Source organism: Rheinheimera sp. EpRS3, assembly GCF_001513785.1.
Classification (GTDB): domain Bacteria; phylum Pseudomonadota; class Gammaproteobacteria; order Enterobacterales; family Alteromonadaceae; genus Alishewanella.
Map to the genome: position 1 here is coordinate 115,343 of NZ_LNQS01000010.1, position 115,343 is coordinate 230,685.

Below are 115,343 nucleotides of genomic sequence, written 5' to 3' on the forward strand. Positions count from 1 at the left end.
CGGGCTGTTTCAGCGGCCAAAGTAACAGGCTTTGGCAACAGCGTAAATAGCTGGCATAACGATAAAAAAGCCGCCAGCTTTACTGTTCGGCCAATGCTATTTGTGTTAACATTTTACCGTTTTTTTAACACACTTTTTAAAGGATTAGTATGAACAAGTCAGTGATAGCGTTGGTTGTGGTAGCTGTAGCCGCAGGTGGCGGGTTGTATTATGCCAATACGCTGGCGGAAGACGCCATTAAACAGCAGGTTGAACAGGCAAACCAAAGCTACCGCGACCTTGCCGACAACGGTGAAATGCCGCAATTCTCATTGGCGTATAAAGATGTGTCGGCCAACGTACTTACCTCAAGTTATAGCATCAGTGGCCTGGATGTCACCATGGCTGAACTGGGCCAGGTTGCCACTATCGAGCTTATTACTGCCAAAGGTGTTAAACCGCAAAGCCTGGCCGACAAAGCCAGTATGCAAATAACCGGTATTAAAGCCGCCCCTGCCGCACTGCAATTGCTGCCGCCGCAAATCAGCGCCTTTGTGCAAAGCCTGGCGCTGCACGGTGATTACAGCTACGAATATCAAACCGACGGCCAGCTGTTATTCAGCCAGCAAACCCGCATTAACGACGAGTTTAGCCTGAGCTATGACTTTACTCTGGCGCAAATGCAGCAATTCTGGCAATACGCTAAAGAGTTCAGCGCCATGTCACCAGAGCAACAACAAGCGCTTACCGTCAGCGAAGACTATGTACAGCAGGTAATGGGCAAACTGGCTACCGGCGCCTTAAGCAGTGGCAATATTACTATTGAAAACAAAGGTTTTATTGAACGCGCTGTCGCCATGGCGGCCGAACAAGGCCAGGCACCGGATCTGAAAACCATACAGGGCATGGCGCTGCTGAATATTTCGATGCTGGAACCACTGCCACAGCCAATGAAAGACAGCCTGACAACCTTTGTTAATAACCCGGAAAAGCTGAAGCTTACGTTTAACTTTGCCGAGCCACTGCAATTTGAAAAACTGGCGACCGGTGAACCCATGCCAGGCCTGGAAACACCAGAAGCCATTATTGAACACGCTAATCTGCAGCTGATTGCCAATTAATTTCGCACATTTGCACGAAGGCGCAAACACAACCCGGGCTTGAAAAAGTAATATTGATCGAGCCCGGTTATTTATTCTGCTTAGGGCAAAACTAATCTAGCCGTGAAAAACCAAACAACGGTGCCAATGGATGGCTGCGGCCTTCAATAGTGGCACGCAGTAAACCAGCCCCTACCATGCTGTAACTAATACCATTGCCACCATAAGCCATAGCAAACAATACCCTTGGGCCCCATTGTGGGTGTTCACCAAAAAATGGCAGGCCATCTTCGGTTTCGGCAAAGGTGCCGCCCCAGGAAAACGCCGGTCGTAATGTCAGTTCTGGCAGCAGCTTTTCTACTTTTTTAACCAGCCCTTTGGCTTTGCTTTCAACCCTTTTATCACGGCGCGCCGGTATGTCGGTATCGTCGTCATCGCCGCCCACCAGCAAGCGGTTATCACCAGTGGTACGCATATACAGATACGGTCGGGCCGATTCCCATGCCATGGTTGAGGCTAACCAACCCAGCTCTTCTGCCACCATAGGATCGGTTATAAATGCATAGCTGCTGCGATTTTTTGCCACCGACTGCTTCAGCCATTTTTGCGAAGCGTAACCTGCCGCCATTACCAGGTGTTTAGTGTGGATCTGATGCCCTTCAGCAGTGCGCAAAGTAACCTTGTTCGCAGTGGGTTTAATGCTGGCTATAACCGTACGGTCAAACACCCTGCCACCACGTTCTGCCAGGCGCAGCAATAACCGGGACGCCATCCGGTACGGATCAATACAACCGGCCAGCTTACTGAGAATAGCGCACGGCGCTTTAATACCAAATTGCTCTTTTACACCCGCTGCATCCAGCCACTGCATAGCAAACTGATGCTTTTTACGCAGCAGATATTCCTCACGTAATGCTGCTTTATCACTGCGTTTACTGGCGTAGTAAAGGCTGTGCTGCATGCTAAAGTCGACATCGCCCAGCTCATTCGCCAGCTTACCAATATCTGTAATTGCCGCCGCGCACGCCTTATAAGCCAGCACGGCCTGGGTTTCGCCGTACATTGTGGCTAAATCGACCATATGGGTATCAATTTCATACTGCAACAGCGCCGTACTTGCTGCTGAGCTGCCCCAGCCAATATCGCGCTGCTCTACCACTACGACTTCAAAACCATGCGTTGCCAGCTCGTCAGCGATCAGTGAGCCGGTGATACCACCGCCTACCACAACCACGTCGCAACTAATATCCGCCTGTAGTTGCGGAAAAGCACACATCAGGCCATTTTTGATGGCCCAGAAAGGGTAACCGCTTTTCAGATCCATCCGTCAGTCCTCGGGTAACTCTGCTGACTAAGCACAGTACGCCGATTAGCCTGGCAAGGCTATTGCAGTTTCAGTAACAACACCTGTTTCACCCGGGCTTGCAGCTTTGGCAGCAGCTGCTCGGCAAACCAGGGGTTGCGTTTCAACCAGATGTTATTGCGTGGGCTGGGGTGTGGCAGCGGTATGATGTCTGGCCAGTAATCCTGCCAGGACGCCACGGTGTCGGTTACCGAGGATTTGGCTGTCGGTAAGTGATAAGCCTGCGCATACTGGCCTATCACTACAGTCAGCTGCAACTGTTTTAGCGGCTTTAACAATGTCTGACGCCAGGCGGGAGCGCATTCTGGCCGCGGCGGTAAGTCGCCACTTTTGCCGGTACCGGGGAAACAAAAACCCATCGGCAAAATTGCCACCAGTTGCGGGTTATAAAATTGCTCAGCCGTTAAACCAAGCCACTGCCGCAAACGCTCGCCACTGGCATCAGCAAATGGCACGCCAGCATCATGCGCCTTTCGCCCCGGCGCCTGGCCGGCAATTAAAATCCGTGCCGCCGGGTGCCACTGCAAAATGGGCTTCGGCCCCAGCGGTAAATGCGCTGCGCACAAAGTGCAACCGCGCACATCATTCAGTAACGTTGCGGCTGGCTGTTTAGCTGTCATCCGGTTGCATCCCGTCAGAGCTCCGTCAGTTTAAGTGCTGGCATTTGCGGGGCTGCGGCGGCAGCAAAAACCAGCTGACCAGTACCAGACAGGCAAAAACGCTGTACAGCAGCATAAATAGCCAATCCGGCGCGGTGTAATACAACAGTTGGTGCAACCAGTGCTGAATAAAAGAGCCGCTATAGGTTGCCGCACCGGCCTGATCGCGCAGTGCCATTTCCCAAATGGTTAACGGGCAAATTAATCCAAGCCATGACTGCAGCGCGACTATGCCAATAGCGATTAAATGCAAAATACGAAAAGTACGGTTTTTAACCCAACGCCAATGCAGACCATAGCCACAATAAATAGCCACCAGGCCAAATACCACGAATAACACAAATAAGAAATGCACAACTAAAAGTGTGTCAGCCAGCAAAATGTACCATGATGCCTGCGACATGCCGGGCATTAACTGATCTGCTCAGCCGCCGCATAAATCCAGCACTCGGTGCCGGACTTTAGCACCGCTTTTACCCGCACATAAGCATCGACTTCGTAGTCGTCTGCTTGCGCCAGTTCAGCATCGGTCAGCTCAAATACGGTGCCAGGTACCTCATCGGCATTATTACCGCTAAGGCGCAAAATCGGGTGCAATGCCTTGCCGCTTTCGCGCAGTACCCGCTCGTCGGTTATTTCCACCTCGCCGATAATATAAGCCTGCAGAATATCTTTACTGCCGGTCAGCTCGCGGCCAAAGTTGGCCAGCTGGACGTTTTTTTGCTGCAGGGTGCCGTAAGAGAATAGTTTGGCCATAGTTAACCTTGCTCAGTGTTGAGTGTTGAGTGCGATAAGTTTACTGCCGCAGTAGGCTAAGGTACAGCGTCTTTCAGGCTGCAAATCGGCGTCTAGCGCCCACGCTAAACAAAGGCGATCCAGCGGCCAGCAGTGACAATGGCAAGCCATAAAGTAAGGGAGATTAAGGCGGTGAGTTTCAGCAGTAACGTGGCTGGCTGCCCTGCCAGAATGGCGCGCCAGCACGGCAGGCAATGCACCACCGTTACATTGATTAACGCCAGACTAATCAGTGACAATTTCAGCAGAAAGGCGCTGTTACCCAGATAGTGCGCAGACTGCACGCTAAATAACAGCACACCGGTTAGTATTGCCAGCATAAAGCCACCTGCAGCAACCCGGCTTAATAACGGTGCCAGTTCGCTAAGGGTGCCCCGCTTAATGATGTTTAAAATGCGTAAGTCGAGCGTGACGATACTGCCCACCAGCAAACCCAGACCCAGAATATGTGCTGAGGCTACCAGCGGATAGCCGATATCCGACTGGCGCAGTGCCGACGCTAACGCTGTATCTCCCAAACTCAGCAACAACACCGTCAGCATTACAGCTTAATCCTCCCGCAGCAGTTCCGGGTAAAAGGTATATTGCTTGTTATTAATAGTTGCCCGTACGGCTTTGATAATATGCTCATCTTTATTGGCAGAGCGGTGGCCACGTATCAGCACCTTGTCGCCTGTTTTGGCTTCGCCTTCAACAAAACCGGCAGCTTTGGTTTGCCGGGGGTTACCTAAATCCACCTGCCAGGGACCGGCATCGGTTTCAATCATCAGCCGTGGGTGAGGCGGCCCGATAAAAACCTCGGTGATAGTGCCGGTCATTTCTGTTTGCTTGTCTTCGGTCCAGGCCCAGCCATGGTGCGCTGCCACTTCGGGTAACCAAAGCAGTATCGCCGCCAGAGCGCTGATAACCGTAATTTTCGTGTTTTTGCTACGCATATATTTTACCCCGCCGCTAAATTAAACCGACCTTAAGTATACAAAGCTGACAGGGTATTGCCATGTTAAGTAAATAAACCTTCGAGCTGTTCTTTCTGTTCAGGGCTAAGGCCATTTATTGATTTCAATGCATCTTCAAGTGCTGCTTTAGCATCATCCGTTAATTTAAAATGTAAGTAGGCTTTGATTAAGGCAGTATGCGCGTTTAAAGATTGAGGATAGGTTTTCCGATTCCACTTGAGCAGTGCCAACGCATCATCCTGCCGGTTTAAGTATTGTAACCATTGGCCATATCCAGCGGCTCTGTCTTCAGGAATCACCATTTGCGTATTCAGTAGCTTCGAACGATTCTCAAAATTAGTCTGCAAATCGGCTAAGGTTTGCGGCGATTCAGGGATGGCCCAACCTGAGAATAAGTGTTTTAAACCATAGTACTGCCCTTGCAACACTGTTGTGTTATGAGTTTCGTTGCTAAAAGTCTGGCTCGCCACGGCCAGATTTTCGCTGGTATAGCGTTGTGTCAATTCAACAAATTTCTGAAAGGGTTCTGTCATTGTCGACTCTTCATTGGCAATAGAAACATATAGACGCCCTTGTAGCTGCCGGCGCTTCATCGCCACCTCTGCTAACTCAAGCATTTGATTTTTATTCCAATATAAAGATGGACTGATCGCTATAACGCCATTGAACAACCCCGGTCGCTTTACCAGTGCATTAATAGCAAACTGACCACCATGTGAGGTGCCGGACAGCGCTTGATAATCCAGGGTACGGTATCGCTGTTTAACTAAAGGGATAACTTCCTGCTCAATAAAGGCTAAAAACCGGTCTGCATTGCCTAATTGCTGTGTGTTTTGCTTATCTGCACTGGTAACAGTCAGATCTCTGACACGAGTCTGTGGCGGGTTCACAATACCCACAACTATCATTTTTGGCGTTTGATCAAATTTTGCCAGGTAATCTAAAGTACCGGCCGTATGAGGCCCTTGTATGTCGCCATCGGTGATATATAAAACCGGAAAACGTTCCTTGTTATTTTGGTAACCCGCCGGCAGATACACCACCAGGTTACGCTGTTCTGCCAGCACCGTGCTATCAATCACCAGCTCTTGTACTTCAGGGTGACTCCCTGCAGCCCAACTACTGCAGTGGCCCGCAAAAATAAGCAGCATTAAAGCAAAAATTGTTTTTTTCATTATTATTCCGTTTAATTTTAAAAAACTGAAAATGTCACCCGCGATTAGAATGTGAAACGATTTTGGCGCTAATGCCTGAGTTAATCCGAGCCGCGGAGTGGCTTCGGCTTGAATAAACTGTTAGGACTCGCTTGCAGGCCGGTGACCATAACTGAGCACGCGGGTAAGTTCCCATTTGCCATTTTGCTCACGCCAGATCATGGTGAAGTCAGCCTGGCCTTCGCACGCGCCACTCGAAAACTGGCAGAAGCGGTGCGAGCCCTGTGCAATGGCGCCAAAGCCCTTGATTGGATAGACCTTCAGGGATCCGGCCACGAGCTCGCGACTAAACTTGCCGCAGACATTCTTGCGAGTGCCCGCGATCATGTCCTCGCGAGTCCACGTGACCCCGCCGTTGTCATGGTAGAACTCAACGTCTACCGCAAAGTAACTGGCGTATTTATCCAATTGCCCTGACTCGGCGCAGTGGTTGAATGCATCGAAAACCACCGTATCCAGTGCGGCTACTGTGTTGTAAAGGCTTTTCTGCTCGGGTGCAGTCTCGGCATTGACGCCAAAGATGATGGCGGTTGTGGCAAAGGCAGCAACCAGGGCAACGTTCGTAGTTCTCATAAAATCAAAGACTCCTGAAATTGGGTTGCGAGCTCAACGCCCAAATTTAGCGCGAAAAGTCGCGCAGCGGATTGACGTCGCAGTCAGCGCTTTCTGCTGACGATAAAATTTGATTGTTAGGCAACGAGAACGTCTTATTTGGAATCATTATTTTAGTAACCACGGACTAAATAAAAGAATAAGCATACCGCCCCCACTAAAAGCATCCATAAGATAGCTGGGCCATAGTTACCTTTTTGCGCTTCCGACGCCAGATAGGCATTGAATTCTTTTTTACTCTGACGTCGCCCGTATGCCGAACCAGTATTATGTTGCCCTAGCGGTGTTGAGCCAGTACTAACATATTCTTTCGCTGCGGCTAGAGAAGGTAGTGGCCCCAAATCAGCTTTTCCTTCTGCAGTGACAACATACCAACTAGAGCCCTCTTTGATGATGAAACGACCATCACTTACAGCATATTGGCCGGCTTGAATTCTTGTAACGGAAACCATCGGCTGCTCCTTTTGCCTAAGGCCCGCCACAAACACGAGCAACTTGTTGCGAGTCGAGCCGCGAAGCGGCTTTTTTAATGGCGCTTGTAAGAGCCGCCCTACAGATACTTGTTATAAACCTCAATTAAGCTATTCGACATTTTGTGCTTTTGATCCAAAATGTAGGCTATCGCCAGTAGATTACCGTCCAATCTCATTTCACTTTCAAGACTTTCTAGTTTGACATAGTCATTAACGGTCTTATCCTCTACAAGAGAATATACTCGTACTGGTAACTTGTTGTTTCTAATCAATGAAGCAATAGAATCATCAGGTGCAAAATTAATTTCCGTCACATCATGCTCAGGTGGTGTGACACATAAAAGTGAGCCATTCGGCAGTTTTACGACCGCATGGGCATTTAGCTTAAAAACAATCTTGCCTAACTGCGAGAACACCCAACCCAGTTGAATTTCTCCCTGATTCGATTCCAAGTATCGCATTACGTTGTTATAGCAATGCAACTTTTTACCATCACTAATTGCTAATATTCCAACTTTTTCCACAGATTCAATATCAATAGATTTTAGAAAGCCGAATGGAAGCTCACTTGGAATATGATATTTCAACATCGGTCCTCTAAAATTTTATTCTTGAACATGCTTGCCTCATCAATTCCCGTATTGGAAACAAAAATTGATAATCCATTGGAAAACAACTACAAAGCTTCAACGTCTATTTTCGCGGTCTGGAAAAACAAGCGTGCACTATATTTCGGTGGCTGTGCGTGATATTTCTAAAGCCCCCTGCCTTAAATTCCTAATTTATAGCAGCTAGCTGGCACAGGCAACAATATAAAAAAACACCTTAGGGCAGATATGCCGCTGAGGTGTTTTTGTTAACTGTTAGCCCGTTGGATCGTAGCTGGGTTGTTAAGGGCGGGTTCTGTGTCTTGCCTGGTTAATTGGCAAAAGCACTACCTAGCCCTATCGCGTTTGGTGTTGAATACAATATAAAAGACTCGTTTAGTCGCTAGCCGCTACCATAATCAGCTTCACATTCACAAACTCACGCAGGCCAAAGCCGCCGTGCTCGCGGCCGTAGCCGCTGTCTTTTACGCCACCAAAAGGCAGATTAGGTTGTGCCAGTGCGTAGCCGTTAATATTTACCATACCGGTATCAAAATGCTTTTTTGCCAGTTCAACAGCACGGCCAACATTGGCAGAAAATATCCCGCCACCTAAGCCATAACGGGAGTCGTTAGCTATCTGCATGGCTTGCACGTCATCTTTTGCCCGAATAAGTGCTGCTACCGGGCCAAACAATTCGTCATCGTAGGCTGGCATTTGCGGGCTGACATTTTCTAAAATAGACGGTGGATAGAAAAACCCTGTTTGCTCAGGAATTTCGCAACCGCAAACTACCGTCGCGCCGGCTTCGATAGATTCGGTCACTTGCTGGTGCAGCTTGTCGCGTAAGTCACCTCTTGCCAGCGGCCCAACATCGGTGTCTTCAGCGTTAGGATCGCCCATTTTCAGGCTGCTAATTGCCGCTGAAAATGCGCTTTTAAAGGCGGTATAATTTTTTTCGGTCACAATAAAGCGTTTTGCCGCCACGCACGTTTGGCCATTATTAACAATGCGGCCTTTCACGCAGGTCTTTACCGCTAACTCAATATCGGCATCGTCCAGGATAAGATAAGCATCGTTGCTGCCCAGCTCCAGTACAGTTTTTTTCGCCAGTTTCGCTGCGGCTCCGGCTACCGCCTTCCCTACTTCGTCGCTACCGGTAAAGCTAACGCCTTGCACTTTAGGGTGGCTGATTAAGCTGGAGGCGGTATCGCCGTCAATTAATAACGACTGGTAGCAGTGCGTTGGAAAACCGGCTTCAATAAACATGGCCTCAATTTTTTCTGCCATACCAAACACGTTGGAAGCATGCTTTAATACGGTGGTGTTACCCGCCACCAGGTTAGCAATGCTATAGCGGATCACCTGATATAAGGGGAAATTCCACGGCTGAATGCCTAAAATTACGCCAATTGGCTGGTAGCTGATAATTGCCCTGCCGTTATCCATATCCCGCTCTTCATCGGCTAATACTTTACTGGCCTGCTGAGCGGTGTAACGACAAATTTCGGCGCAAAGCTGCACTTCGTCTAAGCCTTGGGCGCGCACTTTACCCATTTCATCTGTCATTAGTTGCGCCAGTTGCTGCTGATGGCTTTCCAGTACCTGCGCCAGTTTCAGCGCGTATTCGGCACGTTCCCCGATACTGGTAAGCTTCCAGGTTTGGAAGCGTTTATCGGCATTGTCTACCGCCTGCTGCGCGGCCTCTTTATCCAGTAACTGATATTCTTTAATCGGTTGTTCGGTGTATGGGTTAATAGTAGTAACGGTGCTAGTCATGGTTTACCCCTTTAACTTATGCAAATAGGGGTAAAGGACGCAAAGGCAGTGCCAAGTCTGAAGTTACGCTACAGATTCATTTAACAATATGATTATATTAATTTTTAATTAAAGATGATCATGGTTGGAGTCAGCTCGCCAGCAATGCCGTGTGAAAATTTTGCAGAACACCGGCACCTTATTTACAGTGCCGGTGTTCTGTAGCCAGCGTCTTACCCCAGCCAGGGTTGGCTGGCTTTTCGGCTTTGCTCGTAATCGGCAATTTGCGAGTTTAGCTGCTCGCTTGAGCCGATAAAATCCAGCCCGGATAACAGCCGCTGTTTAATATCGGCGTCGATATTAAAGCCCATAGCGGCATTGTTACCGAACATAATCTCCTGGCTGGCTAAGTCAATTTGCCACTGCTGCGGGCCTTGCTGGCAGCGGTTAAACAGTAAGTCGATATTGGTTTTGCTTAGCTGAATTAACAACATGGCGTTATTAACACTGTTATTAAAGAAAATATCGGCAAAGCTTTCAGCAATGATCACGGTAAAACCGTACTGTTTAATCGCCCAGGGCGCGTGTTCGCGGCTGGAGCCACAGCCAAAGTTAGCGCGGGTCAGCAATATACTGGCACCTTTATACTCCGGCCGGTTAACCACAAAGTCCGGGTTTGGGCTGCCATCGGCTAAGTAACGCCAGTCAAAAAACATCGCCTCGGCAAAACCATCGCGGCTCACGCTGGTTAAAAACTGCTTCGGGATAATCTGGTCGGTATCAACGTTGTTTTTATCCAGCGGGCATACCAGGCCCTGTGCAAATATCTTACTCATGCCCGATCTCCTTTTTCATTGGCAACAGCGGCAATATTAACAAACTTACCGGCAATAGCAGCCGCAGCGGCCATGGCCGGGCTAACCAAATGGGTGCGCGCGCCGCGGCCCTGGCGGCCTTCAAAGTTACGGTTTGACGTAGAAGCGCAGCGCTGGCCGGCTTCCACTCTGTCGTCATTCATACCCAGGCACATACTGCAGCCCGGTTCCCGCCATTCAAAACCAGCGTCTTTAAAAATACTGGCTAGGCCCTCTGCCTCAGCCTGGCGTTTTACCACGCCTGAGCCCGGCACCACTAAGGCGCGCACGCCGGCAGCGACTTTTTTACCCTGCACCACACTGGCGGCAGCGCGTAAGTCTTCTATCCGGCTGTTGGTGCAACTACCGATAAACACCACATCTACTTTACAGTCGGTCAGCTTTTGCCCGGGCTCAAGCCCCATATAGGCCAGAGCACGCTCGGCAGCGTCGCGTTTGGTAGCATCAGTAAAACTATCTGGTGAGGGTACGCTTTGATCCACTGCCATTACCTGCTCAGGGTTAGTGCCCCAGGTAATTTGCGGTGTAATAGCGGCGGCATCAATCTCCACCACAGTGTCAAACACGGCATCGGCGTCAGAATACAAGCTTTGCCAATAGGCTACTGCGCCGTCCCAATGCTCTGCTTTGGGCGCATGCGCCTTGCCTTTTATGTAATCGAAGGTGATTTGATCCGGGGCAATCAGCCCGGCCTTGGCGCCCATTTCAATGCTCATATTGCACAACGTCATGCGCCCTTCCATGCTCATAGCACGGATAGCCCTGCCGCTAAATTCAGCGACATAACCATTACCACCGGCAGTACCCAGCTTGCCTATTACCGCCATGATCACGTCTTTTGGCGTAACATGGCCGCTTAACTCGCCATTAATCTCCACTTTTAACGTTTTTGCCTGCTGCTGCGGCAGGGTTTGCGTGGCCAGTACGTGCTCGACCTCTGAAGTACCAATACCAAAAGCCAGCGCACCAAAGGCACCGTGGGTAGAAGTGTGTGAATCACCACAAACGATAATCATGCCGGGCTGGGTTAAGCCCTGCTCCGGGCCAATCACATGCACTATGCCCTGATCCGGGTGGGTTAAATCCAGCAGTGGAATGCGGTTTTCGTCACAGTTGGCCGCTAAGGCTTCCAACTGTTTGCGTGAGGTTTCACCGGCAGCGTCGATACTGCGGCGCTGGGTAGAAACGTTATGGTCCATAGTGGCAAAGGTTAAATCCGGCCGGCGCACGCTGCGGTTGGCCAGCTTTAAGCCGGAGAATGCCTGAGGGGAGGTGACCTCGTGAATTAAATGCCGGTCGACATATAACAAGTCGGTGCTGGGGTTTAACTTACCCACTACGTGGCTGGCGTAGATTTTTTGATAAAGCGTTTTAGCCATCAGTTATGCTCCTGGCGCAAAGTGGCAACAATGGCAGCGCCAACCGCAGCCGTGCCGTAAGTGGATTTCGGATTAATATCGCGCGTTACTATGTGCTGCGCCAGGCAGTACTGCACCGCCTGCTCAATAGCACGGGCGGCGTCTTCTTCGCCAAAGCTGTAGCGCAACATTAAAGCGGCACTTAAAATTTGCGCTATCGGGTTAGCAATGCCCTTACCAGCGATATCCGGCGCGCTGCCACCGGCAGGCTCGTATAAGCCAAAACCGTTGCCGTTTAAACTGGCCGAAGGCAACAGGCCTAAGCTACCGGCAATAGCAGCAATTTCATCAGATAAAATATCGCCAAACAGGTTGTCACACAGCAGCACATCAAACTGCTGCGGGCTGCGAATCAGCTGCATGGCGGCATTATCGATATACATATGCTCCAGGGTTACGCCCGGATAGTCTTTCGCTACCCGTTCAACTGTTTCGCGCCATAAAATACTGGTTTGCAGCACATTGGCTTTATCAATCGAGGTGACTTTATTACTGCGCTTTTGCGCGGCTTCAAAGGCCACTTTGGCAATACGCTCAATCTCGCGCACGCTGTAGCGCTGAGTATCAAAAGCATCGGTATCGCTGCGGCCTTTTTCGCCAAAATAAATACCGCCGGTCAGCTCGCGTACGCACAGTACATCCATGCCTAAACTGCTGACGCGCGGATGCAGCGGCGATAAGTCGGCAAAGGCCGGGTAAATTTGGCCGGGGCGCAAATTACAAAATAAATCAAAGGTTTTGCGAAGTGGCAATAAGGAGCCGCGTTCAGGCTGTTTATCCGGCGCTAAGCCGGTCCATTTTGGCCCGCCGACCGAGCCAAATAAAATGGCGTCGCTTTGTTTGCACAGCTCCAGCGTAGCAGCCGGTAATGGCTCGCCGCTGGCGTCTATCGCCGCGCCGCCGACTAACGCCGGCGTTAGCGTAATACCAAACTGGAATTTATCTGCCACCACCTGCAGTACTTTTTCCGCCTCAGCCATTACTTCCGGGCCTATGCCGTCACCGGCTAATACCGCGATTTTATAATGCTTGTTGCTCTGTGTACTCATTACTATTCCCCTGCGGCAATCTTGTTGGTGTTCTGACGGGCGTGTTTATGCGCATCGATAGTCTGGGCGCGCTGGATCATATTCAGCACATGCACATAGGCCAGCACTGAGCTGCGCACTATGTCGGTAGCCAAACCGGCACCATGAAAACGACGACCCTCGTGCTCGGCAATAATATCGACTTGGCCCAGCGCATCTTCGCCGCTGCCTTTGGCCTGTAAGTTAAAATCGACCATCTTAATATTCAGTTTGCTGATACGGGCAATAGCACTGAATGCCGCCTCGACCGGGCCATTGCCGGTAGCCGCTTCAGTAAAGACTTTATCGCCACAACGCAAGCCCACAGTGGCGCTGGCCACATGGCCGGTATGGGTAGACGAGCTTAAAAACTCCAGCGCGTAGTAATCGTTTTGCTCCTGCATGTTTTCAAAAAACACCAGCGCTTCTAAGTCATAATCAAATACGCGGCCTTTTTGGTCGGCCAGCGCAACAAAGCTTTTGTATACCGCTTCTAAGTCATAATCACCGTTGGTGTAGCCTAATTCGGCTAAACGATGCGAAATAACATGCCGGCCCGAGCGCGAGGTTAAATTCAGCTCGTTCTGGCGAATACCGACTTGCTCCGGTGCCATAATCTCGTAGGTATTTTGTGCCTTTAACACACCGTCCTGGTGAATGCCCGAGCTGTGAGCAAAAGCGTTTTCGCCAACAATTGCCTTGTTCGGCTGGATCGGCATATTACAGATTTGGCTGACTAAGTGGCTACTGCGGTAAATCTCGGTAGTTTTAATATCAGTGTACAACGGCGCTAATACGTCTTTGCGGGTATTGATAATCATCGCCACCTCTTCCAGCGAACAGTTACCGGCACGCTCGCCAATACCGTTTACCGTACACTCAATTTGCCGTGCACCGGCCTGAATAGCGCTGATGCTATTGGCTACCGCCAGGCCTAAATCATTATGGCAATGCACGCTTAAGCGGGCTTTGTCGATATTTGGCACCTTATTGCGCAAGGCACTGATAATGGAGGCAAACTCATTCGGGATGGTGTAACCGACGGTATCCGGAATATTAATGGTGGTGGCACCGGCGGCGATAGCTCGCTCGACTATCCAGCATAAATCGTCAATCGGAGTGCGACCGGCGTCTTCACAGGAGAACTCGATATCGTCGGTATAGCGGCTGGCCAGTTTAATACACGCTACGGCTTGCTCACTGGCCTGAGCCAGGGTTTTGCGCAATTTGTACTGTAAATGCAGTGGTGAGGTGGCGATAAAGGTATGAATACGGCGGCGTTCTGCATCTTTTAACGCTTCTCCACAGGCTTCAATATCGGCACTAACAGCGCGGGCCAGGCCGCAAATAACCGGGCCTTTTACTTCGCGTGCTATGCGCTGCACTGAGTCAAAATCGCCGGGGCTGGATACCGGAAAGCCCACTTCCATTACATCAACATTCAGCCTGGCAATGGCATGCGCCAGTTGAATTTTTTGCTTCTGGCTTAAGCTGGCACGCAGTGCCTGTTCGCCGTCGCGCAAGGTGGTGTCAAAGATCCAAATTTTATTATCGCCGCTCATCTTGTGTTTCCTGTTCCGTTATCTCGGTTTAGGTTGCAACCTGTGGCGGGGTTTAAAATGCAAAAAACCCCGGCCAGTGGCACGGGGTTTTAGCTTTATCGGTTCGTTACGTTTTTACCAATAAGCAGCACCCCGCGCGCCGGTGAGGAGCACGAGGAGGCTAATTGTAGAAACGCGACGGTTAAAATTCATTAATTGCTCTGTTGGTTACATTGATTAGCAAAACGCCAATAGTAATAGCATGGTTATTTTTTAACTGCAACAGTATAGATGGCTAAACGGCAAAAAACTTTATCGGTGGTGAAAAGCACTTGCATATTACTGCCAGGTTACATAAGATGCGCGCCGTCTTACCAAGCGCTTTGCCGCAAACGACTCTGCCCGGGTGGTGAAATCGGTAGACACAAGGGATTTAAAATCCCTCGCTCGAAAGGGCGTGCCGGTTCAAGTCCGGCCCCGGGCACCATTTACTCTTCTGTTTCCATTGTGCTTTTCCCGAAACACTCAATTTAGGCCACAATAGCTCATAATCTTTATGTGCTGCCGCTTTTGGATTTTAGCTCCTATAGAAAGGATTTTAACGCCTTTGCCAAAGCTGCAGCTTGCTGAATTTGCAATATAACTTCATCAAAGGTATTGCGGGCGAGATCAATATGAGGGGCCTGTGCTGCCACGGTTACTGATTTACCAGATCTTTTTACAGTCAGTTGCATGCCACTGACTTCATCAAATCTAGTAGCAATCTCATCAAAACGCTCATGCTGGCCATGATAAATAATTTTTACTTTCTGCCCTCGTATTTGATGGACGATAACAACAGATTAATACTGTTATCAGGTAATGGCTGCGCACTATAACCCAACCATTAGCAAAATAATTAGCGTTGTTAGCCTAACTGATCAGTTGTAGGCAGTCAGCAGATTTACACCAGCTACAACATGGCCAACGCATGGTAATCTGACCATAGGTTTGATTAAATGCTATGCTGCATGCTGAGATGAATGCTGTTTACCCTGCTTTTGTATTGGCGATATGATAAATATGACTTTTCGCAAGCAACTCTTTGTTTTTGTTCAGTTAGCACTGCTGGCATTATTGCTAACTTTTTACACTCCAAGCCAGGCAGCTGCAGCAGATTTCTGCGCACTTGAGCGTGTTGAGCACAATACCAATCACGATGCAATTGTGTTGGTAGAGGCAGAAAAATCGGACATCAGGCTTAATCGTGGCACCAATCAATTTAAGCTTAGTTGTAACCTGAGCAGAGGCGGAGTGTTTTCATTTCAACGCCATGGTTTAAACAGCTATAGCTGGCAGCAGGCAGGTATAGCAAAGCCGCCACTGCCATCGAGTGATGTCACGTTTATAATTGACCAGGGCGACTCCTCTGCTCTGATTGCGCTAAACTCTAAATTTGAATACAACCCGCGATTTCAATGGCAAACAACGATGGATTTTATGCTTTCAAGCCAGAAGCATAACCTTATCATCGGCTTGTTTTATGGGTTGAGCTTTACGCTTATGCTGTATGTCTTTATCTTAAATCTGGAGGTCAAAGATAAAGCACTAACACTATACAGCGTATATATTTTTTGTATCAGCGGCTTTATCTTACTACAAGAAGGCCAGTTGTACCTGTATTTACCAAGCAACTTACTGCCACAAATACATACCGCGTATTTAATGAGTATTGGCCTGACTGTTGTTAGCGCCACGTGGTTTATGTGCGAAATATTGAAAATTAATACCGACTTCCCCCGCACCAGCCAGTTATTTAAACTTACTTCATTGCTGGTGCTGCTGGCGTGCATGTGCAGACTAGTTGTCAATGAAAACCCATGGTTAGCCGTCTGCTCCATTATGATGGGATATGGCACTTTAATATTGGTTGCTGCAATATTTTTCACGGCGCTTTTGCAAGTATTCCGGCGGGTAAATGAAGCCAGTTTAGTGTTTAGCGCGTTGAGTATTGTGTTGTTTAGTATGGTGTTTAGGATAGTGCTATTAGACAGCATTCCTTTTGTTCAACGTTATGGCTTCATTATCGCCTTTGCAGTAGAAAGCTTTATGCTGGCCATTGCCGTTTCACGCCGTATAGGTCGCATTGCGGTAGCAAAAGAGCGGGCCGAGAACGACGCTAACATGGATATATTATGTAATATTCTGAACCGACGGGGTTTTACCTTAAAAGCGCAGCAGCTACTTAGTATGCAACGCCAATCAGATACGTTACTGGCCGTGTTTTATGTTGACATGGACAAATTCAAGCAGCTTAACGACACCTATGGCCATAACGCTGGTGATGCGGCACTGAAAACCGTTGCCAGTTATCTTAGTAAAAAAATGCGCATGACAGATGCCGTGGCTCGCATTGGTGGCGATGAATTTGTCACGCTGGCGAGTTTTAAAAACCAGGCAGAAATTACGGCGAAATTAGCCGAGCTGCAAAACCACTTTCAGCAATTTACTATTGAGCTGAACGGCAAAAGCATTTCAGCGTCAGCCAGCATAGGTTATGCAGTATTCAGTACACCTCCGGATACACTCGATACCGTTTTAGCCGCTGGTGATGCCGCAATGTATCAGGCGAAATTGCAACGTAAAAGCCTAGCATCAGCTGAAGTTAATACTTTAGGGTAGCGAACTGACGAACAACTCCCCTAATACTCTGAACACCAAGGATCAGATCCAATTGCTACATACTACAACCTAGCAGTTAGTTAATTCACTCAGGCAAAACAGTTATCACCTGCCAATTGGCTTCGCTTTTTACTAAATACACTGTGCGATCTGACAGACAAAAACGGATGGCGCGGCCATTACTTGTAACGTTCATCTTGCTGTCAAACGGAGTTATTGCCACTAGAGTGCCGTCAAACAGGGCATCGGTAATATCGTAATCGGTATAGCTGCCATCTGGCTGATACTTACTAATAAACTGCTGTAAGTCAGCAAAGCTGCGGTCACTGTCTATCTTGGTAGCAATAATACTGTCGATGTCATCAGCACAATCAGAATAGACAACCGAAGCACCACCAAACATCGCCTCGTTGCTACCGCAAACAGACGCCGGATTGGGTGCAGTAAATTTGCTCTGTTTTACATCAAAAGCTGCTACTGACATGCTGAAAACCAGCAAGGCCAATGGTAAAAACCTCTTCATAAACTCCCCGTTTTTTTCAGCCTGGAAATCTTGACGGCTAAATCCTATTTTTACCATTGGTGTCAAACAAGCAGCATCAACTCAAACAACAGCTTTTGCAGATTCTGTCGACTATCCATCAGTAACAATAATTCGATACGCTGCTTTTGTTCATCGAGCCGGTAAAACAACAGATTATGCTGATCTACCTGCCACTGCCGGTAATCTGCAATACCCAGCGCCAGCAAACGTTCGCTGATAGGTGCCAAGGTGGGATGCGTTGCCAGATCCTGCTTAATGCGCTGTTTAATATTCATTAGCGTATTTTGCGTCAGAGTGGCGGAGTATTTTTCGGTTAAAAATGCAGCAAGCCGCTGCTGTGATAGTTTAAACAGCGGCGACGCAACAACGGTATAAGTGCTACTCAAATGCCTGATCCAGACTTAGCTCCGCCACTTGCAATGATTTTTCAGACAGCTTCAGCATTTTTAGCAATGCTAACGTGTCTTGCTGAAACTGATAATCCTGATAAGACTGCACCACAAAGGCCGGTTTGCCATTTTTAGTGATCAGTAGCTCTTCGCGCAGTTCCAGCGTGTTGGCGTGCTCTTTTAAGTAGGTAATTGTTTCAGTTTGCATAACCGACCTTAAAAAGGTTTTATTCAGACTGATTTAGCCTAGCAGATAATTGACCACTGCACCAACCTAAGTCAGTTAAACACGCGATTGCTGTTTATCAGGCTTACTGCAACGCTGACGGCTGGAGTGGCTGATGTTGAATTTCAGCCAACAAAAAAGGCTAGCGCAGTAGCGTAGCCTTTTTAGTGTTTAACCTAAACGCACAACAAAGGTGCTGTTTCAGGTTATGCAATGCAACTTTACATTACAGAGATTTGTGACGCTTGCGGACCTTTTTGACCGGCGCTAACAGTAAATTGTACGCGTTGGCCTTCCTGAAGCGTTTTAAAACCAGTGCTTGCGATTTCGCTGAAATGAGCAAAAACGTCCGGGCCTGAGGCCTGTTCAATGAAACCAAAACCTTTAGCTTCGTTAAACCATTTTACTGTGCCAGTAGTTGTATTAGACATAATATGTACCTGTATTAAATATATTAAATGTGCCTGATGTCAGGCGAGAGTGCTACAAGAGATGTTTTAACTTATGAATACAGGAGGAGGTACTAAATGGCAGTAACATTCGAGACTTCGCATAAATATTTAACAAACTGATAAAGCGTTGCCAGTGTATAGGCTTTCAAGTCAGTGTCAAATTTTATTCCTAAAAGTTATAAAAATAGAAAATTTTATCCCAAAATAGAGAGCCTACTCTGCCTCGGCACGCAGTTTAACGGCCGCCCGATTAACAACATCGAGCCTGCATTGCGATACGGTATCAGCCCCAGCTTGCTGTGCCGTCAGGATTTGCTGTTGGCTATCCAGCAGGTTATTGTCCTGCGGCTGCAGTTTCAACGCACTATTGATCAGCTTCGTCGCTTTGCTATAGCAGCCAAGCTCACTTAACAGCACGGCATAATTGTTCAGATACGATACTTCTTGCTGTGCATTCGCCAGGCCTTTAGCAAACCAGGCCGCAGCAACTAACGGCTCTGCAGAGAAATAATGATTACCCAGTAAAAAATACGGTAGCCAGTAATCCGGCCACTGCCGGGTGGCGCTTTTAAGCGCAGCAAGGCCGGCACCAGGCTGGCCGGTGTTAAGTAAATCCTGGCTGGCTCTGGTGTATAAAAACGGCTCTAACTGCGTACTGGTTTTATCCGGCGGCAACATGGCTAACAACCAATAATTACCGCGCTGCCAGGTGCGCTCAAAGGTGGCGAAGTTAAGCCGGTGCGCTTGTGTTACACCGGTATGCAGAACCACCTCGGCTGCGTCAAGGTCGTAGCCAATTACTACGGCATAGTGCCACTGCGGCAACCAAGCAATGGAGTTGTTTTGCAGCACGATCACCGGAATGTCTTCTTCTACCAGGCTGAGTAACTGCGCCATAGTGGCACGCGGCTGTGCATAAGCCACCAGACCCAGTTGCCGGGTTGCGGCTGCCATCTCAATTTGTAAGGTGCCATCCAGACCGGGGATAAAGGTGGCTGGCGCAATATCGTCAGGGCTTTTACTCAGACCATAAAAACCCGCTACTTCAGCTAAGGTTGTCGGGCCACAGAAAAACTGTTGCTGCGGATAAAACGGTACCTGGGCAATAACATGCTGGCGGGCAATATCAGGCGGCGCAGCTAATAATTGTTTAGTTTGCGGTGGGGTCTGACAGGCCGTTAGTACAACTAACAGACCAGCAAACAGGCTGGCCTGCAACACTGAGCGGATAAAAAACATTTATCAGATGGGGCGGATAAACGGATAAACGTCTGTAATACCCATCAGGTCCAGCACGGCTACGACTACCAGCACCGTTACGATAACACCGACGATGCCACCTGCAGGCATATCGTTAAGTTCGTTATTTAACGCATCCAGTTCTGCCGTAGTCATGGCGGCAATACGTTGTTTGGCATCATCAGGGTTTACGCCCAGTTCAATCAGCTTGTTCTGTACTTCGGCACTGTCGACAAAAGACAAAACCTGCTGTTTATTGTATTGGTGCTGTTGATTGGCGATAACCTGCTCTGAACTGTACACCCCGGCTGTTGCCTGGCCCATACCGAAGATTAAAATCGCAGTGGCGATGCTGGCTGTTATAAATTTATTCATCATGCATGTATCCTTCAACTTATTGTTTTTAGGGAAAATTTAATTTTTATAGATAAGATTTACAACGCTGACTGTTAAATATGCGGAGTTTCACAGAGTAGACCATATACCGGCCCTATGCAACTGAGCTAAGGGCAACCGGCGCTAACGCATCAACTTCGCTGGTTGCGCCGACAACAGCAAGAAAATTGGCCGTTTAATTACGGGTTAACTGTTCATAGCCTTATTCGGGCAATATCCCGTGCTGGCGGGCAACCAAACATACGGGCATATTCGCGGCTAAACTGGGATGGGCTCTCATAGCCGACTTTATACGCCGTACTTGCAGCATCCATATGCTGGGAAATCATTAAAGTTCGCGCTTCCACCAACCTTACTGATTTTTGGAACTGCAACGGGCTCATATTGGTAACCGATTTAAAATGCACATGAAAAGAGGACACACTCATACCGGCAAGGCCCGCCAGTTCTTCTATCGTTACTGTTTGATCATAATCACGCCGCAGCTTTTGAATGGCGACAGAGATGCGTTGTGTCGGTGTACCTTTTAACGAAATTTGCGCGATTTCTTTGCCGTAGCTGCTACGCAGCATGCGATAGTGCATCTCGCGAATAAAAGCTTCACTTAACACGGCAATATCCTCAGGTTCTTCCAGCAGTTTAAATAAGCGCAGCAGGCTGTCACCCATTTGCCGGTCAACCTGGCCGATAAATAAGCCGCTTTTCGCCGTTTTGTTGGCTACAGCCAGATGATCCATTTGCAGCAATAACTCAGACAGCAGCCGGACATCAATATTTATCTGAATAACAAAATATGGCCGCTGCTCTGACGCTTCGACAACAGTGCCCAGAATAGGCAAATCCACCGACGCGATAAGAAACTCCAGTTCGCCATAAGACAGCATTTCCGTGCCAAGCAGCACGTTCTTGCGGCCTTGCACAATAATGCACAGGCAAGGCTGATACACCGCAGGCATGGTGACCTGGGGGCGGCAGATTTTGTAGCAGAATACGTTGGGGATGGCGGTTGTGTTGAACCCCTCATCAACAGCCACCCGCTTAACCAAACGCAAAAGTTTTTGCCGCAAGTTGTCGTCCATATTCTGGTTTACCTCTGTCGGTTGGATAATCAGGCAATCATACCGTATCTTTGTGTATCCATAACAGCGCTTCATACCGTTAGCATAACAGGCATCGGGGCAACCCGTATTTAACCAGCAGTATGTCTTGTTTATCTATGAAGGAGTCTTGTTATGACAACTAATAAAGCCAAAGTTATTCTGATTACCGGCGCCAGCAGTGGCATCGGTGAAACGACAGCAAAAGTATTAGCAAAAGCCGGGCATACGGTTATTGTTGCCGCCCGGCGCACCGACCGGCTTGAAGCCCTTGTTCAGACAATTAAGCAAGATGGCGGCATTGCCAAAGCCTATGCGCTTGATGTGACATTGCGTGACAATTTCAAAGCCGTGGTTGCAGCAGCTACTGATGAGTTCGGCCCGATTGATGTACTGGTTAACAACGCTGGCTTAATGCCGCTATCACCGATGGCAGCGCTTAAATCAGACGAGTGGGAGCAGATGATCGACGTTAACATTAAAGGTGTGCTAAATGGCATTGAGTCTGTTTTAACTTCGATGGAACAGCGTGGCGGCCACATTATTAACGTGGCGTCTATCGCAGCCCATAATGTATTTCCCACCGCAGCGGTGTATTGCGCCACTAAGTTTGCCGTGCGCGCTATTTCAAACGGCCTGCGCTTAGAAACGAAAAAAGTGCGGGTTACCACCGTTTCACCTGGCGTAGTGGAGAGCGAGCTGGCTCACACCACAACAGATACCGCAACCAAAGCCTGGTTGGAGGATTTTCGTAAAGTGGCGTTAAAACCAGAGGCCATAGCCAACGCTATTGCTTATGCCATTGCCCAGCCCGACGATGTGAATGTGGATGAGTTGATAGTTCAGCCCACTCAGTCCAGCTACTAAACTGACTAAAGCCCGGCGGCAATGCGCTGCCAGGGCTTTCTGTCCAGCAAACCGGTGTTATAGCGCCAGCGTAAGAATTTGCCGCGCTTTGTCCAAATCGATGTCGCTGTGCTCACCCAGCGCTGTCATGCCGTTACGTTCCAGGTTGGCAATAAGCTTATCAATATCGGCTGCTGCCAGGTTGTAATCCGACAAGCGGGTTTTTACCCCCATATGCTCGAAAAAGTCCTGGGTGGCTTTAATAGTTTTATCGATAATCTCATCCTCAGTACCGTTATTGATATCAAACACCCGCTGACCAAACTGCAGCAGCTTTTGCCGCTTAGTCTCGCGCTGCACGTACATTAACGGCGGTAGCACTATGGCTAAGGTTTGTGCGTGATCCAGGCCAAACAATGCCGTTAGCTCGTGGCCTATCATATGGGTAGCCCAGTCTTGCGGCACGCCTTTACCAATTAAACCATTAAGCGCCATAGTGGCAGACCACATAACATTAGCGCGCACGTCGTAATCTTGTGGCGTGGTCAGCGCTTTGGGGCCTTCGCTAATCAGGGTTTGTAAAATGCCCTCGGCAAAGCGGTCTTGCAACGGCGCGTTTACCGGATATGTCAGGTACTGCTCTATCACATGCACAAAAGCATCTACCACGCCATTGCCCACTTGTTTTAACGGCAGTGAATAGGTGTATACCGGGTCGAGCACGGCAAATACCGGCTGCACTAAATCTGAGGCAAAAGCGCGCTTTTGTGCCGTCGCTTTGTTGGTCACCACAGAGTTACCGTTGCTTTCTGAGCCTGTAGCGGGCAGGGTTAGCACCGCACCGATCGGTAATGCCGAAGTAAAAGCAGCACCTTTGGCCAGGATATCCCAGGGCTCGCCGTCAAAGTTTGCCGCCACAGCGACAAACTTAGCGCCGTCGATTACGCTACCGCCGCCGACAGCCATAATAAAATTAATACCTTTAGCACGCACCAGTTCAACTGCCTGCATCAGGGTTTCCAGTGTCGGGTTGGGCTCAACACCGCCAAACTCGTGGTAACTAACGCCTTCCAGTAGCGTTACCACATCGTCGTACACGCCGTTATGTTTAATCGAGCCACCACCGTATAACAGCAATACTTTGGCGTCTTTGGGTAAACGGCTTTTCGCTTCTTTAATCTGGCCTTTGCCAAATAAAATTTCGGTTTGATTTTTAAAGTTAAAATTTAACATAGCTACTCCGGTATTCACTTAAGACAATTAACGCTGCTCTTGCAGTTGCTCTAACACAGCTTGCGCCAGCGCTTTATCTGAAAACGGGTTTTGCCCGGTGATCAGCTCACGATCCACCACTACATTCGGTGTCCAGGCTTCGCTGTATTGCATAGCACCACCGGCTTGTTGCATGGCCTTGCCCGGGTAATATTGCAACTTATCGCCGTTTAATGAGCCTTCAAATACGGTTTCTTCGGCGTCTGAAAAAATGGTCATTTTGTAACCGGCATAAATCCAGTTGGTTGCAGTGGCCGGATTTTGCTGTACCAGCGCCTGCTGATACTGTTGCGGGTTTTGCTGTGCCGACAACAGCGCTATAGGGCCATGACAGATGGCGGCGGTAGGCTTAGCCTCGGCATTAAAATGGGTAAGAATGGTGCCGACTTCGGCGTTATTGGCTAAATCAATTAACGGCGCATGGCCACCTGGAATAAACACTGCGTCGTATTGCGCCAAACCGCCGTCAATAACTTCTTTTAACGACAATGTATCGTCAATCCCCGGAATAGCCGCAACAACCTGGCTGATACGCTGCATTTCAGCTTCACTGCCACCGAAATACTGTACCGTCACCGATTTTTGATCGACCACCGGTGCGTTACCCTTGGGAGTGGCCAGTACTAACTCGTAGCCAGCATTGATAAACGCATCGGCCGGCACACCAAATTCATTCAGGTAGTAGCCTGTACTGAGTGTTTTGCCATCCTGCAGTTGCATCTGGCTTTCGCTGGATAACAACACCAAAATCTGGCCTTTGCTGTCGGCCGCCAGTGCCGTTTGGCTAAAGCTGCTCAGCAGGGCCACTGCTAAAATAGTACGCTTAAACATAATTGTTCCTCATTAAGGTGAACACTGAGGTGAGCATTAAAGCAATCTCAGAGCTGTTTCAGGTGGCACCAGCTTAGGCGGTTTAGCTTGCGATGAGAATTCAGTGCTTTTATTATCAGCCATCATATTTCTGATGGCTGATAGGTTATGTCGTATTTTGTGCAGTTACGTACCTTTGTTGAAGTGTACCGCTGCGGCACTATTACCCGCGCCGCCGCTAACCTGGGTTTATCGCAACCGGCGGCGACGGCGCATATTCAAAGCATAGAATCGCTGGTTGGCTTTGCGTTATTTGAGCGCAAAGCACGCGGCGTAATACCCACCGCTGCCGCGCACGATTTGGCCTTGCAGGTATCAGCACATTTAGACGCTGTTGAGCAAAAACTAGCCTCGGTGCGTAACCGCAGCAATGCCGTATACGGCACGCTGAACATTGCCGGCCCGGCCGAGTACGTCAGCCATATTGCCGGTGCACAGTTTGCCAATTTGTTACAGGCGGGTGAGGTGAATCTGGTGGTGCATATCGGTAATAAAGACCGCATTTACCAGCTGTTGGCCGATGGCACTGCTGAGCTTGCCATTACTGCTTCAACGCCGGATCCGGCAGTTTATGATTACCAGATTATTGATAGTGAACGGCTGATGCTGGTAGCCAACCGCTTTACCGGCGCACATTTATTGCAACAACCGCTAAGTGCAGAGCGGCTGCGGCTATATCCGGTGGTCAGTTATGACCCAACTCTGCCGCTGATCCGACATTACTTTAATGCCGTGTTTAACGATAACTGCCAATCACCCATTGCCGCTATTTGCCCGGATATCCGCGCTATTGCCGGTATTGTAAAAGCCGGTGTCGGTTACAGTGTGCTGCCGGATTATTTATGCCGCGATGCAATAAGTGGCGGCGAGCTGGCGCAACTGGGTGAAGCCGGGCCAGAGAATTTTATTTATCTGGTATGGCGTAAAGGGGCGCTAAAGCACCCCAGAGTCAGTTATGCCAAAGATATTCTACTGGCGTTTGCCAATATCAATAAATATGCCGGTAATTAAACTAGCGGATTAGATGCCACTGCGTTTGCCTGCCCGCCAGATACATTACCTGCTTACCGTTAAAATAAGCGCTTTGCTCCAGCTTTATTTGTATCAGTTGCTTTTGCCACTCAGGCAGCGCCTGCTTAATGTTGCCTTCAATAGCGTAAGCGGTGTTGGCATATAACGGCCAGTCGCCCTGCACTGCGGTTGGCCCCTGATTATCCCACATGCCAATGGTTGGCCCCGGCGCATGGCCAACAAAGCCCAGTGCATGAGTGTAAGTGCTGTGCATAATATTGGCTTTTGCCGTCGCTTTATGGGTTGCGGCTAATACCTCGTTGCCGCTGCGGCCGGTTTTAAATTCGGCGGTTAACAAATCCTGCCAGCGGTTACCAGTGGCCAGTGCTGCTTTCAATCCGGCGGGGGCATCTGTTTCAGTGTTTTTCAGTACATAGGCCATTTCCTGGGTGTCGGTACAAAGCTTTAAATAACAAATGCCAACATCGGTGTGTAATACATCGCCACGCTGAATAACACCGCTGGCGCCACAAGATGGGTTGTCGGCTTCGCATGCCATACCGGCGCGCTGCAAATTGACGTATGGCATAAACCACACCGGCAAGCCCAGCTGTTCAAAACGCTCGCGGATATACCAGGCCACATCATCAGTGCTGGTGACACCGGGCGTAATCACTTTATTACTAAAGGCCTCGGCAATAACCGCCCGGGCCAGGCTGACAACTTGTGGATATAGCTCCAGCTCTGCCTCTGTGCGTTGCTCCATCCAGCGTACTACCAGCTTTTCGGCCGGTACCAAACGGTTGTGATATTCCTTTGGCAGCACCTTCAGCAACTGCTGATGCAGGCCAGAGGTTAAGCCATCAGCTACCGGCCAATTCTCAGATACATTAATACCAATTTGTTTAGGTGTCCGTTTAACAATTTCAGCAGATAGCGCCTGCCATTGTGCGGTTAAATCGCCCCCAGCCCAGGCTGATTCGTAAGGCGCACCCAGCGGATAACGGTTAACTGACAGTTTATCCACGCTGCCATCGACATTGCGGCTAAACAGCAACATGGTGGTGCGCCGTGCTGCGAACGTAGGTTGTGGTACCAGCGTAAAGTACACAGGATCTTCGGCGTATTCGCGATTAATCACCAGCCACATATCCAGGCCAGATTCAGCCATCAGCTGTGGTAATAAGGTATCCAGTCGCTCAATTAAAATCTGGTTTTCCGGCGCTATGCGCGCGCGTGGTGTCAGGATCTGATAATCGTCTGCGCTAACCAGTTGCCGCCCTTGAGTAAAGCCTGTCGGGTTTGCCTGCGTATTGGCCGCTAAACCTAACGCCAGCATGGCCGACAGAGCCACTGTTAAAACACGTATTTTCATCCGGGTATCCTGTTTTAATTGTTGTTTTGCCTGTTTTAAGCCAGATAACCCGGCGGTGCAAGTAAACTTCGCTGTGAATATGCCGCTTTGCCAACGAAAACCACGGAAATTGCGATACACTTAGCGCAATTATTTGTTGCAGTAAGTGTTTGTTGAGGAGCCGCTATGCCACGTTATTCTGCTGAGTTTATTAAAGAGATGCCCAAATCTGATTTACACCTGCATCTGGATGGCAGCCTGCGGCTTGATAGTCTGATTGAAATGGCCAAACGCACCGGTACCAAACTACCTGCCGATAGCGTAGAAGGTTTAAAGCAGCTGGTATTTAAAGAAAAGTACAATAACCTGGGCGAATACCTGCATTGTTTTCAGTACACCTGTGCGGTACTGCGCGATATGGAAAACTTAGAGCGCGCAGCTTACGAACTGGCCATAGATAACCAGCTTGAAGGCGTAAACTATATTGAAGTGCGCTTTGCGCCGCAGCTGTTAATAGACTTACCTAACGGTATCGATTTTGACCGCGTGATGCATGCTGTTAATAACGGCTTAAAACGGGCGATGCAGGAATACAACCGCAGCGAAGTTGTGATGAGCGGCCAGAAGCCGCCATTTGCCTACGGCATTATTAACTGCGCCATGCGGATGTTTGGCGATAAAGGCTTTTCACCCTACTACACCAACCTGTTTCAGCTGATGCGTGATTTTGCGCCAATCGATGTCATTAAGCTGGCGGCGATGGAGCTGGTGCGCGCCAGTGTGCGATTACGCGATGAAGAAGGTATTCCTATTGTCGGGCTGGACTTAGCCGGCCAGGAATCCGGTTATCCGGCCAGTAAATTTAAAGAAGTGTACGAATATGCCCATCAGCACTTTTTGCTAAAAACGCTGCATGCCGGTGAAGCTTACGGCGCAGAAAGCGTATTTGAAGCGATAACCGAATGTTATGCCGACCGTATCGGCCACGGTTACTCTATGTTTATCCCGGAGATGATCACCGACACCGACATCAGTGATAAAACCGCCTATATCCGTAACCTGGCGTCTTATATTGCTGATAAGCGTATCGCGATAGAAGTTTGCTTAACCAGCAACCTGCAAACCAACCCGGCTATTACCGATATAAAGCAGCATAAGTTTAAAAATATGCTGGAAAGCCGCATTGCCACCGTTATTTGTACCGACAACCGTTTAGTGTCTAACACCACTGTAAGCAAAGAATACCAATTGGCGCTGGATAACTTTGATATTCCGTTAAAGCGGCTAAAAGACATCGTAGCCTATGGCTTTAAAAAGAGCTTTTTTCCGGGCACTTATGTGGAAAAACGCGAATATGCCAAACAATGTCTGGAGTATTTTGACCACGTAGCAAAGCGATACGGATTTATTTGATTAAAATCAATAATATAGATGCCATGTCGCAAAAAGCATACACACTAAATCATTGAAAAATAACACTTTTAAAATTGCACCCTATTAACTGTTGCTAAACAGCGACAGTTAATTCCCCCACCTTGTTAGCCTCGCCCACAAGACAAAAGCAAACTACTGATTTATAAAGAGAATAAAATAATTTTCAAAGTTGGCACAAGGCTTGTATTAGTTATGGCAAGCGACGATTCAGGAGAATGTCGCAAGCGCAACCAGATACACCGGAAGCTGCCTTTGCAACATTCTCCTTCAAAACGTCTTAACGCAGCCAAATCGAAATAGACGCTGCACTTACGGAGGTTGTTATGGACTTTTTCTTACTTGGTACAGTGTTGTTTTTAATGGCTAATGTAGCTGTAGCAGTATCCATGTTACGCCGTGTTAATTTAAACAATGATAGCGTACTGGCTTGGGAGCAGGCTCAGGTTGTAGCAACACCAGCAGTTGCAGCACCTCAGGTTCCAGCTACTCAGTATCAACCGGTTTATATGGCAAAGGCCGCTTAACAGCGCTTTGCATGATCCCATGAGTTCAGCACTTGCTGAATTTTTGTAAGGCCAGCACCCCACTGGCCTTTTTTTTTTGCCGCTAAAATAGGGTATGCTTAACAGCCCTGTGATTAAGACAAACAATTATGCGTTTTTCGATTCAGACCGCGTCTTTACGCCAGTTAGTGCTGCTGAGTTTTTTCCTGGCCCTGATCCCCGTGGCGGTGCTGCTATGGCAAAGCCATAAAGCACTAAGCGGTGTTAGCCAGAATGCCGTAGCTGAAGCCGAAACCTCGGTGGCCAGTGTGCGCCGGGCAGAAAACATGCAAAATCTGGTGGTAGATATAGAGCGTGCAGTGCGCCAGCATGCCGTAGTCAAAACTGATGCGCTGGCCCGGGTGGCGCGCACCCACTTGAACAGCTATCAGCAATTACTGCGCCAGGTATGTGACAATGTAGGCCAGTCACAACTGTGCCAGCAGCAGCAACTTCAGCTAGACATACTACTGGATAACTTCATTGAGCTTAGCAGCACAGAACTTGAACCACTGATGCAGCAGTTCCGTCAGCAACAGCAACAGCTTACACAACAAATCTGGCTGCTGCTGGAGCAAAACCTGCAGCAACAACAACGCTTTGTGGTAGAAAGCCAGCAGCAACTGGCCTGGCAAACGGTAGCACTGGTGCTGTTAACCCTGCTGTTAGTGCTGTGGGCATCGGGCCGAATTACCGCACCGGTACGCAAACTGGATAAAATGATCCGCGCTATTGGCCAGCAACATCAGTTCCCTGATGAAAAACTGACCGGCCCGCGTGAGCTGGCAGAATTGGGTGAGCAACTGCGCTGGCTCAGCTCACGCCTGCAACAACTGGAAGCCTTACGGTTGATTTTACTGCGCCATGCTTCGCATGAGTTAAAAACGCCGTTGTCCAGCATTCGTGAAGGCTGCGCTTTGCTAAGTGAACAATTGGTGGGGCCATTGAACAAACAACAACTGGAAGTGGTTGGCCTGCTCAACGGCAGTGCCGATCGGCTAAGCCAGTTAACCGAGCAACTACTGGATTACAACCGCTTATTGCAACAAGCCAAACCCGAGCCCGACTGGCATTCGCCCCAGCAATTATTTACCGACTGCTTTAACGACCATGCGCTATCGTTGCAGCAACGCGGCCAGACTGTCGAACTCAGTTGCCAGCTAAGCGCAATTTATACCGATATTACGCTGTTCCGGCGTATACTCGACAATCTGATTAACAACGCGCAAGCGTATGGCAGCCAGGACAGCCCGGTGTGGGTAAAATTGTATCAGCAGGAACATCAGCTGATTTTAGATGTCGCAAATAACGGCAATCCTATTCCGACATCATTAAGGGAAAAACTGTTTGAGCCATTTCAGCGCGGCACTACACCGCGCTTTGACTCAGTACAGGGTTCTGGCCTGGGGCTGTCTATCGTTGCCGACTGCGCCCGCCTGCTAGGCGGCCACGCTGATATTGTTGATGTAATTTATGCCGACGTCTGTATCCGGGTGCGGCTACCGCTATTAGAGGAAAAACTGGGATGAAAACTGGGTTAATTTTTGTGGCCATACTGGCACTTAGCGGCTGCCAGCTTGCACCACAACCGGTAGCGCCTGAACCAACGCCTGAACCGTTACTGGAGGCTGAACCCGAACCGGTAGTACTGCCAGAGCCTGAGCCGGTAAAAACACCTTTGGCCATTACCGACGACGCCGCCACCTTACAGGCCTGGGTAAATTACCGCGCAGCCATGCTAAACCGCATTAATGAAGAGCGCGATTTACTTAACAGCGAAACGGCTCAGGATGATGTCTGGCTACTAAAGCGCACCATTTTACAACTACACCCCGATACGCCTTACCTTACCCGCTTGCGGGTGCAAATGCAGTCGGCTGATCAACTCGCCGCTTTACCTGCGCCTTTGGCTGCACTACTAAGCTGGGATCTGGTGTTTAATCAAAAACTGCTCGAAGCCGAATCAGCGGTAAGTGCCTTAACCCGGCTTAATGCGCAGCAGCACGATAATATTGAGCGGCTGCAAAAAACCAATAAAGAACTGCAGAAAAAAATTGATGCGCTAACCCAGATAGAAGCGCAGCTGAATCAGCCCACGCCGGTTAAAGAGGACGACAATGGCCAGCCCCAGCCCTAAGCCTAAGTTACTGCTTGTAGACGATGATCCAAGCTTACTGCGCTTATTAACCCTGCGCCTTGAAGGCGAAGGTTATCAGGTGATCAGCGCGGATTCAGCTGAAGCGGCTTTACCTTTGCTGATGAAAAACAGCGTTGATGTGGTATTAAGCGATTTGCGGATGCCAGGCCTGGACGGTATGAGCCTGTTTGATGAAATTGCCAAACGTTACCCTGGCTTGCCGGTAGTGCTGATGACAGCGCATGGCTCTATTCCCGAAGCAGTCGCCGCTACCCAACGTGGTGTATTTGGCTTTTTAACCAAACCGCTTAACACTAATGAGCTGCGTGATATCTTGCAAAATGCGGTGCATCAGTCAGTACCTGAGCAAGCCGAATGGCGCGCCGAAATTATCACCCGCTCGCGCCTGATGGAAGAGCTGCTGGAACAAAGCTACCGCGTAGCACAGCGCGATGTCAGCGTGTTGATCACCGGCGCCAGCGGTACTGGTAAAGAGCTGCTGGCAAAAGCGATCCATAAAGCCAGCCCACGCGGAAGTAAGCCATTTGTCGCCATTAACTGTGGCGCCCTGCCAGAGCATTTGCTGGAATCGGAATTATTTGGCCACACTAAAGGCGCTTTTACCGGTGCCGTTACCGAGCACGGCGGCCTGTTTCGTGAAGCCGATGGCGGCACCCTGTTTTTAGACGAAATTGGCGATATGCCGGTGTCGTTACAGGTAAAACTGCTGCGCGCACTGCAAGAGCGGCAAATACGCCCGGTAGGCAGCAGTAAAACCGTCCCGATCAACGTGCGGGTGCTGTCGGCGACTCACCGTGATTTACAGCAGGCGATGGGCGATGGCAGTTTTCGTGAAGATTTATACTACCGCTTAAACGTGGTTAACCTGCAACTGCCCAGCCTGGAACAGCGGCCAGAGGATATTCCGCTGCTGGCGCGCCATGTGCTGCAACAAAGTGTTGAACGCCACCAGGTAGATGTAACCCGTTTTTCTGATGATGCGCTGCAGCTGTTAGCCACCGCCAAATGGCCCGGTAATGTGCGCCAGCTGGTAAACGTGGTAGAGCAATGCGTAGCGTTAACGCACAGCCCGGTTATTGGTGCGGCCCAGGTAGAGCAAGCGCTGTCGCATGACAGCAGCTACTGGCCAACATTAACCGAAGCGCGTGACCAGTTTGAGCGCCAGTACCTTATTCGCGTATTGCAGATGACAGAAGGCAATGTTACCCGCGCCGCAGAGCTGGCCGGGCGTAACCGTACCGACTTTTATAAATTACTGAAAAAACATGAACTCAGCGCTGCCCAGATCACTGAGCAAAGCGATGAAACTGAATAGCGAGCAGGTATGACAGCAATAACGCCACCCGATGCTTATCTGGCTGACGAAGCAGAAAGTCCCGAGCTGATTAAAGCCAAAATTATCAGTGAAACTGCCCGTATTAACTGGCTGGAGCTACAGAAGTTTTACGCAGCCGGTGCTGTTATTACGGTGGCGTCTGAGCTGGATTTAGTCGAGGTAGCCTTTGCCTTTAGCCTGGACGATAAAGCCACAGTCGCTGGCTTACTGGCAAATGGTACCGTAGGGCGCACCAGCGAGCAGCAGGCACAACAGTGGTTTGATAACCAAACTGAGCTATGGGCAGTGGTGATTTCACCCTGGGTGCTGGTACAGCATAAACCATTGCAGCAAGAGCTGAATTAAGCTTTGCTACACTTAGCACGGCATAAACCTAAAACAGGCTTGTTATGACTGATCTCTTCAAAAAAAGCAGCAGTTCCCGCGTGACACTGTCGCAGCTGATGCTGCCGTCGCATTCTAATTTCAGCGGTAAAATTCACGGTGGTTACCTGCTGTCGCTGATGGACCAGATTGCTTTTGCCTGCGGCTCAAAATTCAGTGGCCGTTATTGTGTGACAGCCTCGGTAGACAGAGTCGATTTTCTTAACCCGATTGAAGTAGGCGAGCTGGTAACGTTAAAAGCGTCGGTTATTTTTGTTGGTAACAGTTCGATGGTGGTAGGTATTCGCGTTGAAGCGCAGAATATTCAAACCAGTAAAGTAAAGCACTGTAATTCATCGTACTTTACCATGATTGCTAAAGATGAGCAGGGCAACAATGTGCGGGTACCCCGGCTGATTTTAACCAGCAAAGAAGAAGTACTACGCTTTGTAAAAACCACTCAACGCCTGAAACTACGGCACAGCTACGCCGAGCTGTGCGCCGATTTTGACGGTGATATGCAGCAGGCCATTGAGCAAATCACCGCCAATTATCAGGTGCAGGTGCAACTGGCGTAAAACTACAACCTTAGTGAATGGTATCGAACCGGATTGCCCACACTGACGCGCCGTGAATACATCCATATAGGCTCGACTATAAACTTCATCCATGAAGTTTATCCTGCGGACCAGCACAGCTGTTCAAATTCGCTCCTGGCGAATTTGTCAGCATCCATGCCTTCAACGGTCAGTTTAGAGCAATCCGGTTCTCACTAATGCTAAATGTTCAGTACCCTGCCGCCTGGCCGTCTTTACGTGATTCAGATGCCCCCACCCAAACACCGTTGGCGTGATCACGCATAATGGCCTGATAACCGCCGTAGCCGCCTAAACCGTAGCGTACATCATGGCCCTTTTTCATCAGCTCGCGGGCGGTTTCGTAAGGTATACCGCGCTCTACTTCAATGTAGCCGCCGTTTTGCAGATACATGTCGCTGCCATCGGTTGGCTCGGTGCTGCCCAGATGCTGCCAGCGTGCGGCGTCTCCGGCTTCTTGCAGGTTCATGCCGTAATCCACCATATTGATCAAAATCTGCACATGGCCCTGTGGCTGCATAGCACCACCCATTACGCCAAAGCTAACCAGCGGTTTATTATCTTTAGTAATAAAGGCCGGGATAATGGTATTAAACGGCCGTTTGCCCGGCTGATAAACATTGGCGTGTTTTTTATCCATCGAAAACAGCTGGCCACGGTCCTGAAATACAAAGCCTAAGCCCGGCACCACCACGCCCGACCCCATGCCCCGGTAATTGCTTTGAATTAACGACACCATATTGCCGTCTTTGTCGGCAGTGGTCATATAAATGGTATCGCCTTCATACAAATTCGGGTTACCGGCATCCACCCGCTTTGCGGCTTTGTCGCCAATCAGTTTGGCACGCTCGCGGCCATATTCTGCTGAAATTAACGCTGCTACCGGCGCCTTATTAAAATCTTCATCAGCGTAGAATTTAGCTCTGTCTTCAAAGGCCAGTTTTTTCGCTTCAACCAGCAGATGCAAACTTTCCGGCGTGTTAAAACCGGCGGCTTTTAAATCGAAGTTTTTCAGAATTTGCAGCATCTGTAGGGCGGCTATGCCCTGGCCATTAGGCGGCAGTTCCCACAGGGTATAACCTTTGTAGTCTACACCCACCGGCTCTACCCAGCTTGAACGGTGATTGGCAAAATCGGCATAACGCAGATAACCGCCATTGGCGCGCATAAAACGGTCAATTTCTACAGCTATATCGCCTTTATAAAAGGCGTCACGGCCGTCTTTCGCCAGCGCTTTAAAGGTATTGGCCAGCGCCGGGTTTTTAAACATTTCGCCTTTGGCCGGGGCTTTACCGTTAATGGTAAAAGTGCCGCTGAAATCACCCGGTTGCTGGCTTAACACCGGCACACTGCGATCCCAGTAATACGCAATTAACTCGCTTACCGGAAAGCCGTTTTCAGCATAACCGATAGCGGGCTGCAGAATTTGGGGCATTGGCATGCTGCCAAATTTCTGGTGCAGCTCAAACCAGCCGTCAACCGCGCCGGGAACGCTTATCGGCAACATACCATGCGGCGGTAAATCGGTGCGGCCAAGCTTTTCTAACTCATGCGCCAGCATTTCATAACTTAAACTCAGCGGCGAACGGCCTGAGGCGTTTAAGCCATGCAGCTTTTGTGTTTTGGCATCCCAGACAATGGCATATAAATCGCCGCCGATACCATTGCCGGTAGGCTCCATCAGCCCCAGCGCAGCATTGGCCGCAATGGCGGCGTCAATCGCATTGCCACCACGGTGCATAATATCCAGTGCAATTTGCGTTGCTAACGGCTGGCTGGTAGCCGCCATAACATTTGGAGCGATCACTTCAGAGCGACTGGCAAACTCCGCGCCGGTAATGCGGTCGTAGCCCTGGGCATTACCTGCCAAAACCAGGCTTACGCCAACAGCCACACCCATCAACAAGCTTTTCATAGCACACTCCGCAAAATTATTATTGTTCGACCTTACTCAGCCTGTGGCCACCATACCAGAGCTTTACGACCAGTGAAACGTAGCCTGCGATGTTTACGCTTTATACAGGTGTTGATTAAGCTGTTGTTTTTGTTCTGCACTAATTGCAACCGCTTTATTGGCTGCATAATCAAACTGCACCAATACTGCCGTACCCGACACTGTTTTTACACCGTGCTGCCAGGCTTCCTGATACACATCAAAAGAGCTGCCGCCAATACGGCTGATATAAGTGCGGATTTCAACATCAGCGCCGTAATGCGTTTGGGCATGGTAATCCAGCTTTACGCTGGCAATAATCAGCGGCCACTGGCGTAAATTAAGCTCTGGTGTAAAAATTTTGAAAACATCTTGTCTTGCGCCTTCAAACCAGACCGCAAACACAGTATTGTTGATATGCCCCAGCGCATCCGTGTCAGAGAAACGCGGAGAAATAATGTCTTGCCACATAAAGGTAACCCGATGACCGATTTTATAGAGGTGTACGATAATGCGTTAAGCAGCGAGTTTTGCCAACAGCTGATTAAGGTGTTTGACCACAGCCCGCACACCACGGCTGGCCGCACCGGCGCCGGTGTTGATACCAGCAAAAAAATCAGTACAGATTTATATCTGTATCAACATGCCGAGTACCAGCCGCTACTAAAAGTGATCTGGGAAGCGACAACACGCTACGCCTGTGAATATTTTAAAAAATACCACTTCGCCCTGATTGGCCCTATGGGTTTAACCATAGCGCACCCGAAAACCGGCCAGCCCACCGCCATTACGCATGACAATTTTGCCGAACTGGGTGAGCCCAAAACACTGGATTTTATGCGCGCGCTGTTTCGTCTGGGTAATATTCAGGCACAGAAATATCAGGCTGGCATCGGCAATTACGGTTACTGGCACAGTGAAGTGTATCCCCAGCAAGGCAGCATCGAGCCATTACACCGTACCTTATTATTTATGTTTTATTTAAATGATGTGGCCGAGGGCGGCCAGACCGAGTTTTATTACCAGAACAGAAGTATTTCACCCAAAGCCGGCAGTATGGTAATAGCGCCGGCGTACTTTACCCATACCCACCGCGGCTGTGTGCCGGTATCAAACGACAAGTATATTTTAACCAGTTGGATCCTGTTTAACAGCGCCGAGCAAATATACGGCCCGCCGCAGCGTTAAAAAAAGCCCTTACGGGCTTTTTTTACTCAACCGGTTTAAAAATCTAACCGGTAACCTACTGATAAAGTGCGGGGTTTACCTGGCTGAATGCCACCGTTGCCACGGTTGGCAACATAGGTTTTATCCAACAGGTTGTCGACATTGAAGTACAGCTGCTGTTTTTCAGCCAACTGGTATTTTGCCGATAAATCTACCACAGTGCGGCCATCTATCGCGTTCAGATCCTGGGCTTCCAGGCTGGCATGTGCGGCAGATACATAGCTTATGCGGCTGTGTAGTGCAAACAACTCGCCTTCCAGCCCCAGCTGCAGACTAAACTGATTTTGTGGCACATAAGGCATCTTGTCGCCGCGGCTTACTTCGCCCCAGATCCCGCTGTTAAAATCAGAGCGGAATTCGCTGTCAGTATAGGTGTAGCTAACCTTTACCGGTAATTTAAAGCCGTTTTGCATTGCAAAATCACGCTGGCTGCTTAGTTCAATACCGCTAACTTTTACTTCACCAAAATTGTACTGATCGCCAATATTGTCGGGGTTGCACCCTATGCTGGCAGCACAGTTACCGTGCATATTGTCGTAGCCCGACTGAAATAAAATAACCTCGTTGCGGCTTTGGGCGAAGTTAAACCGCGCACCTACTTCAACGTTGATACTCTCTTCTTCTTTTTGTTCGGCGTTGGCTGGCGCGGCCGGTGCAAAGCCTTTTTGCACACCTGCCAGCAATACCACTGCATCAGTTAACCGGTAGGTTGCCCCCAATGATGGCAGCACAATAGAGCCGCTGGCTTTGCTTACCGTTGAGGCACCAGCGCGATCCGGTGCCCGGTTCCAGTTTTCATTTTTAGTGTCAATATCTTCATAGCGTAAACCACCGCTTAGTACCAAATCGCCCAACGTCCATTCGTCATGCACAAACAAAGCTATGGCTTCTGCAGAAGCCTCCCGGTTATCCTGCGTGCCCGGTACACCAGCGCTGGTTAGTGCCATACTCAGGTCTTGCTGCAAGCGGTATATATCATCCCACTGAAAGCGGCTTTCTTCATCCTGGTGAAAACGGCCACCAAATGTCAGCTGATGCGCAGCTAAAGGCAGAGTGTATTCCGCCTGAATGCCCTTGGACTCATAATCGCGGTTATTCGCGCGCACACTGACATTAATGCCTTCCGCTGTCGGGTTGGCTTCAAATGCTGAGTACGCGGCTAAGTTAGCCGGGCTTACCTGATTGGCTTTATACCAGTTGCGGCTGAATTCATTTAAATACACCGTGGTGCTGAATTTTGCGCCATTAGCCAGATCATATTGGTAGCTTAACTGATAACCTTTATGCTCGGTGTCCATCACATCTTTTTGTGACGCAGCATAACGGCGATAAGGTGAAGCACGGTAATCTGCATCAGTTAGCCCGGCGTAGGTTTCATCTGAAGTTTCATCGGCATAACTTAGCTTTAACTGCAGTTTGTGCGCATTATTAGCACCAAAACGACCGGCAAATTTAACCAGCAAGTCGGTTTTTTCAAAACCGGTGTCGGCACCATTAGGTAAGTCTTTAAAACCATCAGCACCGTAGTGATAACCTTCAATTACCGCGCCTAAGTTTTCCCGCTCGCCGCCGACAAAACCGTGCAGCTTACGAAAGCCATCTTCGCCCAGTGCGGCGTCAATGCGCCCGGCCAGCTCTGCCTGCGGAATACTGCGGGATACCAGGTTGAGCACGCCACCGGTGGTGCGCGGGCCAGACTTTACCGAAGACGAACCTTTGATAATTTCTACCGCTTCCAACCGGCCGGTAGTCGGAAAATAATAAGCGGCGGGCGCAACATAAGGTGCCGGGGCAATTAGCACACCGTCTTCCATCACCGTTATTTTGTCATTACGGCCGGTGCCGGTGCCGCGCATACCTATGTTAGGGCGCAAACCGTAGCCGTCTTCTTCCTGTACATAAACCCCTGGTGTGCTGCCCAGCACGCGGGAAATATCGGTGTAGCTAAATACATCCAGTTCCTGTTGCGAGATATAGCTGGCCGAACCGGGAATATCATTTACTGCCTGCGCAGAACCAATAATGCTGACGCGTTCAATGGTGTTCAGCGTGGTTTCTGCCGCTGCAGAGAACGCTGATACCACCGCTACCGAGAGCAGGCTCAGTGATAATTTGTGCATAAAAACTCCGTTTATTAACAAATAAGCTTGAATGCGCGCAATTAGAACACAGTAAAAAACACGAATCAATCTCATTTGATCTACGGTTTTAAAGGCGTTGCAGCCTGTTTCCTTAATCAATTTTTAAGTTAATTAATGGTAAACAAAACAACCTTCGATATAACGGCAGGCCCTCAACCACACAAAGGGGAATATAATGATTGATCTTACTAATGATAATAATTATCATTCGCCACACTATTTACATAGATTTACATTTCAACTGGCAACAATGCCCGAATAATACTGTTAAAGGAGTTAAAAATGTTATTTCGCCGTACCTGCCTGGCTGCTGCTATAAGTGCTGCTTGTGCTGTAACACCAGTGTGGGCTGATGCCAATGCAGAAGCTGTCGACAGCAATATTGAAGTTATTGTAGTAACCGCGTCGGGCTTTGAGCAAAAGCTGGTAGATGCGCCAGCCAGTATTTCGGTGATAACACAAGAAGAACTGTCAAAACGGCCTTATACCACTCTGCTGGACGCAGTACGGGATTTAGAAGGTGTGGATATCGGCGAAACCCGCGATAAAACCGGCCAGGGCAGTATTAGTATGCGCGGTATGGGCTCGGACTACACGTTAATTCTGGTAGACGGTAAGCGGCAGAATAACCATGGCAACATTTACCCGAATAGTTTTGGCGGCAACCAGTTTGGCCATATTCCGCCGCTGGATGCAGTAGATCGTATTGAAGTTATTCGTGGCCCGGCATCAACCTTATACGGTGCTGATGCTTTAGGTGGTGTAATCAATATTATTACAAAAAAAGTAACGGATGAGTGGGTTGGTTCAATCAGCCACAGCCGCACCAAACAAACAGACGATGCATTTGGTGAAGATATCACCACCGATTTCAACGTAATGGGCCCTTTAATCCCGGGTGTTCTTGGTATGTCTGTTCGGGGCAGTGTCTACAATCGTATGGCCTCCACACCTGAATATGCGCCTATTAACTATCCTAATGGTGAAACGCGCACCCGCTCGCTGGGGTTTGGCGGTGGTGGTAAAACAGTGGATAACCAAAATGAGGTATTAGGCGGCCGTTTAAGCTGGACACCAACTGATAATCAATCTATCTGGTTCGATATTGAAACATCCAGCCAGGACTACGATAACACACCGTTAATCAACGAAGATGGTGTCAGGGAGTACCCACTCGGTACGGTAGACAATATTGATAGTATCTGGGCAGCTGGCAACTTCTGCTTAGGTGGCACCGGTACACGGCAAGCTGCCTGCGAAGAAAGTGGCGGTGAATGGGCGCGTCGGGCCAACCCCAGAGCAGGCTACAGTGCAACACAAGAATTTACCCGCGATACCTGGTCATTAACTCACGACGGTAAATGGGATTTTGGTAACAGCTTTGTATCGTTATCTTATGTTGACACACAAAATCACGGCCGTACTTTGCCGTTTACAACATCTGAACGTGAACTACTGATACAAATGTTCGATGCTACAGGCGCTTATGCTGGTTTAACTGAAGATGAGCGCAGAAACATAGCTGATGGAACCTTTCTGCCCCGGCCAAAACGTGTAATGGCCAGCAACCAATATACGCTGGACATCAAGCTGGACATCCCTTACGAGCTTGCTGGTCAGCATGTGTTGGTTACCGGCGCTCAGATAATCAGTGGCGAGTTAGAAGATGGCGTTTTCGGTATGGAGGATGGCACACCGGGAGGTATTCAGGAAAACAATATGTGGTCGGTATTCGCTGAAGATAGCTGGGATATTATTCAGGATTTCACCATAACTGCGGGCTTACGCCATGATGACCACGAAGTATTTGGCAGTCAGTTAAGCCCTCGTCTGTATGGTGTTTATACGCTTAACGACCAGTGGACTATTAAAGGCGGTGTCAGCACCGGCTTTAAAACACCACAGACAACTCAGCTATATGACGGCGTAGTGGGTTTTGGCGGTCAGGGCACTTCGCCACAATTTGGTAACCCGGATCTGCAACCGGAAACCAGTGTATCAAGCGAAATAGCGGTGTACTGGAATCACCCTAACGGTCACAACTTCAACGCCACCATTTTTAAAAATGACTTTGAAGACAAAATAGCGTCTCAACCTTGTGGTGCAGGAACCTCTATCACTTGTGCTGACACGGGAGAATATGCGGATCTTGGTTACACTGTTGGCACAAAAACCGTCAACATCGACAAAGTGACCATTCAGGGTGCAGAAATCGCCGGCCGCTGGGAAGTACTTGATACTTTAGCAGTCCGGGCTAACTACACCTTTACTGACAGTGAGCAGAAAAGCGGCGCTGAAAGAGGCCAACCTCTTGGCAATAGCGCCAAACATATGGCTAACCTGACGGTTAATTGGGAAGCAACTGACGTACTAAACGTGTTCCTGACGTCAGAATATCGCACTAAACGTTTCCGTTCATGGGATGCTGTAGCAGACAAAGCACTGTACTACAAAGGCTACAACGTATTCCATTTAGGTGCGTCTTTCGCGGCCAGTGAATCAGTTACTTTTAACGCACGCATTAACAATCTGTTTGATAAAGACTTTACGTCATACAATATGATGTTCACTGAATGTAATGACACTTCAGCCAGCTGTATCGTCGACGCAGGTGGTCAGAATGGTTATGCCGCAACATTTGTTGATGATTACAACAACAAGGATAAAGCACGTAACTTCTGGGTGGGCGTAAACGTACGCTTCTAACCCTTTGCAATAGTAAAAAAGCCGCATTCGTTGCGGCTTTTTTACTATTACTGTACTGGCTTTATCATCTTCAGGTGCGGAATATCGTCTTCTAAGTAAGGCTCACTGGCCGGTTTAAAGCCCAGGTCCTGATAAAACTGTTGCAGGTAACACTGGGCAGAGATATGAATATCGGTATCCGGCCACAACTCTGTTGCCACGCTGAGAGTTTTCTCTACCAATACCTGGCCCAAGCCTAAACGGCGAGCCGTTTGTGACACGCATACCCGGCCAATGCCCGGAAACCCATCAAAACTGACGCCCGGCGCCAGTACCCGTGAATAGGCTATTACCTTATCGCCTTTTTTTAAAATAATGTGGCGGGTTTGCGTATGTAAGTCTTTGTCATCCAACTCCGGGTAAGGGCAATTTTGCTCTACCACAAACACATCTACCCTTAACTGCAACAAGCTATATAGCGTGTATGTGTCCAATTCACCGAAGGTTAGTACCTGCCACTGCATTTATTCCCGCTCCCTGACGACGTAAAACCGTACTATACCAGAGGAAAAAGCCTTACGCCCACACAGAAACCACAACGCTGACATCGCCTTGTAATAACAGCATCATAAAACTGCTATTTAACTGTAACAACACTGACATTAAGCATGGCTTTAATAGCACAAACCTCTAAAGCGCTTATTTATGGAGCCTACAACAATGTCAGACAGTAAAACCGTCGTATCGATCGATAACTCGGGCGTTGACCCGCAAACTAACTTTTCGCTTAACCCTACTTTTGCTGCCATTGTTGACAGCCGTATGGCGCGACGCAAATTTCTTAAAGGCAGTGTCGGTGCTGCTGTTGCCGCTTTTATTGGCGGCTCACTGGTAGGCTGTAGTAGCAATGACGGTGACCCGGTAGCAGTGCCGCCGGAAACCGCAGTGCCACTGCTGGGCTTTACTGCTATTGCCACCAGCCGTGCTGATGCGATTACCGTACCGCAAGGTTATAGTGCTCAGGCATTTTTGCCCTGGGGTACGCCGCTAAATGGCAGCTATCCGGAATATCTGGATGATGGCAGCAACAGTGGCAGTGATCAGGAACAACAGGTTGGTATGCACCATGACGGTATGCATTTCTTTCCTATTGATGAGCGTAGCGCCGGCGAAAACTCAACAGAGGGTTTGCTGGTATTTAACCATGAATATATCGACAACAACCTGATCCACACCAACGGCATTACCACAGTACCGCGGCTGGCCGACGAAGTGCGTAAAGAAGTGGCGGCTCACGGTGTATCTGTAGCACATATTCAGCAGCAGGCTGATGGCAGCTGGGCATTGGTAAATAACAGCCCGTTTAACCGCCGTATTACCGGTGCCACCCCGATGGAACTGGCAGGCCCGGTGCGCGGCAGTGCTAAAGTGGTAACCAAATACAGCCCCGACGGCAGCCGCACCCGCGGCACACTGAATAACTGCGGCAACGGTTTTACGCCCTGGGGCACTTATTTAACCTGTGAAGAAAACTGGGCTGGTTACTTTGTTAATACCGATGCCCAACAGCCGCGTGAACATAGCCGTTATGGCGTGTCGTCATCTAATGGTCGTTATTTTTGGGAAACTGCCACGCCAGCGGCCGATGTGTATCAGCGTTTCAATGCCAGCACCATCGGTGCTGAAGCGAAAGACGATTACCGCAATGAGCCAAACACTTTTGGCTGGATAGTAGAAATAGATCCGTTTAACCCCGACAGCGCACCGCAAAAACGCACTGCACTGGGTCGCTTTGGCCATGAAGGTGTAATTTTCGGCAAACTGGAAGAAGGCCAGCCGGTGGTAGTTTACTCCGGTGACGACTCTACCTTTGAATATATCTACAAATTTGTCTCTACAGCGCCTTATTACAAAAACACCGCCGGTGGCCATTTACTTAATGACGGTATTTTATATGTAGCCCGTTTTAATGAAGATGGCAGCGGTGAATGGTTGCCACTGGATGTCAACAACGCTGACTTTATTACTAAAGCCACAGCCGCCGGCGTTACTTTTGCCGATCAGGCTGATGTGCTGCTAAATACCCGCCTGGCTGCTGATATTGCCGGCGCGACCAAAATGGACCGGCCAGAATGGGGCGCAGTACACCCAGAAACCGGCGAAGTATATTTTACCCTGACCAACAATACCCGCCGCACTGATGAGCAGGTCGACGCGGCTAACCCACGGGCTAACAATGCCACCGGCCACATTATCCGCTGGAATGAGCGCGAAACGCAGGCAGCTACGGCTTTTGACTGGGATATTTTCCTGCTGGCCGGCGATGTAGGCACCCAAACGCCAGATACCGAACTGGAGCTTACTGCAGACAACCATCTGGCCAGCCCGGATGGCTTGTGGTTCGATCCTAACGGCGTCCTGTGGATCCAAACCGATATGAGCGGTTCCCAGCAAGGTGAAGGCCCTTACGGCAATAACCAGATGCTGGCCGCCGATCCGGTTACCCGCGAAGTAAAACGCTTTCTAGTTGGCCCGACAGACTGTGAAGTTACCGGCGTGACTATGACACCGGATTTGAAAACCATGTTTGTGAATATTCAGCACCCCGGCGATCGTTCAGCTCCGGGTGAATTTACCAGCCACTGGCCAGATGGCGGCAGCAGCCGGCCACGCTCGGCTACCGTTATTATTACTAAAGACGATGGCGGCACAATAGGCAGTTAATGTGGCATTACACGGTCAGCGCAGTAACTGCGCTGGCCATTTATGTTGTGTAACCTCTTGGACAAACGCTTTGAGCTGCGCCTGTGAAAGCGGCCTTGAGAAGTAAAAACCCTGCACCAAATCACAGTGATGCTGCTGCAATAGCTGCAGTTGCTGGTAGTTTTCCACGCCTTCTGCCACTACCTGCAGGCCCAGCTTTTGCACCATGGCAATGGTAGACGCAATAATCTGATAGTCTGACGGGTTATCCAGCATACCCAGCACAAAACTCTTATCAATTTTAATAGTGTCTACCGGCATACGTTTGAGGTAATTCAACGATGAATAACCCGTACCAAAATCGTCGATAGCAAAACTAAACCCCAGCGCTTTTAGCTGATGCATAATATCCAGCGTCTGGCTGACATGGCTAACTAAGGTACTTTCGGTCAGTTCCAGCTCAAACTGCTGCCCGCTAACGTTATATTGCCGCATTAACTGGCGAAACCGCTCTGGTAACCCTGGCTGCAAAAACTGATCAGCAGACAGGTTAAGCGCAATAACCACATGCGGCAGCCCCATGTCAGCCAGTTCATTGCTTAGCTGGCAGCAACGTTCAAACACCCAGTAACCCACATCTACAATTAGCTGCGCTTGCTCCAGCACACTGATAAACTCATCCGGCGCTACCTGGCCACGTACCGGATGATGCCAGCGCAGCAAAGCCTCAAAACCGGCCAGTTGGCCGTTGCGTAAATTTACTTTTGGCTGCAGGCTTAACGAAAACTGCTGCAGAGTTATGGCCTGGCGCAGTTCAGCCTCAAGCAGCAGCCGGTTAGCCAGATCGCTCGACATTTGCTCATTAAATACATAGTAGCAATTGCGGCCATTACTTTTAGCCTGATACATCGCCAGGTCAGCCCGGCGAATTAATTCTTCCTCTGCCAGCTCAGGTTCGGCAGTAAAGCTAATACCAATACTGGCACTAAGCGACACCGCGCCCTGCCCTTGTAAAAACGGCTGATCAAACACCGCCAGCACCCGCCAGGCCATAAGCTCGGCCTGTTGCGGATCACTAATATGCGGCATAACCAGCGCAAACTCATCGCCACCAAAACGGCATACCACTTCACCATTGACGCACAGGCTTTGCAGCCGCTGTGCGGTTTCAATTAACAATAAGTCACCGGTAGCGTGGCTACGGCTATTGTTAATGGTTTTAAATTTATCCAGATCCAGAAACAGCAAACCAACATAACCGCTCTGCAACGGCAAACCGGCCAGTGCCACCCGCAGTTGTTGTTGTAGCAGGTTGCGGTTAGCCAAACCGGTAAGCGGATCAAACATGGCAACCTGTTGCAGTGCCGTGGTTTTGTCGGCCAGCCGCTGATCCAGATGTTCCAGCTCATAGCTCAGGTTAAGCACAGACTGGCTAAACGTACTCAGCTCATCCTGTAGCAACCCTACGGGCAATTGGCTGGCATGGCGAAATTCGTGATACCGCCGCTGGGCTAGCAAGGGTAAAGCACTTGCCAGCTGTAAAATACGGCTGCTGATACGGCGGGTAATAAATAAAATCAGTACCAGCACAGCAAAAAAGCATCCCGCCGCCACCGATAAAATTTGCTGCTGATAGCGCTTTTTATCCTGCATCGCGCTGCTGACATCCTCAACCATTAGCAGTTGATACGACATAGCGTTGTCAGGGTCCAGCGGGATTAAATGCAGGTAATAACTTAAATCACCTACCGCAATAATAATGCCGTCGCTACGTACTGAGCCTACTTCAACATCATCTGGCAACTGCTGATATAGCGTGCGTATCAGCTGCCGGTTAGATGCCTGCAGCAGGCGGAATTGCTGCCTTATGGTCTGGCCGGGCTGGTAACTGAGCAAAGCCACTTCAGTACCCAGTGTCTGGTGCAGGTTAAACAGCACCTCTGTCAGCTCGGTAACCATTAGCACTACTGCCACCTCACCATCGGCATTTAGCAATGGCAAGGTCAGTAGCTTGTAGCATTGTTCGTCACAGCGGATCATAGCTTGCGGGCTTTGCTGGAGCAAAGTCTGTTGTAAAATATCATCGCTGTGTTCAGATAACTGCGGACTGCTTTGATACAACACCTGTTGTGCAGGGCCAAACAACACCAGTTGGCGTAGCGCAAAGTTAAGCTGTAGTGACTCAATCTGGCCTGGCAACATAGCCGCAAATGGCGCGAAGCTGTCACGGCCGGTTACCTGCTGTAACTCGGCAAAGCTTTGCATCCAGGTTAATAATTGCTGGTCTACCGAGCGGTTATACAGCTGAAAATACTGCTGGCCCTGCACCTTACGCAGCGCCTGCTGCCGGTTAAACTGATCATTCATATGCAGCAGCGACAAGCTGGTAAACCAGGCCAGTAACAGTAGCAACATGCTTAGCATCAACAGCAGTATCTTCCATGACAGGCTCATGTAACGCATCGGATCAGAACCTGTACGTCAGCTGTAAAGCATACAGCTGCCAGTATTTATGCCGGTTTGTAACCACATCAGGCAATATCACCGGCGATAACCGGCCAGCGCCCTCAACCCAGTGAATTTCTGCACTTAGCCTTAAGCTGCGGCTAATATCATAACTTAGCCCACCTGCCACCGATTGCTGATAGCCAAAATAGGCCGGTACAGTGCCACCGCTATTTTCACTTAACTGTTGCCCACGCCGGTCGTCTTTATTTGCCACGGAATAATCCAGCATGGCAAACCAGCGCAACTGCGGTGACTGGCGGTACTGTGCCATGATATAGCCGCCTTGCCCCAGTTGGTCCTGGCGGAATACTGGTGAGAAAAAACCGTCAACCTGCAACCGCTCTTGTTGTATTTCGCTGGAGAACTCCCATTTCTCCAGTTGATAGCGCATATTCAGCATCACCCGGCTTACGCTAAAGTCTGACGCAAAGAAAGGCTCGGTTTCACTGGCGCGGTAGCTGAACTTAGAATCCAGCAACACCATGCCAAAACTAAAACGGCTAAGATCTGGCTGCCAGTAAAGGCTGGCCTGATGGTCAAAATCCATTTTCAGCTTGCCGCTAATCGCATTACCCAGCAACAGCTCACTTTGCTGCGTTGATACCGGCGTTGTGCCGATACTCCAGTTAAAGGTGAAATCGCCCAGGCTATTGTAATGCCGCGCTTGCAACGCCACACCGTCACTGCCTACTGCAATATCGCGAAAGGCATCAAAATATACTGACTGCGGCAACACAATAGAAGGCCGGGTAAAAGGCACATCACGGGTGCTGGAATACAGCCAATGCTGGTTCTTTATCCGCCCCAGATACAGGTTTGCCTGCAGGTCGGCACTATTATGGAAATACCAGTCCAGAAACAAATAGTCCAGCCGCAGGCCAGACGGATAGCGGTTACCACCATCCAGATAGACCACTTGCCCGGAGATATGCCAGGCAGGTGCAACACGTAAGCGGCTATTCAGGCCAAGCTCGGTCAACTCAGCGGATGTATCACCACTGTTATTCACAAACCCACTGCCTGGCGCCTTAATAAGGCCCTGGGCAATAAAGCCGTTCCAATCAATATCGGCAGCTGATGCCGGTGAAAACCACAAGGCAAGCAAAGCTGCTGCTACGGCGTTAGCGGTATTATTCAATGCGCACCTCCTTTACTGCCGGGTCGGCCTGATACTGCTCAACATAGCCAATACTGCCAGGCGTAGTGCGTAATAACTGCAGCATATGTGCTTGATCTGCAGCTAGTTGTGGCCGGCTGGCGGTGCCGGAAAAACTTTGTCTGTCCCAGATATTTGCTAGCTGATATGGAAACAGCCGCAGCTGTTCACGGCTAAAACGTTGATGCTCAGGGCTGTTGTCAGGTAACACCACAACATAAATAGGAGAGCCATCCGGCCATTGAATTTGCCGCATGGTAAAAATACTGCGCAGTTGTGCCTGGGTCAGTTTATCCAGTGCCACACTGTTATTGACCACGACAGTACTTGCGGCTGCACTTTTAAAGGCGCAACACGACAATACTATTGCCAACAAGGCCAACCACCTCATTGCCTAACCACACTGAAAATAGCTATAAACCGGGTATATGCTCTGATCACTGCAATCTGCTTTTAATAGAAAAGTGCCGGTTAAAATAACAAGCACTCAGGGAAATATCATTCTAGCACAGCAGGTTACACCTTGCCGCGGGCAAAATGTAACTGTTTAGTATTATTTTGCTCTGTTGGCTGGCCGGGCTGGTGGGCGCTGGCCATCGCGGTGCTCTGGCCTGGGCGCTTTAGGTTTCTTTGGCGAATAAGGCTTGGCATTAAGTTTAGACTGCGGCAATGCATTTACCGGCGCAAAACCTTCCAGCACCTGGCGCGGTAACTCCTGCTTAATTAAACGCTCAATACCGGCCAGCTCCTTGCTTTCATCCGCGCATACCAGCGATACAGCATGGCCTGCGGCACCGGCACGGCCCGTGCGGCCAATACGGTGCACATAATCTTCAGCAACATTAGGCAGTTCAAAGTTAACAACCTGTGGTAGCTGGTCAATGTCCAGGCCACGGGCCGCAATATCGGTCGCCACCAAAGCGCGGATCTCGCCCTTTTTAAAATCGGCTAATGCTTTGGTGCGGGCATTCTGGCTTTTATTGCCATGAATAGGCGCAGCATTAATACCGGCGTTTTCCAGATGCAGGCTGAGTTTATTCGCCATATGCTTGGTTTTAGTAAAAATAAGTACTTGCTGCCAGTTATTGTCGTTAATCAGCTTGGTGACTAAAGCCGCTTTACGGTTTTTATCTACCGGGTAAATAACCTGTTCAACCCGCTCGGCAGTGGTATTAGCCGGGCTGACAGAAACCTCCAGCGGGTCATTTACCAGGCCTTTGGCCAGTTTACGGATATCATCCGAAAAGGTAGCTGAGAACAGCAGGTTCTGGCGTTTTTTTGGCAGCAGCGCCAGCACTTTTTTGATGTCATTAATAAAGCCCATGTCCAGCATGCGGTCGGCCTCGTCCAGTACCAGCACTTCCAGTTGGGTAAAACGCACGGCATTTTGCTGATATAAATCCAGCAGACGGCCAGGTGTCGCCACCAGAATATCTACGCCGCGGCGCAGCGCCATCATTTGCGGGTTAATTTTTACCCCACCAAATACCACAGTGCTGCGCAGTGGCAGGTACTTGCCATACACCGCTACGCTTTCTGCTACCTGGGCTGCCAGTTCGCGCGTTGGCGTTAAAATAAGTGCCCGCACCTGGTTAGGTTGCACTTTAGGGCCGTCGGTCAGTAATTGCAGCAATGGCAGGGTAAAACCGGCGGTTTTACCGGTACCGGTTTGTGCCGCAGCCATTAGGTCACGGCCGCCAAGCACCGCAGGAATAGCCTGCAGCTGAATAGGAGAAGGAGTGGTATAGCCCTTGTCGGCAATGGCTTTAAGCAGCGCTGCCGACAGGTTTAAATCAGTAAATTGCATGCGATATCCCGCAGTTAATGCTGCGAAAAAAGTCTGCCGCAGCTGCAGTTGCCTCCCAAACGGAGGGGCGCGCAGCTTACAGCAAAAGCCCTGCCAGCGCGAGGAGTATCCGTTATTCATTTGCCGTAGCGACAACTAGCTGTTCCGGTTTTGCCACTGGCGCAACCGGTATAGCTTGGTTAAGCTGACTATATAATAGTTAACAAATGTCAGGTGCTAAACCTGTGGGTTTAACACTTGCAACGCCGGAGAAGGCATGAGGTTATGGACAACAGTTATTCTGCTCTACTGCTGCCCGGCACTGTCATGCCAATGGCCTGAACTGACATTTTTAGTTGGCGTAAACAAACCGCCTTATATCGAGGTAGCAACACAAACCGGCTATGAGTTGGAGTTATTGCAACAGGTTAGCCAAAAAATGCACCGCTGCGCCGTATTTCTGCATACACCTAATGGCCGGTTACTGGAGTTGTTTAAGCAAGGCCAGGCCGATTTTGTTTCGCTACAGCGCACTGTGCCGGATGGCTTTAGCGCAACGCTGCCTTATACTCATTACGAAAATGTGCTGATTACCCGCACAGATCTGCAGCCTCCGGTCAATACGCTGGCCGATTTAGCCGGTAAGCGAGTATTAGCATTTCAGAATGCGCACCTGTTTTTACCGCAAGACTACGCGCAGCTGATCCCCCGCTTTGCCAGTTATCAGGAAGTAGTCGATCAACAACAGCTACCGGCTATGCTGCTAAAAAATCGGGTTGATGTACTGGTAATGGATAAAAATATTTTTGCATACTACTACCAGCAAACCGCCCCCGGCGATACCCGCCTGCAGCAACTGCCGCTGTTTGGCATTAATAGCTATCACCTGCTGGGGCGTGACACCTGGCTGGTGCAGCGTTTTAATCAGGCCTTGCTGGCATTTCAGCAAAGCCCGCAATACCGGCAGCTGCAGCTCAAGTACTTTCAGCAGGCGGATCAATAAAGCGGTTATGCTTGCAAGCGCATAAAAAAGCCGCAGCAAGCTGCGGCTAAACACCAGGGGAACCCGGCTAAAGCCGGGGTAAAACACCGTTAAAGTTTAGTAATAGTCATTACCGGTGCCTCCGAATTTGTGGCATTTACGCTAAAGCGGTAAGTGCCCACTTCGGTTACATCCAGCGATAGGTTGCCGCCGTTGGATTCAAGTGTTTTGCCCTGCCCCAGAACAAAAGCACCATTTTGCGCACCGTAGTTCACCGCAGCCCAGTTCGCATCAGCAAACTTAAACTCGTAGGTTTTTATCGCATTCAGTGTCACATCGATACTGTAAACATCACTGCCTATATAGGTCATAGGGTCGTTATTTGACCACGTCGGTGTGTTCATATCGCCTTTGAGGTACACCGTAACCCCCACACCATAAGGCGGTAACTCCTGCACGGTTAATACCGGCGCATCTTTATTAGTGGCATCCACTACAAACACATAGGTTGCAGTATTTGCGATAGTAATCTGCAAATTAGCCCCACCGCGATTCAACGTTTTTGCCTGCCCCAGCGTTACGCTCTGGCCATCTACGCCGGCGCCAAAATCTACTGTCGACCAATCCCCGGAGGCCAGTTTAAACTCGTAGCTGCCAGCGGCAATATCAATGGTTGCCATATAGATACCGTCACCTTCGTAGTTAAAGGCATCTACTTCACCCCAACCATTCATACCACCGCGAACATAGATGGTGGTGGCTTCGTAGGGTGGAATATCCGGTGCGCCCGTGGTGGCATCGGCAGCCAGGCCTGTACCCTGTGCGCCTTGCTGTTGTTTTACAAATACCGCCATGGTTTGTGCCGGTACGGTAAAGGTGCCCTCATCTGCCCCCTGGCTAAAACTTGCGGTGTGCACCCGGGTATCTGCAGAAGCCTGCTGGATGGGGTGTAAGTCAAAACCTGCTGCCGTGCGCACGGTATGCGATTGCTCTTCGGGCGTGCCGTTAATAACCACAACTAAGGCATCCAGCATTGGATCCAGATCGGTTAAACCCGCGCCGTCGTCAATGCTCATCACTATTAAACCCTGCGTTTGGCTTTTACCGATATTATGAAAACCTACCCGGGCTATAACATCATCAGCGCTAACCAGCCGGAACAAGTTACTACCAGTACGGATACTTAAAAACTCTTTAAATACATCGCTGGCAAAACGGATATCCTCTGCTGCCGGTTTGGCATTCGGGTTAGTCAGTATATTGCTGATGCGCTGCCAGTTAGCTTCGTTCTTTTCAAGTGGTGGTAAACCAATCGCAAAATTGTTGGTTTGCATGCTGAAATCAACAAAGTTAAACCAGTCGCCGGAGTCGTAGCTATCACGGTCCATTGATTTTGAACGCAGGAAATCATCACCCATTTGCAAGAATGGAATACCCTGACTCATCAGCGGGATGGCAATAGCGATATTATGTACCCGCACCCGCTCGTCGATGCTAACACTTGCGGCTAAACCATACTGCAACTGATCCCACAGGGTTTCGTTATCGTGTTTGGATACGTAGTTAATAATATCGGCTGGTTTTTCGGCATAGCCTGCCGCCTGACCATCCCAGTTATAACTGGATGCCGGAGCTGCGATGCCCTGATAACTTTGTAACACATAGTCTTTTAACGTACCGGCCAGACCAATGCGGATAAGATCCTGTTTACGCAGGTTCTCCTCTGTTGCTGCATTGCTAAACAGTACGGCATCACGTACTTCATCACGTAGCCTGTCGTTAAAGGTGCCGACGCCTGAGCCTGCCATATCCTGTTGCTTAGCTTGTACAAACAAGCGGTTGTTGGCTACTTCGCCAAAGTTCCAGCCTTCACCGTAAAAGTACACATCAGGTGCCACGCTGCGTACTATGTCACGGGTCGCCAGAATGCTATCTTTCGGGTGGTGGCCCATTACGTCATAACGGAAGTCGTTAAAGCCAAAATCCCGTGCCAGAATCACCATTGAATCCTGCATAAATTTTTCGAACATTCGATGCTCAGTCGCGGTGTTCTCGCAGCAGGTTGAACGCTCCATGGCGCCGCTAACTGGGTTATAGCGGTGATAGTAACCGGGCACTATTTTGTCGAACACTGAGTTGGTGCTCACGCCGGAAGTACTGGTATGGTTGTACACCACATCCAGCACGGTACGCAGGCCAAGATCGTTTAAGGCTTTGTTCATCGCCCGCACTTCGGTAACACGCGCCACGCCATCCGGGTTAGAAGCATAGCTGCCCTCCGGGGCAATAAAGTGCTGTGGATCATAACCCCAGTTAAAACCATCAATACCGCGAATGGCCTGTACCAGTTCCTGTGCTTTCTCGCCAAAAGGTGAATAGCTCTCCAATACCGACAGTAAACTCTCATCGGCGCTGGTATTACCGCATACCGGCGCAGCAGCGTTTAACTGACATAAACGGCCAACGGTGTCAGTTAGCTCAATACGGCGGCTGGCATCTTCATTAATATTGGCCTGATCGTTTAACGGCAGTATGTGGAAGTGTGTTAAGCCATTATCCGCTAATGATTTTAAGTGTTTTACCGGTTCAGAGTTTGTTTCGGTAAAAGCCAGATACTTACCACGGTTAGCCGCAGTGACACTTTGATCACGGATTGAAAAATCGCGTACATGGCCTTCATAAATCACAATATCTTCTGGTTTGGCAACAGTAGGAACCGTGCGGTCATCCCAGCCGGTTGGCTTTAAGTCGTCGTCGTCCAGGTTAACAAACTGACTGTAACGGCCGTTGGTAGATACACTAACCGAATACGGATCGGTAGCTTCGGTTGTTTCTACCTTACGGGTTTGCGGATGATAAACCGTGACCTCATAGCGGTAAAACTGACGATCCAGCGCACTACTGCCAGCATAGCTCCAGATACCTGTTTCGCTATCGGCTGTCATCGCATGAGTAGCAGTAAGGGTTTTGGTGGCATCGTATACTTTCAGGTTAACACTGCGCGCAGTTGGAGCCCACACTTTAGCGGTAATATTACCGCCCTCGTAGATCACCCCTAAGCTGGCTTCATCGGCGTCGTTATCCGCTTTAGTGTATAAATCATCCAGTACTTTTGCTGCCTGCACCCAGGTGGCATCCAGCAGCACGTTTTCACTGTCGTAAGCCGCCAGCACCAGCTGGTTTTTCAGCATAGCTTTGGTTTCATCAGCACCAAGGTCAAGGCTAAATGCACTTTGCTCTGCCAGATGCGGCACTAATGCTTTTTGCTCGTCAGTTAAAGGTACCGGCGTTAACGACAAGGCGCTACCGGGTATTTTTTCATCAAAGTCTACTTCCAGGCTGGCATCTGCAGCGTGGTGCAGTTTTACCTCAGCCGCTGTTGCAGCTATCGCTGAGCTCCAGACAAAAGTATGCTGATCTATCCAGTGTGCTGCCGCACCGGCAATGCTGACACCTAAAGACACCACCGGGTACTGGTACACATCAGGCTTAGCGGAAAAGGTCCAGTTCATACGGGAGAAGTCTGGTTCACCTTCTGGCTGCTGTTGCGTCAGCGGCATTTTCATGTCGGCGTCGCTTAAATCTTTTTCATCACCCTTGTGCACAATAAAGTTACCGCAGGCGCCCTCGGTACCGGCATAACCCGGTTTTATATTAAGTACCCAATAAGCACCATAGTTAACATCTACACCGTTGTGCACCAGACCGCCTTCCCACGACGGCGCTACAGAAGATGCCTCATAGGCATCGCAGCTTTCATTATTCCAGGTGTGTAAAATCCAGTCAGTATAATTACCATCAGAGCGTTTGTAATACAGCACCGCCTGATTTGCACCTGCCATTACTACAGGATCCGGGGCGTCAGGGTCATAACCAATAATACAGGACTCATTATTGGCACTGGGAAATGACGGCTTTTTACATTTGATCGGTGGTGGATCAATACAGGCTGTGCCAGCAGCATCGGGAATTTGCGGCACATTGCAGGTTAGTAATACTTCACCGGGTTTAGTTGAATCACCGCCGCCACAGGCGGCCAGCATATGAGCAGCCAGCGCCAGCGCGCTGAGCTTTAGCAGTTTTATTGTTGTAGTCATTATTATTGCTCCAAAATCCGGTTAAAAGGTGTACACCGCGCCAAGGTAGAACTGGCGGCCAAAAAACTGGATAGTGCCGGTTTGCGCTTTGTCACCGAAGTAGCTTTTTGTCGGCTCGTCGGTCAGGTTATTCACCTGGAACAACACCTTGAAATTGTCGTTAATGTCGTATGACGTTTGCATATCGATCACCGTTTCACTGTCAAAGTTGGTGATTTGCTCATCTATACCTACCTGAGACGACACAAAAGGCGAGCGGTAGCGGGCGCTGACCCGGGCGTCAAAGCCCTGATAGTTCCAGAATACCGTGCCGCTGAATACATCCTGCGACAGACCTTCAAAGGTGGTTTCTATCGCGGCGCCACCCAGGCTGTTAATCAGGCTGACTTCGCTTTCGGTGTAGGAGTAACTGCCCTGTACGCCAAGGCCAGACCACAGCTCTGGCAGAAAGTCGAACACCTTGGTAAAGGCCAGTTCGGCGCCACGGATATAACCGCCCTCGCCGTTATTTACAGCAGTAGAGAAAGCGCCGTTAAAGGTTTCACGCGGAATGCCATCTTCGTCAACAATAACGTCTGGTACAGCAAAACCTGCAGCGGCGAAATCAAACTCCTGAATGGTGAAATCGTTTACAAATGACTTAATGTCCTTGTAAAACAACGCAAAAGCGATGGCACCGGATGGAATATAGTATTCATACGACAAATCGTACTGGGTCGCCTCAAACGGCCGTAAAAACGGGCTGTTGGAACTGTTACCATTGATCTCACCATCATCGCTGATGGTAATAGAGGTGTTAGACGCCAACCGGTTAATCGGCGGGCGTGACATCACTTTGGCAGCGGCAAAACGAATTTGTGAGTTGTCGGTAATGGCAAAGTTCAGGTTAAGCTGCGGCAACACATCGGTGTATTTTTCGCCCAGCACGCCGGGCGCATAGCGGGTGTTTACCAGGCCGGCGTCATCGGTAATATTTTGCGCACCGCGCAGCGGGTCACCATTTACATCGGCTAAGTCGGTAGCGCTTTGGTCGGTTTGCACTACACGCACACCAATATTACCGCTTAGCCCAATGCCAAAAATTTCCGCATCCAGGTTCGCCATCACATAACCAGCCAGTACATCTTCGTATACTTCGCCGCTTTCCAGCATGGTCCAACCCGTATCGGGGCCATTAGCCACTTGCTGCGACGGCAGGATACCGGCATTACCGGTGCCCCAGGTTTGTACCGGCTGCGGTATCCCTTGCGGGAACCAGGCATTGAGGGCTTTATCCAGATCAACCGCCAGGTAACTGGGGTAAGTAGCAAAATCACCTTTAAAATTCACCACCTCAACCATATCGGCTGTTAAACGCAGCGGTGGCTGCGACGCTAAAAAGGCACCGTCGCTACCATATTCAAATACCGAGCGGTCATTTTTGTAGGTGCGCTCTGAGTAACGCACGCCGGCTTCCAGCGAGGCAATAACCGGCATATCCAGCACCCAGTTGGCATCAAAGCGGTAAGCGGTGACTTCATCTTCGTTCACATACGGGTAAATGCCGTATTTGCTTACCATTACCTTGTCAATGTCAGAAAACGCAGCCGCCTGGTTAAAGCCCACGCTTGGCAGGTTAAGGCCATTTAACAGGTAAGAAATTGACACGTTGGTATCCAGCTCCGGCACTTCTGCGTTGGCATCTTCGGCTACCAGGCCCCACAACAAACCATTGCGAAAATCGCTTTTAGCGCTGGAGTGCGAAACGTCAACTGACAGGTTTACTGTATCGGTAACATCCCAGTCGGCATTAATACCAAAGCTGCGTACTTCATCGCTATCGCGGTTGTCATCGTTAACCAGCTCAACCCGGGTAAAGCTGCTGGAGGTGCGGTTAAAGGTGCCGCCAATAACCGAACTGCCGTTTAATACCGGGTTGCCCAACGCCGCTGTCGGGCCGCCAAACTTAACGCGAAAACCACGGGCAAAGGCTTCTTTTTCAAACTTCGATAAAAACGCATCCGCTTTTAGCGTAAAGGCATCATGTGGTGTCCATTCCAGCGCGGCCATATAGCCATCGCGGGTTTCTTCACCGCCGCGGTGCTGCAGCTCAAACCCTTCGCTGATATATTCATTTACGCCATCATCGTTGGTGTCTTTCTGGCCGTTATAGGCCAGACCGGCAAACTGTGTGGCTACACTGGGCTGGTACAGCCGGGCATAACCGGCAGCAAAACCCAGCGTGTCGCCCAGAAATTTACCCTGATACGACATACTGAAACGGTGGCCAAAATCGACGCCGTCCGGCACTTCGTTGGCACGATCGTTATACATGCCACGGGCATTTACGGTAAAAGTATGTTGTTTTTCATTGCGCAGCGGGCTGGCGGTTTGCAGCTCCACCGTACCGGCCACACCGCCTTCAATCAAAGAGGCTTTCGGCGATTTATACACCGCCGCTGAATTAATCAGTTCAGACGGATACTGATCAAACTCGATATTACGTTTGCCACTGGTGGACACCTGCTCGCGGCCATTCAGGGTAGAAAACACAAAACCACCCGACATACCGCGAATATTAATCTCTGCTGCCTGGCCCCCGGTACGCACCGCTGAAATACCCGGCAAGCGGGTCAGTGCATCGGCCATCGACACATCCGGCAATGCGCCTAAATCATCGGCTGAGATAGTTTCTGACACGGTATCGCCAAAACGTTTGGCATCCAGTGAACGGAACAGGCTGCTGGCAAAGCCACGCACCTGAATAACCTCAACCGCATCTTCCGGTGCTGGCTGAGTACTGTTTTGCAACGTTGCCTGTTGATTTGCTGATTGCTGCGCCTGATCTGCTGTTTGTGCTACAGCAGAACACGCCAGACTCCCCACCCCTGCCATAGCAAATGTGAGCAGACTAAGCTTGAAGTTATTCATGCCCTGTATCCCCGTTTTATTTTTATAGCGTTTATTTTTATAAAGGGTTGCGCGCTCCATGCGACCGGCATGAAAACCTGCAGCCTGTTGTTTCAGTGTTTATTTATTAACCGTTAAACAGTAACCCGCAATATGAATACGTATTCAGTCGTCCATCACGGTGCAAAAAGGCTAATGCTGTTCCCGCAGCCGCACCAAACTGGTATATAAAACACCACACAGGGCACTATCGATGTGCAGGCAAAACCACGAAAGCACAGCTTTGGTGCACGAATACGTATGCATAAAGTTGTATGCCGCCAGCTAAACGTTTACACATTGAACAGCTGGATAATTGCCCCATAAGACAAATTAACAGGCACCCGGCAGGCCACCTGCCACATAAAAGAGAGACAACATGCTCAATATTAAACTGACACCGGTAATGGCCGGCATGCTGGCGGCAGGTACACTGTTTTATGCCACTGCGGCAGCGGCTTTTTGTCCGCAAACTTCAGATGCCGCACCGAAGGGCCCGATTGCCCTGAATGAACAGGGCGAATTTGTGCCCGGCTGGGCTAAAAGTGCGGTCTGGTATCAGGTATTTCCTGAGCGCTTCCGCGATGGCGACTCGTCGAATAACCCTACAGTCGTCGACATTGCCGGTGCAGATCCGGTAGAAGAACCTAAGGTGTGGCAGGTTCACCCCTGGGGCAGCGACTGGTATAAGTTACAACCTTACGAAGTTGCCAATGGCGAACCGGAGCTGTGGAAACATCTGCTGCGCCGCCGCTATGGCGGTGACTTGCAAGGGGTGATCAGCAAGCTTGATTACATTAAAGATATGGGCTTTAACGCCATTTACCTGAACCCAGTATTTGATGCGCCTTCGCTGCATAAATACGACGGCGCCAGCTTTCACCATATCGACCCTAACTTTGGCCCGGACCCGGACGGCGACCGCGCGCTAATGGCGAAAGAAAACCCGCTGGATCCTTCTAGCTGGGTATGGACCAAAGCCGACGAACTGGCATTGGAACTGATTAAACAGGCCAAACAGCGCGGCATCAGAGTCATTTTTGACGGCGTATTTAACCATATGGGTGCCAACAGTTTTGCTTTTCAACACCTGAAGCAGCATCAGCAAAACTCGCCTTATAAAGATTGGTTTACCGTAAACAGCTTTAAAGACGAAAAAGCCGGCACTGAATTTAGCTATGAAGGCTGGTTTGGTGTGCCATCGCTGCCTGAATTTAAAGAAGATAAAAACGGCCTGGTGCAGGGCCCGCGCGATTATGTATTTGCCGCTACCGAGCGCTGGATGAACCCCAAAGGCAAAGGTGCAGAATATGGTATCGATGGCTGGCGGCTGGATGTAGCCTTTTGTGTGGCGCACGGTTTCTGGAAAGACTGGCGCGGCCATGTAAAAACCCTTAACCCAGAGGCCTATATCACCGCAGAGATTGTTATGGCGCCGGAACTGGTAAAACCCTACCTGCAAGGTGATGAATTTGATGGCGAAATGAACTACAACTTCGCCTTTACCGCCGCTGAGTTTATGTTTAACCCGCCGCCACATAACATCAGCGCCACAGAGTTTGATGCCAAGCTGCGTGAGATGCGCGGTTTGTATCCTAAAGGCGTGGCGTATGTAACGCAAAACCTGTTTGGCAGCCATGACTCCAACCGGATTGGCTCGCACATTGTTAACCGCGGCATTGGTAACTTCCGGGACTGGGGCGACTACTTTCAGTTATCACAGGTTGGCAGTAACCCGGATTACAAAGTACGTAAACCCAATGCAGAAGAACTACGCCTGCAAAAGCTGTTTGTTATTTTTCAGATGACCTACGTCGGCGCGCCTATGGTGTATTACGGTGATGAAGTAGGCATGTGGGGCGCCAATGACCCGGATGATCGCAAACCGATGATCTGGAACGATATTAACTATGAAGACGAAGTAACCAACCCGGACGGCAGCAAACGCCCGGCTGACAAGGTTACCGTGAATAAAACGCTGCAACAGCATTACCGCAAGATGATTCAGTTACGTAACCGTCTGCCGGCATTACAACTGGGTGATTTCAGTACCCTGCTTACCGATAACGACAAAGCGCTGTATGGCTTTGAGCGCCGTTATCAGCAGCAACGGGTACGAATTATTCTGAATAACAGCGATAAACCGCAGCAAGTGACACTAAACCGCGACCAGCTAAACTGGCAGGAGCAGATTGACCAACTGCCTGTAACGGTAAACGGCGATAAAATCCGCCTGACCATACCTGCAAAATGGGGCGCGGTGCTGCTGGCGCAGTAACCGAAAAACAACAGCCACCTGCGAGGGTGGCTGTTGCTAACACAACTATCTGTTTTAGCGCTGTTTATTTAACGGATAGTGCTGGCTGCACATGCGGTTAAAGTGGCCAACGTCATCAATACGGCGTAAAAACGACTGAACCTCAGGTTTGGTGCTATCTGCCGGCACTAATTGAGACGGGTAAATACCGTAGCCAGAAAATAAACAGTGCCATGAGTTGATACTGTAGTAACTGTCCAGCTTATTGGCTGTCAGGTAAGGGCCAATATCCTCCCTGCTTAGCCAGGCCCGGGTTAAGCCTTTCAAGTGCAGCGGTAAGTCTTCATTGGCGGCATTATCACGCCAGTATTGGCTATCAGTTCTGTTATTTAAACGATAATGCCCGACAATATAATCGCGTATGCCCTCAAAGCGGCTGTTAATGCGCTGATTAAACTCTGGCTGCAGGGCGTCACTGTAATTGCCTTTGACCAAACAATCCGCAAACATCTCTACGGTGGTTTGTACCAGATGCAAAGCCGTTGCCTCCAGCGGCTCAATAAAGCCCTGCGACAACCCCACCGCCAGGCAGTTTTTGTACCAGTGCTGTTCCAGCCTGCCAACTTTCATTTTCAAATGTCTTGCCGCAACACTGTCATCAACGCCAAGGTGTGCTCTTAGTTCCTGTTCTGCCTGTTCAGCGCTACAGTATTTCGAGCTGTATACATAGCCATTACCAACACGACTGGTCAGTGGAATACGCCATGCCCAGCCATTACGCAGTGCGGTGGATTGCGTCATCAGTTTTTCATCAGGCAGACAAGGCGTTTGCATAACCACGGCAGCATCATTAAACAAGTTTGCGCTGTAACTTATAAACTTAACCCCTAGTGCCTGGCTGATTAAGCGGGCAGAAAAGCCGGTACAGTCGACAAAAAAGTCTGCTTCAAGCACACCATGTTGCGCCGACACTAGGGCATTGATAGAGCCATCTTCAGCTATAACAACGTCACTAACACTAAACTCGCGGTAAGTTACCCCCTGGCTTTTAGCATAAGTTGCCAGAAACTGGCCTAATAACGTGGAGTCGAAATGGTAGCCATACTCCACACTAAACGGGAAAGACGCATCAGCTAAAGGCTGGCGGCCTTGCTGTGCCAGGGCAGCATTAAGGAAATAGTGATCCGGGTTTGCATCGACATCCAGCCCCAGCCGACGGTAATAACAACTATGAATAAACACATCCTGGGTGTGTAAATCTGTCTGGGCGACAAAGGGATGAAAATAACGGCTGTATCCCGCTGTGTCTGTCCAGCCAGTAAACTCAATACCCAGTTTGTAAGTGGCATTGCAGGCACTCATCCACTCTGCTTCAGGGATACCTAAGGTATTAAATAACCCACGCAGTTGTGGCGTTGAGCCCTCACCCACGCCGATAGTGGCTATTTCGGGTGCGCCGACTAGCTCTATGGTGATATCAGCTGCAAGTTGTTTTCTTAACAAACAAGCCGTTATCCAACCGGCTGAACCGCCGCCTACAATCACGACTTTATTCATTTTTTTTAGCGCTGATACCATGCAGATAGCTTTCCTGTGTGGGTAATTGACTAACATAACCTGAGAATACAGCACTGATATTACTCATAAAATCACTGCATTCTGCCTCAGGCAACGTATTGGCTAACGGGCTGTAACTGTGCGGCATAATACCCTGCCCCAATAACACCTGATACCAGCCCATTTCTGAGAACAGCTCATCACTGCGGCGAAAAACCCGGCCTGAGTCAGCAAAGAGCGCAATCCGTTCGGTCAGTGTGTCAGGTACTGCCATCTCCCGGCACCTTTTCCAGAACGGCTCACTGCGCTGGTTAAGATGATAGTGCAGAATAATAAAGTCGCGGATAGCTTCCATTTCTGCATCGGCCTGGCGGTTAAATTCATCTGCCAGACAGGTATCTGCCGGGTTTTGAGGAAATAATTTAAGAAAACGCCCTATACCCGATTGAATCAAATGCAAACTGGTAGACTCCAGCGGCTCTAAAAACCCGCTGGACAAGCCCAACGCCAGACAGTTTTTATGCCACTGTTTTTTACGTCGGCCTGTGGTAAACCGCAAAAATTTGGGGTCAGACCTTTCGCCTTCAGGTAAATGTTGCAGCAAGGTGTCAAGTGCCTGCTCCTGCTGCATAAAAGTACTACTGTACACCATGCCATTGCCTGTGCGGCTTTGCAGCGGTATATGCCACTGCCAGCCCGCAGCGTGCGCTATCGAACGTGTGTAAGGTTGTGTGGTATTACCCTGTCTGGTTTGTATTGCAATTGCACTGTCAGCCGGTAGCCAATGCTGCCAGCTCTCGTATCCTGTATTAAGCGCCTCTTCAATCAACAAGCCGCGAAAGCCGCTACAGTCGATAAAAAAGTCGGCTGCCACAACCTGATTATCATCAAGTATCAGATCGCGGATGTTGCCGCTTGCCGGGCAGATATTAACCCGGGAAATTTTCGCATCAATGCGGTGTACGCCTAACTTGACCGCGTAATCACGCAGTACGCGGGCATAAGCAGAGGCGTCAAAGTGATAGGCATAACTTAGCCCCGGAATAGTGGTTCCGGGCAATGTTTTAGCAGGCGAAAACTTATTCGCTTTTGCCGCCAGAAAATTTAACGAATAGCGCCAATAGTCTGAGGCGTTTTTTGGTGATTGCCTGAGCCAATAATTAATAAAATGGGTTAAGCCAACATTGCTGCCAACATCACCAAAAGCATGCATATACTGGCTGGACGCCTGCCCCCAGCCTGCAAACTCAATACCCAGCTTGATAGTTGCATCCGTCTGCTGAATAAAATACCGCTCGTCAATGCCTAGCAACTGATTGAAACTCTGAATGGGTGGAATAGTGGCTTCGCCTACCCCGACAGTGCCAATATCAGTAGACTCAACCAGAGTTAACCTGATCTTGTCTTTAAACACTTTGGCAAGGGCTGACGCTGCCATCCAGCCAGCACTGCCGCCGCCTGCGATCACTATATGACGAATACCATTCTGGTGCATATTTTGTCCCTATAAAAAAGCCCCAGACAACAGGGGCTTTGTAATGTCAGACAATATTAAGGTTAGAACTTATAACCAAAGCCAAGCATAAAGTTACGGCCATATCTTTGATAGTCTTGCGCGCCAATAACTTGGCCGGTTTCACCATCAACAAAGTTGGTAACAAAAGGTTCGTCGGTAATATTCTGTACCTGGAATGTCACGCTCAGGCCTTTCAGAGCATCGATAGACGATTCTGAAAAATCGTAGCCCAGTTGTGCGTCCCACAAGGTTTCAGCTGCTGCTGTTCTGGTATCCAGGTTAGCAGTCTGATTACGCACTGCGCCCTGATACTCTGAACGGTAGTTCATGCTGGTACGGAATTGAAAACCTGCTTTTTCATAGTACACAGTGAAATTGTATACTTTGTCAGATAAGCCAGGGATCTCCTGCTGCATACCTTTCACATCTACTTCTGAATCCAGGAAAGTAGCACTTAACACCGCACCAAAACCATCCAGTGCTTCAGTCAGAACATTAAATGGCACTACTGCTGTTAACTCAGCACCACTCACTTTGGCATCACCAACGTTGTCCGGTATGGTATTAACACCCAGGTTGGTAATTGGCACATCTTCCGGGTTAGGCGTGTTAAAGTCTGAGAAGTCAAAAATGGTATCGTTATTGGCAACCCAGTCTTTTATGTCTTTATGGAACACAGCCGCAGCCACATAGCCTTCGCTGGTGTAGTAGTATTCGTAAGACAGATCAAACTGATCGGCAACGATAGGTTTTAGTGACGGATTACCGCTACCAGAACTCCATGGTGACGTGGTTAAATCGTCAGGGTTAAACACGCCAGGGTTGTTGCGTCCGCGATCAAAACCATAGCTAAAGCTTGAGTTCATTTGATCCATACGTGGACGTGCCACAGTGCGTGCTGCGCCAAAACGCAATTGCTGCTCATCAGTTACTTTTAATACCAGGTTTAAACTTGGTAATACATTGCTGTAGCTGTCACCCTGCGTTGTTGGATCAATATTTAACCCACCTTCAGGGCGTGAACTGACCTGAAAACCATCCGAGCTTTGGTCTGTGTACACATATTGCACGCCGACGTTACCGTATAACGGTAAATCAAACACATAGCTGCTGATATCCGCTTTTACGTAAGTAGTATAAATATCTTCAAATACTGTCCAGGTACCACGCCATTTGTCAGGCACAGTGTCGCCCTGCACTACAGAGTCATATACACCATCGTGATACATTGCCAGTGAGTCATAGGCAATCATGTTACCCATGCCCAGATAACCAAGAGATACGTTACCCAAATAATATTTATCGGCAATAGGTAAGGTCGAATTTACGTCACCGGCCACGTAATTAGGCACGCGTAAGTATTCACCGTAGTCTACTTTCGACTTTTCACGTTTGCTGTAGTTAACACCTACCTCTACAGAACTAAAAAAGTCATTTTCTAATAACCGGTTTGCAGCAAGCTTGAAGGTCGTCATTTCGTCTTTAGTTTCAGGCGTCAGTAAATTACCGTCCTGACCATCAACGCCCACTTCACCTACGCCCCAGTTCCTTGCCGCACCTAACTCAAATAATGCGCGGTCTGAGTAATCCAGAGAAGGGGTAAAAGTAGCACCGGTAAGGCTATCGTTCATTTCAACGATAATATCGTCACCCACGCCCTGGCCTGCATTACCACCACGACCGGTTGTGGCATAACTTTCCATAACCCACAGTTTACGGTCGGCTTTTGAATAGCTTAAATCGGCTTCAAGAGTCCAGTCAGACAACTGGTATTCAACGTTCGCGCCAAACGAGGTCAATTCTGCCTGACGGAAGTTCACGTCGTTACGTACTATGCCTTTAACATCATTAGCACGGAAACGTGTTGCCACACCATCACGCTCTTCCAGTATGTCGATAGTAGAAGAGCCATCATCACGACCATAACCAATTGGTAACTCAACACCACGTAAGATTTGTTTGTCTTCAAAATCCACGTACATGGCATCAAATGTCAGATGTAAATCTTTATTTGGCGCAAATTCCAGTACACCAAGCACTGAATCCCGGGTCAGTTCAGAAGAACGAACATATGGCTTAGCGCCACCCAGCCTGCGAATGCCATCTTCGTTGCGGTCGTAGTTCCAGGCGTGCCAGCGCTCTTCCTGGTTGGGTGATTGCATATGTGCGTAGGCCAACGCCACACCCACTTTGCCGTCATTAAACTGGTTGATATAACCTATAGAGCCACGTTTACCCTGATCATCCATATCTGGATTAACCGCTTCTAAACCGTTTTTCTCAAAACGCACGTTCGCATTAATTATGCGTTCGCTTTTGTCTAACGGACGTACTGAGCGTAAATCAACAGTACCACCAATCCCCTGAGTGATAAGTGATGCATCAGGCGTTTTATATACTACAACTTCACTGATAACCTCAGATGGGTACAGATCAAATTCAACCCCACGGTTATCACCGATAGAAACCTGCTCGCGGCCGTTAAATGTTGTGGTATTAAAGTCACCACCCATACCACGAACAGAAATCAGACTGGCACGGCCATCCAAACGCTGTGCTGACAAGCCCGGTAAGCGTGCTATAGATTCAGCAATACTGGAATCCGGCAGCTTGCCGATATCTTCAGCAGAAACAGAATCTACAATGCTGTTAGAGTATTGTTTGGTGTTAATTGACTCGGCGACAGAGCGCCTAAAGCCTTTTATTTCAATAACTTCTACGCTTGCAGCAGCCTTTGCTTTCTCTCTGGCTTCTGCTGGCGACTCGCGTTGTTCTGCGTCAGCCAATGTTTCTTGGGCTGCAATACTGTAGCTGCTCAACCCGACCGTTGCTAAGGCAACCGTCAACATATTGAGTTTAAATTTAGTCATGTCCTTCATCCCCGGTGTGTTGTGTGTGCTGTCTGTCAGCTGTAAGCGCAGCCGTATCAGTACAACCAGACTTTTGTCTAAGGCTATTTATTAAACTTATTAGCGCAACACCTCAACATGAATACGTATTCATAATTACTAATTTGCACAAACACAGAGCGACCATCGCAAAAACGCACCAACGGAGTGCACACTGCATTCTGGCTGCATAGGTTTAGACTAACAGCCGCCTGTGCCGCTTGCCAGAACAGATCTGCGGCCCGGTGCAGGACCTTGCCGCACGATATTTTCAATGCATACGTATGCAACAGGTTTAATAAATACATAACCCTGATTTATGCTTGCACCACCATATGGCAGCCCGTAGCAAACTTGTGGATCTTGCTTTGCTGCCAGCGCGGAGCAAAATATGAAAAATAATATTCTGACGGGATATAGCCTGGCGGCGTTTGACAGCAGCCAGAGTACACAGCCACAACCGGTATTAGCGCAGCTGCGCCAGTTTATTCTGCAGCAACTGCCGCAGGCACCCAGATTAACGGATGCCGCCAGCAAACTGAATATGAGCAGCCGTACGCTACAACGTGCCCTGCAGCAAGCGGATACCAGCTTTCGCCAGCTGATGTGTCAGTGCCGGCACCAGCTGGCATATCACTATTTACAAGACGCCAGCCTGAGCCTGCAGCAAATTGCTTTTCAGCTTGGATTTGCAGAACAGAGCAGCTTTCAAAAAGCATTTAAATGCTGGCAGGGCTGCTCACCGGGCGTGTTTCGCCAGCGTCAGCAGCTCGCGGCAAACAGACGTCGTCATTTATCCGGCTTGCACCAGCCGGGGTTACAGGTGAATTATGGAATTAATTAAGCAACTCGCCGCACTGGTGGGTTTGCAGGACAACTACGTACACGCGCAGGGCCATACTGAAGTGATTAGCCTGGATAAACAGCAGGCCATATTGCAGGCAATGGGATACGACTTAACGTCGAATGATGCCTTGCAGGAAAAAATCGTTGAGCTAAGTGAGCAGCCATGGCTTGAAGTTATTGCCCCGGTTACTGTGTGTCAGCAAGGCGAGCCACTGCGCATTCGTGTACAACAGTTACAGCAAAACGCCGTCAGCGACTGGCAATGGCAAATTAACACTGAAGAACAACAGCAGTTCAGCGGCAGCCTTACTATTGCCGCCAAAGACATCACTGAACGCCAGCAAACCCGCCAGGGCGAAGTACTGGCCGCAGAACTGGTTTTAGATATCAGCTTACCACTGGGATATCACCAGTTAACGCTAAGCAATAGCCGCCAGCACTACAGCCAGCAACTGATTATTACACCACAGCGCTGCTTTCAGCTGCATGACAAAGCCGTGCTGCATAAAACTTTTGGCCCGGCTATTCAGCTGTATGCGGTTAAATCGGCGCGCAACTGGGGCATTGGCGACTTTGCCGATCTGCAACAGATGGTTGCGACACTGGCAGAGCAAGGTGTTGATTTTATTGGTTTAAACCCGCTACATGCACTGTACCCCGAATTACCGCAAGACTGCAGCCCTTACAGCCCGAACAGCCGCTTATGGTTAAATACCGAATATGTCGCGTTAGAGCACACCGCAGAATTTGCTGACTGCACAGCCGCACAGCAACTGGTTAACTCTGAAAGTTTTCAGCAGCGCTTACAACATTTACGCCAGCAAACTTACGTTGACTATATCGGCGTAGCCGCAGCCAAAAAAGCGGTGGCGACGTTATTGTTTCAGCAGTTTAAACAGCAACATCTGGCAAAAAACACCGCCCGAGCAGCGCTGTTTCAGCAGTTTGTGGCAGAAGGTGGCGATAGCCTGCGCCAGCTGACTATTTATCAGGTGTTGCAGGGGCAGTTATTTCAGCAAGACTGGAATATGGCCGCCTGGCAAAACTTTCCGCAGCAACTGCGCGATCCGCACAGCAGTGCCGTAGCCGAATTTGCCAGTGCAAACAGCGACGCCATAAACCAGCAACTGTATTTGCAGTGGCAGGCGCAGTTGCAGCTGGCAGAGGTAAAGCGTTTGTGTCAGCTGCACGGCATGGCCATTGGCCTGTATTGCGATGTTGCCGTTGGCACCAGCCGCAGCAGTGCAGAAAGCTGGGGCGCACCGGAAGATTACCTGCTGGATTTAAGCGTAGGTGCACCGGCCGATATTATGGCACCCAAAGGCCAGAATTGGGGCTTGTTAGCCTACAACCCGCAAACCTTACGGCAAAAGGCTTATCAGCCTTTTATTGAACTGCTGCAAGCCAATATGCGCTTTGCCGGAGCATTACGGCTGGATCACGTGATGGCGCTGTTACGCTTGTGGTGTTGTCCGGTAGGTGCCGATGCCACAGCCGGCGCTTATATCCGCTTTCCGGCTGCCGACCTGTTTGCCATTCTGGCGCTGGAAAGCCAGCGCAACAGCTGCGTGGTAATAGGCGAAGATTTAGGCACAGTGCCGGTAGAGATCAGCCATTTGCTGGCACAGTATCAGGTGTTGTCGTACCGAGTATTTATGCTGGAGCAAAAAACCGGCAGCTACGATTACTCCGCCCAAACCTATCCGGAACTGGCACTGGCAACGGTCACCACACACGATATGCCAACACTGGTGGGATACTGGCAGCAAGGTGATCTTGAGCTGCGCCACGAACTGGATTTATTTCCTAACCCGCAGGTAGCCGACAGCCTTTATCAGCTGCGTGCCGATGAAAAACAACTGATGAGCCAGCGCCTGCAATTACATGAAGGTGACTATCAGCAGTTGATCCGCGCCAGCCATTTGTTTACTGCGCAACAACCTGCGCGCTTATTTGCCTTTCAGCTGGAAGATTTATTACTGATGTCTACCCCGGTGAATATTCCGGGCACCAGCAATGAATATCCAAACTGGCGCCGGCGCCTGACAGATAACATCGACGCCATTTTGCAGCGCCCGGATGTACTTGAACTGATCGCCGACATCAGAACCGCCAGACAATAACACCTTCGCTAAAACCCGGCTGAAATACAGTCGGGTTTTAGCGAGAAGTCATAAATTATTAATAGGCTAGTCGAGCTCACTGATACGAAAAATATCGGCCTCGGGTGCGGCTCTTGTAGTGAAGTAGACCCCTTGTTCACTGACACTAAAGCTTTGGCTGCCGCTCAGAGCCATCAGTTTTGTTTGCTCGCCGCTGGTGGTATCCAGTTGCCACAGTGTCATAACACCGCGGTTAGCCTCTGTATTTTCCCCGGTTGTCGGTTGCATAAAATACAGTTTGCCTTGGCTCAGGCTAAAGTAAAAACGCCGGTGGCGGTCAATCTGCTGCGGCAATTGCAACGCTAACGGCTGTTGTTGTAAAAATAGCTGTTGCTGCTGATCAATAAAAAGTGCCTGTTGTGACTGCGCATCATAACTGGCATATGCCCAGCTGCCAGGCTGGATCTGCAGTTGTTGTGCTGCGACATCGTAATGATGTAACCGCCACTGCTGACCAACTAATAAGCTAAATGCCAAACTGCTATTGGTAACCCAGGATATACCGCGGATTTCCTGCGCAGGTAAAGGCAGTGTCAGCACCTGGCCGGTATCAACATTAATCAGCTTTAGCGTATTAATAAGCAGTACCGCCAGTTGGCTGTCATCCGGCGACCACTGTACGTCATAGATCCAGTCATTCCGGCCCAATTGGCTTAATTTGCGGTTTTCGCCGCTGCTTAACTGATGTAACCAGATTTCACGGCTACCGCTGCGCTCGGAAACGAATGCCAGTTGTTGCTGTTGGTTCGACACTCGGGGTAAAGAGTCGCTGACTGATGAGGTTATCAGCGTTAGCGGTTTATCGGCTGTAATCGGTTTAACACGGATCTGCTGGTTGCTGCTAGCGCCGGAATATACATAGCTGTGGCCATCCGCTACCCGTTTTAATTTGAAGATGCCATGACCGGCACTGTATACCTTGTGCAGTAACTTACCGCTAAGACTCAGCTGTAAAATATTATTCGCCGGATCAGAGTCTGTTTGCAGGATAGCATTGCCCTGTTGGTTCCAGATAGGGCAACATAACCACTGGTTCTTACTAAATAAATAACTAAGCTTATTCTTTTCTATATCAAGTACATAATAAGCCAGTTGCTGGGCTTCGTCCGGTGAGGCGATCAGCAGTTGTTCCTTGCTGGGATGTAAATCAAATTCTGCATTACCGGCCAGAAAAACCGCTGGTTGGGCAGGCTGGTAAATTTCTCCGCTGCCCAGGTCTTTCAGATAAATAAAATACGCCGTGCCCGGGCCGCTATTTTCACTAAAAATCAGTTTGCGGCCATCATGGCTAAAAGCAACATTCCCATAACTGCCTGCCGGACACTGATGCACCGTATTTTGAGATAGCAGCGTTGGCATACTTTCCGCACTAAACTCCAGCAAAGTAAGCTGACAACTGCCGGCTGTGGTTTGGTAGTACACAAAACGACGGCCATCTTTCGACCAGCCACCATTACCAGCATGACTTTCGCCGTGACTTAACGGCCAAATCTGGCTGGATTGCAGATCTTTAATATACAACCTCAGCCACTGGCCCTGATAAGCTGAATAGATAAGCCAGCGGCCATCCGGCGACAAAGCCGGCAGTACTTCTTCTGCTTGCTCTCTGGTCAGCGGTTCTGACAGCAAATAGACAGCTTGTGGTGTGGCAGAATACCAGTACCAGGCCACTGCTACAGAAGCCGTTAGCACACTCAGCAGCCAGCCGAGAATGGCCCTATGCCAGCGCGAACGGGAAGTTACCAGCATCGTTGCAACTGGCGGCATCTCATCACCTGCAGCAAGCTGTTTCACCGGTGCGATAAAACGGTAGCCTTTGCGTGGCAGAGTAATAATAAATTCGCTGTGTTTAGCTGAGTCGCCCAATGATTTGCGTAATTTGGCAATAATACGGTTGATGGCATTGTCGGTGACTATCTGGCCTTGCCAAACCTGTGCAATAAATTCATCCCGGCTAATCATCCGGCCGGGGTTGCGGCAGAAATAAGCTAATACCTCAGCCTGTTTCGGCTCCAGTTGGATTAACTCAGTACTGCGCCACAGCAGATGCTTATCATCACAAAATTGTATCCCGGCTAACTGCCACCGCATGCAGGTACTCCCTTATAAACCTGGCCGGATCTTACCCTATTTCGGCGCCAGGTCACTTCTGGTCATAAAAAATCACGTCTTGTACACGACCTTACCGCTGGCCAGCTCTATGCTGGCGCTGAATATCATCCTGTAAGGAGTTTACTGTGTTTACACTGTTATATCGTTTTTATCTGCTGGCGCTGCTTGGCTTACTGACAATACCTGTTGCCGCACAGCAAAACCTGCCCTGGCAACCTGAACCTTTACCGCCACTTGTGCTATCAGATAGTACCTTACAGCTACCTGAACAGTATCAGGCTATTGCCGGGCAGTTGCTGCAAGATGCCACCACTTCGCAGCAATTGCGGTTGCTGCTGCTGTTAAACCAGAATGAGGCCGCCTTAACACAACTCTATGCGCTGCGCACAGAACACCAGGCTCAGCGCAGCAATGCCAACCCCTATGAGCTGATAGCCTTTGAACTGCTGGCACAGGCCCGGTTAAAGGTAAACGCCACAGAGCAAAAGCTGGATAATGCCTTCGCCGACGTATTTTCACACTATATTGGCACACTGTCTGATGCCGATGCCCATCTGGCCAGCCGTTTTGCTACCCGCAGTATTGCGGCAGATTTCAGCTATCTGCAGTTAATGCGGCAGCGGCTGGCCTCTGCTGCAACAGGCGCTGAGTTGCTATTTAACCGGCAAAACCCGGCGCAACGTGATCTGTGGCTACAATTCTTCAGTGCCTATGCTGATTACTATTTATATGCACAGGTGCTGCAACTGGCCGCCGTACCACTGCAGCAAGACAGACAGACGCGCTACCACATAAATACCAAAGTAATGATCCGCACCGCCGAAGGCATTGAGCTTTCTGCCATGGTAGTGCGTAGCAAAAAGCACAATACGCCACTACCCGCTATTTTAAGCGCCAGTATTTACGCCGACGAAGCCGGTAATTTACAGCATGCCATTGCTGCAGCCGCCCGCGGTTATGTCGGCGTGGTATCAGATTCACGCGGCAAAAGACACAGCACAGCAGCCATAACGCCGTACGAGAACGAAAGCCAGGATGTTACCGCCGTGATCAACTGGATTAGCCAACAACCATGGTGCGATGGCCAGGTTGCCATGTATGGTGGCAGCTACCTTGGTTTTACCCAGTGGGCCGCAGCCAAAACACTACCGGCGGCACTGAAAACCATAGTACCAGCAGCGGCGGCGATCCCCGGTCAGGGCCTGCCAATGGAAAATAATATTTTTCTCAATGCCAATTATGCCTGGCCGTTTTTTGTCAGTAATGGCCGCTATAACGATGATGCGGCCTATGAAGCGCAGAACTGGTTTGCCATTAACCAGCAGTGGTACCAAAGTGGCAGGCCTTACCGCGAGTTTGACCAGACTGCCGGCCAGGCTAATCCCTGGTTACAAAAATGGCTGCGCCATCCGTCTTTTGACAACTACTGGCAAGATATGATCCCAACCGCTGAGCAATATGCCCGCTTAACTATTCCGGTATTAAGCATTACCGGCTACTACGATGATGGCCAGATTTCTGCATTGCAGTATGTGCACGACCACAGCCGGCACCGGCCGCAGGCAGAACATTACCTGGTGATCGGGCCTTATGATCACTTCGGTGCCCAGCATGGTTCAACCACGATACTGCGCGACTATAAACTTGATGCAGTAGCTCACTTAGATTTGCTGTCGTTAACTTTCGGCTGGTTTGACTATGTGCTTAAAGGCAAAACTAAACCGGCGTTACTCAAAGATAAAATAACTTATCAATTGATGGGTGATAACAGCTGGCGCTATGCCGCCTCATTAACTGCGCTGGAACAACAAAAGCAACGGTTATATTTTTCGCCGCCAGCCGCTGATGGATCTTATCAATTGCAACCCAAGGCCCCGGACACTGCAGTAATAGCAGAGCAACACATCGATCTTAAAGACAGAAGCCAGAGTTACAACCAGCATTATTATCCCAGCCCGATAGTACAGCCGGCCTTTGTGCCAGAGAACGGTTTGCAGTTACTCAGCAGACCCTTAACAGAAGATATGGCACTGGCCGGCGCCTTCAGTGGCGAGCTGGTACTGCGGCTGAATAAAAAAGATGTCGATCTGGGCTTAACGTTGTATGAGGTAACGCCAGACGGGCAATACTTCCATTTAAGCTATTTTCTTGGCCGTGCCAGCTATGCCAAAGACCCAACCCGCAGGCAACTGCTGATACCCGGGCAGCCTGAGAAAATCCCGTTTAGCCGCAGCCGGATGATTGGTAAAAAAATCAGCAAAGGCAGCCGCCTGCTGTTACTGGCAAATGTTAACTACAATGCGTTTGCGCAAATAAACTATGGCACCGGGGGCGATGTCAGTGACGAATCGATAAAGGACGCAGCAGAGCCGCTGCAACTGGCATGGCTTAGCGGCAGCTACATTGATTTACCCCTGCGGCCAATGGCCAGATAAATCAGGAGTTACCGGGACTGATCGCAGCAATGCGGCAATAATGCGGTCAGTCATCCCGAGTCAGTACTTCCAGCAGTTCAATTTCAAAAATAAGATTACTGTTGGGCGGGATCATCGTGCCAATCTGGCGCTCGCCATACGCCAGAACCGCCGGCACCCAAAGCTTACGCTTACCACCGGTTTTCATGCCCTTAAGGCCAAGTATCCAGCCCTGAATTACGCGGTTATTGCTTAGCACTATTTGAAACGGCTCGCCGCGTTTGTAAGATGAATCAAACTCGGTACCATCTTCCAGCCAGCCGCGGTAATGCGCAGTGATCAGCGCCCCGCGCTCAGCGGCTTTGCCGGTGCCTTCGATAAGGTCTTCAATTTTTACTTCAGCTTGCATGGGGATATCTTCGTTAATCGTAAAAAACGAATTATAGCGGGAGACAACGCTTTTAAAACCGGAATTGCTTGCCAGTCGTTAACTAACTGATTAAGTTTAAACCAGATCAGAACTACCGCGAGTTATGGAGGTACTGATATGAAAACACTGTATCAGTATGCAATTGTACGGTTTCTACCTCATGTTGAGACGGGCGAATTTGCTAACGTCGGCATAGTGCTGTGCGCCCCTGAATTAGGCTTGCTTGATTTCCGTTTAGCACCCACCCGCTTTGCCCGGGTAACTGATTTTTTTGAAGATCTTGAAGGCAAGCTATACAAAGCCACACTGCAAACGGTAGAACAAGAGCTGCAAAGGCTGCAAACCTATGTCACCCGGCTTACAGCAAAAGAGTTAGCGCAGCAGATGCAGGAAGTGGTGCGGCCAAGAGAAACGCTGGTGCGCTACTCTGAGCTACGTTCTTTATATCTGGAGCAAAAACCTGCAGCCGTGCTTGAGCAGTTGTTTGAGCGCTTAGTGCTTTTAAAGAAGTAGAGCGCGGAGTGGCTTCGGCGCTTTGCTACATCTTGCTTACTAATGTACCAAAAAGTGCTTTTCTTTTACTCAAGCATGGCTTAGGTTAAAGCCATAAACAATAAAGAGCTATATGCCTACAGCAGGAAAAGGGAAGTTATGACCAGCCAAATTTATGCCCTTTTTGAAACAGGATAAAAATCTCTTTGCAATGCAGCTATTAGACAAATCTAAGTATCATTATAAAATAATAAAAGACGACGTTTCAGTGAAGCAAGGTTTAAATAACAGTTGCACACCATGGAGTTAATATGATTGATATAAATAAAAAAATAACAATAAGGTGGAGCACTATAACGTTATTTTTCTACCTAATTGTTTGCTTCATTTTAGCTTACTTTACTTTTTTTGGTAACACCTCAAGCAAGGTTCAGAATATTACTGGCGGTGCATTCGTCACCATGATAGCGGTAACTATACAATTTATAGTGTCTTGGGAAACGCAGAGAAATAACGAATTTTTGAAGAAGAATGGGGTAATTAATTTTCTGGATAGAAGAGATGACAAAAATTATTACAAGAAACTTGTAGACGAATCCGACGAACAGATAAATATGATGTTTTATACAGCCAGAAGATTTGTAGAGGACTTTTGCTCCAATGTAGAAGGTGACAACTCACTCATATCTGCCTTAGCACGAGGAGTGGAAGTAAAATTACTGATTGCTTCAGAAGAACAAGTTGATAAATCTGAAATTAACGACTTAGAGAGAACTATTGCAAAGCTGAAGGAAATAAAAATCAGGTGTAATTACCCTATTAGTGTTAGAAAGTATAATACAGCTCCTTCTCACAATATATTCTCCACAGAACATGAAACCATAGTCGGCCCTTATTTCCACCCAACAGGTCGGAGATACAACCATTCAATTCATTTTTACACTAGAGCAAAGTTTGCAAAGGGATATCTTATTTACTTCTCTGACGTTTGGGAGAGATCTACTCCATGCTTTTAATTAGAATACCGGCTAGAATTCATATAACGTTAATTGCCATGCATGACTGTCGTATTAGAAAAAATGGTGGCATAGGATTTTCCATAAAAAATGAAAGGAATTTCATTAAAGCAAAAATATCGAGAGAAGTAATTGTAACTCCTGCTGACTCAGCGCTTTCTATCAGAAAACTGAAATATATAGAAGATAGACTTCACACAGTAAAAGAAGAGCTTTCGCTAAAATATGGTGTTGAAATAGACTTATCAAATATAAATGATTTCCATATTGGACTCGGCACTGGTACGTCAGTAACACTGGCATGTATTGAAAGCTTACTTTTGCTAAATGGCGTTGAGTACACCAAAGACTTATTAGTCAAGTTCTCTGGTAGAGGAGGCACATCAGGAGTAGGGGTAAACACATACTTTGGAGGTGGAGTGAGTCTTGATATAGGGGTGAAAGCTGATGGAAAAAAACACCAACCCTCCTCCAGCCAACAAAGCGAAGTTGTTGTGCCAACGTTAGTTTACTCCGGAAGCATGCCTGAGTGGGAATTCTGCGTCGTGCATCCTAGAAACGGTATTAAAATAGAAGGAGAGAATGAAAATAAATTTTTTGATCGTGTGTGCCCGATAGATGATGATGAAGCCTATAAGGCATGTTATTACAGCTTATTCGGTGTACTTGGCTCTATAATTGATTCTAACTATGATGCGTTTACTCACTCTATAAACAGCATTCAGAGAACTAAGTGGAAGGCTTCTGAAATTGATGCTCATTATGGAGCAAGAGAAAAAATGGACTACTTACTATCTCTTGGTGCTGACTGTGTCGGATTAAGCTCTATTGGCCCTTCTATGTATTTTTTTGGGAAAGATTTAGAATTTATAAAAGAAAAATTTACGAAACTATATGACTGGGAATCCTTCATTTCAAGGCCAGATAATGCTGGAAGAGTTATATGTTGGAGTTAGTATTTTTCACATCAAACAGAACTAAAACTATTCATGCAAGATATTTATGCAGAGGGCATGATGTAAATGTGGTTAATTTCAGAGAAAAGACGTATCACGCGAATTACACAGAACCACGAACAAGTGACAGAAAGTCTCTTTTAAAAGAGAGCTTAGATAGTGCTTTAGAGCAAGCCAAACGGGCAGGCCTAGAGAATCATCCATTTATAATTGAAGACACGTCAGTCATCATCCATGCATTAAGCAAAAATGATTTAGAATATCCTGGAACAGAAGTAAAATATTGGATGAGAGATACGGCTTTCGAAGATATTGACTTTGAACTTTTTTTTCTAGGAAATGACCGTCGAGTCACAGTTAGATCTGATTTGATACTATACATCCCCATAGCTGGTACATTTTATTTCTCTAGTTGTGTTGATGGTAATATTACAGAACGGCAAAATCTAAATTTAGAAACAAACACGTTATACCCCTGGCTAGACAACAAGTCTTTTAATAAATGGTTTTGTCCTGGAAACGAAAAATTACCGATTAGCGAGTTACCTATTGGTATAGCCGATAAGTATGATTTCAGAAAGGATGCATTTTCTAAAATGCTTGATACCTTGGTATCTCATGGCTTAACAGATATAGTTGCGCCAGAAAAGCGTTACAGCGGTCAGAAGAAATTCTACGACGAGTCAATATGTCATATTGTCGTCGGTCTAAGCTGCTCAGGGAAATCAACTATCGCAGATTACCTGTCTCAAGAATTCAATTTTTTTCATATTGAAGCATCTGACTTCATGCACCTTATTTATTTAGAGACGCACGGAGAGAAAAGTGAAGTTAGAATTGGCGACTTTGCTCGTGATCTTTTGTCAGTTAAACCAACAGAGGTGGCCAAGAGAGTGCTCAACTTCCTTGAAGTTTACCACTGGCCTAATATAGTCATTACCGGATTCAGGAAAGTAGAAGAGGTTGAATTTATTAGAAAAAACTTAGTTGCTGGTAGCATTAGGACTATTTTCATAAACGCTGACGCAGATACTCGGCATCTCCGATTTATTAAGAGAAACCGGGATAGCGCAGGATACACGCAGGAAGATTTTCAAGAGAGAGACAAAAGAGAGCTTTCTATGGGCTTAGAAAAAGTTATGTCAGATAGCTATATAGAGAAAGTGTCTAATGTGTTTTCTATCGATCAGTACTTCAAAATTTATGTAGAAAAAACACGACCTACAGACTTCCATATAAGTGACTTTAACAACTCCGAAAATATTGAAAATCTTAAGCTTAAAGATCTAATCACAATAGCGCTTTTCAAAAGCAAGACAAAAGGAGAGCAAAGTAGCTTTCTTACCACTGGGGAAGTTTGCAAAATAGTAAATAGCACTCTCGGGCTAGAAAAACCAAAGTTCATTAATAATGTTGCCAGACTCCTTAACAAAAGTTTCGATGTGTTTTTCGAGGTAAAGTTTGATGTTTTAAACAATAAAAAGCTATATAGGTTATCTAATACAGGTGCCGGACATGCTAGAACCTTAATTAAAAGATGCAAGATAGCACCCATAAAAAATTCAACATGAAATAATAGGCTATATTATTGATTAATAAATCTAATTTACAAACCCCTCGATAGAGTATATTTTCATCTTCTGCTCCTTGTAATGAAAGTACTGCGACATTTTTTCTTTTTCATCTGATGTACCGCGTACAATAATCCGGCGCGCATCATTATCAAAACACAAGGCTTCGTTTTTGCTCCATGCCGTTATAGTTACTCTGTTAGTTAACAGTGTTAGCGCTGGGCACGGCTGATAACCGGCGTACTTTGCCTTGTTGTCCCAGTAAGTGTTAATGGCAAAACTGCCGATAACTACCAGAACCAAACCGGCCAACACACCTATTGCAGTGGTTTTGCCGTTGTCAGCGGATAACGGCTGCTTGTGTAGCCCGCGCCACAGTCGGTTAGCAGCGTAGCCGAGCATAAACACCAGAGCTACCAAAGCACCTGGCAGATAGCCATGAAAGCTACTCAATACAATAAGGGGTTTGGCGCTGGAAATCTCAGCGAATTGCGTTTGCAGTGAATAGAGTAACGTCCAACTGCCTGCGATCAGCAAAATACCGAAAAACAGCAGGGCAATAAAATCTTTGAGCATAGAGTGTTGGTTCATCGGTTAGCCAATATCAGTTAAATGCATTCGGCTTCTGATCACCGCTAGTACTTCAATCTGATCAGGTTTGATGTAATAAATAATCCGGTAATCCCCGTATAGCACCTCACGAATTTGCGCCAGATTATACTCAGGCACTATTCTGCCGGATAAAGGATGTTGGGCGATTTGCTCAGAGCGGCGTGTTATTTCATCAACCGTTTTAAGTGCATAAACTGCTGAGTCTGCAGCGATGTATTGAAAAATAGCATCCAGATGTTCTGCAGCATTTGCAGACCAAAGTACTTTCACTTAGTTCACTCTTACTCAGGCAAGCCGTATTTTTGCCGGATTTCCTGCACAGATTGCAACTTGCCCTGTTCACTGTCACGTAAGCCATTCTCTATCGCCTGGCGTACGTAAATTTGCTCCATCAGGTCGTCCCAGGTGGCATCAGCGGGCAATGTATCTATCAGTTTATGGGCTTCATCTTTTCTTAGCGGGCTTGGCATGGTTGCATCTCCTTCAACGCAGTAATTGTTGGCCGGATGCGGGTGAAAAGCAATTAAAAAGCACTGGCATGTTGTTTAACACAGCGGCTTACCAAAACAACAAGGGCGTAATCTTTTAAATTACGCCCTTTTCGGTTGTAGGAGCCTTTGCCCTTTTTCGCCTTTACCACCCTGGTTTGAAACAACTTACTGGTGACTAAAGCCTTTATCGCATTATCGCGGATCTCGCCGCGGCCATGCTCGAACGCCGCTGGTTTACTCATCTTGCTACTCCTGTTGAAAAAACGCGCAAAGTGTAACTGTGCCGTTAGGGCAGCGCAAGCGGAATAAGTTCCGCTGACAGCTGCGTTTATCAGTCGTTAAGTGTAGAGAAAGTCGACTGGCTATAATGACGTTATAGCAGTTTTTTTAACCGCACCAAAGGAGGATGCTATGTCCAGACAAGCCACCTTATACCGGATGAAAACCGATGAGCATATCTGCCCGTTTGGGCTGAAATCAAAATACCTGCTGCGCCAGCAAGGTTTTACTGTGTCAGATCATCTGCTGACATCACGCGAAGAAACCGACCACTTTAAGCAGCAGCACGATGTAAAGACGACACCACAAACCTTTATCGACGGTAAACGCATTGGCGGTTATGACGACCTGCGGCGCTATTTCGATAAGCCTCCTGCCGGTCAGCAAGGTACCAGCTATACGCCAGTGATTACTATTTTTGCTACCGCTCTGCTGACAGCATTGGCCATCGCTTATGCGCGAGGCTTCAGCGGCGGTGTGATACAAGTGATAGAACTGTTTGTCGCGCTGGCAATGATCATACTGGCCATACAAAAACTGCGCGACCTGTACACGTTCTCCAATTCGTTTATTACTTACGATTTACTGGCAATGAAACTAATCCCATACGCTTATATCTATCCGTTTTTAGAAGCTTATGCTGGCCTTGGCATGATAGCGGGGTTATCTGTCATTCTGGTGGCTCCGGTATCTATCTTTATCGGTACTGTGGGCGCTATATCAGTGATTAAAGCTGTTTATATTGATAAGCGTGAATTAACCTGCGCCTGTGTTGGCGGCGACAGCAAGGTACCGCTGGGTTTTATCTCGTTAACTGAGAACCTGTTTATGCTGGCCGCCGGGGTATGGATGTTTATGCGTTAATTGGCTTACCATAACGTTTGCTTCGACACTGCCAGCCACATAATTACCAAAACGGTAAGCGGCAATATGAGCAGTGCCAGGTTGGTAAAGCCTTCTTAACTGCTGCTGGCAGAAAGGGAAAATAATCCGGCTATTCTGGATAACAGATCTGGTAACGGGTGCTACGCCCGCCGCCGGGGAGTTTTTCCAGGCAGCCTTTATTGAGCAAATCGGCCAGGTGTCGGGTTGCTGTGGCTTTGCTGACCTTGGCTACTGCCTGATATTGGGCAGCGCTGATGCCATCGCTGAAACCTTTGTCACCGCCATCCAGTAAACGATTCAGCACTTTTTTCTGCTCTGCCGACAAGCTGCTATGTTGATGTTGCTGCCAGAATAAACTTTTCTGTATGACCAGATTAGCCTTGGCGCTAACCTGCTGTAGCACTTGCATTAATGTAGACAAAAACCAACTAAGCCAGTGGCTAATATCCATATCCCCGCGTTGGCATTGTTCTAACACCGCATAATACTGAGTACGTTGCTGCAGTATGCCAACCGACATCGCGTATAACCGCACACTCTGTTGGTCGGCCTGGGCCAGCGCTAAATCAGTCAGAGCGCGGGCAATACGGCCATTGCCATCTTCAAACGGGTGCAGGGTAATAAACCAAAAATGGCTTAGCGCCGCACGTAACAGAGGGTCAAGCTGGTTATCGTGCCGGCCCGATACTACCTGCATCGGTTCATTGCCACGTAATTCGCCGGGTTTAACCGCCTGCACTATACCGAGCTCTGGAAACAACCAGCGATGCCACTGCAATAAACGCTGCAGCGTCATGTCATCAGCAGATTGTTGCAGCGCATCCAGCATTATACTGGCCAGCCCTTCAGAGCGGTCTGATACCGGGTAAGTTTGCTGCTCTGTCACCCCTAACCGCCGGGCAAGGGAAGACCGCACTGAGGCAGCATTTAGCCGCTCATTTTCTATAGCGCTGGAAGCAATAATATTGCTAAGTAATATGTCTAATGCCGCTTTTGTACTTTGCTGCTGGCTGGCAGCCATAGTGCTACCCAGCAATATCCCCAGTTGCAACCGTACCTGGCGTAGCAACGGCTGCACAACGGCATCCTGCCAGCGAAACGCCGGCCAGTCAGGCTGTTGCCAAATCCAGCAGTTGCTATTCATCGTTGTTATCCATAATGCGCTTTAGGGGGCGATGAGCCGAATAACAACCTCAATCGGCTCATATAATGAGCCGAATAATAGCCTTAATCGGCTCGCAGAGCAAATTTTCAGCACTAGACAGTTAGCGGCACTGACTTAACAGTGTGAGACGTTAATAGCAGCGCAAGCATCAACCCGTAGTTAAAAATGTTTGGTAGCTGCGGTTATTGCTGACCTGCTGATACTGGTAGCCCAGCTTATCAAGATAAGCTGCAATATCGTTATGGCTGGCCGCTTCAAAGCCGGCCAGTACATCACCGGTGGCGGCGCCGTGGTTGCGGTAGTGAAACAGGGTAATATTCCAGTGTTCGCCCAATGTATTTAAGAAGTTCATTAACGCGCCCGGGTATTCCGGGAAGTTAAACTGATACACCTGCTCTTGCAGTTCACGTGGTGGCATACCGCCGACCATATGCCGCACATGCAACTTAGCCAGCTCGTCATCGGATAAATCCTGATAATCATAACCGGCTTTGCTGAGCAATTCTTTTACTGTGTTTAACTCCTGCTGGCCGTGCCGCAGCTTAATGCCAACAAAAATATGCGCTTTATTATCACTGGCATAACGATAATTAAATTCGGTAATGGCACGGCCGCCCAGCGTCTGGCAAAAGCGGCGGAAACTGCCTTTTTCTTCCGGAATCGTTACGGCAAACACCGCTTCTTTTTTCTCGCCCAGCTCACAGCGTTCAGATACATAACGCAGCGTATCAAAATTTAAATTGGCACCGCTTAGCACAGCAGCAAACTGCTGCGGCTTGCTTAAGGTGCTGTTTTTCAACTGCTGGCTGTATTTTTTTAAGCCTGCCAATGCCAGCGCGCCAGCCGGTTCGGCCACGGCACGTAAATCATCAAAGATATCTTTTATTGCCGCACAGATTTCGTCACTGCTGACGGTAATAACTTCATCGCAAAAGCGCTTCGCGACATTGAAATTCTCAGTACCAATCCGCTTTACCGCTACACCATCGGCAAATAAGCCAACCCTCTCCAATGTTACCGGCGACCCGGCGGCCATGGCGGCTTTTAAGCAGGCGGCATCTTCCGGCTCAACACCTATTACTTTTACATTCGGCTGTATCGCCTTGATATACACCGCCATACCGGCCAGTAGGCCGCCACCGCCAACCGGAATAAACACCGCATTTAGCTGGTTATGTTGACTTAACAGCTCTTTGGCCACCGTGCCCTGGCCGGCAATCACATCGCTGTCATCAAAGGGTGGAATATAAATAGCGCCTTCGCTGTTAGCCAGGTTAATGGCATAGCTGTTGGCTTCATCAAAAGCGGTGCCGTGCAGCACCACATTGCCGCCGAGCGCTTTTACTGCCGCGACTTTTATCTCCGGTGTAGTAATAGGCATAACAATAGTGGCATTAAGCCCCAATTTACTGGCAGATAACGCCACACCCTGGGCATGGTTACCGGCCGACGCGCACACCACACTGGCATCCGGGCTCTGTAATTTTACTTTGTGCAGCTTATGAAAGGCACCGCGCAGCTTAAACGAGTACACCGGCTGTTTATCTTCGCGCTTTAGCAATACGTTGTGGCCCAGCCGCTGGCTTAGCTTTGTCATGGCATCCAGCGGGGTTTCTACCGCAGCCTGATATACCGGCGACAGCAGGATTTCGCGCAGATACTGCTGCATCAAATCGGTATCTGTCTGCGCTTGTTGTACTGTTGCCAGGTTACTCATTGTTGCTCCACTGCAGTTAGTCTTGTTGCTTGTGCCATCCGGCAAGCTTAAGTTTCAAGCGAAGACAGGTAACAGCTAAGCGGGGCCTCTCCAGCAAGGATGCTGGAGAAGAGTTTACATGGACGTATTTACAACGTCCCCGCGTGTTATTGCCTGTCGTAGCCCACAAATCCAGTTCAAGCTCACGGCAAGGAAATGCTCTTTTCGCCGCCTTCAAGGATCACATCCCTGTGCCCTTTCAGCCTCCGCGGCATCCCTGCCGCTGCTGCAAGAGCACACCTTGCCCATCGCCTTACGTCTTGCTGTTTATTCTTCTAACTTAGACAAATCCCGCACAGCACCTTTATCTGCGCTACTGGCAAGTAAGGCATAGGCTTTTAATGCAGAACTAACCACCCGCTGGCGGTTCTCCGGCTTCCAGCCCTGCTTACCTTTGGCATCCATCGCAACACGGCGTCGCGCCAGCTGGTCATCGCTGATAGCAATACCAATTTTGCGCTTGGGAATATCAATCTCAATTTTGTCGCCTTCCTGCACCAACGCGATAGCACCGCCACTGGCGGCTTCCGGTGACACATGACCAATCGATAAACCGGAAGTGCCGCCGGAGAACCGACCATCGGTGATCAAGGCGCAGGCTTTACCTAAACCCATAGATTTTAAGTAACTGGTGGGGTACAGCATTTCCTGCATACCCGGGCCGCCTTTGGGGCCCTCATAGCGGATAATTACCGCATCGCCGGCCACTACCTTGCCTTTTAATATCGCTTCTACCGCATCATCCTGGCTTTCAAACACCCGGGCACGGCCGCTAAATACCAGGTTTTCCGGCTCTACCCCGGCAGTTTTTACAATACAGCCCTGCGGTGCCAGGTTACCAAACAGCACGGCCAGACCGCCGTCTTGCGAATAAGCATGCTCTTTACTGCGGATACAACCCTCTACGCGATCGTCGTCGACACGGGGGTAACGGCAGTTTTGTGAAAAGGCCTGCGTAGTGCGGATACCGGCCGGGCCGGCGGCGTAAAACTGCTGCACTTGTGTGGAAGGGCTGGTTTTAAGATCCCATTGCTCCAACACCGCAGCCAATGAGCTGCCGGATACATGCGGCGTATTGGGGTTTAACAAACCGGCACGGTTCAGCTCGGCTAAAATGCCGATCACGCCACCGGCGCGATGCACATCCTCCATATGGTACTTTTGTGTTGACGGCGCTACCTTGCATAAATGCGGCACTATGCGCGATAAACGGTCGATATCAGCCATGGTAAAGTCGACTTCGGCCTCTTGCGCCGCAGCCAGTAAATGCAGCACAGTATTGGTTGAGCCACCCATGGCGATATCCAGCATCATGGCATTTTCAAAGGCGGTTTTATTGCCGATACTGCGCGGCAAGGCGCTCTCATCATCATTTTTATACCAGCGGTTACACAGCTCCATAATTCTGAAACCGGCCTGGACAAATAACTCTTTGCGATCAGCATGAGTGGCCAGCAGTGAGCCATTGCCGGGCTGGCCTAAGCCTAAGGCCTCCACTAAGCAGTTCATCGAGTTGGCGGTAAACATACCCGAACAACTGCCGCACGTCGGGCAGGCGCTGCGCTCAATTTGCTCGCTGTCGCTGTCGCTGACTTTAGGGTCGGCCGCCGACACCATCGCATCGACTAAATCGAGCTTAATAATTTGATCCGACAGCTTGGTTTTACCCGCTTCCATTGGCCCGCCGGAAACAAAAATAGCCGGTACGTTTAAGCGCATTGCCGCCATTAACATGCCTGGCGTAATTTTGTCGCAGTTGGAAATGCACACCATGGCGTCAGCACAGTGGGCGTTGACCATATATTCTACCGAGTCGGCAATCAGCTCACGCGACGGCAAGCTGTACAACATGCCGCCATGGCCCATGGCAATGCCATCATCCACGGCTATGGTATTGAATTCTTTAGCGATGCCGCCGGCATCTTCAATGCTTTTTGCTACCAGCTTGCCTAAATCACGCAAGTGCACATGGCCTGGTACAAACTCGCAGAATGAATTCACCACGGCAATAATCGGTTTACCAAAATCAGTGTCTTTAACACCGGTGGCACGCCACAGTGCGCGGGCGCCCGCCATATTGCGGCCTTCGGTAACGGTGGCGGATCTTAACTTTGGCATTGCGGTACTCCGTGTATTCGGTAAATAAAAAGTATAGGTTTAATTCAGTGTTATGCGCTTAGCACTGCCAGCTCAGTGCCGGCCAGTTCCAGTTGCTGAATATCGTACAGTTTATCCAGCTGGCTGGTTAATAAGTGAATTGGCTTATCACCACTGACGGTCAGCGTAATATTCAGGCTTTTGGCGTCATGACGTGGTGTCAGCTGCAAGCCGGCTAATTCATAGCCGCGATAGCGGGTAACCTGTAACAGGCGCTCTACTACAGCCGGGGTGTTAGTGGCGGTGATATTCAGTACGTGGTTCATGCTTTCAGCTCCGTGATCATCTCTTCATTAGCAGCACCCGGCGGCACTAACGGCCAGACGTTGTCTTTATCATCAATACATACATGCAGCAGATAAGGTCCTGGCCAGGTAAACATGGCTTCCAGTGCGCTTTCCACCTCGTCTTTACGCGTAATGCAGTGGCCGGGGATAGCAAAGGCCGCCGCCAGCGCGACAAAATCCGGGTTGTCCGATAAATCGGTTTCGCTGTAACGCTCGTTAAAAAACAGCTGCTGCCACTGCTTCACCATGCCCAGCCGTTGGTTATCGACAATGACAATTTTTACCGGCAGCCGAAAACGCTTAATAGTGGCCAGTTCCTGCACGTTCATCATAAAAGAGCCGTCACCCGATACCGTGATTACCGTGTCTTGCGGTCGGGCTAACTTAGCGCCTATTGCCGCCGGCAAACCAAAGCCCATAGTGCCCAGGCCACCGCTGGATAAATGATTACGCGGGCTGCTAAAGCGCATATGCTGGGCTACCCACATCTGGTGCTGGCCAACATCGCAGCACACTACGCTGTTATCCGGCATGCGCTCGCTTAACTGCTTTAACATCAGCGGCGCATAAATGCGCTCGCCCGGGTGATCATAGCGCCAGCCGTATTGCTGCTTTAACTGTGCACACTGCGTCAGCCAAGCCGCACAGTTAGTACCGGCTGATATTGCCGGTAGTATCTGCTTCATATCGCCCAGCAGCGCTACATTGGCAAAACGTACCTTGTTAATTTCGGCCGGATCAATATCAACGTGGATCACCTTGGCCAGCGGTGCAAACTTTTGCAGGTTGCCGGTTACCCGGTCGTCAAAACGGGCGCCTAAGCAAATCAGTAAATCGCACTGCTGCACCGCTAAATTCGCTGCCTGGGTGCCGTGCATACCCAGCATGCCCAGGTAATGCGCATTGTCTTTTGCCACCGAGCCCATAGCTTTTAACGTGGTTACCGACGGCATTGGGTTAGCGGCTAAAAACTGCTGCAGCTGATTCATCGCACCCGCCATATGCACGCCACCACCGATATAAGCCATCGGCTTTTTCGCCGCCGCTATTAAAGCGCGTGCTTTGGCGGCATTGGCCAGCGAGGTATTTACTGGTGCCGCTTTTGCTGTTGAACCATTCTCTGGCTGATAATCAATTTCTGCCAATTGCACGTCTTTAGGGATATCAACCAGCACCGGACCCGGGCGGCCGCTTTGGGCAATAGCAAAGGCCTCGTGCAGGGTTGCGGCCAGCTCTTCTGCGCTGCGCACCATAAAGCTGTGTTTGGTCACCGCCAGGCTTAAACCCAGTACATCTATCTCCTGAAACGCATCGGTGCCCATCACCGCTTGTGATACCTGTCCGGTAATGGCTACTACCGGTACCGAGTCCAGCATGGCATCGGCCAGCGAGGTGATCAGGTTAGTTGCACCTGGGCCAGAGGTAGCCATACACACGCCAACCTTACCGGAAGCACGTGCATAGCCAATGGCCGAGAAGGCGCCCCCCTGCTCATGCCGGCACAGGTAGTGCTTAACCTCGCTTTGATACAAGGCATCGTAAATCGGCATAATAGCGCCACCGGGGTAGCCGAAAATGGTATCGACCCCGTGTTGCTGCAGCACCTGTAGTACCAATTCTGCGCCTTTCATGTTCTGTCCTCTTGCCTTGTTTAACTTTTCTAATGCCCTGAAACGACAAAACCCCCGGTCCTTGCGGAGCGGGGGTTTTGTTGGAATTCGCTTTTTACGCTACTTTTTTTCCAAAACACCGCCCCCGCGGAGATTAATAATCACCACGACCACGAGGACAATAATGTTCAGAACAATAGCTAAACGCATAATTTGATTCTTACTTATCTGCTTGGTTGAAATCTGTATTTGTTATTCAGCGCTTTTTAGCAGCGCAATTGGCTAATAGAAATAGCCGTCTATCAGTCTGAAGTCAACTTGTTTTTGCGATCTGCTAAAAAATAGTCAGTTGGGAAGCGGCGGCACTGGAGTGAGAATCGGCTTATACCAAACCAACCGTTGCAGGCCAGGATGCTGACAAATTCGCCCGGAGCGAATTTGAACAGCTCTTCTGGTCCGCAGGATAAACTTCATGGATGAAGTTTATAATCGAGCCTACAGGGATGTATTTACGGCGTGTTGGTGTGTGTAAACCGGTTCGATAGTTTGCACCTGTAGTGATAGGCAACGTACACTTAAGTTATTCGTTAGTCAGCGTGGTGGCCTGTGGATCAGTTAGAGCTGTTTGAACTGCCCAATCCCTGTATCGGTGTGTGCCAAAGCAACAGCCGCGGCTACTGCATTGGCTGCTTGCGCTCACGCGATGAGCGCTTTAACTGGCATGCCAAGCCGGTGGAAGAGCGCGCACATATCTTAAAACTGCTAAGCCAGCGTCGAGCGCGGCTTAATGCCAAGACGAGGTCAGATAAAGAGCCGCCAACCGCAGGCGAATCTTTAGAGCTATTTTAAACTTAGGCCTGTAGGCTGAGGGATCCCCACGAATTCAGCTCCAACACAATCCATACTCTGCCGTTTTTTGTCTGAAGTAAAAAATGCCGGATAGCCAGTGTTTTAGAACAATCTGGAGTTCGTTCTGATGTAGTAATCTTGCCGCAACATAGCAGTAGCTTAGTACCTTCCGGTGCCTGATTGTGTTCGCTTGGAAACGCTTAGCTAACCCAGCTTGTTCTGCTGCTACGCCAATAAAGAGCATAGCAAACAAGGCTAATGTACCGATTAAAACCAGAACGGCTAATCGTTCATGGCATCCAGACTCATGCAATGACATGCCTAAACCAAACCGAGTAGATTTTTGGTCGCGGAAGCTCTCTTCTATTTGCATACGTGATGCGTAGCAATTCACCACGCCTTGCACTTGAGTAATGGAGTGTGTTGGTAATGACGTTGCCAGCAGCCAGGGTTCACGCGCTGCTCTGGCGGCATCTTTGCTTGGCGAGTCGCGCCGTGACTGACCAAATCGGTTCAGTAGCTTACGTCCTTTAGCGGGTGTTTTGAGCAGAACCCAGTTCGCAATAAGCGGGTTTGCTCTAGTGAACATCACCTGTTCATAACACTGTGGCTTGGCTCTCGCTTTAGTATAAAGTCCTTTGCAGGGTAACCAGCTCTCACCGTTATCAAGTGTATATAAGGTGCGATTACGAATACGACCAATATAATCCCAGCCCATGTTCAGTACTTGCCGGAACCAGGGTACCTGGAAGCCCGCATCACTGACGATAATCGGCTTGCACTTCTCTGGCAGCATCGCTTTTAGGTGCTGAAGAAACGCCAGATGTACCGCCGGCTTCTCTTTTCGACATAGTGGGTGCACCTGCTCGTACAACGTTACCGCGCGGCCATCAAAGGCTAAAGAAGCACGCAACAGGAAGTGACGGCGGCTGGCATCTAAATCTGACCAATCTACGAGGATAACGGGTCGTGGCACTGACGATGCAACCAGCTTAACCAGCGCACCGTAAATCAACGGTAACTCCCGGTATAAATGCCCATTTGAGCACAGTCTGTCAGCACGCTTTATCCGGTGCTTCTCATAAGCTTTACCTCCAATACCACGACCAAGCTGGGTGATAGTCAGCTTATTTTGATGGATAGCACTTTTCACGCACGCTTCAAGCGCCTGGCGGCGCTGACTGTGCATATTGGGCGTGACGGTTTTGACAAAACGAGTTAGCATTTGCAGAACATTCATGGCGTGTCCTTGGTAGGTTTGTTTGGCGATAGATCTGATCACCGAACGTCATGAATGTTCCTTCTGAGTTCATCTTTTTGTTTTAACTAGCAATTTTGTTGGGATACCTCAGGCCTGTAGGCCTTTTTAAGTAGAATTACATCGGTTTAACACACCATAAATTTAGTAACACTAAACTGCGTTTTTGTGGTATCGATTGTTGTTGCTTGCCTTTCAATTAGCTGGATAACTGCGCAGTAATAATATTCTGTATAACAAAGAGACTGGGGCTGCTGTTCGTTACTTATTATTGAAAATATAGTAGTGACATCCTATTGCATATTTTCGCTAAAATAATGTATAAAACTTGCGTAGATAGGGATATTACTTTTGCTAAGCCACCTCCTGTGCCTTGCACTACCTTACCTTTATTTTTACATGTTAATCAATCCGTTATAAACCAATTTATAATTCAAGGAATACATATGAAGAGGACAATTAACCGCTCAGCGAAAGCGGTTTTCGTGGCTGGGGTTGCTGCCGTGCTATTGAATGGTTGTGCGTCTACCTCGTCACAAGTAATTGAAACGCCAAAAGTAGCAAGCTATGGCACCAGCTATAACGGTACTAAGAGCAAGTTGGTGGTAGGCCAGTTTGTTAATCGTGCCAACTTCCAAAACGGATTGTTTTCTACCGGTGTTGATATGCTTGGTAATCAGGCTAAAACATCACTCATCAGCCATTTACAACAAACTAATCGCTTTAGTGTAATGGACCGCGACAATATGCAGTTGTTGTCAGGCGAAGCTGAAATCACTGGCGTGCAGCAGTCACTGAAAGGAGCCCGTTACGTTATTACCGGTGATGTAACCGAATTTGGTCGCAAAGCTATTGGTGATAGACAACTGTTTGGTATTTTGGGTAAAGGTAAGTCGCAGATTGCGTATTCAAAAGTGACGTTAAATGTGGTTGATGTTACTAGCTCTGAGGTCATTTACTCTGTTCAGGGCGCTGGCGAATATAGCCTGTCTGAAAGAGAAGTGATCGGCTTTGGCAGCACAGCAAGCTACGATGCCACACTTAATGGCAAAGTACTTGATTTGGCTATTCGTGAAGTGGTTAACAAGCTCGTCACCGGTTTAGAATCTGGTCAGTGGCAAGCGGAATAGGGACATTATCATGAAGAAAATAGTATGTGTACTTAGCGTGCTGTTAAGTCTCTCTGCGTGTAAAACCACTGAATCCCTTTATTACCATGGCGAATATAACAAAGCGGTTTACACCTATTTCAAAGCTGATGAAACGACACCAGCAGATCAGATAGCCACTTTGCAACAAATCATACAAGCTGCAGAGGCCGCAGGTAAGCCAGTAGCACCAGGCATTCATGCCCATCTTGGTTTATTGTATTTCGATACGGGCAATGTCCCCCAGGGGCAACAACATTTTGAATATGAAAAAGCGTTGTTCCCCGAGTCAACACAGTATCTCGACTTTTTATTAAAATCACGGCAAGGAGCCTGATATGCATTGGTTAAAATTATACCTTGTAGGTGCTGTCGTTGTTTTAGCAGGTTGTGTCAGTGCGCCGCCTGCACACGATTACAGCGCGTTTCGCAGTGCTGATCCTCATTCAATATTGGTGTTGCCACCGATTAATAACAGTGTCGAAGTGGTAGCACCTTACAGCCTGATGTCACAGATCTCGCAGCCTATCGCTGAATCTGGCTACTATGTGTTTCCTGTGGCTTTGGTTGAGCAAACGTTCCGGAGCAATGGTTTAACCGAAGCGACAGATATCCATGCTGTGCCTTTTAGTAAAGTCCACGAAATTTTTGGTGCAGATACCGGCCTTTATATAACGATAGACAAATACGGCACCAATTATGTAGTGCTATCCAGTGAAACCATAGTGACAATCTCTGCGACCTTGGTCGATTTACGTTCAGGTGTTGTGTTGTGGCAAGACAGCAAAAGCGCATCATCTGCCGAATCTCGCGGTAGCAGTGGTGGTGGTCTGGTAGGAATGCTGGTAGAGGCGGCAATGAACCAAATCCTCGAAACCATTACCGACCGCGGCTTTGATATTGCAGCAATCAGCACCAACCGGCTGCTGTTTGCAGAAAGCCATAATGGATTGCTATATGGCCCAAGATCTCCCAAGTATGGCCAACCCGTTGCAAGCGAGAAGAAAAAGTAAACGGCTCATTTTCCAGGCACGGTTAGCCTAATCTGGCCCTTGAGTAATTGATGTTGCGAATGAAGCCGATGTGATTTCACATCGGCTTCAAATATTAACACTAGATTCTAATGTTGAATCAACTTCCGCTCCGCTAACGTTAACTGCCGGTACTCGCCTTCAGCTAAATCATCTGGCAGTTGCAGGCCTCCGATTTTCTCGCGGTGCAAACGCTCAACTTTATTACCAATAGCGGCAAACATGCGTTTAACCTGATGGTAGCGGCCTTCGTGGATGGTAAGCAGGGCTTCGGTTTCGCTGACTATTTCCAGTTGTGCCGGTAAGGTAGCGTTTTTCTCATTACGCAGCATTACACCTTCGGCAAATTGCGCAATTGCTGCTGTAGGGATTGGGTCGGCAGTCCAGACGCGGTAGGTTTTAGCCACGTGATGCTTGGGGCTGCTGATACGGTGCGACCACTGACCGTCATCAGTGATTAACACTAGACCGGTGGTGTCTAAATCGAGCCGGCCGACGGTGTGCAACCGCTCAATTAATGGCTCGTCCATTAAGGTAAATACCGTTGGGTGATCAGGGTCTTCAGTAGAACAGATATAGCCATCCGGCTTGTGCAACATAAAGTAGCGCAGGCCTATCAGCTGCAGTTGCTCGCCATCAAGGCATACCACGTCACTGTCTTTTACCTGCAGCGCGGCTTGCTTTACCAGTTCGCCGTTCATTGTTACTAATTTTTGCCGGATCACTTTACCGGCCTGACTGCGGGTTAAGCCGGTGCAGTCACATATATATTTATCTAAACGCATAATTCACCCATAGTAATTACGTTTAGTGTAACGAATTTTCTAAAGTTAGTCGTTAACTGCCGACACGATAAAATTAGGGTTACGCAGGTTTTCACGCTGATACACCTTGCTGGCGATACCGTCGAAGCTTACTGTGGCGCCGGCTTCCAGCGCAATAATATGGCCGGCGCCGGTGTCCCACTGCATGGTAGGGCCAAAGCGCGGATAGACATCGGCGCTGCCGTCGGCCACTAAACAGAATTTTAATGAGCTACCCACCGGCACCATTTCATGCTGTGCAAACTGGGCCAGACAGCCGGCTAAATCGGGGCTGGGATGGCTGCGGCTGCCGACTACACGAACAGTGTCACCAGGCTTTGCAACCTGAATGGCGCGCGTTTCGCCGGCGGTTTTAACAAAAGCGCCTTCGCCTTTAGCGGCGTAGTAGGTTTTAGCCAGCACTGGCGCATGAATTACGCCCAGCACCGGCTCGCCGTTATCAATCAGCGCGATATTAACGGTAAATTCGCCGTTACGCTTAATAAACTCTTTGGTGCCATCCAATGGGTCAACCAGCCAGTAACGCTGCCAGCGTTGGCGGATATCCCAGCTGATATCGGCGGCTTCTTCTGACAGTATGGGCAGCTCTGGTGTCAGTGCAGTTAAGGCTTTTACTATCAGTTGGTGCGCTGCTAAATCGGCTGCTGTCAGCGGTGAGTCATCGGCTTTGCCGGTGATATTAAAGGCGGCGTTGTCTTGCTGATATACCGCGAGGATCGCCTGACCGGCTTGTTCTGCTATGTCGACAATGGCTGGCAAATAATTCATATAAGTGTCCTTTTTTATCCGGCGTTACACCGGAATATGCAGCGCAGACAGACAACAGCTAAGCGGGGCGTCTCCGGCAGGGATGCCGGAGAGGAGCCTATAGGGACATATTTACGGCGTCCCCGTGTGCTGTTGGCTGTCGAAGCGCTCTCCTAGCTAATAATCTGCTTTTGCTTCAGCAATTCCAGCAACTGCTGCACGCTATCTTCCAGCGATGTTACTGAGGTGTCCAACACCAAATCGGCCGCTTGTGGCGCCTCGTATGGGTCAGAAATACCGGTAAAGTGGCTGATTTCGCCGGCGCGGGCTTTTTTGTACAGCCCTTTTACATCGCGCTGCTCGCAAACTTCCAGCGGGGTGGCGATATGCACTTCAATAAACTTGCCCGGCGGAATAAGGCTTTTTACCAGTTCACGCTGACTACGGTACGGCGAAATAAAGGCACTTAATACCAGCAAGCCGGCATCAACCATTAAGCCGGCCACCGCGCCAACACGGCGCAGGTTTTCGGTTCTGTCCTCGGCGCTAAAACCTAAATCAGCACATAAACCGTGGCGCACATTGTCACCATCAAGCAAATAGGTATGTTTGCCCTGCGCTGCCAAAGCCTGCTCCAGCGCATTGGCTACACTGGATTTGCCCGAGCCGGATAAACCGGTAAACCAGATCACCGCACTTTGGTGGCCAAATAAAGCCTGGCGCTGCGCGGCGTTAACATCATGCTGTTGCCATTTAATATCGTTATGTGTCATTGCTCTTCATCACTTAAAACGGATAAATCAGCGGTAAAAATATCAATACTACCGCACTGTATACCAACGCCATCGGTACGCCGAGACGAATATAATCACGCAACTGGTAATTACCGGCCGAATACACCATCAGGTTGGTTTGATAACCAAACGGCGAAATAAAACTGGCCGAAGCGCCAAAAGCCACCGCCATAAAAAATGGTACCGGATCTACCCCCAGGTTTTGCGCTATGGCATAGGCAATAGGAAACGTCAGCGCGGCGGCGGCATTATTGGTTACCAGCTCGGTAAACATCCAGGTGGCAACAAATACTGCGACCAGCGCACCGTAAGCGCCACTGCCATCTACCAGCGTGATCAAACCATCGGCCACCTGGCCGGCAACCCCGGTTTGGATCATCAGTTGCGCCAGGCCAATAGCCGAGCCGACAATTAGCCATAGCTCCAGCGGAAAACGGTTTTTAATTTCATTTACCGTTACTGCGCCACCAGCAACATAGGCCAGCAACAGCACCGGCAGGCTTTTAATCAGTGGCACTATATCGAAAATAGACAGCGCCAGCGCCGTCACAAAACCAAGCAATACCCAATGGCTGCGTTTTTTTGACAGCGGCGTAGAAATAGATAAGCCATTAACGTAAATAAACTCCTGGCTAAGCTGATGCTGGCCGGGGAAATGTTTACCCACCGATAAAATTAATACATCACCGGCATGCAACACCAGATCGCCTAAACCACCCTGTAGCCGCTCATGGCCGCGGCGCACGGCAATGACCACCGCATCGTATTCATGGCGAAACCGAATTTGTTTTAAACTTTTGCCCACTAAGCGCGAGCTGTAGCTAAGTACGGCCTCAAGCAATTCGCCCTGCTGTTGGTCCTGGCGTAGCAGCTCTAAACCGGGAAATTGCTGTAAGCGCGATACCGCTTCCAGATCGCCGACAAAGCGCAGCTCGTCACCGGCTTCGATTACTGTCTCCGGCGTTACCGGGCAAATACGCTGCGGGCCGCGCTGAATTTCAGCCAAAAACAAGGCCTGTAACTCACGCAACTGGTTTTGCTCTACGCTTTTGCCGATAAGCTGGCTGTCGCTGCGCACATGAGCGGTAAGATAATAGGGAGTGGCATGGCTGGCATTTTTGCTGTTATCGGGCAGCCAGTGGCTGCCGATCACCAGTACTATGGTACCTGCTGTCAGCACCAGAGCGCCAAGCAGGGTAAAGTCAAAAAAGCCCAGCAGAGGTTCACCGCTTTGTTCAACAAAGCCATTAACGATAAGGTTGGTTGAGGTGCCAATCAGCGTTAGCATACCGCCGAGAATAGCGCTGTACGACAACGGCAACAGCAATTTAGACGCGGCAAAATGGTTATGATGCCTAAGCGATGACATCAGCGTAGACACCACCGCCGTGTTGTTAATAAAAGCCGACATTAGCGCACTGGATAAACTTAAGCGGGCAATAACACTGCTTAAACGCTTGCCGGCAAAACCGCGGCTAAGCCAGCTAACTAATTGTGATTTTTCAATGCCAATTGACACCATTAGCAGCAATAGCAGCGTAATAAGCGACGGATTGGCGAAGTTTTGTAGCGCACTTTCCAGCGGCAACCACCCCAGCAAATAACTCAGCAGCAGGGCACCGCCAAACCACTGCGCCGGTGAGCGTTTGCTGAGCACCAGCCCCGCCACTAACGCCAGTAGCAGTGCGATTACACCATACTGCTGATACGGCATTACTGTTCTTCCTTGTCCAACCCTGCTTTAAACAACTCACGCACATCCTGCGCACCCCAGTGTGGAAAGTGCTTACGGATCAGTGCATTCAGTTCCAGCTCAAAAGCGCTGATATTGGTGCTGGCGGCTTTTTCTTCTGCCAATACGTTCTGAATTAAACCAGCCGCGACGGTAGCATTGGTTAAGCGATCGATCAGAATAAAGTTACCGGTGCCGGGTTGGGTTCTGAAGGTATCCAGTGGCAAAGTTTCGGTTAACTCCAGCTCTACCAGCGCGATATCGTTCATGGCAACCTGCTCTGCCGCTTCCTGCGCCAGCGTATTGATATTTACCTTATGGTTTAGCCGGTTAATGCTGACACTGCTTTTTCGCGTCGCCAGTTTTAAATCGTATAAACGGCCGGTTTGTAGCGGCTGGTCGTTAAACCACACTACATAGGCCAGGGCACGGTTGCTTAAATTGACAGTGTTATCCGACGGCACCAGCCAGTCGCCACGGCTGATATCAATTTCATCGTTCAGCGTTAGTGTGATGGCTTCACCAGCGGTGGCTGATGGCTGTTCACCGGCAAAGCTGACAATTTGCTTAATGGTGCTCTTTTTACCTGACGGATAGGCAGTAACGGCCTGGCCAACAGCTAAACGGCCGCTAACCAGGGTACCGGCAAAACCACGAAAATCCAGATCTGGCCTATTAACATACTGCACCGGGAACCGTGTTGCGGCACCACCGCGCTGCGGTATTGGCAGAGTTTCCAGCCGCGGCAACAGTGCCGTACCGGTGTACCACGGCATATTGGCCGACAGCGTTAAAATGTTTTCGCCTTTTAGTGCGCTGATCGGCACCACATCTACCGTTGGCACCTGCAATTGCGCCATCAGTGCCTGCACGTCCTGCACTATAGCGTTATAAATGTGCTCGCTGTAGCCAACGATATCCATTTTATTCACGGCAACAATTAAGTGCTTAATGCCCAGCAAAGCGCAGATAAAGCTGTGGCGTCGGGTTTGGGTTTGCACACCGTAGCGGGCATCGATCAGCAAAATGGCAACATCAGAGGTGGAAGCGCCGGTGGCCATATTGCGGGTGTATTGCTCGTGGCCCGGCGTATCAGCCAGAATAAACTTGCGCTCGGTAGTAGAGAAATAGCGGTACGCCACGTCAATAGTAATGCCTTGCTCGCGCTCAGCCTGCAAGCCGTCAACCAGCATCGCCAGCTCTAACTCGCCTTCACTGTTACGGCCTTTATGATCGCGCTTTAACGCATCCAGTTGATCATCGTACAACTGTTGGCTGTCGTGCAGCAGGCGGCCGATTAAGGTGCTTTTGCCATCATCAACACTGCCGCAGGTAAGTACCCGTAGCAGGCCTTTGTCCTGATGCTGCTGTAAATAACCGCGAATACCCAGGCTGTTTAATTGCTCGTTTAACGAGGTAACCAAAGATGATGACATTAGAAATAACCCTCGCGTTTTTTCAGTTCCATACCGGACTGATCCTGATCAATCACCCGGCCCTGGCGCTCCGATGTGCGGGCGCGCAGCATCTCTTCCACTATGCCTTCCAGCGTATCGGCGGTAGATTCAATAGCACCTGTCAGCGGATAACAGCCCAGGGTTCTGAAGCGTACCGACTTTAACTGCGGCGTTTCACCCGGTTCCAGCGGCATACGTTCGTCGTCTACCATAATCAGGGTGCCGTTACGCTCAACAACCGGCCGTGGCTTGGCTAAATACAGCGGTACTATGTCGATATTTTCCTGCAGGATATACAACCAGATATCCAGCTCTGTCCAGTTCGACAGCGGAAACACGCGGATACTTTCGCCTTCGTTAATGGCACCGTTGTAGATATTCCACAGCTCTGGCCGTTGGTTTTTCGGGTCCCAGCGGTGATGTTTGTCGCGAAACGAATACACCCGCTCTTTAGCACGGGATTTTTCTTCATCGCGCCGTGCCCCACCAAAGGCCGCGTCAAAGCCGTAGGCATTCAGCGCCTGTTTTAAGCCCTGAGTTTTCATAATGTCGGTGTGTTTGGCACTGCCATGAATAAAGGGATTAATATTCATCGCTAAGCCTTCCGGGTTTTTATGCACCAGCAGCTCAAAGTTGTACTGTTTGGCTAAGCGATCGCGAAACTCGATCATCTCGCGGAATTTCCAGTTGGTATCAACGTGCAACAACGGAAACGGAATTTTACCCGGAGCAAAGGCTTTGCGGGCTAAATGCAGTAATACTGATGAGTCTTTACCGATTGAATACAGCATTACCGGTTTTTTAAACTCGGCGGCCACTTCACGGAAAATGTGAATACTTTCCGCTTCTAGCTGCTGTAGATGTGACAAAGTGCCTGCTATGTCAGACATATTATGATCCTCATTCCATCTGGGTAATGGTCTGGCTGAACACCGCAGTTTGCGGCCGTTTACCAAACCAATGTAAGTCCTGCTGCAAGCTTACCACTTCGCCAATAACTAGCAAAGCTGGTGAACCGAGCTGGTAGTGCGCAATAAGTTGCGCCAGTTGATCCAGGCTGCCGGTAACCACCCGCTGATCGCAGCGGGTACCGTTTTCAATAATGGCTACCGGCGTGCGGCCACTGCGCCCGGCGCTAATCAGCTGCTGTTGAATATGGGCGGCTTTCATTAACCCCATATAAATTACCAGTGTCTGGTTAGCTTTACTCATGCTGTGCCAATCCGGCTCGCTGCCATCCGGCCGGCAATGGCCGGTCACAAACTGCACACTTTGCGCATGATCGCGGTGGGTTAGCGGTATACCGGCATAGGCTGCGCAACCAGCAGCGGCGGTAACACCCGGCACCACCTGAAAGGCGATGTTATGCGGTATCAGCGCCTGAATTTCCTCGCCGCCGCGGCCAAAAATAAACGGATCACCGCCTTTTAAGCGGCAAACTTTCTTGCCGGCCAGGGCTAAATCAATCAAGAGTTGGTTAGTATCCTGCTGCGGCACTGAGTGATCGCCAGCTTTTTTGCCGACACAAATACGCTCAGCATCGCGGCGCACCAGTTCCATAATGGGAGGCGATACCAAATAGTCGTACACCACCACATCAGCCTGTTGCATCAGTTGCAGGGCTTTTAACGTCAGCAATTCCGGATCACCGGGGCCGGCACCCACTATATAAACCTCACCGGCTTGTTGCTGCGGTTGATCCAGCAGCTGCTGCAGGCGTTGCTCGGCGTTTTCAAGTTGGTTTGCCTGCACATCACGCACTACGTCTGAATCAAATACCTGCTCCCAAAACTGCCGCCGGGCGGCAAAACCGCTGATTTTGGCTTTTACCTTATGGCGAAAGCGGCCAACTAATTCTGCCAATGGCCCTAAATGCTGCGGCAATAAGGTTTCAAGTTTTTCACGCAAGCGTCGCGCTAACACCGGCGCGGTGCCAAAGCTGGAGATAGCAATTAATATCGGGCTGCGGTCGATAATCGACGGAAAGATAAAGCCGCATTTGGGCTGGTCGTCTACAGTATTCACCAGCATATTACGCGCGGTGGCGGCGTCATATACCGCGGCGTTAACTGCATCAATATCGGTAGCAGCAATAACCAGTAGCTTGCCATCCAGCAGGCCCGGTTCAAAATAGCCATTGATCAGCTCGGCTTTACCATCTTGCTGCCACTGCACAAACTCAGCAGCAAATTCCGGTGCGACTACGGTCAGTTTTGCCCCAGCGCTAAGCAGAGTACCGGCTTTGCGCAGCGCTACCGAGCCGCCGCCGACAATCAGCACCGGTTTATCTGTTAACTTTACAAATAAGGGTAAGTACTGCACACCAGCTCCTGCTGTCAGGTTGCTACTTGAATTTCAAGCTTGCAGCATAGCCGTCTGTATGGCTTTTATAAAATAGTTAATTACGCTCATATATAACTAAAAGGAATTAATGCAAAGATTGTAATAAGTGGAATTGTAAAAAGCATGGTTGAAACCTGAGCAAAAAAAACGGCAACCACAGTTGCCGTCAAAGCTTCAGAGAGAGTGAAGTTTAAAACTGTACGCCAGCGCTTTACTGGCGGATCATATAATCGAAGGCACCCAGGGCGGCATTAGCGCCTGAGCCCATGGCGATAATAATTTGCTTGTACGGCGCCGTAGTGGCGTCACCGGCAGCAAATACGCCAGGCAGTGAAGTTTGGCCGCGCTCGTCGACAATAATTTCGCCGCGTGGCGATAATTCCACTGCACCACGTAACCATTCGGTGTTAGGCACTAAACCTATCTGCACAAAGATGCCAGCCAGTGCAACATGATGTGCTTCACCGGTTTTGCGGTCAGTGTAGTTAATACCGGTTACACGGCTACCATCGCCAGTGACTTCGGTAGACTGCGCTTCAGTGATAATAGTGATATTGCCCATTGATTTGGCTTTTTTCACCAGTACCGCATCCGCACGTAATTCAGCGGCAAATTCCAGCACGGTAACATGCTCAACAATACCGGCTAAGTCGATAGCTGCTTCAATACCGGAGTTACCACCACCAATTACGGCTACTTTTTTGCCTTTAAACAGCGGGCCGTCACAGTGCGGGCAGTACGCTACGCCTTTGCCACGATATTCCTGCTCGCCAGGCACATTCATTTCTCTCCAGCGCGCACCCGGGCTTAAAATAACCGTTTTGCTGTTCAGTACGGCGCCGTTTTGCAACTCCAGCTGTACCTTGCCGTCTTTACGCAGTGCTACAGCGCGCTGGTTATTCATAATATCAACGTTATATTCACGTACATGGGCTTCCAGGCTGTTTACCAGCTTTGGCCCTTCGGTGTACTGCACAGAAATAAAGTTTTCAATACCCACGGTATCGGCAACCTGGCCACCAAAACGCTCGGCTACGATACCGGTGTTTAAACCTTTACGGGCAGCGTAGATAGAGGCTGCAGCACCGGCCGGGCCACCGCCCACTACCAGTACATCAAAGTCGGCTTTGTTTTTCAGGGCTTCTGCCTGGCGTTTTTCGGCATTTACATCCAGTTTTTGGATGATTTTTTCCAATGTAATAGCGCCCTGTGAGAACAGCTCGCCGTTTAAGTACACTGATGGCACGGCCATAATGTTTTTGTCGGCCACTTCCTGCTGGAACATAGCGCCGTCAATCATCACGTTGGTAATACCGGGGTTAATCGCCGACATAATATTCAGCGCCTGTACCACTTCCGGACAAGTTTGGCAGCTTAGCGACACATAGGTCTCAAAGGCGAAGCTGCCCTGTAGCTGGCGGATTTGCTCAATAGTATCGGCAGCAACTTTAATCGGGTGGCCACCACTGTGCAGCAGCGCCAGCACTAAAGAGGTAAATTCATGACCCAGCGGCACACCGGCAAAGGTGATATGGGTGTCGTTAGCCACTGACCGCACCAGCATCGCTGGCTTGCGTGTCAGGGCGTTGTCATCGCGGCGCAATGACACTAAATCAGATAACTCAGCAATATCGGTTGCCAGTTGATTTACTTCAGCAGCTTTGGCGCTATCGTCTAAAGATACCACCAGCTCTACCTCGGTTTTCAGGTTCTGCAGATAGGTTTTTAATTGTTGCTTCAGGTTAGTATCTAACATAAAAACTCCCGGAAAATTAACTGGGTAAATAATAAGACGATAAAAAATCAGCGTCACAAAGCCTCAGCCTGTAAAACAGACTGTAAATATTCAGTTTTGGGGTAAGCCGGGCAGGTGTTGCCTGCCCGGGTACCAAACCGGAGTTTGGCAGAGGGAAGCTGAGCTACAGCTTCTTAACGCAGGCTGTAACCAGATCCCGCTGCAATAACTGCAGCTTGTTGCACTACTTAGATCTTACCAACCAGATCCAGAGATGGTGCTAACGTTGCTTCACCCGGCGTCCACTTAGCAGGACATACTTCGCCATCGTGGTTAGCAACATACTGTGCAGCCTGTACTTTACGGAACAGTTCTGCAGCTGAGCGGCCGATACCTAAGTCGTGAATTTCAGCAACTTTGATTTCGCCTTCAGGGTTAATTACGAAAGTACCACGCAGTGCTAAACCTTCTTCTTCGATCATTACACCGAAATTACGGGTGATGGCACCAGTTGGGTCGCCAATCATCGGGTAGGTGATTTTCTTGATGGTTTCAGACGCGTCGTGCCATGCTTTGTGCGTGAAATGGGTGTCAGTAGATACTGAGTACACTTCAACACCAATTTCCTGGAACTTAGCGTAGAAATCAGCCAGATCGCCTAATTCAGTTGGGCATACGAACGTGAAGTCAGCCGGGTAAAATACTACTACTGACCATTTGCCAGCTAAATCTTGCTCAGTAACAGGTACGAATTTACCCTGATGAAATGCAGTAGCTTTAAACGGCTTGATTTTAGTGTTGATAATAGAAGACATAGTCTTACTCCTTTAGGTTGGTTCACAGGTAATGTTTCAACTGCAGCCAGTGTACCGTGCTGCAATCAGTTATCAAAACGAATAAAACAAATTAATTTAATCGCTTTTTTTGATGACAATATTTACTGCCGCTTGTTCAGCCTACGCTTAGCTACACTATGGCATTGTGTATTGCCACACAACGCATCAGGAGCCTGTTATGTTTACTAAGCATTTTATCTGTACTGTTGCAGCCTGCTGTCTGCTGCTGTTAGTTACCGCTTGCCAGCAATTAAGCTTACCGCAAGGCCAATACCAGCAACTAAACAACGATACTACTCTTAAACCGCTGCGCCTTAGCCTGCAGGACAACCGCCTGACAGGTTTTACCGGTTGCAACAATATGATTGGCAATTACAGCTTAGATGAGGGCAGCTTAGTGGTTTCTCAACTGGCCAGTACTATGATGGCCTGTTCAGAGCCTCTAATGCAGCGCGAACAAGCGTTCAGCACTTTTTTGCAAAGCAAACCCAAAGTAATGTTTAACAATAATGTGATGACATTACGCAACGATGACGCTGAATATCAGTTTGAGTTGTTGTGAATATAAAGCTGCATCAAGCGCTGATATTCACCATTGGCATGCAGCTCGTCTAACGCGAGCTGTAATTTTTCGACCGTTTCGTTTGGTACCGCCAGGTTCAGTGCTAAATAGTTAGCCCCTACTACAGATAAATCCAGCACTGGCTCAATACTGTCCAGGGTTTCGTTATATTTTGCCAGCCACACCGGCAAAATAAGCTCAGAGCCAATCAGTAAATCCACTTTACCTTGCAAAAATAGCCCGACGGCATCTGCCTTGGCAGTAAGCCCAAGCAAATTAACGCCGTGCTCAAAGCCCTGGCTTTTTAAATACAGCTCGTACACATCACCCCGGGCAACTGCCACCACATAGCGTTTTGCCTCTTCCAGCGTTGCGGGGTTAATATCAGGCCGGCTTTTTAACCGGTACATATTGGCATGTGAATGTGCCAGCGGCCCAACCCATTTAAACAGCGGTTCGCGCAATGCATTGCGCGAGGTAGAATAAACGGCCGCTGCAGGTTCTTTTTGCGCCGCTTCATAAGCACGTAACCAGGGGTAAAGTAAAAAATTACAATTTAAGCCTGCTTTTTCGCAGCTAAGCCTTACCAGCTCAGTGTTAATACCGGTAACGGTATCATCGGCCAGATAGCTATATGGGGGAAAATGCTCGGTGTAAATTGTCAGTTGGCCACTCACCGGCGCAGCACCTGTCAAAAAGACTGACATTACAACAACTAAGCCTGACCAGATCTTCCTCATACCCTAACTCTGCCTTAGCAACACGATTAATTGTGACTATGGCAGAGACTGAACAAAAAGTAACATTAATTTTTTCGGCCTGGCCACGCTTAAATACCATCACCATCTACGTGTAGGCCGCACTCGCGGCCAAAGCCGTTAAAGCGGGTGTCTTCCTCGCTCATACCCAGCTCCAGCTTTTGTGTAGAGTGAGTATCGCCCACTGAGACATAACCCAGCTCCCACAATGGGTGGTAGCTTAAGCCGTGTTCTTTTAAGTAATAAAACACATCTTTATTACTCCAGTCGATAATCGGCTGAATTTTCACTACGCCGCGGCTAATTTCCACAATAGCCTTATCGGCCCGGCTACTGCTTTGGCTGCGTCGCAGGCCGGTAAACCAGCTGCCTACATTCAGCTCCTGCAACGCACGTTGCATCGGCTCTACTTTATTCAGTTGGTTGTACTGCTTAATGCCCTCAGCGCTTTGCCATAATTTGCCAAAGCGCGCCTCCTGCCAGGCCGGGCTTAGCTGCGCCCGGTATACTTTCAGGTTTAGTTTTAATTGCGCCTTCAGTTGATCAATAAACTGATAGGTTTCGGCAAATAAATAGCCGGTATCGGTTAACACCACCGGGATATCCTGCTGTTGCTGAGTTACCAGATGCAACATCACCGCCGCCTGAATACCAAAGCTGGAGCTTAGCATCGGGTTTTGCGGCAGGTTATGCAGCGCCCAGCGCACCCGCTCTGCTGCGCTTAGCGGCGTCAGCAGATGGTTAATCTCAGCCAGCCAGGCACGCTGCGTAGCATCATCCTGCTGCAGAATAGTGCTGTAATCTGTGCGCGATGCTTTAGCTATGGAAGTCATCTTTCGGCACCACTACCGGTGCTATTACACCGGCCCTTATCACGAAATCACCAAAGCCTTCGCTGCTGTTATCACGTTCAAGCGCCCAGCGGCCAATTAAGCCATCCAGGGTAGCTAAAATTTCAGCTTCGCCGACGTTATCCAGCAGCAGGCGCGGAATACGGGTACCTTCACGGTTACCGCCCAGATACAGGTTATATTTACCCGGGCCACGGCCCACCAGGCCAACTTCGGCCAGCATGGCACGGCCACAGCCGTTCGGGCAGCCGGTAACCCGCAATACTATATGCTCGTCGGCGACACTGTGTTTGCCCAGTAAGGCTTCTACTTTGGTTACCAGTTCCGGCAAATAGCGCTCGGCTTCGGCCATCGCCAACGGGCAGGTCGGGAATGACACACAAGCCATCGAATTTTTGCGTTGTTCGCTGTGACCGTCATCTATTAAGCCATGGCTGCGGGCAATAGCTTCAATTTCGGCTTTCTGCGCCGCCGGCACACCGGCAATAATCAGGTTTTGGTTGGCGGTCATACGCAAATCGCCCTGATGAATAGCGGCAATTTTCGCTAAGCCGGTTTTCAGCGGTTTGCCCGGAAAATCCAGTACGCGGCCGTTTTCAATAAACAGCGTCAGGTGGTGTTTGCCGTCGATACCCTCTACCCAGCCGATACGATCGCCGCGGCTGGTAAAGCTGTATGGCACCACAGGTGCAAAAGCCACGCCGGTGCGCGCTTCCACTTCGGCGCGAAAGGCGTCCAGGCCAATGCGATCGATGGTGTATTTGGTTTTGGCATTTTTGCGGTTTGAGCGGTTACCGTAATCGCGCTGCACCGTTACCACATGCGCAGCCACTTTTAACGTGTGTTCCAGCGCAACATAACCCAAGTCATCCGCCATACGCGGGTAGGTAGCATCATCACCAAAGGTCATGGCTAAACCACCGCCCACCAGCACGTTAAAACCTATCAGCTGACCCTGTTCGGCTACGGCGACAAAGGTTAAATCGTTAGCATGCACGTCAATATCGTTGTGCGGCGGAATAACTACCGCCGTTTTAAACTTGCGCGGCAGGTAGCTGTCACCGAGGATTGGCTCTACTTCGGTCGTTTCAACTTTTTCGTCATCCAGCCAGATTTCGGCATAAGCACGGGTTTTCGGCAGCAAATGCTCACTGATTTTCGCCGCCCACTGATACGCCTGCTGGTGCAGCTCTGATTCTACCGGGTTAGAGGTACACAATACATTGCGGTTAACGTCGCCGGCGGTGGCGATAGAATCAATGCCAATGCTGTTTAAAAACTGATGCATCGGCTTAATATGCGGCTTTAACACGCCGTGAAACTGAAAGGTTTGCCGCGTGGTTAAACGGATACTGCCGTACATAGTGTTGTCGGCAGCAAATTTATCAATTGCCAGCCACTGCTGCGGGGTAATAATGCCACCCGGCATCCGGGCGCGCAGCATCACGTTGTGCAGCGGTTCCAGTTTTTGTGCGGTGCGTTCGGCGCGGATATCACGGTCATCCTGCTGATACATGCCGTGAAAGCGGATCAGCATAAAGTTATCACCGTTAAAACCACCGGTGATCTCATCTTTCAGATCGCTTTCAATGGTGCCGCGTAAATGCTGGCTTTCTGCTTTTAAGCGCTCGTTATCAGACAGTGCACCCGGTGCCACTAAATCTGGATTAATTGGATACTGGCTCATTAATACACGTCCTTCTGATAACGTTTTGCGACACGTAATTCGTCTAAGTAAGCTTGCGCTTGTTCAGCGGTTTTACCGCCATATTGTTGCACTATATCCAGTAAGGCCTGCTGCACATCTTTTGCCATCCGGTTAGCGTCACCACAAATATACAGGTGGGCACCGTCTTGTAGCCATTGCCATACTTCGCTGCCGTGCGTACGCAGTTTGTCCTGCACATACACTTTTTGCGCCTGGTCGCGGCTAAAGGCCACATCTAGTTTAGTTAACAGGCCACGCTTGAGGTAATTTTGCAGCTCCAACTGGTATAAAAAGTCCTGGGTAAAATGCGGGTTGCCGAAAAACAACCAGTTTTTGCCCGCGGCGCCGCTGGCGTCACGTTGCTGCAAAAAGGCGCGAAACGGTGCTATACCAGTGCCGGGGCCTATCATAATCACCGGCGTGTCGTCATTGGCCGGCAAACGGAAGTTGTTGTTGTGCTCAACAAACACCTTTACCTTAGCGCCTTCAGCCAAACGCTCGGCTAAAAAGCCGGAGGCACCGCCCAAATGCGGCTGGCCGTAAGCATCGTATCGCACCACAGCTACCGTTAAATGCACTTCCTCTTCCACTTCGGCTTGAGAGGAGGCAATAGAGTATAACCGCGGTTGCTGTTTACGCAGCGCATCCACTAATTGCTGCGCGCTAAGCAGGCCTGGGTAATCACGCACTATATCAATAATCTGCCGCTCGCTAATGTAAGCGCGCAACGCGGCTTTATCGGCCGCCAGAGCGATTAAGGCTGAATTATTGGTGGCAGCAGCGTATTTCTCAACAAAGGCTGGATACGACTGCGTTAGTTCCAGCTGTTCGGTCAGTGCCTGCTCTACAGTCAGTTTGTCATCAGAGAACGTAACCGGTGTATCACGCGCTATGGCGGTTAACAGCAGCAGTTCGCGCACTAACTCCGGATCATTGCTGAAATACACGCCCAGCGCATCGCCTGGCTGATAAGTTAAACCGCTGTCGGCCAGTGAAATTTCGATATGGCGCACATCTTTGGTGGAGTCGCGGCCGGTAATTTTCTGGTTAGTGTACAGCTCGGCGGCGAAAGGCTGTTGCTTGCTGTATTGGCTAACACTACCGGCTGTAGCATCACTACCGGGCGAATCCACGCGGGGCCAGGCAATAACCTGTGCTGACGGCGCGGCAGAGGCTTTAAGCTCCGGTTCCAGCTTAGTAACCAGCTCGTTGCTCCAACTGTCGGCCTGTGCCTGATAATCCACATCTAAATCGCTGCGTGGCAGCACGCAAGTGGCACCCAGCTCGGCTAAGCGCTGATCAAAGTCTTGTGCGGTTTTGCAGAAAAACTCATAGCTGGTGTCGCCCAGCCCCAGCACGGCATATTTTAACCCGGCTAATTTTGGCGCTTTTTTGCTAAATAAAAAGTTATGCAGGCCAATGGCATTTTCCGGCGGCTCGCCTTCACCATAAGTAGAGGTAACAATAACCAGATATTGCTCGTTTTTCAGCTGAGTGGTTTTGTATTCGGCCATATCAACCACTTTGGTCACTATGCCTTTACCCTGGGCTTGTTTAGCTAAGGCTTCTGCCAAATGCCGCGCATTGCCGGTTTGCGAACCAAATAAAATGGTCAGGCTGGCACTGGCAGCGGCCTGCGCAGTTGCTGGCTGTCCGGCCAATTGTCCGGAGAGTTGCCCGGCAAGCTGAGCGCTGGCCGCCAGATAACCGCTAACCCAGGCTTGCTGAATAGGGTTTAACTGGCTGACTAAACCCTGCAGCTGGCTTACCTGCTGCTCGGACAACGGACTGGCCTGCGCCACTAAAGAAGATAAAAGCATAAAACACCCTGCACACGATAATTACAGCTATTTTAGCCGTCTATATGTATACCAGTAAAAGAATGGATCTCTCTTCTTTATTCCAATAAGTAATTAAAAACCACCGCTTAGCTATACCACGCCGCTGATAAACAGACTAAAAAATAGTGAAAAGCACTAAACGTGGGAAAATATTTATTGCCTACGTTCAAACTTTTTTATAAATAACATCGACTTAAATATTGGCATTAACTTTGTAATAGCTCTGGCGTAATTAACAGCGGCTAACGGCCAAAAGGATAACGAAAATGAAAAACTTACTTATCGCCAGCAGTTTTGTCTTAACCAGTATCAGCACTGCCGTGATGGCACACGACGAGCACAGCTGTAATGTGAATTTTGATAAAGACTTATCTATCAACAGCCAACTGGTCAGCATGAAAGATGGCAGCACTGAATTGTGGCGCATTAATAGCAGCGGTCAGCTGTGGCTGGATGGCAAAGCGGTAACCACTGATCACGATACTCAGGCACTGCTGCGCGAGTATCAGGCCGGGATCCGCACACAAACACTGGAAACCGTGGCACTGGTAGAAGATGCGCTGGTGCTGGCGGCCGATGCCGTGGATTCTGTGCTAACCGAACTAACCGGTGACTCTCTGCAACAGCATCCGGCGCTGCAGACCGCGCTGGATAAAATTAAAACCAGCACCGAGAGCATCGTAGTGCGTACCGGCGATAACATCGACATTTACGGCAGCCGCTTTGACAACCTGGATGACGCCTTTGGTGCCGAGTTTGAACAGGCGATTGAAGAAGCCGTTACCAATTCGATGGGCAGCATTTTAATGTTGGTGGGTAAAGCCATGACAAGCGGGGAAGGCAACTTTGAGCAACGGATGGAAGCCTTTGGCGAACGCATGGAACGCTTTGGTGAAGATTTAGAAGCACGGATGGATATTAAAGCGCAGGCGCTGGAACAACGTGGCGATGCCATGTGTAGCAACCTGCAAGCTTTGGATACGCTGGAAAGCCAAATTCAACAGGCGATACCGCAAATGCAGCAATACGACTTAATTGAGGTAAACAGCAACAATAGCACTGCGTTTTACCTGTACAACTGATATTCATATTCAACTGACAAAAAGGTTTCGTGTACCCTCCCAACCACGACTTTGGCGCGCTGCTCTCATCCTGACAGCGCGTCTTTTTTTGCCTGCCGCCGTTACTGCTCCGACTGGTTATCCGCGCCACTTCAGGTTAGCCTGTAGCGATATATCCAAGGAGTAACCAATGACCATTCAACGTATTTTACCTGCCAGCCGCTATTCTGAAGCGGTAATTGTTAACGGTTTAATTTTTTGTGCCGGTATGGTGCCATCTGCCACCAGCAGCAATGCCACCTTACAAACTGAAGACGTGCTGGCACAAATTGATGCGCTGTTAGCACAGTGCGGCAGCGATAAAACCAAACTGGTTGACGCTACTATTTACCTGGCCGATATGGCCGATTATGCCGCAATGAACCTGGCCTGGGATAACTGGGTAGCACCGGGCCAAGCTCCGGCCCGCGCCACCGTTGAAGCTAAACTGGCTGATCCGGGCTGGAAGATTGAGATTAAAATTATCGCCACGCAGTAAACTCGGCTTAACGCTGTGTCTGCATCTGTTGTTTTAATGCCGCTAATTTTTCGCTCTGGCCAAATACTGCGGCAAATTCTTCCACTGTTTTCCTATTTTGCTGCCCGGCTTGGTTATCACAATCTATGCGGTATAAAGTGCGGGCAATGCTCCATTCTGCTTTTACAATAGCGCCCATCATCGCTGTGTGATCGCGTTTATCGCGGATACAGGCATCAGCACCGTAAGATAGCAATAGCTCCACTGCCTGGGCATGGCCGTAGTAAGTGGCTGTCATCAATGCGGTATAGCTGTCGCTGTTTTGCAGGTTTACCGGAAACCCGGCGGCTAAAAATTCGTTTAACACTTCACTGTTACCACTGCGGGCAGCGGCAAAAAAATAGTCGGTCAATTGTTGCTGTGCTGGGGTCGGGTCAGATATGTCATTGCTGCTGGCCTGAGCAGTATTAATGCCCGCTGACAGCAACAGGCACAGGCTTAGTATTAATGTCAGTATTCTCATAACCTGGTCTCTGTATTTAAATATTTGCTTGTATAAGTGCCTGCAAAGCTCACCCAGGTGCAGGAAGGGTTGATTGAGCTTTGCAGGGCTTTAACGCTTATTTAATGCCAATAGCGCTGCACCGCTATTGGCCATGGCAATATTGCCATGCTGGGTTACAGCTGTGCCGCCAATTGTTTTACCGTGGCTAAATCACCTTTTACCGCTTTGGTAATACGGCTGCCGTAATCTGCATCAGCTTTGTAGAAGTAAGACAACATGGCGTGCTTGGTGGCACTGTCTGTTACCTGGCTTAAGTCGGCTGCCAGGTTACGGATCAGGTTGTCTTTTTCCTTTTTGTTGTAAGCGCGGTACAAGGCACCGGCCTGGCTAAAGTTGTCGGTTTTATCTATGGCTTGCTGCTGCACCGTACCGTTTAACGCTGTGGTAACAGCCCGTGCTGTGGTTAACGCGCCTTTGGGCTCAACCCGGCTTGGCTCATAATTTACATTCGACTTGGTGTTACCGCTGTTGGCCGCACCATCCTGATTATTGCTGTTTACCGCAACCAATGGCCGGTTAATAGGCAATTGCTGGTGGTTGGCGCCTAAACGGTATAACTGGGTGTCGCTGTAAGAAAAAATACGCCCCTGTAATAAGCGATCTTCTGACGGCTCAATACCCGGCACCAGATTGCCCGGCGCAAAAGCGGCTTGCTCGGTTTCCTGGAAGAAGTTATCCGGCATCCGGTTTAATGTCATGGTGCCCACTTTTACTTCAGGTACATCCGGCCATATTTTGGTAGCGTCCAGCGGGTTGTAGCTAAAGCTGTTTAGCTGGGCCGGGGTAATAGTTTGGATGTACAGATCCCATTTGGGTAAATCACCGGCATTAATCGCCGTATATAAATCACGGGTTAGGTGGTTAAAATCGCTGCTTTGCACTTTAGCGGCTTCGTCCAGGCTTAAACCTTTTACGCCCTGCTGGCTGCGCCAGTTAAATTTCACATAACGCACTTCGCCAGCTTCATTAACAAACTTGTAGGCGTGCACACCAAAGCCATCCATCTGGCGGTAACTGGCCGGGATACCAATATCGTGGTACAGCTGAGTTAACATGTGGGTGGCGGTGCCGTCATGCGAGAAAAAATCGAAGAACCGGTTTGGGTCCTGCATATTATTCACCGGCGAGGGTTTTAGTGAGTGCACCATATCGGGAAACTTGATCGCATCGCGGATAAAAAATACTGGCAGGTTGTTACCTACTAAGTCCCAGTTACCCTGATCGGTGTAAAACTTTACTGCAAAGCCGCGTGGGTCCCGCAGTGTTTCCGGGCTGTGGTTACCATGAATTACAGTAGAAAACCGCACAAACACCGGCGTGGTTTTACCGGCACCGGCAAACAGCGATGCCACGGTTTGATCAGATAAATCGGCACTGGCAACAAATTCGCCGTGGGCACCGGTGCCACGGGCATGCACTACCCGCTCCGGAATACGCTCACGGGCAAAACGTTGTAACTTCTGAATTAAATGCACATCTTGCAGCAAAGTGCTGCCATTTGGCCCGGCTGTGATAGAGTTCTGGTTATCGCCTACCGGCGCGCCGTTGTCTTTAGTCAGTATACCCGCTGCCTGCACTCCCAGCGACAAGCCGATAGCCATTACTATTATTGATCGTTTAAACATAGCTATTACCTTTTAAATGTTGTCTATCCCTTCCTGCAGGTTGAAGAGTAGTAGCTAATTTAAAATGCAAAAAACGATTAAATTAAATTAGCTCAATCTATTTTTATGATTAGACAAGGTGATTAATATAGGCTGCAAAGTGGTTAAATTAACGATTTAGTCACCGATTTCAGTAAACACCCTACACAGCGAAAATATAACGATATGATTTAACAGCACTTATCTAGTGGCACTAATACTGCATTAAGCTAGCGGGAGTATTGTAGTAATACTGACAATAATGCACAGCACAGGAAGCACGCTATGGCGCTATTTATAACAACCTTAAAACATTGTGGTTTATATGCCGGTTTTGAACTACGCCGCTTATGGCTTACCCGCCGAGGCCTGATGACATTAGCCGCCACCGCGGTGTTGTGGTTTTTTCTGCTGCGTTATGCCATCGCCCCCGCCAGCGATCTGATTGGCAGTGAAGGTTTTCAGCAAATGTTTCGCGACGCTTTTGGCGCCTTTGGCTTAAGCCAATTGTTTGCCTGGCCCGCGCCAGAGCTGGCAATTTACTGGATCCTGAGTTTAATGCTGCTGCCGCTGCTGTGTTTATTTTTTACCGCGAATCAGCTGTGTAGTGATTTAGAGCGCGGCACCCTGCGCTTGCTGGCACTGCGCAGCAGCCGGTTAAGCATAGTACTGGGCCGTTTTAGCGGCCAGATGCTGGTGCAAAGCTGCTTAATTTTGCTGTCCCTGGTGGCAACCCTATCACTGGCGGCCTGGCGTGAAGGTGGCTTAAGCCTGGCTATGCTAAATGCCGCCGCTGTTATTGCTGTTAATTTGCTGCTGGTGTTACTGCCTTTTACGGCATTAATGAGCTGTTTTTCTGCCATGGTGCGCTCATCCCGCCTTGCGGTAAGCCTGGCCATTGTTAGCCTGGGGCTGGTGTTTGTGCTGCTTAGCTCCTTTGTTTTCTACTTTCCTGACTTCTTGTTTTTACTCGGTTATATGCCCGGCACCCAGGTAATGCAATTACTGCCGATGCAAGGCTGGCAAACACTGCAATATGCCTTGTTGCCGCTGCTACAAACACTGGTATTACTCAGCAGTGCCACGTTTTTGTTAACAAGGAAAGCCCTATGAACGCTATTATTCAGTGCCAACAACTGGCAAAGCGCTTTGGCAGCAAAACGGTGCTGCAGCAACTTAGTTTTGAATTGCACCAGGGCGATGTAGCCGCGCTTATTGGCCCCAATGGCGCCGGTAAAACCACCTTATTTAGCATTTTATGTGGTTATTTGCCCCCCGACAGCGGCAGTGCCCGTATTTTTGGCCATAAAGCCGGTAGCAGTGCGCTGTTTGGTAAGGTTGCAGCCCTGCCACAAGATGCCCAGTTTGACCCGGCCTTCAGCATTGGCGAACAACTGGATTTTTACGGCCGCTTACAAGGTTTAAGCAGCAAAGCCGCGCGTGAAGAAAGCAAACGGGTACTGGCGCTGGTAGAACTGACTGAGCAACTGCAGCACAAAGCCGGTGCACTCAGCCACGGTATGCGTAAAAGGGCAGCTATTGCTCAGGCGTTTATTGGCACACCCCAACTGGTGCTGCTGGACGAACCCACCGCCGGGCTGGACCCGGTAAATGCACTACATATTCGCCAGCTAATTAGCCGCTTAAGTGGTGAAGTTAGCTTTATGATCAGCTCGCACAATATTTTTGAGCTGGAGCAACTGTGCAATAAAGTGCTTTATTTGGAAAACGGTCAGCTAAAACAGCACAGCAGCAGCGATAACGCCGCACAGCTGCAATACCTTACGCTGCATTTAGAGCAGGACAACAACGACGCCATCAGCGCGGCGCTACGCCAACTGCCCGGCCTGATTGATTTACACAGTGCCCAGCGCAGAGAGCTGGTGCTAAGTTATAACCCGCAGCACAATGCCGATTTTGACCTGGCCGTGCTGCAATGCTTAGCGGCCAATGGCTGGCGCTACCGCAACCTGACCAAAGGCCAGACGCTGGAGCAAAAGCTGTTTAATCCGGCATAGCCGCTTACCCACTTCTTGTTACCCACTTCATGCTGGCACCAGGCTGTATAGCTGCGGTGCCAGCGGCGTAAAATGCTGTTACAAAGCAATTACGTATTAGATTGACCGCTTTGTATGCCTTACGTTAATGTGCAGCATAACAATTGTTACGGAGCAAAATAAGTGAGTATTGCTACCATCTGGATCATTGTTGGCATAGTGCTGATCTTATCTGAGCTTATGGCCACCAGCATAGTTGCGGTATTTTTCGGCATCGCCGCCATTATTGTCGGTTTATTACTGAACTTCGGCCTGATTGAAAGCTACAGCATGCAGTATTTACTGTTCGGCGTGTTATCGCTGGTATTACTGTTTACTGCCCGTGGCCGCTGCAAACGCTGGTTTGTCGGTTATACCGCGGACAGTACCGAGCAGCAATCCAGACTGGCCGACGATATTGGCCGTCGCGTTATCGTACATAGCGATTTTCATCAGGGCGCCGGGCGCGTAGTGTTAAACGGCGTGCAATGGGATGCCGAGTCAACCGATGCTTTAAAAGCCGGTGATGTTGCCTTTGTGGTAGCCAATCACGGTATCAAACTGGTGGTTTCTGCCGCCAAATCTGCCTGAATTTTTTAAATAACCATCTGTTTTAAGGAGTAAATCTGATGGAAACAATCGATATCAACACTATTTTAATGGCCGGTTTTGCCATCGCCGTTGTAATTACCATCGTAAAAACGGCGCGCGTAGTGCCGCAAAAAAGTAACTATGTTATAGAGCGCCTAGGTAAATACTCGCGCACGCTGGACTCAGGCTTTCATATTCTGATCCCGTTTATCGACAAAGTGGCCTATACCCACAGCTTAAAAGAAGAAGTGATCGACGTAGAGCGGCAAACCTGTGTTACCCGCGACAATATTCAGGTGGGCATTAACGGCGTGCTGTATTTACAGGTAGTAGACCCGCACAAAGCCAGTTACGGCATTAATGATTACCGCTACGCCGCTTCCCAGCTGGCACAAACCACAATGCGCTCAGTTATCGGCCAAACTGACTTAGATAAAACCTTCGAAGAGCGCGCCAAAATTAACGAAGAAGTGGTAAAAGCGCTGGACGAAGCCGCATCGCCGTGGGGTATTAAGGTGCTGCGTTATGAAATTTCAGACATTGAACTGCCGCTTAGCATTAAAGATGCGTTAGAGCAGCAAATGCGCGCCGAGCGTGAGCGCCGCGCGGCTATTGCCAAATCTGAAGGTGAGCGCCAGGCCATGATTAACGTGTCCGAAGGCCAGAAGCAGGAAGTAATCAACCTGTCTGAAGGTGACAAGATGCGCCAGATTAACGAAGCCGAAGGCCGCGCTAAAGAAATTGAGCTTATCGCCATCGCTACCGCCGAAGGTATCCGCCAGATTGCCGAAGCCATTAACCACCCGGGTGGTTCAGAAGCGGTAAGCCTGCGCGTAGCCGAACAGTACGTAAAAGAGTTCGGTAACTTGGCCAAAGTTAACAACACCATGATAGTACCCGCCGAGCTGGCCAATATCGGCGGCGCTGTAGCCGGTTTAACCGAAATTTTAAAAATCGCCCAGCCGAAGAAATAACTTCGCAGGTACAGTTAACAACAGAAATAAACCGAAAGCCTCTGTTTAGACAGAGGCTTTTCGTTAGATCAGCGTTATGTGAATAAGGACAGCTTTGGGCGTGATGGAAGAAAAAATATTTGAGCGTAAACAAGCTAATGCAGTAGTGATCAGCTCACGACTATATAATCTCACTATTGGCGCTGTACTGTGTTGGGGCTTCTGGGTTAACTGGATGATGGTGTCAACTATTCCGGTGGAGCCTCTCCAGTCCATTTCACCCTTGATATTCTTCATCGGGTATTTCGCCAGTTGCCTCTTGGGTATTTATTTATTCACCAGATCTGATAACGCGCTGATAAGCTTTATTGGTTACAACTTTGTCGTTATTCCATTTGGTTTAATTATCAACATTGCCGTATCCCGCTACAACCCCGATTTGGTAGTGGAAGCCATTAAGATTACCGGTTTAGTAACAGGCATAATGATGGTTCTAGGTACGCTATTTCCCAAATTTTTCGCTAAAATTTCAGGCGCTTTGACTATTTCATTGTTAATTGTTATCGGAGTAGAACTATTCCAGATCTTTGTACTTGGTATCCATCAGGCGTGGCTGGATTGGGCGGTAGTGATGATTTTCTGCGGTTACATCGGCTACGATTGGGGCAGAGCTAACCAGATACCCAAGACATTGGACAATGCGGTAGACAGTGCA

The 115,343-nt window shown here is 49.2% G+C and carries 102 protein-coding genes and 1 tRNA gene (1 of these 103 cut by a window edge); 37 read left to right on the plus strand and 66 right to left on the minus strand.

Translation table 11 applies throughout. The features are described 5' to 3' along the window. Positions 1–149: 149 nt before the first annotated feature. Positions 150–1,100, plus strand: a complete 951-nt coding sequence (locus AR688_RS16015) for a hypothetical protein (protein ID WP_068236275.1) — start codon at positions 150–152, stop codon at positions 1,098–1,100. A gap of 91 nt (positions 1,101–1,191) precedes the next feature. Here AR688_RS16015 and AR688_RS16020 read toward each other — a convergent pair whose 3' ends face one another. The 15 genes from AR688_RS16020 to leuA all read right to left on the minus strand — a co-directional run bounded on the left by AR688_RS16020 (position 1,192) and on the right by leuA (position 14,418). Beyond that, entirely contained in the window at positions 1,192–2,403 is a 1,212-nt protein-coding gene (locus AR688_RS16020; RefSeq protein ID WP_068236278.1) for an NAD(P)/FAD-dependent oxidoreductase, read from the minus strand. Positions 2,404–2,462: 59 nt separating this feature from the next. Further along, the gene (locus AR688_RS16025) at positions 2,463–3,062 is read right to left on the minus strand and encodes a uracil-DNA glycosylase family protein (protein WP_068236280.1); all 600 of its coding nucleotides are present in this window, start codon (positions 3,060–3,062) and stop codon (positions 2,463–2,465) included. Between the two features lie 25 nt (positions 3,063–3,087). Next, the gene (locus tag AR688_RS16030; RefSeq protein WP_231732116.1) at positions 3,088–3,513 is read right to left on the minus strand and encodes a DUF2784 domain-containing protein; all 426 of its coding nucleotides are present in this window, start codon (positions 3,511–3,513) and stop codon (positions 3,088–3,090) included. Then, complete coding sequence (locus AR688_RS16035; RefSeq protein WP_068236283.1) at positions 3,513–3,857, minus strand: gamma-glutamylcyclotransferase family protein; 345 nt, start codon at positions 3,855–3,857, stop codon at positions 3,513–3,515. The genes AR688_RS16030 and AR688_RS16035 overlap by 1 nt, the downstream gene beginning before the upstream one ends. 104 nt (positions 3,858–3,961) lie before the next feature. Beyond that, positions 3,962–4,438, minus strand: a complete 477-nt coding sequence (locus tag AR688_RS16040; RefSeq protein ID WP_068236286.1) for a DUF6644 family protein — start codon at positions 4,436–4,438, stop codon at positions 3,962–3,964. A 6-nt stretch (positions 4,439–4,444) separates the two neighbouring features. Next, the gene (locus AR688_RS16045) at positions 4,445–4,831 is read right to left on the minus strand and encodes a DUF6152 family protein (RefSeq protein WP_068236289.1); all 387 of its coding nucleotides are present in this window, start codon (positions 4,829–4,831) and stop codon (positions 4,445–4,447) included. A gap of 65 nt (positions 4,832–4,896) precedes the next feature. Continuing rightward, positions 4,897–6,027, minus strand: coding sequence for an alpha/beta hydrolase (locus tag AR688_RS16050; RefSeq protein WP_068236292.1), 1,131 nt, complete (start codon positions 6,025–6,027; stop codon positions 4,897–4,899). Between the two features lie 120 nt (positions 6,028–6,147). Continuing rightward, positions 6,148–6,639 (minus strand): nuclear transport factor 2 family protein, encoded by a 492-nt coding sequence (locus AR688_RS16055; RefSeq protein ID WP_068236295.1) that lies wholly within the window; start codon positions 6,637–6,639, stop codon positions 6,148–6,150. Between the two features lie 152 nt (positions 6,640–6,791). Continuing rightward, entirely contained in the window at positions 6,792–7,130 is a 339-nt protein-coding gene (locus AR688_RS16060; RefSeq protein ID WP_068236298.1) for a hypothetical protein, read from the minus strand. 98 nt (positions 7,131–7,228) lie between these two features. After that, on the minus strand, positions 7,229–7,741 hold the full coding sequence (locus AR688_RS16065; protein WP_068236301.1) for a hypothetical protein: 513 nt from the start codon (positions 7,739–7,741) through the stop codon (positions 7,229–7,231). Between the two features lie 393 nt (positions 7,742–8,134). After that, positions 8,135–9,517 carry an NAD-dependent succinate-semialdehyde dehydrogenase gene (locus AR688_RS16070; protein WP_068236304.1) on the minus strand — a complete coding sequence of 461 codons (1,383 nt, stop codon included), beginning with the start codon at positions 9,515–9,517 and terminating at the stop codon, positions 8,135–8,137. 212 nt (positions 9,518–9,729) lie between these two features. Next, complete coding sequence (gene leuD, locus AR688_RS16075; RefSeq protein WP_068236307.1) at positions 9,730–10,332, minus strand: 3-isopropylmalate dehydratase small subunit; 603 nt, start codon at positions 10,330–10,332, stop codon at positions 9,730–9,732. Next, the gene (gene leuC / locus AR688_RS16080; protein WP_197412277.1) at positions 10,329–11,753 is read right to left on the minus strand and encodes a 3-isopropylmalate dehydratase large subunit; all 1,425 of its coding nucleotides are present in this window, start codon (positions 11,751–11,753) and stop codon (positions 10,329–10,331) included. Before leuC ends, leuD begins: the two co-directional genes overlap by 4 nt. After that, complete coding sequence (gene leuB / locus AR688_RS16085) at positions 11,750–12,838, minus strand: 3-isopropylmalate dehydrogenase (protein WP_068236314.1); 1,089 nt, start codon at positions 12,836–12,838, stop codon at positions 11,750–11,752. Before leuB ends, leuC begins: the two co-directional genes overlap by 4 nt. A 2-nt stretch (positions 12,839–12,840) precedes the next feature. After that, a complete protein-coding gene (gene leuA / locus AR688_RS16090; RefSeq protein ID WP_068236317.1) occupies positions 12,841–14,418 on the minus strand; it encodes a 2-isopropylmalate synthase in 1,578 nt (525 codons plus the stop codon). A gap of 379 nt (positions 14,419–14,797) precedes the next feature. On the opposite strand from leuA, the gene AR688_RS16095 reads away from it, so the two are divergent. Next, a tRNA-Leu gene (locus tag AR688_RS16095) sits at positions 14,798–14,884 on the plus strand. Between the two features lie 97 nt (positions 14,885–14,981). Here the strand turns inward: AR688_RS16095 and AR688_RS20250 are convergent. After that, positions 14,982–15,131, minus strand: a complete 150-nt coding sequence (locus AR688_RS20250; RefSeq protein WP_156420332.1) for a hypothetical protein — start codon at positions 15,129–15,131, stop codon at positions 14,982–14,984. Between the two features lie 328 nt (positions 15,132–15,459). Between AR688_RS20250 and AR688_RS16100 the strand changes: the two genes are divergently transcribed. After that, positions 15,460–17,058: a sensor domain-containing diguanylate cyclase gene (locus AR688_RS16100; RefSeq protein WP_197412260.1), complete on the plus strand. Its 1,599-nt coding sequence runs from the start codon at positions 15,460–15,462 to the stop codon at positions 17,056–17,058. 85 nt (positions 17,059–17,143) lie between these two features. On the opposite strand, the gene AR688_RS16105 is transcribed toward AR688_RS16100, so the two are convergent. From AR688_RS16105 to AR688_RS16135, 7 genes are all read right to left on the minus strand, one after another. Next, entirely contained in the window at positions 17,144–17,581 is a 438-nt protein-coding gene (locus AR688_RS16105) for a hypothetical protein (protein ID WP_156420333.1), read from the minus strand. Positions 17,582–17,643: 62 nt separating this feature from the next. After that, complete coding sequence (locus AR688_RS16110) at positions 17,644–17,988, minus strand: hypothetical protein (protein WP_068236326.1); 345 nt, start codon at positions 17,986–17,988, stop codon at positions 17,644–17,646. Further along, positions 17,981–18,199 (minus strand): type II toxin-antitoxin system Phd/YefM family antitoxin, encoded by a 219-nt coding sequence (locus tag AR688_RS16115; RefSeq protein WP_068236328.1) that lies wholly within the window; start codon positions 18,197–18,199, stop codon positions 17,981–17,983. Before AR688_RS16115 ends, AR688_RS16110 begins: the two co-directional genes overlap by 8 nt. A 239-nt stretch (positions 18,200–18,438) precedes the next feature. Then, complete coding sequence (locus AR688_RS16120) at positions 18,439–18,648, minus strand: cold-shock protein (RefSeq protein WP_068236331.1); 210 nt, start codon at positions 18,646–18,648, stop codon at positions 18,439–18,441. Between the two features lie 234 nt (positions 18,649–18,882). Beyond that, entirely contained in the window at positions 18,883–19,908 is a 1,026-nt protein-coding gene (locus AR688_RS16125) for a PA2778 family cysteine peptidase (RefSeq protein ID WP_068236334.1), read from the minus strand. A gap of 3 nt (positions 19,909–19,911) precedes the next feature. Further along, positions 19,912–20,286: a PA2779 family protein gene (locus AR688_RS16130; protein WP_231732118.1), complete on the minus strand. Its 375-nt coding sequence runs from the start codon at positions 20,284–20,286 to the stop codon at positions 19,912–19,914. Between the two features lie 212 nt (positions 20,287–20,498). Continuing rightward, entirely contained in the window at positions 20,499–21,383 is an 885-nt protein-coding gene (locus tag AR688_RS16135) for an AraC family transcriptional regulator (protein WP_068236337.1), read from the minus strand. Between the two features lie 153 nt (positions 21,384–21,536). Between AR688_RS16135 and AR688_RS16140 the strand changes: the two genes are divergently transcribed. Beyond that, positions 21,537–22,268: an SDR family oxidoreductase gene (locus tag AR688_RS16140; protein WP_068236340.1), complete on the plus strand. Its 732-nt coding sequence runs from the start codon at positions 21,537–21,539 to the stop codon at positions 22,266–22,268. Positions 22,269–22,325: 57 nt separating this feature from the next. On the opposite strand, the gene AR688_RS16145 is transcribed toward AR688_RS16140, so the two are convergent. Beyond that, positions 22,326–23,480: an iron-containing alcohol dehydrogenase gene (locus AR688_RS16145; RefSeq protein ID WP_068236343.1), complete on the minus strand. Its 1,155-nt coding sequence runs from the start codon at positions 23,478–23,480 to the stop codon at positions 22,326–22,328. Between the two features lie 27 nt (positions 23,481–23,507). Next, on the minus strand, positions 23,508–24,350 hold the full coding sequence (locus tag AR688_RS16150) for a type 1 glutamine amidotransferase domain-containing protein (RefSeq protein ID WP_068236346.1): 843 nt from the start codon (positions 24,348–24,350) through the stop codon (positions 23,508–23,510). A gap of 147 nt (positions 24,351–24,497) precedes the next feature. On the opposite strand from AR688_RS16150, the gene AR688_RS16155 reads away from it, so the two are divergent. After that, positions 24,498–25,400 carry a LysR family transcriptional regulator gene (locus AR688_RS16155; RefSeq protein ID WP_068236349.1) on the plus strand — a complete coding sequence of 301 codons (903 nt, stop codon included), beginning with the start codon at positions 24,498–24,500 and terminating at the stop codon, positions 25,398–25,400. A 1-nt stretch (position 25,401) separates the two neighbouring features. On the opposite strand, the gene AR688_RS16160 is transcribed toward AR688_RS16155, so the two are convergent. After that, the gene (locus tag AR688_RS16160; RefSeq protein ID WP_068237247.1) at positions 25,402–26,775 is read right to left on the minus strand and encodes a M24 family metallopeptidase; all 1,374 of its coding nucleotides are present in this window, start codon (positions 26,773–26,775) and stop codon (positions 25,402–25,404) included. Between the two features lie 165 nt (positions 26,776–26,940). Here AR688_RS16160 and AR688_RS16165 point away from each other — a divergent pair, with 165 nt between their 5' ends. The 7 genes from AR688_RS16165 (at position 26,941) to AR688_RS16195 (ending at position 33,165) form a co-directional block, all read left to right on the plus strand. Then, positions 26,941–28,167: an adenosine deaminase family protein gene (locus AR688_RS16165; RefSeq protein ID WP_068236352.1), complete on the plus strand. Its 1,227-nt coding sequence runs from the start codon at positions 26,941–26,943 to the stop codon at positions 28,165–28,167. Between the two features lie 344 nt (positions 28,168–28,511). Next, a complete protein-coding gene (locus AR688_RS16170) occupies positions 28,512–28,712 on the plus strand; it encodes a hypothetical protein (RefSeq protein ID WP_068236355.1) in 201 nt (66 codons plus the stop codon). 128 nt (positions 28,713–28,840) lie between these two features. Then, positions 28,841–30,259: a sensor histidine kinase gene (locus AR688_RS16175; protein WP_068236358.1), complete on the plus strand. Its 1,419-nt coding sequence runs from the start codon at positions 28,841–28,843 to the stop codon at positions 30,257–30,259. Beyond that, the gene (locus tag AR688_RS16180) at positions 30,256–30,867 is read left to right on the plus strand and encodes a hypothetical protein (RefSeq protein ID WP_068236361.1); all 612 of its coding nucleotides are present in this window, start codon (positions 30,256–30,258) and stop codon (positions 30,865–30,867) included. Before AR688_RS16175 ends, AR688_RS16180 begins: the two co-directional genes overlap by 4 nt. After that, positions 30,848–32,203 (plus strand): sigma 54-interacting transcriptional regulator, encoded by a 1,356-nt coding sequence (locus tag AR688_RS16185; protein WP_068236364.1) that lies wholly within the window; start codon positions 30,848–30,850, stop codon positions 32,201–32,203. The genes AR688_RS16180 and AR688_RS16185 overlap by 20 nt, the downstream gene beginning before the upstream one ends. A gap of 9 nt (positions 32,204–32,212) precedes the next feature. Next, positions 32,213–32,569: a DUF2288 domain-containing protein gene (locus tag AR688_RS16190; RefSeq protein WP_068236366.1), complete on the plus strand. Its 357-nt coding sequence runs from the start codon at positions 32,213–32,215 to the stop codon at positions 32,567–32,569. Positions 32,570–32,613: 44 nt separating this feature from the next. Continuing rightward, positions 32,614–33,165, plus strand: a complete 552-nt coding sequence (locus AR688_RS16195; protein ID WP_068236368.1) for an acyl-CoA thioesterase — start codon at positions 32,614–32,616, stop codon at positions 33,163–33,165. A gap of 208 nt (positions 33,166–33,373) precedes the next feature. Here the strand turns inward: AR688_RS16195 and ggt are convergent, their stop codons facing one another. Together ggt and AR688_RS16205 are read right to left on the minus strand one after the other, a co-directional pair. Further along, positions 33,374–35,098: a gamma-glutamyltransferase gene (ggt, locus tag AR688_RS16200; RefSeq protein ID WP_068236370.1), complete on the minus strand. Its 1,725-nt coding sequence runs from the start codon at positions 35,096–35,098 to the stop codon at positions 33,374–33,376. Positions 35,099–35,191: 93 nt separating this feature from the next. Then, positions 35,192–35,587 carry an acyl-CoA thioesterase gene (locus AR688_RS16205; protein WP_068236373.1) on the minus strand — a complete coding sequence of 132 codons (396 nt, stop codon included), beginning with the start codon at positions 35,585–35,587 and terminating at the stop codon, positions 35,192–35,194. Between the two features lie 12 nt (positions 35,588–35,599). Here AR688_RS16205 and AR688_RS16210 point away from each other — a divergent pair, with 12 nt between their 5' ends. Beyond that, positions 35,600–36,304, plus strand: coding sequence for a 2OG-Fe(II) oxygenase (locus tag AR688_RS16210; protein ID WP_068236376.1), 705 nt, complete (start codon positions 35,600–35,602; stop codon positions 36,302–36,304). Positions 36,305–36,339: 35 nt separating this feature from the next. Here AR688_RS16210 and AR688_RS16215 read toward each other — a convergent pair whose 3' ends face one another. Next, positions 36,340–38,463: a TonB-dependent receptor family protein gene (locus tag AR688_RS16215; protein ID WP_068236378.1), complete on the minus strand. Its 2,124-nt coding sequence runs from the start codon at positions 38,461–38,463 to the stop codon at positions 36,340–36,342. A gap of 303 nt (positions 38,464–38,766) precedes the next feature. On the opposite strand from AR688_RS16215, the gene AR688_RS16220 reads away from it, so the two are divergent. Further along, positions 38,767–41,190 (plus strand): TonB-dependent receptor domain-containing protein, encoded by a 2,424-nt coding sequence (locus AR688_RS16220; RefSeq protein ID WP_082694817.1) that lies wholly within the window; start codon positions 38,767–38,769, stop codon positions 41,188–41,190. A gap of 47 nt (positions 41,191–41,237) precedes the next feature. Here AR688_RS16220 and AR688_RS16225 read toward each other — a convergent pair whose 3' ends face one another. Then, positions 41,238–41,693 carry a GNAT family N-acetyltransferase gene (locus tag AR688_RS16225; RefSeq protein WP_068236384.1) on the minus strand — a complete coding sequence of 152 codons (456 nt, stop codon included), beginning with the start codon at positions 41,691–41,693 and terminating at the stop codon, positions 41,238–41,240. Between the two features lie 196 nt (positions 41,694–41,889). Here AR688_RS16225 and AR688_RS16230 point away from each other — a divergent pair, with 196 nt between their 5' ends. After that, positions 41,890–43,893 carry a PhoX family protein gene (locus AR688_RS16230; RefSeq protein ID WP_068236387.1) on the plus strand — a complete coding sequence of 668 codons (2,004 nt, stop codon included), beginning with the start codon at positions 41,890–41,892 and terminating at the stop codon, positions 43,891–43,893. A gap of 15 nt (positions 43,894–43,908) precedes the next feature. On the opposite strand, the gene AR688_RS16235 is transcribed toward AR688_RS16230, so the two are convergent. The 4 genes from AR688_RS16235 to AR688_RS16250 all read right to left on the minus strand — a co-directional run bounded on the left by AR688_RS16235 (position 43,909) and on the right by AR688_RS16250 (position 49,343). After that, positions 43,909–46,335, minus strand: coding sequence for a putative bifunctional diguanylate cyclase/phosphodiesterase (locus AR688_RS16235; RefSeq protein ID WP_082694818.1), 2,427 nt, complete (start codon positions 46,333–46,335; stop codon positions 43,909–43,911). Positions 46,336–46,339: 4 nt separating this feature from the next. Next, the gene (locus tag AR688_RS16240) at positions 46,340–47,518 is read right to left on the minus strand and encodes a hypothetical protein (RefSeq protein WP_068236394.1); all 1,179 of its coding nucleotides are present in this window, start codon (positions 47,516–47,518) and stop codon (positions 46,340–46,342) included. Next, positions 47,511–47,912: a hypothetical protein gene (locus tag AR688_RS16245; protein WP_156420334.1), complete on the minus strand. Its 402-nt coding sequence runs from the start codon at positions 47,910–47,912 to the stop codon at positions 47,511–47,513. The genes AR688_RS16240 and AR688_RS16245 overlap by 8 nt, the downstream gene beginning before the upstream one ends. Before the next feature lie 177 nt (positions 47,913–48,089). Next, a complete protein-coding gene (locus tag AR688_RS16250) occupies positions 48,090–49,343 on the minus strand; it encodes a DEAD/DEAH box helicase (RefSeq protein ID WP_068236400.1) in 1,254 nt (417 codons plus the stop codon). Between the two features lie 256 nt (positions 49,344–49,599). Here AR688_RS16250 and AR688_RS16255 point away from each other — a divergent pair, with 256 nt between their 5' ends. After that, complete coding sequence (locus tag AR688_RS16255; RefSeq protein ID WP_068236403.1) at positions 49,600–50,325, plus strand: substrate-binding periplasmic protein; 726 nt, start codon at positions 49,600–49,602, stop codon at positions 50,323–50,325. 89 nt (positions 50,326–50,414) lie between these two features. Here the strand turns inward: AR688_RS16255 and pulA are convergent, their stop codons facing one another. Together pulA and AR688_RS16265 are read right to left on the minus strand one after the other, a co-directional pair. Next, entirely contained in the window at positions 50,415–54,401 is a 3,987-nt protein-coding gene (gene pulA, locus AR688_RS16260) for a pullulanase-type alpha-1,6-glucosidase (RefSeq protein ID WP_068236406.1), read from the minus strand. Positions 54,402–54,422: 21 nt separating this feature from the next. Continuing rightward, on the minus strand, positions 54,423–57,311 hold the full coding sequence (locus AR688_RS16265; RefSeq protein ID WP_068237248.1) for a TonB-dependent receptor: 2,889 nt from the start codon (positions 57,309–57,311) through the stop codon (positions 54,423–54,425). A 397-nt stretch (positions 57,312–57,708) separates the two neighbouring features. Here AR688_RS16265 and AR688_RS16270 point away from each other — a divergent pair, with 397 nt between their 5' ends. Next, the gene (locus AR688_RS16270) at positions 57,709–59,607 is read left to right on the plus strand and encodes a glycoside hydrolase family 13 protein (RefSeq protein ID WP_068236409.1); all 1,899 of its coding nucleotides are present in this window, start codon (positions 57,709–57,711) and stop codon (positions 59,605–59,607) included. Positions 59,608–59,661: 54 nt separating this feature from the next. Here AR688_RS16270 and AR688_RS16275 read toward each other — a convergent pair whose 3' ends face one another. The 3 genes from AR688_RS16275 to AR688_RS16285 all read right to left on the minus strand — a co-directional run bounded on the left by AR688_RS16275 (position 59,662) and on the right by AR688_RS16285 (position 65,529). Then, complete coding sequence (locus AR688_RS16275; RefSeq protein ID WP_068236412.1) at positions 59,662–61,164, minus strand: tryptophan halogenase family protein; 1,503 nt, start codon at positions 61,162–61,164, stop codon at positions 59,662–59,664. Further along, positions 61,136–62,638, minus strand: coding sequence for a tryptophan halogenase family protein (locus AR688_RS16280; protein ID WP_068236415.1), 1,503 nt, complete (start codon positions 62,636–62,638; stop codon positions 61,136–61,138). The genes AR688_RS16275 and AR688_RS16280 overlap by 29 nt, the downstream gene beginning before the upstream one ends. Positions 62,639–62,700: 62 nt before the next feature. Further along, entirely contained in the window at positions 62,701–65,529 is a 2,829-nt protein-coding gene (locus AR688_RS16285; protein ID WP_197412261.1) for a TonB-dependent receptor, read from the minus strand. Between the two features lie 409 nt (positions 65,530–65,938). Between AR688_RS16285 and AR688_RS16290 the strand changes: the two genes are divergently transcribed. Together AR688_RS16290 and malQ are read left to right on the plus strand one after the other, a co-directional pair. Next, positions 65,939–66,391, plus strand: a complete 453-nt coding sequence (locus AR688_RS16290) for a helix-turn-helix domain-containing protein (RefSeq protein ID WP_082694833.1) — start codon at positions 65,939–65,941, stop codon at positions 66,389–66,391. Beyond that, entirely contained in the window at positions 66,378–68,516 is a 2,139-nt protein-coding gene (gene malQ, locus AR688_RS16295) for a 4-alpha-glucanotransferase (protein WP_068236418.1), read from the plus strand. The genes AR688_RS16290 and malQ overlap by 14 nt, the downstream gene beginning before the upstream one ends. A gap of 66 nt (positions 68,517–68,582) precedes the next feature. On the opposite strand, the gene AR688_RS16300 is transcribed toward malQ, so the two are convergent. Further along, positions 68,583–70,646: a winged helix-turn-helix domain-containing protein gene (locus AR688_RS16300; protein ID WP_068236421.1), complete on the minus strand. Its 2,064-nt coding sequence runs from the start codon at positions 70,644–70,646 to the stop codon at positions 68,583–68,585. 146 nt (positions 70,647–70,792) lie between these two features. On the opposite strand from AR688_RS16300, the gene AR688_RS16305 reads away from it, so the two are divergent. Further along, a complete protein-coding gene (locus AR688_RS16305; RefSeq protein ID WP_068236424.1) occupies positions 70,793–73,102 on the plus strand; it encodes a CocE/NonD family hydrolase in 2,310 nt (769 codons plus the stop codon). Between the two features lie 46 nt (positions 73,103–73,148). Here AR688_RS16305 and AR688_RS16310 read toward each other — a convergent pair whose 3' ends face one another. Beyond that, positions 73,149–73,490 carry an FKBP-type peptidyl-prolyl cis-trans isomerase gene (locus AR688_RS16310; RefSeq protein WP_068236426.1) on the minus strand — a complete coding sequence of 114 codons (342 nt, stop codon included), beginning with the start codon at positions 73,488–73,490 and terminating at the stop codon, positions 73,149–73,151. A gap of 138 nt (positions 73,491–73,628) precedes the next feature. Between AR688_RS16310 and AR688_RS16315 the strand changes: the two genes are divergently transcribed. The 4 genes from AR688_RS16315 to AR688_RS16330 all read left to right on the plus strand — a co-directional run bounded on the left by AR688_RS16315 (position 73,629) and on the right by AR688_RS16330 (position 77,546). Then, on the plus strand, positions 73,629–74,024 hold the full coding sequence (locus tag AR688_RS16315) for a DUF3037 domain-containing protein (RefSeq protein ID WP_068236429.1): 396 nt from the start codon (positions 73,629–73,631) through the stop codon (positions 74,022–74,024). Between the two features lie 290 nt (positions 74,025–74,314). Then, a complete protein-coding gene (locus tag AR688_RS16320; RefSeq protein WP_068236431.1) occupies positions 74,315–75,019 on the plus strand; it encodes a hypothetical protein in 705 nt (234 codons plus the stop codon). After that, positions 75,010–75,975, plus strand: coding sequence for a beta-ribofuranosylaminobenzene 5'-phosphate synthase family protein (locus AR688_RS16325; protein ID WP_082694819.1), 966 nt, complete (start codon positions 75,010–75,012; stop codon positions 75,973–75,975). Before AR688_RS16320 ends, AR688_RS16325 begins: the two co-directional genes overlap by 10 nt. Beyond that, positions 75,963–77,546 (plus strand): non-canonical purine NTP pyrophosphatase, encoded by a 1,584-nt coding sequence (locus tag AR688_RS16330; RefSeq protein ID WP_068236436.1) that lies wholly within the window; start codon positions 75,963–75,965, stop codon positions 77,544–77,546. The genes AR688_RS16325 and AR688_RS16330 overlap by 13 nt, the downstream gene beginning before the upstream one ends. A 30-nt stretch (positions 77,547–77,576) precedes the next feature. Here AR688_RS16330 and AR688_RS16335 read toward each other — a convergent pair whose 3' ends face one another. From AR688_RS16335 to AR688_RS16350, 4 genes are read right to left on the minus strand one after another with little or no spacing between them, the layout of a single operon-like run. After that, entirely contained in the window at positions 77,577–78,137 is a 561-nt protein-coding gene (locus AR688_RS16335; protein WP_068236439.1) for a hypothetical protein, read from the minus strand. Between the two features lie 3 nt (positions 78,138–78,140). Further along, positions 78,141–78,428 carry a type II toxin-antitoxin system RelE/ParE family toxin gene (locus tag AR688_RS16340; protein WP_068236442.1) on the minus strand — a complete coding sequence of 96 codons (288 nt, stop codon included), beginning with the start codon at positions 78,426–78,428 and terminating at the stop codon, positions 78,141–78,143. Between the two features lie 11 nt (positions 78,429–78,439). Then, positions 78,440–78,628: a hypothetical protein gene (locus AR688_RS16345; protein WP_068236445.1), complete on the minus strand. Its 189-nt coding sequence runs from the start codon at positions 78,626–78,628 to the stop codon at positions 78,440–78,442. A gap of 53 nt (positions 78,629–78,681) precedes the next feature. After that, positions 78,682–78,891, minus strand: coding sequence for a ribosome alternative rescue factor ArfA (locus AR688_RS16350; RefSeq protein WP_068236448.1), 210 nt, complete (start codon positions 78,889–78,891; stop codon positions 78,682–78,684). A gap of 169 nt (positions 78,892–79,060) precedes the next feature. Between AR688_RS16350 and AR688_RS16355 the strand changes: the two genes are divergently transcribed. Continuing rightward, positions 79,061–79,792 (plus strand): MauE/DoxX family redox-associated membrane protein, encoded by a 732-nt coding sequence (locus AR688_RS16355; protein WP_068236451.1) that lies wholly within the window; start codon positions 79,061–79,063, stop codon positions 79,790–79,792. 130 nt (positions 79,793–79,922) lie between these two features. Here AR688_RS16355 and AR688_RS16360 read toward each other — a convergent pair whose 3' ends face one another. The 5 genes from AR688_RS16360 to ilvG form a co-directional block, all read right to left on the minus strand. Continuing rightward, positions 79,923–80,957 carry a Fic family protein gene (locus AR688_RS16360; RefSeq protein ID WP_068236453.1) on the minus strand — a complete coding sequence of 345 codons (1,035 nt, stop codon included), beginning with the start codon at positions 80,955–80,957 and terminating at the stop codon, positions 79,923–79,925. 169 nt (positions 80,958–81,126) lie between these two features. After that, a complete protein-coding gene (gene ilvA / locus AR688_RS16365) occupies positions 81,127–82,695 on the minus strand; it encodes a threonine ammonia-lyase, biosynthetic (RefSeq protein ID WP_068236455.1) in 1,569 nt (522 codons plus the stop codon). Between the two features lie 306 nt (positions 82,696–83,001). Beyond that, positions 83,002–84,852, minus strand: a complete 1,851-nt coding sequence (gene ilvD / locus AR688_RS16370) for a dihydroxy-acid dehydratase (RefSeq protein ID WP_068236457.1) — start codon at positions 84,850–84,852, stop codon at positions 83,002–83,004. Positions 84,853–84,902: 50 nt separating this feature from the next. Then, on the minus strand, positions 84,903–85,157 hold the full coding sequence (gene ilvM, locus AR688_RS16375) for an acetolactate synthase 2 small subunit (protein ID WP_068236460.1): 255 nt from the start codon (positions 85,155–85,157) through the stop codon (positions 84,903–84,905). Then, complete coding sequence (ilvG, locus tag AR688_RS16380; protein ID WP_068236463.1) at positions 85,154–86,809, minus strand: acetolactate synthase 2 catalytic subunit; 1,656 nt, start codon at positions 86,807–86,809, stop codon at positions 85,154–85,156. The genes ilvM and ilvG overlap by 4 nt, the downstream gene beginning before the upstream one ends. A gap of 585 nt (positions 86,810–87,394) precedes the next feature. On the opposite strand from ilvG, the gene AR688_RS16385 reads away from it, so the two are divergent. Further along, positions 87,395–87,637: a DUF1289 domain-containing protein gene (locus AR688_RS16385; RefSeq protein ID WP_068236466.1), complete on the plus strand. Its 243-nt coding sequence runs from the start codon at positions 87,395–87,397 to the stop codon at positions 87,635–87,637. Between the two features lie 34 nt (positions 87,638–87,671). On the opposite strand, the gene AR688_RS16390 is transcribed toward AR688_RS16385, so the two are convergent. Continuing rightward, positions 87,672–88,877, minus strand: a complete 1,206-nt coding sequence (locus AR688_RS16390) for an IS4 family transposase (protein WP_068236468.1) — start codon at positions 88,875–88,877, stop codon at positions 87,672–87,674. Between the two features lie 464 nt (positions 88,878–89,341). Between AR688_RS16390 and AR688_RS16395 the strand changes: the two genes are divergently transcribed. Genes AR688_RS16395 through AR688_RS16405 form a run of 3 tightly spaced genes read left to right on the plus strand, consistent with a single transcriptional unit; the run spans position 89,342 to position 91,056 of the window. After that, positions 89,342–90,025 carry a CsgG/HfaB family protein gene (locus AR688_RS16395; protein ID WP_068236473.1) on the plus strand — a complete coding sequence of 228 codons (684 nt, stop codon included), beginning with the start codon at positions 89,342–89,344 and terminating at the stop codon, positions 90,023–90,025. Positions 90,026–90,035: 10 nt separating this feature from the next. Further along, on the plus strand, positions 90,036–90,380 hold the full coding sequence (locus AR688_RS16400; protein ID WP_068236475.1) for a DUF4810 domain-containing protein: 345 nt from the start codon (positions 90,036–90,038) through the stop codon (positions 90,378–90,380). Position 90,381: 1 nt separating this feature from the next. Continuing rightward, positions 90,382–91,056 (plus strand): DUF799 domain-containing protein, encoded by a 675-nt coding sequence (locus tag AR688_RS16405; RefSeq protein ID WP_068236481.1) that lies wholly within the window; start codon positions 90,382–90,384, stop codon positions 91,054–91,056. A 107-nt stretch (positions 91,057–91,163) separates the two neighbouring features. Here AR688_RS16405 and rsuA read toward each other — a convergent pair whose 3' ends face one another. From rsuA to ahpC, 9 genes are all read right to left on the minus strand, one after another. Next, on the minus strand, positions 91,164–91,859 hold the full coding sequence (rsuA, locus tag AR688_RS16410) for a 16S rRNA pseudouridine(516) synthase RsuA (protein ID WP_068236484.1): 696 nt from the start codon (positions 91,857–91,859) through the stop codon (positions 91,164–91,166). A gap of 45 nt (positions 91,860–91,904) precedes the next feature. Then, positions 91,905–92,666, minus strand: coding sequence for a 3'(2'),5'-bisphosphate nucleotidase CysQ (gene cysQ / locus AR688_RS16415; RefSeq protein WP_068236486.1), 762 nt, complete (start codon positions 92,664–92,666; stop codon positions 91,905–91,907). Between the two features lie 152 nt (positions 92,667–92,818). Continuing rightward, the gene (gene cysC / locus AR688_RS16420) at positions 92,819–93,418 is read right to left on the minus strand and encodes an adenylyl-sulfate kinase (RefSeq protein WP_068236490.1); all 600 of its coding nucleotides are present in this window, start codon (positions 93,416–93,418) and stop codon (positions 92,819–92,821) included. A gap of 13 nt (positions 93,419–93,431) precedes the next feature. Next, positions 93,432–95,153, minus strand: coding sequence for an SLC13 family permease (locus AR688_RS16425; protein WP_068236492.1), 1,722 nt, complete (start codon positions 95,151–95,153; stop codon positions 93,432–93,434). Further along, positions 95,153–96,607, minus strand: a complete 1,455-nt coding sequence (cysN, locus tag AR688_RS16430; RefSeq protein WP_082694820.1) for a sulfate adenylyltransferase subunit CysN — start codon at positions 96,605–96,607, stop codon at positions 95,153–95,155. Before cysN ends, AR688_RS16425 begins: the two co-directional genes overlap by 1 nt. Then, positions 96,607–97,518: a sulfate adenylyltransferase subunit CysD gene (cysD, locus tag AR688_RS16435; protein WP_068236495.1), complete on the minus strand. Its 912-nt coding sequence runs from the start codon at positions 97,516–97,518 to the stop codon at positions 96,607–96,609. The genes cysN and cysD overlap by 1 nt, the downstream gene beginning before the upstream one ends. 10 nt (positions 97,519–97,528) lie before the next feature. Next, on the minus strand, positions 97,529–98,950 hold the full coding sequence (gene cysG, locus AR688_RS16440; protein ID WP_068236498.1) for a siroheme synthase CysG: 1,422 nt from the start codon (positions 98,948–98,950) through the stop codon (positions 97,529–97,531). Between the two features lie 232 nt (positions 98,951–99,182). After that, on the minus strand, positions 99,183–100,727 hold the full coding sequence (gene ahpF, locus AR688_RS16445) for an alkyl hydroperoxide reductase subunit F (protein ID WP_068237257.1): 1,545 nt from the start codon (positions 100,725–100,727) through the stop codon (positions 99,183–99,185). Positions 100,728–100,954: 227 nt separating this feature from the next. Beyond that, positions 100,955–101,521, minus strand: a complete 567-nt coding sequence (ahpC, locus tag AR688_RS16450) for an alkyl hydroperoxide reductase subunit C (RefSeq protein WP_068236501.1) — start codon at positions 101,519–101,521, stop codon at positions 100,955–100,957. Between the two features lie 199 nt (positions 101,522–101,720). On the opposite strand from ahpC, the gene AR688_RS16455 reads away from it, so the two are divergent. Continuing rightward, positions 101,721–102,104 carry an META domain-containing protein gene (locus AR688_RS16455; protein ID WP_068236504.1) on the plus strand — a complete coding sequence of 128 codons (384 nt, stop codon included), beginning with the start codon at positions 101,721–101,723 and terminating at the stop codon, positions 102,102–102,104. On the opposite strand, the gene AR688_RS16460 is transcribed toward AR688_RS16455, so the two are convergent. The 4 genes from AR688_RS16460 to AR688_RS16475 form a co-directional block, all read right to left on the minus strand. Then, positions 102,086–102,844 (minus strand): substrate-binding periplasmic protein, encoded by a 759-nt coding sequence (locus AR688_RS16460; RefSeq protein WP_197412262.1) that lies wholly within the window; start codon positions 102,842–102,844, stop codon positions 102,086–102,088. The genes AR688_RS16455 and AR688_RS16460 overlap by 19 nt on opposite strands. An 89-nt stretch (positions 102,845–102,933) precedes the next feature. Continuing rightward, complete coding sequence (locus AR688_RS16465; protein ID WP_068236507.1) at positions 102,934–103,695, minus strand: phosphoadenylyl-sulfate reductase; 762 nt, start codon at positions 103,693–103,695, stop codon at positions 102,934–102,936. Continuing rightward, positions 103,679–105,400 (minus strand): assimilatory sulfite reductase (NADPH) hemoprotein subunit, encoded by a 1,722-nt coding sequence (cysI, locus tag AR688_RS16470; RefSeq protein ID WP_068236510.1) that lies wholly within the window; start codon positions 105,398–105,400, stop codon positions 103,679–103,681. The genes AR688_RS16465 and cysI overlap by 17 nt, the downstream gene beginning before the upstream one ends. Beyond that, entirely contained in the window at positions 105,400–107,241 is a 1,842-nt protein-coding gene (locus tag AR688_RS16475) for an assimilatory sulfite reductase (NADPH) flavoprotein subunit (RefSeq protein WP_068236513.1), read from the minus strand. The genes cysI and AR688_RS16475 overlap by 1 nt, the downstream gene beginning before the upstream one ends. A gap of 287 nt (positions 107,242–107,528) precedes the next feature. On the opposite strand from AR688_RS16475, the gene AR688_RS16480 reads away from it, so the two are divergent. After that, positions 107,529–108,344 carry a YggN family protein gene (locus AR688_RS16480; protein WP_068236516.1) on the plus strand — a complete coding sequence of 272 codons (816 nt, stop codon included), beginning with the start codon at positions 107,529–107,531 and terminating at the stop codon, positions 108,342–108,344. A gap of 169 nt (positions 108,345–108,513) precedes the next feature. Continuing rightward, the gene (locus AR688_RS16485; RefSeq protein WP_068236519.1) at positions 108,514–108,861 is read left to right on the plus strand and encodes a RidA family protein; all 348 of its coding nucleotides are present in this window, start codon (positions 108,514–108,516) and stop codon (positions 108,859–108,861) included. 7 nt (positions 108,862–108,868) lie between these two features. On the opposite strand, the gene AR688_RS16490 is transcribed toward AR688_RS16485, so the two are convergent. Together AR688_RS16490 and AR688_RS16495 are read right to left on the minus strand one after the other, a co-directional pair. Then, positions 108,869–109,363, minus strand: coding sequence for an ankyrin repeat domain-containing protein (locus tag AR688_RS16490; protein ID WP_068236522.1), 495 nt, complete (start codon positions 109,361–109,363; stop codon positions 108,869–108,871). A 155-nt stretch (positions 109,364–109,518) separates the two neighbouring features. Then, positions 109,519–111,030, minus strand: coding sequence for a catalase (locus tag AR688_RS16495; protein ID WP_068236527.1), 1,512 nt, complete (start codon positions 111,028–111,030; stop codon positions 109,519–109,521). A 303-nt stretch (positions 111,031–111,333) separates the two neighbouring features. On the opposite strand from AR688_RS16495, the gene AR688_RS16500 reads away from it, so the two are divergent. From AR688_RS16500 to AR688_RS16520, 5 genes are all read left to right on the plus strand, one after another. Further along, on the plus strand, positions 111,334–112,161 hold the full coding sequence (locus AR688_RS16500) for an ABC transporter permease subunit (RefSeq protein WP_068236531.1): 828 nt from the start codon (positions 111,334–111,336) through the stop codon (positions 112,159–112,161). Further along, entirely contained in the window at positions 112,158–113,066 is a 909-nt protein-coding gene (locus AR688_RS16505) for an ABC transporter ATP-binding protein (RefSeq protein WP_068236535.1), read from the plus strand. The genes AR688_RS16500 and AR688_RS16505 overlap by 4 nt, the downstream gene beginning before the upstream one ends. Positions 113,067–113,228: 162 nt before the next feature. Continuing rightward, on the plus strand, positions 113,229–113,675 hold the full coding sequence (locus AR688_RS16510) for an NfeD family protein (RefSeq protein WP_068236538.1): 447 nt from the start codon (positions 113,229–113,231) through the stop codon (positions 113,673–113,675). 38 nt (positions 113,676–113,713) lie between these two features. Next, entirely contained in the window at positions 113,714–114,649 is a 936-nt protein-coding gene (locus tag AR688_RS16515; RefSeq protein WP_068236541.1) for an SPFH domain-containing protein, read from the plus strand. Between the two features lie 103 nt (positions 114,650–114,752). Beyond that, on the plus strand, positions 114,753–115,343 hold the 5' portion of the coding sequence (locus AR688_RS16520) for a Bax inhibitor-1 family protein (RefSeq protein WP_068236544.1). The gene runs 66 nt beyond the window's last position; only the first 591 of its 657 coding nucleotides appear in the window; its start codon is at positions 114,753–114,755; its stop codon lies off the right edge, out of view.

Excerpts from the sequence above, each read along its gene's own strand:
- cysC (WP_068236490.1), bottom strand. The coding sequence starts at position 93,418 with ATGACACATAACGATATTAAATGGCAACAGCATGATGTTAACGCCGCG.
- AR688_RS16205 (WP_068236373.1), bottom strand. The coding sequence starts at position 35,587 with ATGTGGCAAGACATTATTTCTCCGCGTTTCTCTGACACGGATGCGCTG.
- AR688_RS16055 (WP_068236295.1), bottom strand. The coding sequence starts at position 6,639 with ATGAGAACTACGAACGTTGCCCTGGTTGCTGCCTTTGCCACAACCGCC.
- AR688_RS16335 (WP_068236439.1), bottom strand. The coding sequence starts at position 78,137 with ATGAACCAACACTCTATGCTCAAAGATTTTATTGCCCTGCTGTTTTTC.
- AR688_RS16490 (WP_068236522.1), bottom strand. The coding sequence starts at position 109,363 with ATGAGAATACTGACATTAATACTAAGCCTGTGCCTGTTGCTGTCAGCG.
- AR688_RS16350 (WP_068236448.1), bottom strand. The coding sequence starts at position 78,891 with ATGAGTAAACCAGCGGCGTTCGAGCATGGCCGCGGCGAGATCCGCGAT.
- AR688_RS16040 (WP_068236286.1), bottom strand. The coding sequence starts at position 4,438 with ATGCTGACGGTGTTGTTGCTGAGTTTGGGAGATACAGCGTTAGCGTCG.
- AR688_RS16015 (WP_068236275.1), top strand. The coding sequence starts at position 150 with ATGAACAAGTCAGTGATAGCGTTGGTTGTGGTAGCTGTAGCCGCAGGT.
- AR688_RS16285 (WP_197412261.1), bottom strand. The coding sequence starts at position 65,529 with ATGACTAAATTTAAACTCAATATGTTGACGGTTGCCTTAGCAACGGTC.
- leuD (WP_068236307.1), bottom strand. The coding sequence starts at position 10,332 with ATGAGTAAGATATTTGCACAGGGCCTGGTATGCCCGCTGGATAAAAAC.
- cysN (WP_082694820.1), bottom strand. The coding sequence starts at position 96,607 with ATGTCATCATCTTTGGTTACCTCGTTAAACGAGCAATTAAACAGCCTG.
- AR688_RS16485 (WP_068236519.1), top strand. The coding sequence starts at position 108,514 with ATGACCATTCAACGTATTTTACCTGCCAGCCGCTATTCTGAAGCGGTA.
- AR688_RS16185 (WP_068236364.1), top strand. The coding sequence starts at position 30,848 with ATGGCCAGCCCCAGCCCTAAGCCTAAGTTACTGCTTGTAGACGATGAT.
- AR688_RS16475 (WP_068236513.1), bottom strand. The coding sequence starts at position 107,241 with ATGCTTTTATCTTCTTTAGTGGCGCAGGCCAGTCCGTTGTCCGAGCAG.
- AR688_RS16115 (WP_068236328.1), bottom strand. The coding sequence starts at position 18,199 with ATGCAAACTGAAACAATTACCTACTTAAAAGAGCACGCCAACACGCTG.
- AR688_RS16275 (WP_068236412.1), bottom strand. The coding sequence starts at position 61,164 with ATGGTATCAGCGCTAAAAAAAATGAATAAAGTCGTGATTGTAGGCGGC.
- leuA (WP_068236317.1), bottom strand. The coding sequence starts at position 14,418 with ATGAGCGGCGATAATAAAATTTGGATCTTTGACACCACCTTGCGCGAC.
- AR688_RS16045 (WP_068236289.1), bottom strand. The coding sequence starts at position 4,831 with ATGCGTAGCAAAAACACGAAAATTACGGTTATCAGCGCTCTGGCGGCG.
- AR688_RS16170 (WP_068236355.1), top strand. The coding sequence starts at position 28,512 with ATGGACTTTTTCTTACTTGGTACAGTGTTGTTTTTAATGGCTAATGTA.
- AR688_RS16360 (WP_068236453.1), bottom strand. The coding sequence starts at position 80,957 with ATGAATAGCAACTGCTGGATTTGGCAACAGCCTGACTGGCCGGCGTTT.
- AR688_RS16270 (WP_068236409.1), top strand. The coding sequence starts at position 57,709 with ATGCTCAATATTAAACTGACACCGGTAATGGCCGGCATGCTGGCGGCA.
- AR688_RS16130 (WP_231732118.1), bottom strand. The coding sequence starts at position 20,286 with ATGATGAATAAATTTATAACAGCCAGCATCGCCACTGCGATTTTAATC.
- AR688_RS16395 (WP_068236473.1), top strand. The coding sequence starts at position 89,342 with ATGAAGAGGACAATTAACCGCTCAGCGAAAGCGGTTTTCGTGGCTGGG.
- AR688_RS16465 (WP_068236507.1), bottom strand. The coding sequence starts at position 103,695 with ATGACTTCCATAGCTAAAGCATCGCGCACAGATTACAGCACTATTCTG.
- AR688_RS16400 (WP_068236475.1), top strand. The coding sequence starts at position 90,036 with ATGAAGAAAATAGTATGTGTACTTAGCGTGCTGTTAAGTCTCTCTGCG.
- pulA (WP_068236406.1), bottom strand. The coding sequence starts at position 54,401 with ATGACTACAACAATAAAACTGCTAAAGCTCAGCGCGCTGGCGCTGGCT.
- AR688_RS16255 (WP_068236403.1), top strand. The coding sequence starts at position 49,600 with ATGAGGTTATGGACAACAGTTATTCTGCTCTACTGCTGCCCGGCACTG.
- AR688_RS16050 (WP_068236292.1), bottom strand. The coding sequence starts at position 6,027 with ATGAAAAAAACAATTTTTGCTTTAATGCTGCTTATTTTTGCGGGCCAC.
- cysQ (WP_068236486.1), bottom strand. The coding sequence starts at position 92,666 with ATGAATTATTTGCCAGCCATTGTCGACATAGCAGAACAAGCCGGTCAG.
- AR688_RS16515 (WP_068236541.1), top strand. The coding sequence starts at position 113,714 with ATGGAAACAATCGATATCAACACTATTTTAATGGCCGGTTTTGCCATC.
- cysD (WP_068236495.1), bottom strand. The coding sequence starts at position 97,518 with ATGTCTGACATAGCAGGCACTTTGTCACATCTACAGCAGCTAGAAGCG.
- ilvG (WP_068236463.1), bottom strand. The coding sequence starts at position 86,809 with ATGAAAGGCGCAGAATTGGTACTACAGGTGCTGCAGCAACACGGGGTC.
- AR688_RS16105 (WP_156420333.1), bottom strand. The coding sequence starts at position 17,581 with ATGAAGAGGTTTTTACCATTGGCCTTGCTGGTTTTCAGCATGTCAGTA.
- cysI (WP_068236510.1), bottom strand. The coding sequence starts at position 105,400 with ATGAGCCAGTATCCAATTAATCCAGATTTAGTGGCACCGGGTGCACTG.
- malQ (WP_068236418.1), top strand. The coding sequence starts at position 66,378 with ATGGAATTAATTAAGCAACTCGCCGCACTGGTGGGTTTGCAGGACAAC.
- AR688_RS16225 (WP_068236384.1), bottom strand. The coding sequence starts at position 41,693 with ATGCAGTGGCAGGTACTAACCTTCGGTGAATTGGACACATACACGCTA.
- AR688_RS16235 (WP_082694818.1), bottom strand. The coding sequence starts at position 46,335 with ATGCGTTACATGAGCCTGTCATGGAAGATACTGCTGTTGATGCTAAGC.
- AR688_RS16480 (WP_068236516.1), top strand. The coding sequence starts at position 107,529 with ATGAAAAACTTACTTATCGCCAGCAGTTTTGTCTTAACCAGTATCAGC.
- AR688_RS16310 (WP_068236426.1), bottom strand. The coding sequence starts at position 73,490 with ATGCAAGCTGAAGTAAAAATTGAAGACCTTATCGAAGGCACCGGCAAA.
- AR688_RS16290 (WP_082694833.1), top strand. The coding sequence starts at position 65,939 with ATGAAAAATAATATTCTGACGGGATATAGCCTGGCGGCGTTTGACAGC.
- AR688_RS16215 (WP_068236378.1), bottom strand. The coding sequence starts at position 38,463 with ATGCACAAATTATCACTGAGCCTGCTCTCGGTAGCGGTGGTATCAGCG.
- ilvD (WP_068236457.1), bottom strand. The coding sequence starts at position 84,852 with ATGCCAAAGTTAAGATCCGCCACCGTTACCGAAGGCCGCAATATGGCG.
- AR688_RS16405 (WP_068236481.1), top strand. The coding sequence starts at position 90,382 with ATGCATTGGTTAAAATTATACCTTGTAGGTGCTGTCGTTGTTTTAGCA.
- AR688_RS16230 (WP_068236387.1), top strand. The coding sequence starts at position 41,890 with ATGTCAGACAGTAAAACCGTCGTATCGATCGATAACTCGGGCGTTGAC.
- ahpC (WP_068236501.1), bottom strand. The coding sequence starts at position 101,521 with ATGTCTTCTATTATCAACACTAAAATCAAGCCGTTTAAAGCTACTGCA.
- AR688_RS16100 (WP_197412260.1), top strand. The coding sequence starts at position 15,460 with ATGACTTTTCGCAAGCAACTCTTTGTTTTTGTTCAGTTAGCACTGCTG.
- AR688_RS16025 (WP_068236280.1), bottom strand. The coding sequence starts at position 3,062 with ATGACAGCTAAACAGCCAGCCGCAACGTTACTGAATGATGTGCGCGGT.
- AR688_RS16160 (WP_068237247.1), bottom strand. The coding sequence starts at position 26,775 with ATGAAAATACGTGTTTTAACAGTGGCTCTGTCGGCCATGCTGGCGTTA.
- AR688_RS16155 (WP_068236349.1), top strand. The coding sequence starts at position 24,498 with ATGTCGTATTTTGTGCAGTTACGTACCTTTGTTGAAGTGTACCGCTGC.
- AR688_RS16140 (WP_068236340.1), top strand. The coding sequence starts at position 21,537 with ATGACAACTAATAAAGCCAAAGTTATTCTGATTACCGGCGCCAGCAGT.
- AR688_RS16175 (WP_068236358.1), top strand. The coding sequence starts at position 28,841 with ATGCGTTTTTCGATTCAGACCGCGTCTTTACGCCAGTTAGTGCTGCTG.
- AR688_RS16150 (WP_068236346.1), bottom strand. The coding sequence starts at position 24,350 with ATGTTTAAGCGTACTATTTTAGCAGTGGCCCTGCTGAGCAGCTTTAGC.
- AR688_RS16455 (WP_068236504.1), top strand. The coding sequence starts at position 101,721 with ATGTTTACTAAGCATTTTATCTGTACTGTTGCAGCCTGCTGTCTGCTG.
- AR688_RS16315 (WP_068236429.1), top strand. The coding sequence starts at position 73,629 with ATGAAAACACTGTATCAGTATGCAATTGTACGGTTTCTACCTCATGTT.
- AR688_RS16220 (WP_082694817.1), top strand. The coding sequence starts at position 38,767 with ATGTTATTTCGCCGTACCTGCCTGGCTGCTGCTATAAGTGCTGCTTGT.
- AR688_RS16030 (WP_231732116.1), bottom strand. The coding sequence starts at position 3,513 with ATGCCCGGCATGTCGCAGGCATCATGGTACATTTTGCTGGCTGACACA.
- AR688_RS16070 (WP_068236304.1), bottom strand. The coding sequence starts at position 9,517 with ATGACTAGCACCGTTACTACTATTAACCCATACACCGAACAACCGATT.
- AR688_RS16325 (WP_082694819.1), top strand. The coding sequence starts at position 75,010 with ATGCTTTTAATTAGAATACCGGCTAGAATTCATATAACGTTAATTGCC.
- ilvA (WP_068236455.1), bottom strand. The coding sequence starts at position 82,695 with ATGAGTAACCTGGCAACAGTACAACAAGCGCAGACAGATACCGATTTG.
- AR688_RS16355 (WP_068236451.1), top strand. The coding sequence starts at position 79,061 with ATGTCCAGACAAGCCACCTTATACCGGATGAAAACCGATGAGCATATC.
- AR688_RS16300 (WP_068236421.1), bottom strand. The coding sequence starts at position 70,646 with ATGCGGTGGCAGTTAGCCGGGATACAATTTTGTGATGATAAGCATCTG.
- AR688_RS16180 (WP_068236361.1), top strand. The coding sequence starts at position 30,256 with ATGAAAACTGGGTTAATTTTTGTGGCCATACTGGCACTTAGCGGCTGC.
- AR688_RS16135 (WP_068236337.1), bottom strand. The coding sequence starts at position 21,383 with ATGGACGACAACTTGCGGCAAAAACTTTTGCGTTTGGTTAAGCGGGTG.
- AR688_RS16250 (WP_068236400.1), bottom strand. The coding sequence starts at position 49,343 with ATGCAATTTACTGATTTAAACCTGTCGGCAGCGCTGCTTAAAGCCATT.
- AR688_RS16020 (WP_068236278.1), bottom strand. The coding sequence starts at position 2,403 with ATGGATCTGAAAAGCGGTTACCCTTTCTGGGCCATCAAAAATGGCCTG.
- leuB (WP_068236314.1), bottom strand. The coding sequence starts at position 12,838 with ATGAGTACACAGAGCAACAAGCATTATAAAATCGCGGTATTAGCCGGT.
- AR688_RS16425 (WP_068236492.1), bottom strand. The coding sequence starts at position 95,153 with ATGCCGTATCAGCAGTATGGTGTAATCGCACTGCTACTGGCGTTAGTG.
- AR688_RS16195 (WP_068236368.1), top strand. The coding sequence starts at position 32,614 with ATGACTGATCTCTTCAAAAAAAGCAGCAGTTCCCGCGTGACACTGTCG.
- AR688_RS16210 (WP_068236376.1), top strand. The coding sequence starts at position 35,600 with ATGACCGATTTTATAGAGGTGTACGATAATGCGTTAAGCAGCGAGTTT.
- AR688_RS16265 (WP_068237248.1), bottom strand. The coding sequence starts at position 57,311 with ATGAATAACTTCAAGCTTAGTCTGCTCACATTTGCTATGGCAGGGGTG.
- ilvM (WP_068236460.1), bottom strand. The coding sequence starts at position 85,157 with ATGAACCACGTACTGAATATCACCGCCACTAACACCCCGGCTGTAGTA.
- ggt (WP_068236370.1), bottom strand. The coding sequence starts at position 35,098 with ATGAAAAGCTTGTTGATGGGTGTGGCTGTTGGCGTAAGCCTGGTTTTG.
- AR688_RS16165 (WP_068236352.1), top strand. The coding sequence starts at position 26,941 with ATGCCACGTTATTCTGCTGAGTTTATTAAAGAGATGCCCAAATCTGAT.
- AR688_RS16500 (WP_068236531.1), top strand. The coding sequence starts at position 111,334 with ATGGCGCTATTTATAACAACCTTAAAACATTGTGGTTTATATGCCGGT.
- AR688_RS16280 (WP_068236415.1), bottom strand. The coding sequence starts at position 62,638 with ATGCACCAGAATGGTATTCGTCATATAGTGATCGCAGGCGGCGGCAGT.
- AR688_RS16495 (WP_068236527.1), bottom strand. The coding sequence starts at position 111,030 with ATGTTTAAACGATCAATAATAGTAATGGCTATCGGCTTGTCGCTGGGA.
- AR688_RS16320 (WP_068236431.1), top strand. The coding sequence starts at position 74,315 with ATGATTGATATAAATAAAAAAATAACAATAAGGTGGAGCACTATAACG.
- AR688_RS16120 (WP_068236331.1), bottom strand. The coding sequence starts at position 18,648 with ATGTCTAATACAACTACTGGCACAGTAAAATGGTTTAACGAAGCTAAA.
- AR688_RS16390 (WP_068236468.1), bottom strand. The coding sequence starts at position 88,877 with ATGAATGTTCTGCAAATGCTAACTCGTTTTGTCAAAACCGTCACGCCC.
- AR688_RS16460 (WP_197412262.1), bottom strand. The coding sequence starts at position 102,844 with ATGAGGAAGATCTGGTCAGGCTTAGTTGTTGTAATGTCAGTCTTTTTG.
- rsuA (WP_068236484.1), bottom strand. The coding sequence starts at position 91,859 with ATGCGTTTAGATAAATATATATGTGACTGCACCGGCTTAACCCGCAGT.
- AR688_RS16125 (WP_068236334.1), bottom strand. The coding sequence starts at position 19,908 with ATGTTTTTTATCCGCTCAGTGTTGCAGGCCAGCCTGTTTGCTGGTCTG.
- AR688_RS16330 (WP_068236436.1), top strand. The coding sequence starts at position 75,963 with ATGTTGGAGTTAGTATTTTTCACATCAAACAGAACTAAAACTATTCAT.
- AR688_RS16035 (WP_068236283.1), bottom strand. The coding sequence starts at position 3,857 with ATGGCCAAACTATTCTCTTACGGCACCCTGCAGCAAAAAAACGTCCAG.
- AR688_RS20250 (WP_156420332.1), bottom strand. The coding sequence starts at position 15,131 with ATGCAACTGACTGTAAAAAGATCTGGTAAATCAGTAACCGTGGCAGCA.
- AR688_RS16145 (WP_068236343.1), bottom strand. The coding sequence starts at position 23,480 with ATGTTAAATTTTAACTTTAAAAATCAAACCGAAATTTTATTTGGCAAA.
- ahpF (WP_068237257.1), bottom strand. The coding sequence starts at position 100,727 with ATGTTAGATACTAACCTGAAGCAACAATTAAAAACCTATCTGCAGAAC.
- AR688_RS16505 (WP_068236535.1), top strand. The coding sequence starts at position 112,158 with ATGAACGCTATTATTCAGTGCCAACAACTGGCAAAGCGCTTTGGCAGC.
- AR688_RS16190 (WP_068236366.1), top strand. The coding sequence starts at position 32,213 with ATGACAGCAATAACGCCACCCGATGCTTATCTGGCTGACGAAGCAGAA.
- AR688_RS16060 (WP_068236298.1), bottom strand. The coding sequence starts at position 7,130 with ATGGTTTCCGTTACAAGAATTCAAGCCGGCCAATATGCTGTAAGTGAT.
- AR688_RS16345 (WP_068236445.1), bottom strand. The coding sequence starts at position 78,628 with ATGCCAAGCCCGCTAAGAAAAGATGAAGCCCATAAACTGATAGATACA.
- AR688_RS16065 (WP_068236301.1), bottom strand. The coding sequence starts at position 7,741 with ATGTTGAAATATCATATTCCAAGTGAGCTTCCATTCGGCTTTCTAAAA.